The 115343-nt window shown below is 70.1% G+C and carries 97 protein-coding genes and 2 pseudogenes (1 of these 99 running past the window's edge); 34 read left to right on the plus strand and 65 right to left on the minus strand.

All coding sequences use genetic code 11. The annotated features are described in order from the left end of the window. From O7624_RS01620 to chvE, 12 genes are all read right to left on the minus strand, one after another. A protein-coding gene (locus tag O7624_RS01620; RefSeq protein WP_282238621.1) for an RICIN domain-containing protein crosses the window boundary here: on the minus strand, positions 1 to 130 show its start. The gene continues 1967 nt to the left of window position 1, outside the view; the window shows 130 of its 2097 coding nt (coding positions 1-130); its start codon is at positions 128 to 130; its stop codon lies beyond the left edge, outside the window. Positions 131 to 511: 381 nt separating this feature from the next. Next, a complete protein-coding gene (gene araA, locus O7624_RS01625; protein WP_282238622.1) occupies positions 512 to 2014 on the minus strand; it encodes an L-arabinose isomerase in 1503 nt (500 codons plus the stop codon). A 27-nt stretch (positions 2015 to 2041) separates the two neighbouring features. Then, a complete protein-coding gene (gene yjfF / locus O7624_RS01630; RefSeq protein ID WP_093402214.1) occupies positions 2042 to 3028 on the minus strand; it encodes a galactofuranose ABC transporter, permease protein YjfF in 987 nt (328 codons plus the stop codon). A gap of 76 nt (positions 3029 to 3104) precedes the next feature. Continuing rightward, a complete protein-coding gene (locus O7624_RS01635; protein WP_093402213.1) occupies positions 3105 to 4178 on the minus strand; it encodes an ABC transporter permease in 1074 nt (357 codons plus the stop codon). Further along, entirely contained in the window at positions 4175 to 5716 is a 1542-nt protein-coding gene (locus O7624_RS01640; RefSeq protein ID WP_282238623.1) for a sugar ABC transporter ATP-binding protein, read from the minus strand. The genes O7624_RS01635 and O7624_RS01640 overlap by 4 nt, the downstream gene beginning before the upstream one ends. Positions 5717 to 5895: 179 nt before the next feature. After that, positions 5896 to 6891: an ABC transporter substrate-binding protein gene (locus O7624_RS01645; RefSeq protein ID WP_232511103.1), complete on the minus strand. Its 996-nt coding sequence runs from the start codon at positions 6889 to 6891 to the stop codon at positions 5896 to 5898. A gap of 130 nt (positions 6892 to 7021) precedes the next feature. After that, complete coding sequence (locus O7624_RS01650) at positions 7022 to 7714, minus strand: L-ribulose-5-phosphate 4-epimerase (RefSeq protein ID WP_232511079.1); 693 nt, start codon at positions 7712 to 7714, stop codon at positions 7022 to 7024. After that, entirely contained in the window at positions 7711 to 9381 is a 1671-nt protein-coding gene (gene araB / locus O7624_RS01655; RefSeq protein ID WP_282238624.1) for a ribulokinase, read from the minus strand. The genes O7624_RS01650 and araB overlap by 4 nt, the downstream gene beginning before the upstream one ends. 167 nt (positions 9382 to 9548) lie before the next feature. Beyond that, entirely contained in the window at positions 9549 to 10802 is a 1254-nt protein-coding gene (locus tag O7624_RS01660) for an ROK family transcriptional regulator (RefSeq protein WP_282238625.1), read from the minus strand. 109 nt (positions 10803 to 10911) lie between these two features. Next, positions 10912 to 12159, minus strand: a complete 1248-nt coding sequence (mmsB, locus tag O7624_RS01665; RefSeq protein WP_093402209.1) for a multiple monosaccharide ABC transporter permease — start codon at positions 12157 to 12159, stop codon at positions 10912 to 10914. Then, a complete protein-coding gene (mmsA, locus tag O7624_RS01670; RefSeq protein WP_093402208.1) occupies positions 12156 to 13703 on the minus strand; it encodes a multiple monosaccharide ABC transporter ATP-binding protein in 1548 nt (515 codons plus the stop codon). The genes mmsB and mmsA overlap by 4 nt, the downstream gene beginning before the upstream one ends. Positions 13704 to 13783: 80 nt before the next feature. After that, entirely contained in the window at positions 13784 to 14914 is a 1131-nt protein-coding gene (gene chvE, locus O7624_RS01675) for a multiple monosaccharide ABC transporter substrate-binding protein (protein WP_093402207.1), read from the minus strand. A gap of 505 nt (positions 14915 to 15419) precedes the next feature. Here chvE and O7624_RS01680 point away from each other — a divergent pair. After that, a complete protein-coding gene (locus tag O7624_RS01680; RefSeq protein ID WP_282238626.1) occupies positions 15420 to 16730 on the plus strand; it encodes a hypothetical protein in 1311 nt (436 codons plus the stop codon). A gap of 110 nt (positions 16731 to 16840) precedes the next feature. Here O7624_RS01680 and O7624_RS01685 read toward each other — a convergent pair whose 3' ends face one another. Both O7624_RS01685 and O7624_RS01690 read right to left on the minus strand, forming a co-directional pair. Further along, complete coding sequence (locus tag O7624_RS01685; protein ID WP_282238627.1) at positions 16841 to 19843, minus strand: glycoside hydrolase family 95 protein; 3003 nt, start codon at positions 19841 to 19843, stop codon at positions 16841 to 16843. A 388-nt stretch (positions 19844 to 20231) separates the two neighbouring features. Continuing rightward, positions 20232 to 20567 (minus strand): L-rhamnose mutarotase, encoded by a 336-nt coding sequence (locus O7624_RS01690; RefSeq protein WP_282238628.1) that lies wholly within the window; start codon positions 20565 to 20567, stop codon positions 20232 to 20234. Between the two features lie 169 nt (positions 20568 to 20736). Between O7624_RS01690 and O7624_RS01695 the strand changes: the two genes are divergently transcribed. After that, positions 20737 to 21432: a FadR/GntR family transcriptional regulator gene (locus tag O7624_RS01695; RefSeq protein WP_093402460.1), complete on the plus strand. Its 696-nt coding sequence runs from the start codon at positions 20737 to 20739 to the stop codon at positions 21430 to 21432. 281 nt (positions 21433 to 21713) lie between these two features. Here O7624_RS01695 and O7624_RS01700 read toward each other — a convergent pair whose 3' ends face one another. The 4 genes from O7624_RS01700 to O7624_RS01715 all read right to left on the minus strand — a co-directional run bounded on the left by O7624_RS01700 (position 21714) and on the right by O7624_RS01715 (position 26751). Then, positions 21714 to 23042 carry an enolase C-terminal domain-like protein gene (locus O7624_RS01700; RefSeq protein ID WP_282240512.1) on the minus strand — a complete coding sequence of 443 codons (1329 nt, stop codon included), beginning with the start codon at positions 23040 to 23042 and terminating at the stop codon, positions 21714 to 21716. 73 nt (positions 23043 to 23115) lie between these two features. Then, positions 23116 to 24156, minus strand: a complete 1041-nt coding sequence (locus O7624_RS01705; RefSeq protein WP_282238629.1) for an ABC transporter permease — start codon at positions 24154 to 24156, stop codon at positions 23116 to 23118. Continuing rightward, complete coding sequence (locus O7624_RS01710) at positions 24149 to 25690, minus strand: sugar ABC transporter ATP-binding protein (protein ID WP_282238630.1); 1542 nt, start codon at positions 25688 to 25690, stop codon at positions 24149 to 24151. Before O7624_RS01710 ends, O7624_RS01705 begins: the two co-directional genes overlap by 8 nt. After that, on the minus strand, positions 25687 to 26751 hold the full coding sequence (locus O7624_RS01715) for a sugar ABC transporter substrate-binding protein (RefSeq protein WP_093402200.1): 1065 nt from the start codon (positions 26749 to 26751) through the stop codon (positions 25687 to 25689). Before O7624_RS01715 ends, O7624_RS01710 begins: the two co-directional genes overlap by 4 nt. 757 nt (positions 26752 to 27508) lie before the next feature. Between O7624_RS01715 and O7624_RS01720 the strand changes: the two genes are divergently transcribed. Beyond that, positions 27509 to 27970 (plus strand): VOC family protein, encoded by a 462-nt coding sequence (locus tag O7624_RS01720; protein ID WP_093402199.1) that lies wholly within the window; start codon positions 27509 to 27511, stop codon positions 27968 to 27970. A gap of 11 nt (positions 27971 to 27981) precedes the next feature. On the opposite strand, the gene O7624_RS01725 is transcribed toward O7624_RS01720, so the two are convergent. From O7624_RS01725 to O7624_RS01745, 5 genes are all read right to left on the minus strand, one after another. After that, positions 27982 to 28782 (minus strand): inositol monophosphatase family protein, encoded by an 801-nt coding sequence (locus tag O7624_RS01725; RefSeq protein ID WP_282238631.1) that lies wholly within the window; start codon positions 28780 to 28782, stop codon positions 27982 to 27984. An 81-nt stretch (positions 28783 to 28863) separates the two neighbouring features. Further along, positions 28864 to 30012, minus strand: coding sequence for a serine hydrolase domain-containing protein (locus O7624_RS01730; RefSeq protein ID WP_282238632.1), 1149 nt, complete (start codon positions 30010 to 30012; stop codon positions 28864 to 28866). 4 nt (positions 30013 to 30016) lie between these two features. Continuing rightward, complete coding sequence (locus O7624_RS01735; protein ID WP_093402196.1) at positions 30017 to 30844, minus strand: carbohydrate ABC transporter permease; 828 nt, start codon at positions 30842 to 30844, stop codon at positions 30017 to 30019. After that, positions 30844 to 31812, minus strand: a complete 969-nt coding sequence (locus O7624_RS01740) for a sugar ABC transporter permease (RefSeq protein WP_093402195.1) — start codon at positions 31810 to 31812, stop codon at positions 30844 to 30846. The genes O7624_RS01735 and O7624_RS01740 overlap by 1 nt, the downstream gene beginning before the upstream one ends. Beyond that, the gene (locus O7624_RS01745) at positions 31809 to 33170 is read right to left on the minus strand and encodes an extracellular solute-binding protein (protein WP_093402194.1); all 1362 of its coding nucleotides are present in this window, start codon (positions 33168 to 33170) and stop codon (positions 31809 to 31811) included. The genes O7624_RS01740 and O7624_RS01745 overlap by 4 nt, the downstream gene beginning before the upstream one ends. A gap of 375 nt (positions 33171 to 33545) precedes the next feature. Here O7624_RS01745 and O7624_RS01750 point away from each other — a divergent pair, with 375 nt between their 5' ends. Continuing rightward, complete coding sequence (locus O7624_RS01750) at positions 33546 to 34571, plus strand: LacI family DNA-binding transcriptional regulator (RefSeq protein ID WP_093402193.1); 1026 nt, start codon at positions 33546 to 33548, stop codon at positions 34569 to 34571. Positions 34572 to 34645: 74 nt separating this feature from the next. Then, positions 34646 to 35593 carry a glycoside hydrolase family 68 protein gene (locus O7624_RS01755; RefSeq protein WP_282238633.1) on the plus strand — a complete coding sequence of 316 codons (948 nt, stop codon included), beginning with the start codon at positions 34646 to 34648 and terminating at the stop codon, positions 35591 to 35593. Positions 35594 to 35650: 57 nt separating this feature from the next. On the opposite strand, the gene O7624_RS01760 is transcribed toward O7624_RS01755, so the two are convergent. From O7624_RS01760 to O7624_RS01800, 9 genes are all read right to left on the minus strand, one after another. Continuing rightward, positions 35651 to 36883: a low temperature requirement protein A gene (locus tag O7624_RS01760; RefSeq protein ID WP_282238634.1), complete on the minus strand. Its 1233-nt coding sequence runs from the start codon at positions 36881 to 36883 to the stop codon at positions 35651 to 35653. A gap of 179 nt (positions 36884 to 37062) precedes the next feature. Next, a complete protein-coding gene (locus tag O7624_RS01765; protein WP_282238635.1) occupies positions 37063 to 38136 on the minus strand; it encodes an ABC transporter ATP-binding protein in 1074 nt (357 codons plus the stop codon). After that, complete coding sequence (locus tag O7624_RS01770) at positions 38133 to 39116, minus strand: ABC transporter ATP-binding protein (RefSeq protein ID WP_282238636.1); 984 nt, start codon at positions 39114 to 39116, stop codon at positions 38133 to 38135. Before O7624_RS01770 ends, O7624_RS01765 begins: the two co-directional genes overlap by 4 nt. Beyond that, entirely contained in the window at positions 39113 to 40003 is an 891-nt protein-coding gene (locus O7624_RS01775; protein ID WP_282238637.1) for an ABC transporter permease, read from the minus strand. The genes O7624_RS01770 and O7624_RS01775 overlap by 4 nt, the downstream gene beginning before the upstream one ends. Next, positions 40000 to 40944 (minus strand): ABC transporter permease, encoded by a 945-nt coding sequence (locus tag O7624_RS01780; protein WP_093402187.1) that lies wholly within the window; start codon positions 40942 to 40944, stop codon positions 40000 to 40002. Before O7624_RS01780 ends, O7624_RS01775 begins: the two co-directional genes overlap by 4 nt. Before the next feature lie 18 nt (positions 40945 to 40962). Further along, entirely contained in the window at positions 40963 to 42498 is a 1536-nt protein-coding gene (locus tag O7624_RS01785; protein WP_282238638.1) for an ABC transporter substrate-binding protein, read from the minus strand. A gap of 199 nt (positions 42499 to 42697) precedes the next feature. Continuing rightward, on the minus strand, positions 42698 to 43159 hold the full coding sequence (locus O7624_RS01790; protein ID WP_282238639.1) for a hypothetical protein: 462 nt from the start codon (positions 43157 to 43159) through the stop codon (positions 42698 to 42700). Positions 43160 to 43197: 38 nt separating this feature from the next. Then, on the minus strand, positions 43198 to 43818 hold the full coding sequence (locus tag O7624_RS01795; protein WP_282238640.1) for a M23 family metallopeptidase: 621 nt from the start codon (positions 43816 to 43818) through the stop codon (positions 43198 to 43200). A gap of 43 nt (positions 43819 to 43861) precedes the next feature. Next, positions 43862 to 44326, minus strand: coding sequence for a universal stress protein (locus tag O7624_RS01800; protein ID WP_282238641.1), 465 nt, complete (start codon positions 44324 to 44326; stop codon positions 43862 to 43864). Positions 44327 to 44566: 240 nt separating this feature from the next. Between O7624_RS01800 and O7624_RS01805 the strand changes: the two genes are divergently transcribed. Together O7624_RS01805 and O7624_RS01810 are read left to right on the plus strand one after the other, a co-directional pair. Continuing rightward, the gene (locus O7624_RS01805) at positions 44567 to 45415 is read left to right on the plus strand and encodes a fumarylacetoacetate hydrolase family protein (protein ID WP_282238642.1); all 849 of its coding nucleotides are present in this window, start codon (positions 44567 to 44569) and stop codon (positions 45413 to 45415) included. Further along, positions 45412 to 46218 carry an SDR family oxidoreductase gene (locus O7624_RS01810; RefSeq protein WP_282238643.1) on the plus strand — a complete coding sequence of 269 codons (807 nt, stop codon included), beginning with the start codon at positions 45412 to 45414 and terminating at the stop codon, positions 46216 to 46218. The genes O7624_RS01805 and O7624_RS01810 overlap by 4 nt, the downstream gene beginning before the upstream one ends. Before the next feature lie 8 nt (positions 46219 to 46226). Here the strand turns inward: O7624_RS01810 and O7624_RS01815 are convergent, their stop codons facing one another. Next, the gene (locus O7624_RS01815) at positions 46227 to 46682 is read right to left on the minus strand and encodes a MerR family transcriptional regulator (RefSeq protein ID WP_282238644.1); all 456 of its coding nucleotides are present in this window, start codon (positions 46680 to 46682) and stop codon (positions 46227 to 46229) included. A 42-nt stretch (positions 46683 to 46724) separates the two neighbouring features. On the opposite strand from O7624_RS01815, the gene O7624_RS01820 reads away from it, so the two are divergent. From O7624_RS01820 to O7624_RS01830, 3 genes are all read left to right on the plus strand, one after another. Beyond that, positions 46725 to 47897 carry an MFS transporter gene (locus tag O7624_RS01820; protein ID WP_282238645.1) on the plus strand — a complete coding sequence of 391 codons (1173 nt, stop codon included), beginning with the start codon at positions 46725 to 46727 and terminating at the stop codon, positions 47895 to 47897. A gap of 82 nt (positions 47898 to 47979) precedes the next feature. Next, a complete protein-coding gene (locus tag O7624_RS01825) occupies positions 47980 to 48435 on the plus strand; it encodes a GNAT family N-acetyltransferase (RefSeq protein WP_282238646.1) in 456 nt (151 codons plus the stop codon). 89 nt (positions 48436 to 48524) lie between these two features. After that, positions 48525 to 49025, plus strand: a complete 501-nt coding sequence (locus O7624_RS01830; RefSeq protein WP_282238647.1) for a hypothetical protein — start codon at positions 48525 to 48527, stop codon at positions 49023 to 49025. 148 nt (positions 49026 to 49173) lie between these two features. Here O7624_RS01830 and O7624_RS01835 read toward each other — a convergent pair whose 3' ends face one another. Further along, positions 49174 to 49410, minus strand: coding sequence for a winged helix-turn-helix domain-containing protein (locus tag O7624_RS01835; RefSeq protein WP_282238648.1), 237 nt, complete (start codon positions 49408 to 49410; stop codon positions 49174 to 49176). 413 nt (positions 49411 to 49823) lie between these two features. Between O7624_RS01835 and O7624_RS01840 the strand changes: the two genes are divergently transcribed. Beyond that, the gene (locus O7624_RS01840; RefSeq protein ID WP_282238649.1) at positions 49824 to 51017 is read left to right on the plus strand and encodes a helix-turn-helix domain-containing protein; all 1194 of its coding nucleotides are present in this window, start codon (positions 49824 to 49826) and stop codon (positions 51015 to 51017) included. Beyond that, positions 51014 to 51235, plus strand: coding sequence for a hypothetical protein (locus tag O7624_RS01845; protein ID WP_282238650.1), 222 nt, complete (start codon positions 51014 to 51016; stop codon positions 51233 to 51235). The genes O7624_RS01840 and O7624_RS01845 overlap by 4 nt, the downstream gene beginning before the upstream one ends. Before the next feature lie 53 nt (positions 51236 to 51288). Here the strand turns inward: O7624_RS01845 and O7624_RS01850 are convergent, their stop codons facing one another. The 10 genes from O7624_RS01850 to O7624_RS01895 form a co-directional block, all read right to left on the minus strand. Beyond that, positions 51289 to 54084 (minus strand): DEAD/DEAH box helicase, encoded by a 2796-nt coding sequence (locus O7624_RS01850; RefSeq protein ID WP_282238651.1) that lies wholly within the window; start codon positions 54082 to 54084, stop codon positions 51289 to 51291. Between the two features lie 158 nt (positions 54085 to 54242). Continuing rightward, on the minus strand, positions 54243 to 55229 hold the full coding sequence (locus O7624_RS01855) for a zinc-dependent alcohol dehydrogenase family protein (RefSeq protein WP_093402174.1): 987 nt from the start codon (positions 55227 to 55229) through the stop codon (positions 54243 to 54245). After that, the gene (locus O7624_RS01860) at positions 55226 to 56068 is read right to left on the minus strand and encodes a carbohydrate ABC transporter permease (protein WP_210823365.1); all 843 of its coding nucleotides are present in this window, start codon (positions 56066 to 56068) and stop codon (positions 55226 to 55228) included. The genes O7624_RS01855 and O7624_RS01860 overlap by 4 nt, the downstream gene beginning before the upstream one ends. Beyond that, positions 56065 to 56997 carry a sugar ABC transporter permease gene (locus tag O7624_RS01865; protein WP_093402172.1) on the minus strand — a complete coding sequence of 311 codons (933 nt, stop codon included), beginning with the start codon at positions 56995 to 56997 and terminating at the stop codon, positions 56065 to 56067. Before O7624_RS01865 ends, O7624_RS01860 begins: the two co-directional genes overlap by 4 nt. A gap of 56 nt (positions 56998 to 57053) precedes the next feature. Beyond that, positions 57054 to 58421, minus strand: coding sequence for a sugar ABC transporter substrate-binding protein (locus O7624_RS01870; protein WP_282238652.1), 1368 nt, complete (start codon positions 58419 to 58421; stop codon positions 57054 to 57056). Between the two features lie 57 nt (positions 58422 to 58478). Next, a complete protein-coding gene (locus tag O7624_RS01875; protein WP_093402455.1) occupies positions 58479 to 59240 on the minus strand; it encodes a DeoR/GlpR family DNA-binding transcription regulator in 762 nt (253 codons plus the stop codon). 222 nt (positions 59241 to 59462) lie between these two features. Next, the gene (locus O7624_RS01880) at positions 59463 to 60212 is read right to left on the minus strand and encodes a hypothetical protein (protein ID WP_093402171.1); all 750 of its coding nucleotides are present in this window, start codon (positions 60210 to 60212) and stop codon (positions 59463 to 59465) included. Beyond that, positions 60202 to 60720, minus strand: a complete 519-nt coding sequence (locus O7624_RS01885) for a sigma-70 family RNA polymerase sigma factor (RefSeq protein WP_282238653.1) — start codon at positions 60718 to 60720, stop codon at positions 60202 to 60204. The genes O7624_RS01880 and O7624_RS01885 overlap by 11 nt, the downstream gene beginning before the upstream one ends. An 85-nt stretch (positions 60721 to 60805) precedes the next feature. Beyond that, a complete protein-coding gene (locus O7624_RS01890) occupies positions 60806 to 61426 on the minus strand; it encodes a hypothetical protein (protein ID WP_282238654.1) in 621 nt (206 codons plus the stop codon). Between the two features lie 197 nt (positions 61427 to 61623). Further along, the gene (locus O7624_RS01895; protein WP_282238655.1) at positions 61624 to 62037 is read right to left on the minus strand and encodes a hypothetical protein; all 414 of its coding nucleotides are present in this window, start codon (positions 62035 to 62037) and stop codon (positions 61624 to 61626) included. A 393-nt stretch (positions 62038 to 62430) separates the two neighbouring features. On the opposite strand from O7624_RS01895, the gene O7624_RS01900 reads away from it, so the two are divergent. From O7624_RS01900 to O7624_RS01920, 5 genes are all read left to right on the plus strand, one after another. Next, on the plus strand, positions 62431 to 62784 hold the full coding sequence (locus O7624_RS01900) for a DUF4212 domain-containing protein (protein ID WP_093402167.1): 354 nt from the start codon (positions 62431 to 62433) through the stop codon (positions 62782 to 62784). Continuing rightward, the gene (locus O7624_RS01905) at positions 62781 to 64466 is read left to right on the plus strand and encodes a sodium:solute symporter family protein (protein WP_282238656.1); all 1686 of its coding nucleotides are present in this window, start codon (positions 62781 to 62783) and stop codon (positions 64464 to 64466) included. The genes O7624_RS01900 and O7624_RS01905 overlap by 4 nt, the downstream gene beginning before the upstream one ends. A gap of 324 nt (positions 64467 to 64790) precedes the next feature. Beyond that, positions 64791 to 66071, plus strand: coding sequence for a multidrug effflux MFS transporter (locus O7624_RS01910; RefSeq protein WP_232511075.1), 1281 nt, complete (start codon positions 64791 to 64793; stop codon positions 66069 to 66071). A gap of 53 nt (positions 66072 to 66124) precedes the next feature. Further along, positions 66125 to 67462 (plus strand): SWIM zinc finger family protein, encoded by a 1338-nt coding sequence (locus O7624_RS01915; RefSeq protein ID WP_282238657.1) that lies wholly within the window; start codon positions 66125 to 66127, stop codon positions 67460 to 67462. Further along, positions 67459 to 70089 (plus strand): DUF6493 family protein, encoded by a 2631-nt coding sequence (locus tag O7624_RS01920; protein WP_282238658.1) that lies wholly within the window; start codon positions 67459 to 67461, stop codon positions 70087 to 70089. The genes O7624_RS01915 and O7624_RS01920 overlap by 4 nt, the downstream gene beginning before the upstream one ends. Before the next feature lie 123 nt (positions 70090 to 70212). Here the strand turns inward: O7624_RS01920 and O7624_RS01925 are convergent, their stop codons facing one another. The 3 genes from O7624_RS01925 to O7624_RS01935 all read right to left on the minus strand — a co-directional run bounded on the left by O7624_RS01925 (position 70213) and on the right by O7624_RS01935 (position 73440). Further along, positions 70213 to 72480 carry a catalase gene (locus tag O7624_RS01925; protein WP_282238659.1) on the minus strand — a complete coding sequence of 756 codons (2268 nt, stop codon included), beginning with the start codon at positions 72478 to 72480 and terminating at the stop codon, positions 70213 to 70215. Positions 72481 to 72583: 103 nt separating this feature from the next. Next, positions 72584 to 73081, minus strand: coding sequence for an SRPBCC family protein (locus tag O7624_RS01930; RefSeq protein ID WP_282238660.1), 498 nt, complete (start codon positions 73079 to 73081; stop codon positions 72584 to 72586). Further along, entirely contained in the window at positions 73078 to 73440 is a 363-nt protein-coding gene (locus O7624_RS01935) for a metalloregulator ArsR/SmtB family transcription factor (protein ID WP_093402162.1), read from the minus strand. The genes O7624_RS01930 and O7624_RS01935 overlap by 4 nt, the downstream gene beginning before the upstream one ends. A 134-nt stretch (positions 73441 to 73574) precedes the next feature. Here O7624_RS01935 and O7624_RS01940 point away from each other — a divergent pair, with 134 nt between their 5' ends. The 4 genes and pseudogenes from O7624_RS01940 (at position 73575) to sthA (ending at position 76910) form a co-directional block, all read left to right on the plus strand. After that, positions 73575 to 74534 carry a TIGR03557 family F420-dependent LLM class oxidoreductase gene (locus O7624_RS01940; protein ID WP_093402161.1) on the plus strand — a complete coding sequence of 320 codons (960 nt, stop codon included), beginning with the start codon at positions 73575 to 73577 and terminating at the stop codon, positions 74532 to 74534. Between the two features lie 114 nt (positions 74535 to 74648). Further along, positions 74649 to 74756 (plus strand): annotated as a pseudogene (locus O7624_RS30630) (hypothetical protein); the annotation flags it as partial. A 32-nt stretch (positions 74757 to 74788) separates the two neighbouring features. Further along, complete coding sequence (locus O7624_RS01945; RefSeq protein WP_282240794.1) at positions 74789 to 75514, plus strand: hypothetical protein; 726 nt, start codon at positions 74789 to 74791, stop codon at positions 75512 to 75514. Continuing rightward, positions 75507 to 76910, plus strand: coding sequence for a Si-specific NAD(P)(+) transhydrogenase (gene sthA, locus O7624_RS01950; protein WP_093402452.1), 1404 nt, complete (start codon positions 75507 to 75509; stop codon positions 76908 to 76910). Before O7624_RS01945 ends, sthA begins: the two co-directional genes overlap by 8 nt. Positions 76911 to 77252: 342 nt before the next feature. Here the strand turns inward: sthA and aceB are convergent, their stop codons facing one another. Together aceB and aceA are read right to left on the minus strand one after the other, a co-directional pair. After that, positions 77253 to 78863 (minus strand): malate synthase A, encoded by a 1611-nt coding sequence (aceB, locus tag O7624_RS01955; protein WP_093402158.1) that lies wholly within the window; start codon positions 78861 to 78863, stop codon positions 77253 to 77255. Then, positions 78860 to 80131: an isocitrate lyase gene (aceA, locus tag O7624_RS01960; RefSeq protein ID WP_093402157.1), complete on the minus strand. Its 1272-nt coding sequence runs from the start codon at positions 80129 to 80131 to the stop codon at positions 78860 to 78862. Before aceA ends, aceB begins: the two co-directional genes overlap by 4 nt. 217 nt (positions 80132 to 80348) lie before the next feature. Here aceA and O7624_RS01965 point away from each other — a divergent pair, with 217 nt between their 5' ends. Next, positions 80349 to 81743, plus strand: coding sequence for a short-chain fatty acyl-CoA regulator family protein (locus O7624_RS01965; RefSeq protein ID WP_282238661.1), 1395 nt, complete (start codon positions 80349 to 80351; stop codon positions 81741 to 81743). Between the two features lie 98 nt (positions 81744 to 81841). Further along, positions 81842 to 82654 (plus strand): endonuclease/exonuclease/phosphatase family protein, encoded by an 813-nt coding sequence (locus tag O7624_RS01970; RefSeq protein ID WP_282238662.1) that lies wholly within the window; start codon positions 81842 to 81844, stop codon positions 82652 to 82654. 12 nt (positions 82655 to 82666) lie between these two features. On the opposite strand, the gene O7624_RS01975 is transcribed toward O7624_RS01970, so the two are convergent. The 3 genes from O7624_RS01975 to O7624_RS01985 form a co-directional block, all read right to left on the minus strand. Beyond that, positions 82667 to 83524 carry a DUF4253 domain-containing protein gene (locus tag O7624_RS01975; RefSeq protein ID WP_282238663.1) on the minus strand — a complete coding sequence of 286 codons (858 nt, stop codon included), beginning with the start codon at positions 83522 to 83524 and terminating at the stop codon, positions 82667 to 82669. Positions 83525 to 83632: 108 nt separating this feature from the next. Then, positions 83633 to 84313, minus strand: a complete 681-nt coding sequence (locus tag O7624_RS01980) for a TrkA family potassium uptake protein (protein ID WP_210936969.1) — start codon at positions 84311 to 84313, stop codon at positions 83633 to 83635. Continuing rightward, a complete protein-coding gene (locus O7624_RS01985; protein WP_282238664.1) occupies positions 84306 to 85664 on the minus strand; it encodes a TrkH family potassium uptake protein in 1359 nt (452 codons plus the stop codon). The genes O7624_RS01980 and O7624_RS01985 overlap by 8 nt, the downstream gene beginning before the upstream one ends. A 272-nt stretch (positions 85665 to 85936) precedes the next feature. Here O7624_RS01985 and O7624_RS01990 point away from each other — a divergent pair, with 272 nt between their 5' ends. Together O7624_RS01990 and O7624_RS01995 are read left to right on the plus strand one after the other, a co-directional pair. After that, positions 85937 to 86926, plus strand: coding sequence for a sigma-70 family RNA polymerase sigma factor (locus O7624_RS01990; RefSeq protein WP_282240513.1), 990 nt, complete (start codon positions 85937 to 85939; stop codon positions 86924 to 86926). Positions 86927 to 86991: 65 nt separating this feature from the next. Further along, positions 86992 to 87831, plus strand: a complete 840-nt coding sequence (locus O7624_RS01995; protein ID WP_282238665.1) for an SgcJ/EcaC family oxidoreductase — start codon at positions 86992 to 86994, stop codon at positions 87829 to 87831. A gap of 22 nt (positions 87832 to 87853) precedes the next feature. On the opposite strand, the gene O7624_RS02000 is transcribed toward O7624_RS01995, so the two are convergent. Both O7624_RS02000 and eda read right to left on the minus strand, forming a co-directional pair. After that, a complete protein-coding gene (locus O7624_RS02000; protein WP_282238666.1) occupies positions 87854 to 88957 on the minus strand; it encodes a sugar kinase in 1104 nt (367 codons plus the stop codon). Further along, positions 88954 to 89592, minus strand: a complete 639-nt coding sequence (gene eda / locus O7624_RS02005) for a bifunctional 4-hydroxy-2-oxoglutarate aldolase/2-dehydro-3-deoxy-phosphogluconate aldolase (RefSeq protein ID WP_282238667.1) — start codon at positions 89590 to 89592, stop codon at positions 88954 to 88956. Before eda ends, O7624_RS02000 begins: the two co-directional genes overlap by 4 nt. Positions 89593 to 89638: 46 nt before the next feature. Here eda and O7624_RS02010 point away from each other — a divergent pair, with 46 nt between their 5' ends. Continuing rightward, entirely contained in the window at positions 89639 to 90415 is a 777-nt protein-coding gene (locus O7624_RS02010) for an IclR family transcriptional regulator (RefSeq protein WP_282238668.1), read from the plus strand. Between the two features lie 130 nt (positions 90416 to 90545). Further along, entirely contained in the window at positions 90546 to 91559 is a 1014-nt protein-coding gene (locus O7624_RS02015; RefSeq protein ID WP_282238669.1) for a LacI family DNA-binding transcriptional regulator, read from the plus strand. 98 nt (positions 91560 to 91657) lie between these two features. Here O7624_RS02015 and O7624_RS02020 read toward each other — a convergent pair whose 3' ends face one another. The 4 genes from O7624_RS02020 to O7624_RS02035 are packed head-to-tail and all read right to left on the minus strand — an operon-like array spanning position 91658 to position 96497. Continuing rightward, positions 91658 to 93376, minus strand: coding sequence for a trehalase family glycosidase (locus O7624_RS02020; protein ID WP_282238670.1), 1719 nt, complete (start codon positions 93374 to 93376; stop codon positions 91658 to 91660). A 57-nt stretch (positions 93377 to 93433) separates the two neighbouring features. Next, positions 93434 to 94255, minus strand: coding sequence for a carbohydrate ABC transporter permease (locus O7624_RS02025; protein ID WP_210936986.1), 822 nt, complete (start codon positions 94253 to 94255; stop codon positions 93434 to 93436). Further along, complete coding sequence (locus O7624_RS02030) at positions 94252 to 95232, minus strand: sugar ABC transporter permease (RefSeq protein ID WP_210936988.1); 981 nt, start codon at positions 95230 to 95232, stop codon at positions 94252 to 94254. The genes O7624_RS02025 and O7624_RS02030 overlap by 4 nt, the downstream gene beginning before the upstream one ends. 17 nt (positions 95233 to 95249) lie before the next feature. Beyond that, complete coding sequence (locus tag O7624_RS02035; protein WP_282238671.1) at positions 95250 to 96497, minus strand: extracellular solute-binding protein; 1248 nt, start codon at positions 96495 to 96497, stop codon at positions 95250 to 95252. Positions 96498 to 96899: 402 nt separating this feature from the next. Between O7624_RS02035 and O7624_RS02040 the strand changes: the two genes are divergently transcribed. Then, positions 96900 to 98597: an RICIN domain-containing protein gene (locus O7624_RS02040; RefSeq protein WP_282238672.1), complete on the plus strand. Its 1698-nt coding sequence runs from the start codon at positions 96900 to 96902 to the stop codon at positions 98595 to 98597. A gap of 151 nt (positions 98598 to 98748) precedes the next feature. On the opposite strand, the gene O7624_RS02045 is transcribed toward O7624_RS02040, so the two are convergent. The 3 genes from O7624_RS02045 to O7624_RS02055 all read right to left on the minus strand — a co-directional run bounded on the left by O7624_RS02045 (position 98749) and on the right by O7624_RS02055 (position 103015). Continuing rightward, a complete protein-coding gene (locus O7624_RS02045) occupies positions 98749 to 100134 on the minus strand; it encodes a transposase (RefSeq protein WP_282236606.1) in 1386 nt (461 codons plus the stop codon). 168 nt (positions 100135 to 100302) lie between these two features. Beyond that, complete coding sequence (locus O7624_RS02050; protein WP_282238673.1) at positions 100303 to 101679, minus strand: glycosyl hydrolase family 18 protein; 1377 nt, start codon at positions 101677 to 101679, stop codon at positions 100303 to 100305. Between the two features lie 169 nt (positions 101680 to 101848). Further along, positions 101849 to 103015 carry a cellulose binding domain-containing protein gene (locus O7624_RS02055; protein WP_282238674.1) on the minus strand — a complete coding sequence of 389 codons (1167 nt, stop codon included), beginning with the start codon at positions 103013 to 103015 and terminating at the stop codon, positions 101849 to 101851. 422 nt (positions 103016 to 103437) lie between these two features. Between O7624_RS02055 and O7624_RS02060 the strand changes: the two genes are divergently transcribed. Further along, positions 103438 to 104883: a right-handed parallel beta-helix repeat-containing protein gene (locus O7624_RS02060; RefSeq protein ID WP_282238675.1), complete on the plus strand. Its 1446-nt coding sequence runs from the start codon at positions 103438 to 103440 to the stop codon at positions 104881 to 104883. Between the two features lie 110 nt (positions 104884 to 104993). Here the strand turns inward: O7624_RS02060 and O7624_RS02065 are convergent, their stop codons facing one another. Then, the gene (locus O7624_RS02065; RefSeq protein WP_093402138.1) at positions 104994 to 106364 is read right to left on the minus strand and encodes an endo-1,4-beta-xylanase; all 1371 of its coding nucleotides are present in this window, start codon (positions 106362 to 106364) and stop codon (positions 104994 to 104996) included. A 243-nt stretch (positions 106365 to 106607) separates the two neighbouring features. Further along, a complete protein-coding gene (locus tag O7624_RS02070; RefSeq protein ID WP_282240514.1) occupies positions 106608 to 108191 on the minus strand; it encodes a cellulose binding domain-containing protein in 1584 nt (527 codons plus the stop codon). A 664-nt stretch (positions 108192 to 108855) separates the two neighbouring features. Here O7624_RS02070 and O7624_RS02075 point away from each other — a divergent pair. The 5 genes and pseudogenes from O7624_RS02075 to O7624_RS02095 all read left to right on the plus strand — a co-directional run bounded on the left by O7624_RS02075 (position 108856) and on the right by O7624_RS02095 (position 113416). Beyond that, on the plus strand, positions 108856 to 109455 hold the full coding sequence (locus O7624_RS02075) for a DUF4956 domain-containing protein (protein ID WP_093402137.1): 600 nt from the start codon (positions 108856 to 108858) through the stop codon (positions 109453 to 109455). Continuing rightward, entirely contained in the window at positions 109452 to 110282 is an 831-nt protein-coding gene (locus tag O7624_RS02080; protein WP_282238676.1) for a polyphosphate polymerase domain-containing protein, read from the plus strand. Before O7624_RS02075 ends, O7624_RS02080 begins: the two co-directional genes overlap by 4 nt. Before the next feature lie 62 nt (positions 110283 to 110344). Further along, positions 110345 to 110713 (plus strand): annotated as a pseudogene (locus O7624_RS02085) (chitobiase/beta-hexosaminidase C-terminal domain-containing protein); the annotation flags it as partial. A gap of 117 nt (positions 110714 to 110830) precedes the next feature. Further along, positions 110831 to 112408, plus strand: coding sequence for a CotH kinase family protein (locus O7624_RS02090; RefSeq protein ID WP_282240515.1), 1578 nt, complete (start codon positions 110831 to 110833; stop codon positions 112406 to 112408). 225 nt (positions 112409 to 112633) lie between these two features. Continuing rightward, entirely contained in the window at positions 112634 to 113416 is a 783-nt protein-coding gene (locus O7624_RS02095) for an SDR family oxidoreductase (protein ID WP_282238677.1), read from the plus strand. A 60-nt stretch (positions 113417 to 113476) separates the two neighbouring features. Here O7624_RS02095 and O7624_RS02100 read toward each other — a convergent pair whose 3' ends face one another. Together O7624_RS02100 and O7624_RS02105 are read right to left on the minus strand one after the other, a co-directional pair. Then, complete coding sequence (locus O7624_RS02100) at positions 113477 to 114445, minus strand: transporter (protein WP_282238678.1); 969 nt, start codon at positions 114443 to 114445, stop codon at positions 113477 to 113479. After that, positions 114442 to 115338, minus strand: coding sequence for an ABC transporter ATP-binding protein (locus tag O7624_RS02105; RefSeq protein ID WP_282240516.1), 897 nt, complete (start codon positions 115336 to 115338; stop codon positions 114442 to 114444). Before O7624_RS02105 ends, O7624_RS02100 begins: the two co-directional genes overlap by 4 nt. Positions 115339 to 115343 lie beyond the last annotated feature (5 nt).

Raw genomic sequence — 115343 nt, forward strand, 5'->3', positions numbered from 1 at the left:
CGGCTGCGGGCGATGGCGCCACCGCGGCGAGGGAGCCGCCCACCACCATCGCCGTCAGGATGGCCGCCGCGCGCGACAGCCAGCCGCGCCGGCCCGGCGCGGTCCGTGGGACCTCACCAATGGCAATCATGATTCTCCTTCGGGATACGAGCAGAACGAACAGGACGGCTCCTCTGCGGCCTACGCCGTCGCTGATCCGGTGCGGCGTGTGATCGCTAACATGACCGCCCTGCCCAAGGGAGAGATCAGGTGACCACCAGCTTCAGAGCAACGTGGCGCGTCCCGGACGGCCACAGATATCGTCCGTCTTCACTACGACTGTGAGCGATAACACGGCCTTCGTCAAGACGTAACATCAACGACGCCGTACGGCTCGCAGAAGCCTGCTCGCGGTCCCCGGCCGGCGGGGTGGCGCGCCGGCCGGGGACCCTGCCACCCGCGGGCGCGGGCAGCCGCTGGCGGGGCGGAGAGGCCGCTACGGCAGCTCCGCCACACCAGCGTCAGCGGGCGGTCAGAACCCCCGGGCCAGCCGGTAGTACGCCTGGTTCCAGCGCAGCTCGTCGGCGAACCGCCGGGGATCGGTCTCGGCGTCGATGACGACGAGTTCGGTACGGCTCATCTCGGCGAGGTCGTGCAACTCCTCCACCCCGACCGCCTGGGACAACACGGTGTGGTGGGGCGCGCCAGCGGTGATCCACGCTTCGGCGGAGCCGGGCAGGTGCGGTCGCGGCCGCCAGACCGCCCGGGCGACCGGCAACCGGCGCAGTGGTTGCGGTGGGGAGACCACGTCGACCTCGTTGGCCACCAGCCGGAAACGCTCGCCCATGTCCGCCAGGCCGAGCACCACCGCCGGCCCCGGCGCGGCGTCGAAGACCAGCCGGACGGGATCCTCACGACCGCCGATGCTCAGCGGATGGATCTCCACGTTCGGCACGTCACCGGCGATCGACGGGCAGACCTCGAGCATGTGGGCACCGAGCACCAGTTCCTCGCCCGGGGTGAGGTCGTAGGTGTAGTCCTCCATGAACGAGGTTCCGCCCTCGGTGCCGACGGCCATCGCCTTGAGGGTGTGCACCAGCACCGAGGTCTTCCAGTCGCCCTCACCGCCGAAGCCGTAGCCATCGGCCATCAGTCGCTGCACCGCGATGCCGGGCAGTTGACGCAGCCCGCCCAGGTCCTCGAAGTTGGTGGTGAAGGCGCGGAAGCCACCGGCGTCCAGGAAGGTGCGCAGCCCCAGTTCCAGCCGGGCGGCGTACCGCAGCGAATCGTGCCGCTCGCCGCCGGGTCGTAGCTCGGCGGCGACCCGGAAGGTGTCGTCGTACTCCTTGACCAGATCGTCGATCTGCGCCTCGGACACCTCGTCGACCACCCGCACCAGGTCGTTGACCCCGTACGTGTTCACCGAGACGCCGAAGCGCAGCTCCGCCTCGACCTTGTCCCCCTCGGTGACGGCCACGTCGCGCATGTTGTCGCCGAATCGCGCCAGCCGCAGCGAGCGCATGGCCGACCAGCCGATCGCCGCCCGGGTCCAGGCACCGACGCGGGAGACCACCCGGGGGTCGGAGACGTGCCCGGCGACCGTCTTGCGGGCCACCCCGAGCCGGGTCTGGATGTACCCGAACTCCCGGTCGCCGTGCGCGGCCTGGTTGAGGTTCATGAAATCCATGTCGATCTCGTCCCACGGCAGCAGGACGTTGGCCTGGGTGTGCAGGTGCAGCAACGGCGTCTGCAACGCGTCCAGGCCCGAGATCCACATCTTCGCTGGCGAGAAGGTGTGCATCCAGGCGATCACCCCGACCGCCCCCTGCGACGCGGCATCCCGGCAGGTCCGCAGGATGTCGGCGCTGGTGGTCAGGACCGGCTTCCAGACCACCCGGGCGGGAATGTGCGGCGATTCGTCGAGCAGAGCGGCGATCTGACGGGACTGGTCGGCCACCTGCCGGAGCGTGTCCTCGCCGTACATTGCCTGGCTTCCGGTTAGGAACCAGACCTCGGGTTCAGGGTGTGTTGCCATGGGAGTTGCCTTCCGCGAGAGGGGCGGTCACTTGTAGCGGATGCCGATGAGGCGCTGGAGCAGGATGAACGCGAAGAGCAGGCCTCCGATCACGATCTTGGTCCACCAGGAGTTGAGGCTGCCGTCGAAGGTGATCAAGGTCTGGATCACGCCGAGTACCAGCACACCGAGCACCGTGCCGAAGATGTACCCCGAGCCACCGGTGAGCACCGTGCCACCGATGACCACGGCCGCGATCACGTCGAGTTCCATCCCGATGGCGATCAACGGGGCGCCGGACAACGTGTAGAAGGAGAGCAGGATCCCGCCGATCGCCGCGCACAGGCCACTGATGGTGTAGACCGCGATCCGGGTCCGGCCCACCGGCAGCCCCATCAGCAGCGCCGACTGCGGGTTGCCGCCGATCGCGTAGACGTTGCGTCCCAGTCGCGTGTACGCCAGCACGTACGCGGCGATCAGGACCACCGCGAACGCCACCAGCACGCTGATCGAGACGAAGTTGCCCCGGGGATCGCCGATCCGGTACTGCGACATCGTGGTCCAGAACCCGTCGGTGATCGGAATCGACGCGTCGCTGATGAACGTGCACATGCCCCGGGCGAAGAACATCCCGGCCAGGGTGACGATGAAGGGCTGGATGTCGAAGAAGTGGATCGCGCAGCCCATCAGGAACCCGAGCGTCGGCCCGATCAGCAGGGCGATCACCAGCACCAGCAACGCGGGCAGCCCGGACTGCAACAACCAGGCCGAGACCATCGCGGTCATCGCCGCCACCGAGCCGACCGACAGGTCGATACCGCCGGTGAGGATCACGAAGGTCATCCCGACGGCGATGACGAGAAGGAAACCGTTATCGATGAAGACGTTGAAAACCACCTGGACGTTGGAGAACGCCCGGTACTGGGACACACCGATGCCGTACATCACCAGCAACAGCGCCAACGTCGCCAGCACCGGCATGTGCCGCCGAGGCAGCTTGGCCCAACTCGGAGCGGAGATCGGGAAAGTACTCATGCCGGCACTCCGCTCCGCTCCGTGCCGCCATGAGGCACCAACACCCTGAACTGATGATTCGCTCGCTGACGCTCACTCATGCCGGCACCTGCTCCTTCTGCCGCTGCGGAGACGGCTGGGGCGGCGGCGGTGCCCCGGGCCGTCGACGGCGGAACTTCGCCCGGAAGGCCGGTGCCTGGATGAGGCAGACGGCGATGACGACTACCGCTTTGAACAGCAGCGCCGTCTGGGGTGAGATGTTCATGGCGTACACCGTGGTGGTGAGGGTCTGGATGATCAGGGCGCCGAGGATGGTGCCGCCGAGGTAGAACCGGCCACCGGCGAGCGAGGTGCCGCCGATGACGACCGCGAGGATCGCGTCCAGCTCCACCCACAGGCCGGTGTTGTTGCCGTCGGCGCTGGAGACGTTGGCGGTCATCATGAACCCGGCGATCGCGGCACAGGCGGCGCTGACCACGTAGACGAGGAAGACGACCCGACCGGACCGGATGCCGGCCAGCCGGCTGGCCTCCCGGTTACCGCCGACCGACTCGACGATCATGCCGAGCGCGGTACGGCGGGTGAACGCCGCGACGAGTAGGGCCGCGGCCAGGGCGATGAAGATCGCCAGGGGCAGGGTCAACAGGTGCCCCAGCCCGATCGCCCGGTACGGCCCGGAGTTGATGGTGATGATCTGGCCCTCGGCGATCAACTGTGCGAGGCCCCGGCCGGCCACCATCAGGATGAGCGTGGCGATGATCGGTTGGATGCCGATGACGGAGACCAGAACCCCGTTCCAGGCACCGAGCACCAGCGCGACCCCGAGCGCCATCGCGAGCGCGGTCAGCACGGTGACGAGGTTGTTCTGGTCCGGTGCCCGGCTGATGTAGAGGCAGGCGATGGCGCCGCTGATCGCGCAGAGCGAGCCGACCGACAGGTCGATGCCGCCGGTCGAGATCACCAGGGTCATGCCCAGCGCGACCAGGATCAGCGGGGCGCTCAACCGCAGGATGTCGATCGGGGTGCCGTACAGGTGCCCGTTGTTGACCTCGATGGCCAGGAACCCCGGACGGTAGATGGTGTTGGCCGCCAACATGACCACGAGCACGGCGACCGGCCAGAACAGCCGGTGGCCGAGCATGGTACGGAAGCGGTTCCCGGCGTCGCTCATCGGCTCGCCTCCTCACGCTCGGTCCCGCTGGCGATGGTCTGCATGACGCGGTCGGCATCCACAGTGTCGTCGTTGTCGAGCTGGGCGACCAGTTCCCGGTCGCGCATCACCGCGATCTTGTGGCTGAGACGCAGCACCTCCTCCAGCTCGGCGGAGATGAACAGCACCGCCATCCCACCGTCGGAGAGCTCCACCACCAGCCTCTGGATCTCGGCCTTCGCGCCGATGTCGATTCCCCGGGTCGGCTCGTCGAGGATTAGCAGTCGCGGCTCGGTGATCAGCCAGCGGGCCAGCAGAACCTTCTGCTGGTTGCCGCCGGAGAGGTTGCGCACCGGCATGTCCGGGTTGGCCGGACGGATGCTCAACGCCTTGATGTACCGGTCGACCAGCTCGTCCTGGCGGCGACGTGGGATCGGGCGCAGCCAGCCCCGGGCGGCCTGCATGGCCAGGATCATGTTCTCCCGGACCGACAGGTCGCCGATGATCCCCTCCGCACGGCGGTTCTCCGAGCAGAAACCGATGCCCCGCTCGATCGCCTGCACCGGGTTGCGCAGGCCGGTCTGGGCGCCGTCCACCTGGACCTCGCCGCGGTCGGCCCGATCAGCACCGAACAACAGCCGCGCCACCTCGGTACGCCCGGAGCCGAGCAGCCCGGCCAGGCCGACCACCTCACCGGCGTGGATGGTCAGGCTGAACGGGGCGACCGCGCCCCTGCGCCCGAGCTGCGACACCTGGACGAACGGGGCGCCGCTCTCGATGGCCGCCGTCGTCTGCCGGGGCTGCTCGTCGATCCGATCGAGGACGTCGAGCTCCTTGCCGATCATCTTCTCCACCAGCGCCAGCTGCGGCAGCTCGGCGATCGGGTACTCCCCCACCAGCGTGCCGTTACGCAGCACGGTGATCCGGTCGGCGATGCCATAGACCTGGTCGAGGAAGTGGGTCACGAAGAGAATCGCGATGCCCTCGTCCCGCAACTGCCGCATGATCCGGAACAGTTGCGCGACCTCGCCAGCGTCCAGGCTGGAGGTCGGCTCGTCCAGGATCAGCACCCGGGCCTGTACGTCGATCGCCCGAGCGATCGCCACCATCTGCTGCACGGCCAGCGAGTAACTCGCCACCGGCGCGGTGACGTCGATGTCGAGGTCCAGCCGGGCGAGCAGCTGTCGGGCCCGCCGACGCACCTCGCCCCAGCGGACGGCGCCGAAACGGCGCGGCTCCCGCCCGATGAAGATGTTCTCCGCCACGGACAGGTTCGGGCAGAGATTGACCTCCTGGTAGACCGTGCTGACCCCGGCCGCGGCAGCCTGCATCGGTCCGTTGAAGGCCACCTGCTCGCCGTCGAGGGTGACGTTGCCCTCGTCGATGCCGTAGACGCCTGTCAACACCTTGATCAGGGTCGACTTGCCGGCGCCGTTCTCGCCCATCAGGGCGTGCACCTCGCCAGGAAGGAGCCGGAAGTCGACATTGTGGAGTGCGCGCACCCCGGGAAAGGACTTGCTGATCCCGGTCATCGTCAGGACCGGACGACTATCCGTCATCCCATCGATCCTCTTCTAATTTTCATCGATGCGGAAGGGCCAGTTCTCCCGGCACGCCGCCCGGCCGGCCAGCGGGCCGGCCGGGCGGCGTGGCACGGGACGTCGGGCCGGACGCCCAGTCCGTCGGGAATGGGCGACGCGGCGGGGCCGCCACGTGGGTGCGGCGGCCCCATGCGTCATCAGTACTTGCGGTTGGGCAGGGCCTCCTTGGCCTGCTCCTGGGTGAAGGTGGTCTCCTCGGTCTCGATCCGCGGCGGCACCTCCTCGCCGGCGTGCACCTTCTTGGCCAGGTCCATCAGCTGTGGGCCGAGCAGCGGGCTGCACTCCGCGATGAAGTTGAACTTGCCGTCGGCCAGGGCCTGCATGCCGTCCTTGACCGCGTCGATGGTGATGATGGTGATGTCCTTGCCCGGCTCCTTGCCCGCCGCGGTGATCGCCTCCAGCGCGCCCAGACCCATGTCGTCGTTGTGCGCGAAGAGGACGTCGATCTTCGGGTGGGCCTTCAGGAACTGTTCCATCACCTGCTTGCCGCCCGCGCGGGTGAAGTCACCGGACTGGGAAGCGATGACCTTCAGCTTGGGGTCGGCCGCGATCGCCTCGGCGAAGCCCTTCTTCCGGTCGTTGGCCGGGGCGGAGCCGGTGGTGCCCTGCAACTCGACGATGTTCACGTCGCCGGTCGCGTCCTTCTTGTTCTCCACCAGCCACTCGCCGGAGAGCCGGCCCTCCTTGACGAAGTCAGAGCCGAGGAAGGTCTTGTAGAGCGACTTGTCGGCGGAGTCCACGGCGCGGTCGGTCAGGATGACCGGGATGCCGGCGTCCTTGGCCTCCTTGAGCACCGTGTCCCAGCCCGACTCCACCACCGGCGAAAAGGCGATCACATCGACCTTCTGCTGGATGTAGTTGCGGATGGCCTTGATCTGGTTTTCCTGCTTCTGCTGCGCGTCGTCGAACTTCAGCTCGATGCCGGCCTCGGCCGCCGCCTCCTTGATGGAGTTGGTGTTGGCCGTACGCCAGCCGCTCTCCGCGCCGACCTGGGAGAAGCCCAGGACGAGCTTGCCGTCGTCGCCTCCGTCGCCGCCGCCGGTGTCGCTGTTGCCGCAGGCCGCCACGCCGCCGGCGAGCAGCACGGCGGCGACGACCGCGATGGCGCGCCGACGCGCCATGGGCATTCGCATGTTCCTCATCGGATCTCCTCGGGTGGGGTGCGGTTGTCCACGCCGGCCGCAGAGGTACACGAGCAGCCAGCGCTGGTGGTGCGGAATCTGTGCGTCAGGTGGTGCCAGGCGACCCGGTTCACCGGGTCGGTCAGGAGTTCGCCGGGGGCGAAGAACGTTGGCCGTAGACGTTCTGGTAGCGGTCGTAGAGGGCGTCGATGTCGGCCTGCGCCATCGGCACCGGTTGCCCGAGCGCGCGCGCCAGGTGCGCGGTTCGGGCGACGTCCTCACACATCACCGCGGCCTTGACCGCGGCCCGGGCGTTGCGCCCGATGGTGAAGACGCCGTGGTTGCGCATCAGCACCGCGGGCGATCGGTGCCCGGTGAGCGTGCTGACGATCCCCTTGCCGATATCGTCGCCGCCGATCAGGGCGAACGGGCCCACGGGGATCTCCCCGCCGAACTCGTCGGCCTGCGCGGTGAGGTGGCACGGGATCGACTCGCCCCGCGCCGCCCAGGCGGTGGCGTACGTGCTGTGGGTGTGCACGACGCCGCCCACCTCGGGCATGGCGCGGTAGACGTAGGCGTGCGCCGCGGTGTCGCTCGACGGCGACAGTTCCCCCTCGACCGGCACGCCGTCGAGGTCGCAGAGCACCATGTTGTCGGCCGACAGGTCGTCGTAGTCGACGCCGCTCGGCTTGATCACCATCAGCTCGTGCCCGGGTACCCGGGCGGAGACGTTGCCGGCCGTCCAGGCGACCAGACCGTACCGGGTCAGTTCGCCGTGCAGCCGGGCCACGCTCTCGCGCAATTCGCTGATCTGTCGGCTCACTTCGACGTTCACGCGAAGACCTCCTGCTGCGACGTAGCCGACTCCACAGCCGCGTTGCGGATCGCCCGCAGCCGCAGCATCACGTCGTTGGCCCCGCGACCGAAGTGGTCGTGCAGCGCCCGGTACTCGGCGTAGAGGGCGTCGTAGGCGCGTACCCGGTCCGGGTCCGGCTGGTAGACCGCCGCCGATATCCGCCCCATCGCCTGCGACGCGTGATGGATCGAGGGGTGGGCGCCGGCGGCCACGGCGGCGTGGATCGCCGAACCGAGCGCCGGCCCCTGCGCGGAGCCGATGATGCCCAACGGCCGGTTGGTGACGTCGGCGTAGATCTGCATCAGCAGCTCGTTCGACGTGAGGCCACCGGCGATCACCAGGTCGTCGACCGGCACGCCGGCCTCGACGAACGCCTCGATGATCATCCTGGTGCCGTACGCCGTCGCCTCCAGCAGGGCCCGGTAGATGTCCTCCGGGCGGGTGGCCAGGGTCAGCCCGACGATCAACCCGCTGAGGTCGTGGTTGACCAGCAGCGACCGGTTGCCGTTCCACCAGTCCAGCGCGACCAGGCCGTGCGCGCCGACGGGCTGCGCGGCGGCCAGCTCGGTGAGTCGCTCGTGCGAGTCGACGCCGGCCGGCGCGGCGTGCTTGACGAACCAGCCGAAGATGTCGCCGACACCGCTCTGCCCGGCCTCGTAGCCCCACGCACCGGAGCTGATGCCACCGTCGACCACCCCGCACATGCCGGCCACCTCGGCGAGATCGGTGCCGTTGACCACGTGACAGGTCGAGGTACCCATGATCGCCACCAGCCGGCCCGGGTCGAGCGCCTGGGCGGCGGCCGCGGTCACGTGCGCGTCGACGTTGCCGACCGCGACGGCGATCCCCTCCGGCAGCCCCGTCCAGGCCGCGGCACGGGCGGTGAGTCCACCGGCCCGGGCGGCGAGGGGCATCAGCGGGCCGTCCAGTTTGGCCACGAAGTCACCGAAACCGGGATTGAGCGCGGTGAGGTACTCCGCCGACGGGTAGCTGCCGTCCTGGTGGATGCCCTTGTAGCCGGCGGTGCAGACGTTGCGGGTCTCGACACCGCACAACTGCCAGATGATCCAGTCCGCCGCCTCGATGAACCGCTCGGCCCGGTGGTAGACCTCCGGATCCTCCTCCAGGATCTGCAAGCCCTTGGCGAACTGCCACTCGGCGGAGATCTTCCCGCCGTAGCGACCGATCCAGGGCTCGCCACGTTCGTGGGCCAACGCGTTGATCCGGTCGGCGTGCGGCTGGGCGGCGTGGTGCTTCCAGAGCTTCACCCAGGAGTGCGGACGCTGCCGCAGCTCCGGCACCTCGCACAACGGCGTACCGTCGGCCAGCGTCGGCAGCACGGTGCAGGCGGTGAAGTCGGTGCCGATGCCGACCACGTCGCCCGGGTCGATCCCGGCGGCGGCCACCGCCGCCGGCACCGCGTGGCGCAGCACGTCGCGGTAGTCCTCCGGGTCCTGCAACGCCCAGTCCGGCGGCAGCGGCGTACCCCCGTCCGGCAGCGCTGAGCTGATCACCGCGTTGCGGTACTCGTGCACCGCGGTCCCCAGCTCGGCACCGTCGCGGACGCGGACCACCAGGGCCCGCCCCGACAGGGTGCCGTAGTCGACGCCGACGACGTACTTGTCGCCCGCTGCCACACCGCTCATCTTCACCTCCGGCCGATGACGGACCTCAGTGTTAACGCTCACATCCGATGTCGTCAAGACACCTCCCGGCAACAGCTCCGTAACGGACTGCATGGTCGCAGGCCCACCCGCCGGTCGGCTACCCCATGCCACCGGCCCGACCGCGTCGTCGACGCCGGCCGCCCTGCTCAGACCTGTCGTCGCCGCCGGAAACCCGGCACCGGCGCGGACGTCGGCACGCCGACCTCCGGCGACACCGGTGCGGTCAGCGCCGCCAACGGATCGTCGAGCAGCCGGGCGAAACCGAGTTCCGCCGCGCCGACCAGGGTGGCGTCGTCGCCGAGGGCCGCGGTGCGCAGCCGGACCGTCTCCCGGGCCACCGGCAGCACGTGCCGGGCGATGCGACCGCGTACCTGGGCGGCGGCCCCCGGGTAGAGGTCGCACAGCATCCCGCCGAAGACCACCACACCCGGGTTGAACAGATTGATCAGATTCGCGACCCCGATGCCGAGCCAGTCGCCGATCCGGCGCAGCGCCTCCCGCGCCATCGGATCCCCACGGTCGGCGTCGTCGGCCACCGTCCGGACGGCAGCACGCCCGAACAGCTCGGCGGGCCGACCGGCGGCATCGAGCAGGGCCCGCTCCCCTACCTCCGCCTCCAGGCAGCCGCGCGAGCCGCAACCACAGGGCCGGCCGTCGTACGGGTTGACCACCATGTGCCCCAACTCGCAGCCGTAGCCGCTGCCGCCGCCCAGCAGCCGCCCGCCGACGATGATTCCGCCGCCGACGCCGACGTCACCGTGCAGGTACACGAGATCGTCGAGGCCGACACCCGCGCCGCGCTGCTGTTCCGCCTGCGCACCGAGGTGGGCCTCGTTGCCCACCGACACCGGCAGGCCGAGCCCGAGGCGGCCGCCGAGTTCGTCGCCGAACGCCTGGTCGACCCAACCCAGGTCGGGCCCGTACCGCACCATCCCGTCGCCCGGCCGGATCATGCCGCAGTACGACGCGCCCACGCCGACGCAGCAGGCGCCCGGCGGTGCCGCCCGGTGCAGCTGGCGGCCGAACCGGGCGAGGACCGTGACCACGTCGTGCAGGTCCGGCCCGGCGCGCGGACGCACCGCCTCCCGCCGGTCCAGGATCCTTCCGCCGAGCCCGACCCGGGCAGCGACCAGCCGGTCCACGGCGACATCGAACGCCAGGACGTAGCAGCGCTCGGACGCCGGTCGCACCACAAGTGACGGGCGTCCGGCACGGCCGGTGTCCACCGGTGACTCCTCACCGACGAGACCGAGCCGGCTCAGCTCGGTGGTCAACGCCATGATGGTGCTGCGGTTCAGGCCCATCCGTTCGCTGAGCTCGGCCCGGGACAGCGGGCCGCGGAGATGCACGTGCCGCAGCAGCGCGCCGGCGTTGCGCCGCCGAATCTCCTCCTGGACCAATCCGACCTCCGCAGGTCAGCTCCGAGCGACGCGGAGCCGACCCGAGGAAGTGTTTCCACACCGCGACCCGACGTCAAGCGCCGGCCCGCGCCCCGAAGCTGGCGGTCGCTCAGCGGCTCGCGCCGGCGCGGCGCTTGTTGTAGACGTCGAAGGCCACGGCGACCAGCAGCACGAGGCCCTTGACCACCGACTGCAACGACTGGTCCACACCCATCAGCTGCATCCCGTTGCTCATCACCGCCATGATGAGCCCGCCCACCATCGCGCCGACGACGGTACCGACACCGCCGGTGACCGCCGCGCCGCCGATGAACGCGGCGGCGATCGCGTCGAGTTCGAACATGTTGCCCGCCGCCGGCTGCGCACCGTTGGAGCGGGAGGAGAAGATGATCCCGGCCACCGCGGACAGGAAACCCATGTTCACGAAGATCCAGAAGTTCACCGTGCGGACCTTGACGCCCGACAGCATCGCCGCGGACAGGTTGCCGCCGATCGCGTAGACCTGCCGGCCGAAGACCGTACGCCGGGTGAGCAGCCCGTAGACGAGGACCAGCGCGGCCAGGATGATCAGCACGATCGGCAGGCCACGGGCGTGGGCCAGTTGCCAGGCGAACCACATGACCACGGCACCGACAAGCGCCAGCCGGGCGACGAACAACGCGAAGGACTCGACGGGCTGCTGGTAACGGACGCGCGCCGCGCGGGTACGGAAGCCGCTCACCACGTACCCGGCCACCGCGATGCCGCCGATGAGCAGGGTGAAGGCGTCGTAGCCGTCGCCACCGATGAGTCCGTTGAGGAATCCGGCCGCGATCCGGTTGTACTCGGCCGGGAACGGCGACAGCGAGATGTTGTCGAGCACCCGCAGGGTGAGGCCGCGGAACAGCAGCATGCCGGCGAGGGTCACGATGAAGGCCGGGATGCCGACGTACGCCACCCAGAAGCCGTGCCAGGCACCGACCGCGAGCCCCACCGCCAGGGCGGCCAGCACGCCGACCCACCATGGTTGTCCCTGCCGGATCACGACCACTGCGGAGACCGCGCCGGTCAGCGCCACCACCGAACCGACCGAGAGATCGATGTGCCCGCCGATGATCACGATGACCATGCCGATGGCGAGCACCAGGATGTACGAATACTGAAGGACGATGTTGGTGATGTTGCCCGGGCTCAGCGAGAGACCGTCGGTCAGGAACGCGAACAGGGCGACGATGACGACGAGAGCGACGAAGATGCCGCTCTGCCGCAGATTGTTCAGGATCAGCGTACGTGGGTCGCTGGTGCCGACGTGCAGTGCGGCGGCGGAGGCGCTCTCGGCCGACTTCCGGTCGGTCGAGGAGGGCTTGGTGCTGGTCATCCGACGCTTTCCTTGTCCTTCGCCATGAGTTCCATCAGCTTTTCCTGGGTCGCCTCGGCGACCGGCACCTCGCCGGTGATGCGCCCGGCCGACAACGTGTAGATGCGGTCACACATGCCGAGCAGCTCCGGCAGTTCCGAGGAGATCATGATGACGGCCTTGCCGTCGGCCACCAAGCGGTTGATGATCGTGTAGATCTCGAACTTCGCCCCGACGTCGATCCCCCGGGTCGGCTCGTCCAGGATCAGCACCTCCGGGTCGGTGAACAGCCACTTCGACAGCACGACCTTCTGCTGGTTGCCGCCGGAGAGCTTGCCCACGACCGACATCACGCTCGGCGCCTTGATGTTCATGTCGCGCCGACTGGACTCGGCGACCTTGATCTCCTCGTTGTCGTTCACCCAGCCCAGCCGGGCGAGCCGGCGCAGCCCGGCCGCCGAGACGTTGCGCCGGATGTCCTCGATGAGGTTCAGGCCGAAGCGCTTGCGGTCCTCCGTCGCGTACGCGATGCCGTTGCCGATCGCCTCCGCGACGGTGCGCGCCCTGACCTCCCGGCCGTGCACGAACAGTCGACCGGTGATGTCCCGACCGTACGAGCGCCCGAAGACGCTCATCGCCAGTTCGGTACGACCGGCGCCCATCAGTCCGGCGATGCCGACGACCTCGCCGGCGCGCACGTTCAGGCTCGCGCCGTCGACGACCAGGCGGTCCTGGGTCGGGTGCCGCACCGACCAGTCCTCGATGCGCAGCACCTCCTCCCCCGGCGTGGAGACCCGCTCGGGGTAGAAGCTGTTGATGTCGCGGCCGACCATTCCCCGGATGATCCGTTCCTGGGTCATCTCGCCGGAGGCCATCTCGAGCCGTTCCACCGTCCGCCCGTCCCGCAGCACCGTGGTGGAGTCGGCGATCGAGGTGATCTCGTTGAGCTTGTGCGAGATCATGATGCAGGTGATGCCCTCGTCACGCAGGCGTCGCATCAGGTTGAGCAGGTGGGCCGAGTCGACGTCGTTGAGCGCGGCGGTCGGCTCGTCGAGGATGAGCAGTCGGACCTTCTTGGAGATGGCCTTGGCGATCTCCACGAGTTGCTGCTTGCCCACGCCGAGCTGCACCACCGGCGTGACCGGGTTCTCCGCCAACCCTACCGAGGCGAGCAGTTTCGCCGCCTCGGCGTTGCTGCGGTTCCAGTCGATCAGACCACCGGGCCCGCGCTGCTCGTTGCCGAGGAAGATGTTCTCGGCGATCGACAGGTACGGCACCAGGGCGAGTTCCTGGTGAATGATGACGATGCCCCGCTGCTCGCTGTCGCGGATGCCGCGGAAGTGCACCGGTTCGCCGTCGAGGAGGATCTCGCCGTCGTAGCTGCCGGACGGGTAGACCCCCGAGAGCACCTTCATCAGGGTGGACTTGCCGGCGCCGTTCTCACCGCAGATGGCGTGGATCTCCCCACGGCGTACGGCGAGTGTGACGTCCTGGAGCGCGGCCACGCCCGGGAAGGTCTTGGTGATGCGACGCATCTCGAGGATGTTGTCGTCGGTGCTCACCATCCTGAGCCTCCAGATCGTCGTGGGTGTCAGGGGTGGTGCCGGGCTCGGCCGCGGTAGCGCCGCCGAGCCCGGCGGTGCCGTCAGCCGGCCTGGCCGGCGGCGACCTCCTCGGCGGTGAAGTAGCCCGAGTCGATCAGGACCGGCTTGATGTCGTCCTTGAACACCGTCTGGACCGGCAGCAGGTACGACGGAACGACCTTGACACCGTTGTTGTACGTCTCGGTGTCGTTGGCCTCCGGCGCCTTGTCGGTCAGGAACGCCTCAGCGGCGACGACGGCCTGCTCGGCCAGCAGCCGGGTGTCCTTGAAGATGGTGGAGCTCTGCACCCCGTCGTCGATCAGCTTCACCGAGGCGATCTCGGCGTCCTGGCCGGTCACCACGGGGAAGTCCGCCCCCTTGTAGCCGGCGTTCTGCAGGGCGGTGATGATGCCCCGCGACAACCCGTCGTACGGCGACAGCACGCCGTCGACCTTGGTGCCGCCGGTGTAGCTGGAGGTGAGCAGGTCCTCCATCCGCTTCTGCGCGGCCTCCTGCTGCCAGCGCAGGATCGCCACCTGTTCGATGTTGGTCTGCCCGGAGGTCACCTTCAGGGTGCCGTCGTCGATGAACGGCTTGAGGGTGTCCATCGCCCCGTCGAAGAAGAAGTGGGCGTTGTTGTCGTCGAGCGATCCGGCGAACAGCTCGATGTTGAACGGGCCCTTCGCCTCGCCCCGCGCGCCGTCCTTGGTCTGCACGCCGAGACCGACCAGCAGTGCGGTCGCCTGGGCGACACCGACCTTGTAGTTGTCGAAGCTGACGTAGAAGTCGACGTTCGGGCTGTCCCGGATGAGCCGGTCATAGGCGATCACCGGGATGTCGGCGTCGGCCGCCGCCTGCAACTGCCCGCTCAGCGCCGTGCCGTCGATCGCCGCGATGATGAGCACGTCGGCACCCCGAGTGATCATCTGGTCGACCTGCTGGGACTGGGTGGGGATGTCGTCACCGGCGTACTGGAGGTCGACCTGGTAGCCCTTGGCTTCGAGCTTCTCCTTGACCGAGTTGCCGTCCGCGATCCACCGCTCGGAGGTCTGGGTCGGCATCGAAACGCCGATGGTCAGGTCGCCGGGCTGGTCGCTGTCGTTTCCGCCGCTGCCGGCGCCGTCGCCGCTACAGGCCGCCATGCTCAGCGCCAGGGCGGCGCTACCGAGAGCGGCCAGGACTCTTCTGTTCACTGGCTTCCCCAATCTGGAACTCGCGCCGTCGCACCGGCTGCGCGGGTCGCACTTGGGGCCCAAGTGTTAGCGCTCACAATGCCTAGGTCAACACCTGGTTGGAAATACTGCGGTCACGGTCTCGTAACGAACGCCCCGCTCCCCCATCCGGCCGAATCGCCGCAGGTCAGAGCGGCGATCACGAGGTGCGACCAGGGCGTCGCGCGGACCTACCGGACGGCGATCATCGACGTCAGAGAATACGGCAAGCCCGGGGCGGCGAAAACCCCAGGGCCGAGTGCCGTCCACACCCGACCGTGGCCGCCGGGTGGACCGGCGGCGAGCCGGCGATTCTCCCGAAGATGTGAACAGTCGGTTTCGACCCCGTCACCAAAGGCGGCCTTGACATCGACCCGACCGACGCCGATGCTCTGCTAAATCAGTTTAGCGCCCGCTGATTCGGAGCTCGACAGAGCCGCTCCGGCGCGCAGCCGGACCAGACGGACGCGTCCAACGAGGAGGGCCGATGAGACTGCGCAGGACGCTCGTCTCCGTCACCGCGGTGCTGCTGCTGGCCACATCCGGCACGGCCGCCTATGCCGCGACCAGGGATCACGGCGGCGGCACCGGTGGCATCCGCAGCGTCACCCCCATCACCACGGTCTACACCTACGGCCAGAAGGTCTCGGCCGTCGCCGTCGAGTACGGCGCGACGGTCAACCCCCGCAAGCTCGACAACTCGACCTTCGCGGTCTCCGACACCAGCTACAACTTCCGCTTCAACCCGATCGAGGATCTGCCCAAGCTGACCGAGCGGAAGATCACCCACACCTATACCAACAGCAGCGCCACCGTCCGCGCCGACCGCCGGTCCGTACCGGGCCGGTTCGTCATCGTCGAGTTGGACCCGGACCAGAACGCCGGCTGGACGGTCATCGTCTCCAAGTGCCCGACGTTCCTGTGCATGGTGAAGGTGAACCCTGAGCTGCCGACCCGGGTGACCCAGCGCAAGGACGTGCACGCCCAGCCGGGCAAGGGCAAGGGCGCCGGGCCGGTGCTGGCCAAGGGAGCGCCGCGTACCTCGCACGGTGTCACGGAGGCACCGGTGAACCTGCTTGTCGACGAGTTCCGTTACGGCTCGTACCTCAGTGGCGGCATGGTGCTGCCGTACCACTACCACCTGCCGAAGAACTACCAGCCCGGCCGGGAGTACCCGCTGATGGTCGTTCTGCCCGGGCACGGCATGGGCTGGGACGGCGACAACACGGGCGTACAGATCGCCGCCGACATCCCGGCGACGGCCTGGCTCCAGCCGAGCGTCACCGGCAGCCGTGAGGACGTCATCGTGCTCGCCCCGCAGAACCAGCGGGTGGGCGACGTGGCCGAGGCGGAGCTGCTGGTCAAGCTGGTGGAGCAGTTCAGCAAGGACCACGCGGTGGACACCGAGCGGGTGTACGCCACCACGGTCTCGTACGGCTCGCGGCTGTTGTGGGAGGCGTACGCCAAGCGCCCCGACCTGTTCACCGCCGGCCTGGTCACCGGCGGGTTCCAGGTGAGCACCAGCCAGGCGGAGGCCATCGCCGCCGCCGAGATCCCGCTGTGGATCACCCACGGCGTCAACGACCACCTGCTGAACATCTCGCTGGCCCGCAACTCGCGGGCGGCGCTGCGATCGGCGTACGAGGCGCAGGGCAAGACGCCCGAGCAGATCGCCGAGTTGCTGCACTACACCGAGTACGACAACGAGGCGTTCACGCTGCCCGACTACCACGCGGCCTACGGTCCGACGTACGACGACCAGAGCATCCTGCAGTGGCTGCTGGCCCAACGAAAGTGAGTGCCGGCCGGTACTGAGCACACCGGGCTCGCCGGCCGCGACATCCCGTCGCGGCCGGCGAGCCCGATCTGTTGCCGCCCGGCGGCGAGTCGGAGACCCGCCCTCGGCCGTCAGCTGCCGATCGCGATGGCGAAGATGTGCATGGTCGGTACGTTGGCCGCCGGACGTGCGCTGATGTTCGGCAGTTCCACCCGGGCCACCGGCTTGTTCTGCAACCCCACCCCGACGTAGTAGACGCAAGCGGTGGTGTTGTGCCGCTGGTTGCCGGGCCGGTTCTGGTACGCCATCACGACGGCGGCGGTGCCACCGGCGTGGGGGCCGCCGTACCAGTCGGGGGTGCTCAGCGTGAACGTCTGCCGGGTGCCGTCGGCGTAGACCACCGCGGCCGTGCCCGACACGGCCCCGTAGGTGCCGGTCGCGAGGAACCCGAGCGTACGGCCCGTGCCGGTCAGCCCGATCGACTGCCCGGAGGCGATGGCGTTGTCCGCGCCGCCCGGCGCGACGTTGGGCCAGCGGAAGGTGACCCCGTTGCGGCTCACCGTGCTGCCCGGCGTCACCCCGGCCTGGGCCAGGGCCTGCGCGGAGAGGGTGGCGCCATTGCCGTCGAAGTTGCCGGCGCCGGTGTTGTTGTCGTTTGTGGTGCTGACGTTTGTGAAGCTCTGCTCCAGCGGCGGTGCGGTGGGCGTGCCGCCGGAGCCGGTGGCCCGGTAGGTGCGCCCCGCCTCGACGGTGACCTCGATCAGGTCGTTCTCGACCTTCGTGGTCCGGGCCGGGGTGCCGTCAGCGGCATCGACAACGGTGTGGTCGCCGGTGAACATCCGGCCCCGCAGCCGGACGGTGCCGGCCCGGTCCGGCCGGACGAGGATCTCGGTGGCCTGGCCGTTGCTCCAGGTGATGCCGACGGTGTGACCGCCCCGACCGCGCAGTCCGCTGACCCGTCCGCTGGGCCAGGCCGCCGGCAGGGCCGGCAGGATGTGCAGCTCACCGACGTGGCTGTGCAGCAACATCTCGGCGATGCCGGCGGTGGCGCCGAAGTTGCCGTCGATCTGGAACGGCGGGTGCAGGTCGAACATGTTCGGCGCGAGCCGGGCCGGGGTGGCGAGGAAGCGGATCAGGTCATGGGCGCGGTTGCCTTCCTCCATGCGGGCCCAGAAGTTGATTTTCCAGGCGAGCGACCAGCCGGTGCCGTCGTCACCCCGGATCTCCAGAGTGCGGCGGGCCGCCTCGAAGAGTTGTGGGGTGCCTCGCCGGGTGATCTGGTTGCTGGGCGCCAGCCCGTAGAGGTGCGAGATGTGCCGGTGGTTCCGCTCGGTCTCGACCCAGTCGTACAGCCACTCCATGATGTTGCCGCGCGACCCGATGCGGTTCGGCGCGAGCCGGTCCCGGGTGGCCCGGACCTGCGCCCGGAAGGTGGCGTCGGTGTTGAGGATCTCGCTGGCTCGGGCGCACCCGTCGAAGAGGTCCCGCAGGATCTGGTTGTCCATCGTGGGCCCGGCGCACACGCTGGCGTCGGCGTGGTGACCGATCTCCGGCGAGTTCGACGGGTTGGTCACCAGGTAGCCGAGGCTCGGCTCGGTCACCAGGGTGTCGAGGAAGAACTGCGCCGCACCCTTCATCGCCGGGTAGTTCGCCCGGAGGAACTCGACGTCCCCGGTGAACAGGTAGTGGTCCCAGATCAGGGTGGCCAGCCAGGCGCCGCCGGTCTGCCACATGCCCCAGAAGGCACCGTCGACCACCGAGGTGGCGCGCCAGGCGTCGGTGTTGTGGTGGGTGACCCAGCCGCCCGCGCCGTACTGCACCTGGGCGGTGCGGGCCCCGGCCACCGCGAGATCCCTGACCATGTCGAAGACCGGTGCGTGGCACTCGGAGAGGTTCGTGGTGTTGGCCGGCCAGTAGTTCATCGGCAGGTTGGCGTTGATCGTGTACTTCGAGTCCCAGGCCGGCGTGAGGGAATCGTTCCAGATGCCCTGGAGATTGGCCGGCTGGGTGCCCGGCCGGGAGGACGAGATCAGCAGGTACCTACCGAACTGGAACAGCAGCGCGGAGAACTGCGGATCGTTGACGCTGTTGTGCTGCGCGATCCGCACGTCGGTCGGCTGGTCCGCGGCGGAGGTACGGCCCAGGTCGAGGCTGACCCGCCCGAACAGCGCCTGGTAGTCGGCGACGTGCCGAGCGCGCAACTGGTCGTAGCTGCTGGCCCGGGCGGCGGTGAGGTGGCGCCGCGCGATGCCCTGGTAGTCGCCGCCGACGTTGCGGTAGTTGACGTAGCTGGAACCGATCGAGACCAGCAGGGTCACGCTTGTGGCGCCGGTGACCCGCAACGTGCCACCGGAACTGCTCACGGTGCCGCCGCTGACCGTGGCGTTGGCCAGCGCCAGGAAACGCACCGCACCGTTGACGCCCTCCTGATTGCCGGAGACCCCGTCAAGGGCGATCGTGCTGCCGTCCGGGCTGGAGGCGGAGGTCCGCTGCGGACTGTCGAAAGTGGCGGTGAAGGTGATCGAGCTGGCCCGGCCGGCGGTCAGCCGCATCGCGATGACCTGGTCCGGCGCGCTGGCGAACGTCTCCCGCTGGTACCGCACGCCGTTCATCACGTACGACACGCTTGTCGTCGCGGTGGTGAGGTCCAGCTGTCGGTTGTACTGCGACGCCCCGCCGGAGGTCGGGAAGGCCAGCCGGAGGTTGCCGACCGTCTGGTACGCCAACTGCCCGACCGGGTTGCCGAGCATGGTCTGATTGATCAGGTTCTGAGCCTGGGTCCACTGATTGGCGAAGACGAGACGCCGGATCTCGGCCAGCGCGCCCAGGCCACGGGGGTTGCTCGGGTCGTGCGGTCCGCCGGCCCAGACGGTGTCCTCGTTGAGCTGTAACCGCTCCGCGTCGACGTTGCCGAAGACCATGGCGCCGAGCCGGCCGTTGCCGATCGGCAGCGCCCGCAACCAGTCGGTGCCGGCGGCCTCGTCGTACCAGAGCGCCAGGTCACCGGCGGCCAACACCTGTGGCGGTGCCGCCGAGTCCGCACGGGCCGCGGCGGTCCACGGCAGCGGCAGCAGGGCTCCACCCGCACCTGCCGCACCGATCTTGAGGGCCTGCCGTCGAGTCAGGTCTGACATCGATCCTCCAACCGAGACCGATCCGGCCATGCGAAGCCTCACTGATCGCCGGCAGACCCAGAACGGCCCAGACGTCTGATGTGTTTCGCGTAGGTTACCGCCGAGCAAGCCGATAGGCAACGGTCGATCCAGGCATCGGAACGACGCGTTCACCAAGCGGTCGATGCCGCTTCCACCAGGTGTTCTAGGGCCTGGAGACAGGGTGATCCCGCTCCCGTCGGCCGCCCCGGTAGACCGGAGCACACACCGAACGGGAAGCTCGACTAGCCATATTCATCAGATGAGCTGCCGGTCGGATCGGCGTCAGCGCCGGTCCGTCGCGCCGCGCTCAGGCGACACGGTGCGCAGGACAGCCGCCCACCAGTCAGGGGTGTTCCGGTCGGACAGGTCAGGGCACCTCCTCGGTCAGGTGCCAGATCTCCTGCATCGGGGCCCACCAGTGCCCCGATCCGGGTTCGGCGAGAGACTCCTGGCAGGGGTCGGTCAGCTTCCACCACGCCTGCGTCTGCGGGTCGTCGGCCATCCGACGCTGGTCCGCGTCATGATCGTCGCCGACGTACTCGTAGTAGCCGAACAACAGGTCGCCGTGGAGGAAGATGGTGAAGTTGCGGATGTTCCCGTCGCGCAGCGTCTGCTCGACAGCGGGCCAGACCGCGGCGTGCAGCCGCAGGTAGGTTTCCCGGTGCTCCGGCCTGAGCCGGATCACCATGCCGTAACGTCGCACGTCACATCCTCCGGCGAGGTCGGTTGATCCTGGTCCCGGTAGCCGCACCTCGAGCGAGCAGCGTCGCCGACAAACGTCCGATGTCTCTATAGTGGTGGGGGTCGCCGGTGCCCCTCACGGGCATCGGGTGCAGGCCGGCGTCCGGCTGACCCGTCCGAAGGGGGCGCGCATGGCACTTACCGACGACGCGATCGCGAAGATCCGGAGCATGATCCAGAGCGGTGAGCTGCCCCCGGGGACGCGGTTGCCACCGGAGCCGCAACTGGCCGCCCAGATGGGGCTCTCCCGAAGTGGCGTCCGGGAAGCGGTGAAGGTGCTCGAATCGGCTCGGGTGCTCGACGTGCGACGCGGCGACGGGACGTACGTGACAAGCCTCGCCCCCCGGCTGTTGCTGCAAGGGCTCGGCGTCGCGGTGGAGTTGCTGCGTGACGACACCCTCCTGGAGGTCATGGAGGTACGCCGGATGCTGGAGCCGATGGCGACCGGCCTGGCGGCGTTGCGGATGACCGACGCCGACCTCGACGAGCTGGGCCGGATCCTGGAGGACATGCGCGCGGCGGCCGACGACGCCGAGAAGCTGATCCAGTTCGACACCGCGTTCCACCACACCGTCGTCGCCACGACCGGCAACGAGACCCTCACCTCGCTGCTGGACGGGCTCTCCGGCCGTACGCTGCGGGCCCGGGTGTGGCGCGGGTTGATAGAGGGCAACGCGGCGCACCAGACCATCGAGGAGCACCACACGATCTACCTCGCGTTGCGCGCGCGTGACCAGTTGCTGGCACAGGCCAGCGCCCTGCTGCACGTCAACACCTCCGAGGCGTGGCTGCGCACCGTGCTCGCCGCGACGTCGGCGGACGGGTAGACACCGCCCGGCGCGGACCGGGGGTCTGTCGGAATCGCTCCGACGGTCGTCCGGACCGGGGCGGAGGCCGGCCGCCGGCACGCCCCGCCGGGTCTGCCTTGTCGGCGGTGTCCGAGGACCCGCGGTCAGCCGGATCGGATGGGGCGGACCGACTGAGTCGAGCCAGACATCAGACGACCCACGCCGGACGGCGGCGTGGCCGAGGAACTCGGCGGCCTCGTCGGGACGGCAGCGGCCGCCCCGCACCAGTACGGTGCCGTACCGCCCGGCCGCAACACTGATCATGTCTGCCGTGCTCCCGCCATGACCGACGCGTCCGCCCACGCCGGGCCGCCCGGGAAGCGGTACTGCGCCAACGAGTCGGGCAGGATCCGGGCGCTCATGCCGGGCGCGTCGGGCGCGAGGTAACGTCCGCCACTGACGCGTACCGGATCGACGAAGTGCTCGTGCAGGTGATCGACGTACTCGATGGCCCGGTTCTCGGTGCTACCGCTGAGCGCGACGAAGTCGAACATGGCCAGGTGCTGCACCAGCTCGCACAGTCCCACTCCCCCGGCGTGCGGGCAGACCGGCACCCCGAACTTCGCGGCGAGCAGCAGGATCGCCAGGTTCTCGTTGACACCGGCCACCCGGCAGGCGTCGATCTGCACCACGTCGACGGCGTCGGCCTGGAGCAGCTGCTTGAACATGACCGCGTTGTGCACGTGCTCGCCGGTGGCCACCTTGACCGGGGCGAGCGCCTTGCGGACGGCACCGTGCCCGAGCACGTCGTCCGGCGAGGTCGGCTCCTCGATCCAGTACGGGTCGAACTCGGCCAGCTCCCGCATCCAGCGGATCGCCTCGGGCACACCCCAGATCTGGTTCGCGTCGACAGCGATCCGGATGTCCGGGCCGACGGCCCGTCGCGCGATGCCCATCCGGCGGATGTCGTCGGTCAGGTTCCCGCCCACCTTGAGCTTGATCAGCCGGTAGCCGGCCGCGACCGCCTCCCGGCAGAGCCGGGCCAGCTTCTCGTCGTCGTAGCCCAGCCAGCCGGGGGTGGTGGTGTACGCCGGGTAGCCTTCGGCCCGTAGCCGCCGCTCGCGCTCGGCCCGCCCACCCTCGGCGGCTCGCAGCAACGCCGCCGCCTCGTCCTCGGTGAGGGCGTCGCGCAGGTAGCGGAAGTCGACCTGGGCGACCAGTTGCTCCGGGGTGAGGTTGGCGAGCAGCTGCCACAGTGGCTTCTCCGCCCGCCGGGCCGCGAGGTCCCACACCGCGTTGACCAGACCGCCGGCGGCCATGTGCACGACCCCCTTCTCCGGCCCGAGCCAGCGGATCTGGCTGTCGCCGACGAGCTGGCGGGCCAGTGCCCCCGGATCGGCGACCAGCTCGTCGACCGGCTGGCCGACCACCATCGGGGCGAGTGCCTGCACCGCCGCGACCTGGAGGTCGGTGCCCCGGCCCACGGTGAAGACCAGCCCGTGTCCCTCGGCATCGGCCGAGGTGCGCAGCACCACGTACGCGGCGGAGTAGTCGGGGAACGGGTTCATCGCGTCCGACCCGTCGCGATGCCGGGAGGTGGGGAACCGTACGTCGATGGTCTCTACGGACGAGATGCGCTCACTCACCAGTAACTCCTGAGGGGTCGAGCAGGTGGGCCTGGTTGCCTGCCTCGCGTTGGGCCCGGCCGACGGGCGGGCCGCCTCACGTCTGCGCCTTGCCTCCGGTGATGCGGGAGACCACCAGGGCCACCAGGATGACGGTGCCGTTGAGGAAGTTCGTCCACTGCGCAGGCACCCCGGCCAGGGTCAACACATTTATGATCATGAACAGCAGCAGGACGCCGGTGAAGGCGCCGAAGACGCTGCCCTTACCGCCGTTGAGGCTGACGCCGCCGATCACCGCCGCCGCGAAGACCTGGAAGATGGCGCCGCTGCCCTGGGCCGACGGCACCGCCGCAAGCCGGCCGCTGATCAGCAGACCGGCGAGCGCCGCGAGCACACTGGCCACGATGAGCGTCAACCAGAGCACCCGGTCGGTACGGATACCCGCCGCCCGGGCCGCGTCGGCGTTGCCGCCGATCGCGTACAACGCCCGACCCGCCCGGGTGTAACCGAGAACGACGATCCCGGCGGCGAACAGCAGCAGCGACAGCCAGATCGAGGCCGGTACGCCGACCCAGGTGGCGGAGCCGAGATAGGTCATCGACTCGGGCAGCATGAAGAAGGTCTGACCACCGGAGATCCCGGTGAGCAGGCCGCGCAGGACGATCAGCATGCCCAGCGTGACGACGAAGCCGTTGAGGCCGAAGCGGACGATGAGCAGCCCGTTGAAGGCGCCGACGAGAGCGCCGACGAGCAGCACGACCGGGACCGCCCAGGCGTCCGGTAGCACGTCGAGGCCGAGACCCCGGGTCAACGCGGGGTCCACCACCAGCCAGGCGGCGATACCCGGGGCCAGGCCGAAGGTGGACTCCAGCGACAGGTCCATCTTGCCGGTGATCAGCACGATGGTCTGGGCGAGGACCACGATCGCGATCTCCGACATGCTCTGCAGCACGTTGATGATGTTGTCGGGGCTGAGGAAGACCGGGCTGACGACGGACCCGACGATCGCGACCGCGATGATCGCCGGCACCAGCGCCAGGTCCCGTAGCCGGGCGATGGCCAGGCTCCGTGATGCGGCGGCCCGGGGTGGTGGTGGCGTTTCGGCCGGCCGCGCGGTGGTGGAGAGCGTCTCAGACATGGTGGAGATCCACCCCTTCCATGGCGGCTACCAGCTCGTTGTCGCTCCAGCCGTGGGCCAGCTCGCGGACCACCCGCCCCTGGAACATCACCAGTACGCGATCACAGATCCGTAGGTCGTCGAGTTCGTCGGAGACGACAAGCACGCTGGTACCGCGACGGCGTACCTCCTCGACGACACCGAGCAGGGTCTGTTTGGAGCGCACGTCCACCCCGGCGGTCGGGGTGATCAGCACCAGCAGCTTCGGATCGCTGGCCAGTGCCCGACCCATGACCACTTTCTGCTGGTTGCCCCCGGACAGCTCGGAGACCGGCACCTGCGGCCCGGCGGCCTTGATCGCCAGTTCGGTGATGGTGTCCCGGGCCAGGGCGTCACGCCGGGCCGGCGAGATGAGGCCCCGCCGGCCGATCCGATGCGGCACGGTCATGGTGACGTTCTCGGCGATGGACAGCAGTGGCACCAGCCCTTCGCGGTGCCGGTCCTGCGGCACCAGCCCGACACCCGCGTCGAGGGCGTCGGGCACGCTGCCGGGCCGCAGCGCACGCCCGTCGACAACGACCGTCCCGTCCGCTGGCCGGGCCAGGCCGACGATCGCTTCGGCCACCTCGACCTTGCCGCTGCCACCGCCGCCCGCGATGCCGACCACCTCGCCCGCTTGGACCTCGACGGACAGCTCGGCGCCGGAGGTGGTGACCAGATCGCGTACGGCGAGCAGCACCGGCGCGTCGGCGAGCAGCGGCCGGTGGTCGGCCTCGGGCATGGTCACGTCCTCGCCGGTCATCGCGGCCACCAGTGCGGGTCGGCTCAGCTGCGCCACCGGGGCGGTGACGATGTGCCGGGCATCGCGGAAGACCGTCACCTGGTCGCAGATCTCGTAGATCTCCTGAAGGTGATGGCTGATGAACAGGAAGGTCACGCCCTGCGCCCGCAGCTGCCGGATCCGGGTGAACAGCCGATTGATGCCAGCCCCGTCGAGCTGGGCGGTCGGCTCGTCGAGGATGATGAACCGAGCGCCGAAGGAGAGCGCCCGGGCGATCTCGACGAACTGCCGCTGCTCGACGGAGAGCGTCGACGCGGGCTGGCGCACGTCGACCTCCACCGACCACTCCGCCAGCAACTGCTCGGCCGCGCGGCGCAGCCGCGACCAGCGGATCAACCCGGCCCGACCGCGGGCGTGCCGGTTGAGGAAGAGGTTCTCCGCCACGGTGAGCGTGCCGATGATCGTGGACTTCTGGTAGACGCAGGCCACCTGCTTGCGCCAGGCGTCGCGGTCGCCGAGCGGCGGCGCCGGACGCCCGTCGAAGGCCACCGCTCCGTCGTCGGCCGCCTGCAAGCCGGTGAGAATGCTGACCAGTGTGGACTTGCCGGCGCCGTTGCGCCCGACCAGGGCGTGGGTCTCGCCGCGACGGACCACGATCCCCGCGTCGGCCAGCGCCACCGTCGACCCGAATCGTTTGGTGATGCGCACGGCCTCGACGACGGGCTGGCCGGCATCGCCCAGCCCGTCGGCCGACCCACTCGGGGTGACGCTCATGCGTTGTTGCCCCACAGGGACGGGTCGTCGAACTTGAGGGTGGGTTCCCCCGCGATCGGCGCACCGTCAAGCGTCACCAGTGGCGCCGGCAGTTGGTCCTCCAGCAGGCCGTCGCGCACCTGGATGATGTTGCTGCCGTGCTCGGTCGGGCCAGGCTGGAACGTCTTGCCCTCGATCGCCGCCTGCACGTACTCCAGGCCGTACTTGGCGTAGAGGTCGGCCGGCTGGCTGACCGTGGCGTCGATCAGCCCTTCGCCGATGTTCTTCAGCTCCTCGGGAATGCCGTCGTTGGAGACCACGAAGACGTGCTTCGCATCGCTCGGCGGTACCTGGAGACCGCGCTGCTTGAGGATCTGAAGGGTCCCGGACAGGGCGAACGAGGACTGCATGTAGATGCCCTTGATGTCCGGGTCCGACGCGAAGCGGGTCTGGAGCTTCGACGCCGCCACGTCGGCCTTCCAGTCGGTGGCCTCGCCGAAGACGGTGATGTCCGGGAACTGTTGCTGCATGCACTCGTTGAACGCCTCGGTACGGTCCCGACCGTTGATCGAGTCGAGGCCGCCCTGGAGCATCACGACCTTGCCCTTGCCCCCGAGTTTGGTGCCGAGGAACTGACACGCCTTGATGCCGTAGGCGCGGTTGTCGGCTCGGACGACCATGAACACGTTGCCGGTGTCCGGCCGGGTGTCGATGGTGACCACCGGGATCTTCTTGCTGTCCAGTTGGGACAGGGTCGGCGCGATGGCGGCCGTGTCCTGCGGCGCCATCACCACACCCTTGACGCCCTGGCTGATGAAGGTCTGGGTGTTCGAGATCAGGTTGGCGATGTCGTTCTGCGAGTTCGTCGTCTTGACCTCGACGCCCAACTCGTCGGCGAACTGCGGGACGTACTTGATGTAGGAGTTCCAGAAGTCCGTGTCGGAGCGGGGGTAGTCAACCCCGATGACCTGCGAGCCGCCCGATCCGGTCCCGTCGGCCGCGCCGTCACCGCAGGCCGCCAGGGAGGCCGACACGCCGAGCAGCAGCGTCAGCCCCACGCTCGTCAATGCCCTGTTTCTCATTGTCGTTCCTCCATATCCGGGACGTCACCGCAGGTGCGTCGTCGCGACCGGGTCCGGTCGCGGCAACGCGCGTGTCGGACGTGATGTGCGAAGGGTTCATGGGGTGGCGATGGTCCACCGCAGATCGCCGCCGTCGCCGGGCGCCTGGTAATCCGCCGCGCCGTCACTGGTCCGCAGTTGCCGAGGCAGTCGGACGGGCCCGCGGTGGCGGCCCGGCCGGACAACGGCCCAAAGGAACGGAGTGCGGGACATGGCGATCCCTCCAAGGCACGGTTGCGGGGTGGTGGAGTTCACGTGACTTAGACATCAGACGTTAGGGCTTGCAGACATGTGACGTCAACGTCCAGGATCGCGCGAAAACCGGACAGCGGTGACGCCGGATCGTCTTAGACATCAGATTGATTGCATCAATGAGCAGCACTCCAGCCCACCGGGGGCTGGCGACCCGCCAGCGCGGACACCACCGCCCCGCACCTCACGGCCGGCCAAACGGACCCGGCGCGTGACCGCCACGAGCGGGAACCTCGGCCACCGATGTTGGCGATCACATCGGCATAACCACCGTTGTTCGTCCGGGCGTGAGGACGCTAGATGCGAACGCTAACATCGATGTTGCTGAGATTGCTAGCTTGTTGCGGACGCGATCAGGAGAATCTGAGCCGCCAGCGTCATCGCCCGCCCACCACGGTCGCGCACCGAATTGTCGGCCCTGCCTGGCAGGGTGACTGCCGGAACGCGAACGGAATGGAGCAACGCGATGAGCCGCCACATCCAGGTCACCTTCGACGCCCACGACCCGACAGCGCTGTCGACGTTCTGGCGGGACGCACTGGGCTACGTACATCCCGGCCCGCCCGGCGTCGACCTTCCCGAGGGCGCCGACCCGCTGGCCGCGTGGGACGACTTCCTCGCCCGGATCGGCGTACCGCCGGAGCAGCGCAACACCAGGTCGGCCATTGAGGACCCGGAAGGGCACGGCCCACGGCTGTTCTTCCAACAGGTGCCGGAGGACAAGATCGTCAAGAACCGGGTGCACCTCGACGTGCGGGCCGCGCCCGGGCTGACCGGAGCGGAACGAATGGCAGCCTTACAGGCCGAGTCTGATCGGCTTGTCGCGTTGGGCGCCACGCAGGTGCGCCGGGTCGAGCCCGCGCCGCCACTTGAGGCCGGCTTCATCGTGCTGACCGATCCCGAGGGCAACGAGTTCTGCCTCGACTGACCGGGCCGGCCTTACGCCGACTCCCCCTGCTCCGCGATCAGCGTCAACAGGTCGGCGTGCGTAGGCGCGTCGGCCGCCGCGACGAGCCCGCCCAGGCCGCTGCGCCAGGGTTGGCCGTCGAGCCCGGTCACCACGCAGCCGGCCGCCTCGCAGAGCGCGATGCCGGCCGCGAAGTGCACGTTGTCGCGCAGTCGGCCATCGGTGACGTACGCGGCGCGCCGACCGGCCGCGACCCAGGTCAGTGCCAACGTGGTCGACACGACCCGGGGCCGGAACCGCTCGACGAACCTTTCGTGAGCCAACAGCCGGACGACCCGGAACACCCGCTCGTTCGGGTATGGCGGATCGAGATTGACGTCCACCAGCCCGGAGGCCGCCGAAGGCGTGAGTTGCTCGTCGGCACCGGCGCGCCGCACCCGGGCGTCGGTGCCGTCGGTCCAGAAGACCTCCTGGGTGAACGGGTCCACGGCGGCCGCCACCACGACCTGCGCGCCGACCCGCAGGGCCACGTTTACCGAGACCAGCGTGGTGTGTACGGCAAAGTTGAGCGTCCCGCAGAGCGGATCGACAAGCCAGACGCGCCCGTTCCCGCCTGAGCCGCTGCGTCCGCTCTCCTCGGCCAGCACGGCGTCGTCGGGTCGCGCGGACCGCAGCACGCCGAGGATCGCCTGCTCCGCCTCAACGTCGGCGGTGGTGGCGAAATCCCCACCCGACTTCGCGAACCGGGCCACCGCTGTGCCGTGGTGCGAGCGCACCACCTCGGCGCCGGCCTGCGCCGCCCGGATCGCGAGATCAGCATCGACAAGCGACATCCGACCAGCGTACGGCGATCCCGGTCGCGGGTGTGCCCCGGCTCAGCCGAGCGGCTTCGCCGGGCCACCCGCGTCGGTCACCTATCGCCCGAGGCAGTCCCGGACCGCTGCGGAGAGCAGGTTGGCCCGCTCGTCGTCGAAGCCGCCCATCTGGTTGACGACATAGCCAAAGCCGACCTGGTGGGCGTCGTCGCCGAAGGCCAGGTGTCCACCCGCGCCGTCGTGCCCGAAGCTGCGTACGCCGAGCATCGGGCGGGGCACCGAGTGCACCAGGAAACCGGTGCCCCAGCGATGCCCCGCATCGGGCAGCCCGTAGACCTGTTGACCACTCACCCGGACCGTGACGGCGTCGTCGACGGATGCGGGGCTGAGCAGCCGCGCCGCACCCACCTCCGAGACGCAGGCGGCGTAGAGGCGGGCCAGGCTCTCGGCCGTGCTGACCGCGCCCGCGCCCGGGATCTGGGCGGCCTGAATGGCCGGGTCGTTGAAGCTGACCAGGCCGTTCTCGTCGGCGGGGAAGGCGAAGGCGCCGCCCATGGTGATGCCGCGCTCGGCGACCGGGTCGCTGGCCGGGACGGGCTCGCCGATCGGCGCCAGCATCCAGGCGACGGCGTCCCGCTCGGCGGCCGGCAGTCCGATCCAGGTACGCAGGCCCAGCGGCTCTCCGAGAACGCGGGCGAAGTAGGCGCCGGGCATCTCACCGGTGATCCGCCGGATCACCTCGCCGATCAGCCAGCCGTAGGTGATCGCGTGGTAGCTGTGCGCGGTGCCCGGCTTCCACAAGGGAGCCTGCGCCTCGATGGCCTTGATCACCGGCTCCCAGGCGAGCACCTCCTCGCGGGAGAAGGGCTTGTCCAGCGCCGGCAGGCCGGACTGGTGGGTGAGCAGCCACCGGACGGGGATCTCCGCCTTGCCGTGCTGGCCGAACTCCGGCCAGTAGCGGGTGACCGGCGCGTCGAGGTCCAACCGCCCCTCCTGCACCAGCAGGTACGCGCAGATCGCCATGATCCCCTTGGTGCAGGAGAAGACGACGGCAGGCGTGTCCGCCGTCCAGGGGCGTCCCGACCGGACGTCGGCCAGCCCGCCGTGCAGGTCCACGACCTTACGGCCGCGCAGGTAGACGGCGACCGCCGCGCCCACCTCCTGCCGGTGGGCGAAGTTGTCCCGAAACACGTCGGCGACCGGGCCGAAGCCCTCTTCGGCGTGACCGTGGATCTGGCTGTCGCTCAACCCGCTATCCCTTCACGGAGCCCTGAAGCAGGGCCTTGATGAACTGTCGCTGGAAGATCAGGAACACGATGAGGGTAGGCGTGAGGATGAGCAGCGAGCCAGCGCAGAGCAGCACCAGATCGGTTCCCCACTGTCCCTGAAAGGCACCGAGGGCACCCGCCATGGTCCGCTTCGTCGCATCGTCGACGAGCACGATGGCGAGCAGGAACTGGTTCCAGGTCCACAGGAACAGCAGGATGGTCAGCGACGCGATGGCCGGCCGAGCCAGCGGTACGTGCACCCGCCAGAACAGCTGCCAGGTGTTGCTGCCGTCCACCCGTGCCGCCTCGGACAGTTCCCGGGGCACGTTTATGAAGTGGGCGCGCATCCAGAAGACCGCGAACGGCATGTAGAGGCCGATCAACGGCAGGACGATCGCCCAACGGGTGTTGAGCAGGCCCAGGTCCCGCATCTGGTAGTACAGCGGGGTGACCACCGCCTCGAAGGGCAGGGTCAGGCCGAGCAGCAGCAGCCCGAAGGCGAGGTGACCGCCGGGCACCCGCAGGTGGCCGAGGCCGAACCCGGCCATGGTCGCGATGAGTACGCCGACCGGCACCACCCCGGCCACGATCAGCGCGCTGGACTTCAGCAGCGCGCCCATGTTCGCGGCGTTGAAGGCGTCGACGAAGTTGCCCCACTGCGGATCGGTGGGCCAGGCCAGGCCGGTGGGCACGGTGCCGCGCGGTTGCAACGCCGCCGACAGCATGCTCAGGAACGGCAGCAGGGTGACCACGACCAGCGCGATCAGGAAGATGCGTCCGGTCAGCCGCTCGCTGCGGGTGGTCAGGTTCATCACTTCTCTCCCCGGGTCAGCCGCTGGATCGGCAGTACGCACACCAGCACCAGCGCCATCAGCACCACCGCGAGGGCCGAGGCGAGGCCGACCTGACGCTGGGAGAAGGCGAGCCGATAGATCTCCAGGCCGGGCACGGTGGTCTGGATCCCCGGGCCACCGCTGGTGGAGATGTAGACGATGTCGAAGCTGGCCAGCGCCGCGATTATGGTCACGGTCAGGCAGATCCCGATCTCCTGGCGCAGGCTGGGCAGGGTGACCGCGAAGAACTCGCGCACCGGGCCGGCGCCGTCGATGCGGGCGGCCTCGTAGAGCGAAGGGTCGATCTTGCTCATCCCGGTGATCAGCAGGATCGTGCAGAGGCCGAGCATGACCCAGGTGCCGATCACGCCCACCGCCGGCAGCGCGGTGTCGAACTCGCCGAGCCAGGCCCGGGTGACGCCGCCCAGCCCGACCGCCCGCAGCGCCTGGTTGACCAGGCCGTTGGTGGAGAGCACCCAGCTCCAGGCGATGCCGGCGGCGACGAGCGGGATCACCTGGGGCAGGAACAGCACGGTCCGGACCATGGTGCCGGCCGGGCCGGTGGTGATCCGCCGGACCAGGCTGGCCACGAGCAGGCCGAGCAGGACCGGGATGAAGCTGAAGAAGATGATCAGAATGAACGCGTTCGAGATGATCTTCAACAGGTCCCGGTCGGTGAAGACCGTGAGGTAGTTGTCCAGCCCTGCCCACCGGGCCGCACCGATGCCGTTCCAGTGGTACAGCGAGTACTGCATGGTCAGCACGAGCGGACGCAGCACGAAGACGCCGTACATGATCAGTGCGGGCAGGACCCAGAGCCACCCGGACCACCGGACCGTGCGGCCCCACCGCTTCCGGTGGGGCCGCGCGGGTGACCGGGTGTCCCCCCGGCCGGGTCGGGACGCGGTGCCCGACCCGGCCGGGGCGCTGCCGAGGGCAGACGTCATCGGGACAGTTCCTTCTCGTACTCGGCCTGGACCGCCTTCACGTACCCCTCGGGGGTCTGCTGGCCGGCGATCAGCTTCTGCATCTCGGGGGTGATGGCGGCGGCGAAGATGCCGCCGGTGGCGTTCGCGGTGAAGTCGACTGCGCCGTTGTCCGCGCCGAGCTGCTGGGACGCCTTGAGCGTCTCGGCGAGCACGGTGCCCTCCGACACCGGCGGCAGGGCCAGGTCGGCCGGGCCGCCCGGGTGCGAACCGCCGATGGTGACCGAGATTTCCCGGGCCTTGTCGTTGGTGTGCACCCAGTTGAGGAAGAAGGCAGCGGCGTCCGGGTTCTTCGCCTTGGCGCCCACGCCGAACGTGTTCGGCGCGGACATCGCGACCCGCTTGGCGTCGGCGGTCTCACCCGGGAAGAGGAAGAAGCCGACCTCACCGGCCATGTTCTTGTCCAGGTTGCCCGACTCCCAGTCGCCGTTGAACATGAACAGGCCGTTGCCCTTCTGGAACTCGCCCATCATCGCCGTGTAGTCGATGGCGTTGGCGTCCTTCGGGAAGTAGCCGGCCTCCGCCCACTTCTGGATGGTCTGGGTGGCCTTGAGCGCTGCCGGCGTGTCGAAGGTCGCGCCCGGCTTCTGGAAGATCCAGTCGGCGATTGCGGTCGGGTCGCCGTACTGGTTCTGCAGCGCCTGGTGCGGGAAGTTGATGCCGGCGGTGTTCTTGTTGAACTGCATGATCGGCAACAGGTTGGCCGCCTTCGCCTTGGCCAGCAGCTCCTCGAACTCGGCGATGGTGGCCGGCGGCTGGGTCATGCCGACCTGCTCGGCCTGCTTCTTGTTGTAGAAGACGCCGGTCACGCTGTAGCCCAGGCCCATGCCGTACAGCGAGCCGCTGCCGCGCACCGCGCCGCCGTCGGACAGGCGCAGCTGGACGAGCTGGGAGGCGGGGAACTTGTCCCAGCCGTACGCGTCGAAGTACGGGTCCAGGTTCTTCAGCAGCCCGTCCTTGACCAGGTCGACCATGGTGGGCAGGCGGATGATGTCGGGCGCGTTGTCCGAGGCGAGCACCCGGGGCGCGTTCTCCGTGATGACGGTGAACTGGTCCTCGCGGACGTTGAACTTGACGTTCGGGTGCTGCTTGGTGAACTCGTCCGCGAGGGCCTTGGCCAGCGGGAAGCCGGTCTCGGCGTACATTTCCAGGGTGATCGGGTCGGTACCCAGCTCGGTGCTCACCGGGGCGTCGGAGTCCCCTGCGGGGGTCTCCTCCGAACCCGGTGCGCTACAGGCGGTGATGGCCAGGCTGACGCCCACCAGTGGCACCAGCAGGGCCAACCGGCGTCGGGTGAATCTTGTCGAGAACTCCGGCACCTCATGCTCCTTGACTCATCCGCGCGCCGGACCGACTGACGGCCGTTCGTGGCAACCGCCACGAGTCCGGCCCGTCGGCCACCACGTGTCGCACGTCGCGTGCCGAACCCCGGCTCGCGGCCCGCGGTACCCAATATGACGTCGGAAGACGCGAAGGCGTCCACCGCAGAGGCGAAACCACGTCGCTAAACTGATTTAGCAGAGCATGCGCGCGTCGCCGGGGACTGTCAAGGACGAGTTCGCAACGGTCTGGAAACAACTGGTTCACCGGCCCCCGACCAGGCCGGACACACCGCCGGTGACCACGGAAGTGACTCGACCCAGCATGATGGGACCACGGCGGCGTCGGGACGGCCGCCGTGATCGGAGGACGCAATGGGCCGTGAGAGAGCGACACTGGCCGACGTGGCGCGACGGGCCGGTCTGTCCAAGACCGCCGCGTCGATGGTGCTGAACGGGCGCGAGGGCACCCGGCTCTCCGCCGAGGCGCACCAGCGGGTCTTCGCGGCAGCGGAGGAACTCGGCTACCGACCGAACGTGGCCGCCCGCAGCCTACGGACCCGCAAGACCGCCACCATCGCGTTCGTCTCCGACATCGTCGCCACCACCCGCTTCGCCGGTGGCCTCATCCGCGGGGCGCTGGACGCCGCCCGCGAGCGCGACCACGTCCTGCTGATCACCGAGACGCAGGGCGACGCGACGTTCGAGCGGTACGCCATCGAGGCCATCCTCGACCGCCAGGTCGACGGGGTGATCTACGCGGCCATGGCGACCCGCCGGCTGGCGGTGCCGCCGGCCATCCTCGGCGGTCCGGTGGTGCTGCTCAACGCGACAAGTCCGGAGCCGTTGCCCTGCGTGCTGCCCGACGACGAGGGCGCCGGCGCGATGATCGCCGAGACGCTGCTCGCCCAGGGCCACCGGGACCGGATCGCCCTGATCGGCCGCAACCGGCAGAAGGAACTCGACCCGGAGATCTCGCTGGCCGCCGACGCCCGGTTGCGCGGCATCCGGAGCACGCTCGCCGCGGCCGGTGTCGCACTGCTCACCGAGGGCTTCTGCCCCGAGTGGCTACCGGAGCACGGCTACGCCGCCATGCGTACGCTGCTGGACCGCCCGACCCGGCCCACTGCGGTGATCTGCATGAACGACCGACTCGCCTTCGGCGCGTACCAGGCGCTCGGCGAGGCCGGCCTGAGCATTCCCGGCGACCTCTCGGTGATCTCCTTCGACGACGACCCGATCGCCGCGTGGCTGAGGCCGGGGCTGTCCACGGCGGCGCTGCCGCACGAACAGATGGGCCGCCGTGCGGTGGAGGTGCTGCTCGACGGGGGTGACGGCGGCGCGTCGCTCGTGCCGATGCCGCTGCGGCGGCGACGGTCCGTGGCCGCCCCCGACGCCTGAACTTCACCGTCTCCCCGACAGCACCACCGCACCCGCTGTAGTCGCTAAACCGATTCACTGGTACGTTTCCGGCCATGCTTCGACTGCCCGACCACTGGGTGTGGGACAGCTGGTACGCCCAGGACGACGACGGCCGCTGGCACGCGTTCTTCCTGCGTGCCTCCCGGGCCCTGCTCGACCCCCATCGCCGCCACCGGCGCGCCTCGATCGGCCACGCGGTCTCCACCGACCTGCGCTCCTGGCAGCTGCGCGCCGACGCGCTCGTACCCGCCGACGCACCCGCCTGGGACGACCTGGCGACCTGGACCGGCTGCACGGTCCGCGGCCCGGACCAGCGTTGGTACCTCTTCTACACCGGGGTCGGCCGGGCCGAGGACGGCCTGGTACAGCGCATCGGCCTGGCCGTCTCCGACGACCTGGTCAGCTGGCAGCGGCACGGCGACGGGCCGCTGCTGGAGGCCGATCCGACCTGGTACGAGCTGCTCGACCGCGAGCTGTGGTACGAGCAGGCCTGGCGCGACCCGTGGGTCTTCCCGGACCCCGACGGCGACGGTTGGCACATGCTGATCACCGCCCGCACCAACCAGGGACCGGGCGACACCCGCGGTGTCGTCGGCCACGCGACCTCCCCCGACCTGGTCAACTGGACGGTCCGGCCGCCGTTGTCCACGCCGGCCGGCTTCGGTCACCTGGAGGTGCCGCAGGTCGCCGTCGTCGACGGAGAGCCGCTGCTGCTGTTCTGCACCAACGCCTTCGCCGCCGGCCGGGAGCCCGAGTCGCGACTCTGGGTCGCCCCCGGGCCCACGGTGCGCGGGCCCTGGGACATCGCCGCCGCCCGGCCGGTCGCGCAGCCGCACCTGTACGCGCCCCGCCTGGTCCCCGACGGCGACGGCTGGTCCCTCATCGGCTTCGTCGAGCACGCCGACGGCGAGTTCGTCGGAGAACTCAGCGATCCCGTTCCGGTCCGCTACGACCCTGCCCTCGGCCTCGTCGCCCGGCACCCGGCGCCCGTCGGTAGATGAGATGCCGTCGACGCCCGCCAACGGGCGGTCCCGGTACGCGGGCGCCCGGCTGACGGGTCACCGGTCGGTCGGTGCGGACGCCGGCCGCTGCCCGCCCCGCGCGTACGGCAGTAGGACCACGCCGAGCAGGTAGCTGGTGAGCACGCCGATGGCGACCAGGGCCGGCAGCGCCCGGCCGACCGGCAGCAGAAGCAGCGGCACGACGGCGACGACCAGGTGGCCCGCCCGGGTGCCCCACCCGGACAGGTAGCGCACCAGCAGGATGCCCAGCAGATAGAGCGCGGTGCCCCCGTAGAGCGCCACCACTCCCGGCCATCCGAGGGGTTCCCCACCCGGCGTGTCGGCGGCGGAGATCAACGCCAGCACGTCCTCGAACCCGAGCGCCGTGTAGAGCACCCCGGCGATCAGCGGCAGATGTCCCAGCGAGTAGGCGTCCGCGCCGATCCGGTCCCGCCGCTCACCGTCGGCCCGCAACAGCGCCTGCTCCGCGAGCGGACTGACCCGGTCGAAGTGGACCGACCACAGGCACGCGATCAGGATGAAGCCGATCACCGCGCCGGCGAGCACCGGAAGCTTGGTGACCATGGTGCCGACACCCACCCCGGCCGCGAGGAACGACTCGCCCAGCGCGATGATCAGGACCAGCCCGTGCCGTTCGGCGAAGTACTCGGGGCTGCGCACCGGCCACCCGCCCAGGCGGTTCTGCACCACGCCGCGCTGCCCGCCGATCTCGACCAGGAAGGCCAGCACCCACAGCCAGGTCTGCGCCCGTCCGCCGAGCACGGCACCGACCAGCAGCGGGAACCAGGCCAGCACACTCGCCACGGCGAAACGCCGGATCCGCCGCCGCAGCGCCGGCTCGCCCGCCCAGTGGTAGAGCGCCAGGTGGACCGCGCGCAGCAGCACGTACGACAGGGCCAGCAGCAGCGGCCCGTCCAGACCCGACGCGCTGTCCCAGGCGCCCGGCATGACCAGTGCGGCGACGAAGAACCCGGCCATCGCGGCGAGCACCAGGAGGCGTACCGGCGGTCGGTCGACGCGGGTCTGGTTCCCCAGCCAGAGATACCCCGACCAGGCGAACCAGAGCAGCATCAGCAACAGCAGCCCGCGGCCCATCGCCACCGGATCCGGTGGCTTCCCCATGAACGCGACGATCCGGGTGAGGGTGAAGACGAAGACCAGGTCGAAGAAGATCTCGAACGGCGTGACCGCGCGTACCCCACGCCCCGGCACCGGCCGCCCCACCCGCCACCCACGGCGCACCTGCCGAAGACCCTTCCCGTCGGTCAACCCCGCCGCCACCCTGCGGCTTCAGCAGGATCCTAGGCACCAACCACCCCCGCCCAGACCCAATTCCCCACCCCAGCCCGCCCAGGTGATCAAGAGGTTTGCGTCGCTTCCTGGCCGGGATCCGACGCAAACTTCTTGATCAACGTGGGGGTCGGGGTCGGTCGGAGGGGGGTGTCGGGTCACGCGGCGCGCATGGCGCGCACGGCCTCCTTGGCGAACAGGCACGCCGCGCGGTGGTCGGGGTCGACCTCGGCCAGCGCCGGATCGGTCTCGGCGCACTCCGGCCGGGCCTGCGGGCAGCGGGTACGGAACCGGCAGCCACCCGGCGGGTCCACCGGGCTGGGAATGTCACCGCTGAGGATGATCCGACGGCGTTCCCGCTCGGCCTGCGGGTCGGCGACCGGCACCGCGGACAGCAGCGCGGCGGTGTACGGGTGGGCCGGGTCCCGCCAGATCTGTGCCGGGGTGCCGCTCTCCACGATCCGCCCCAGGTACATCACCGCCATCCGATCGCTCATGTGCTCCACGGCGGCCAGGTCGTGGGCGATGAACAGGTAGGTCAGGCCCAGATCCCGTTGCAGCCGGCGGAGCAGATTCATGATCTGCGCCTGCACGCTCAGGTCGAGCGAGGCGATCGGTTCGTCCAGCACGATCAGGTCCGGTTCGCCGGCCAGGGCACGGGCGATACCGACCCGCTGCCGCTGGCCGCCGGAGAGTTCGTGGGGATGCCGGTCGGCCAGTTCGCCGCGCAACCCGACCATGTCGAGCAGTTCGTCGACCCGGCGGCGGCGGGCGGCACCACCGTCGGTGAGCCGATGCACGATCAACGGCTCGGCGATGCTCGCTCCGATGGTGAGCCGGGGATCGAGGGACGCCTGCGGGTCCTGGAACACCATTGCCACCCGGCGACGCAGCGCCCGCAGCCGTCGCCGGGACCACCGGGTGACGTCCTCGCCGCCCACCCGGACCGTGCCGGAGGTGGGATCCACCAGCCGGAGCAGCGCCAGCCCGGTGGTGGACTTGCCGCTGCCCGACTCACCGACCAGCCCCAGCGTCTCCCCCCGCTGTACCCGCAGGGACACGCCGTCGACGGCCCGCACCACACCTGCCGGCGTTGGGCACCACACCGTCAGATCGTCGAGTTCGGCCACCACCTCGCCCGGCTCCCGCTGCTTCGGCACCACGCCGTGCGCCGTGCCGTCGGCGGACCCGACCGCGCTGAGCCGATGATCCGCTCGCTGCCGCTCGCTCATCGGCGCTCCCCGTCGCTCGGCTGCGGATAGAAGGTGCGGACCTGGTGCCCGGCCGAGACCGGTACCAGCGGCGGCAGCTCGTGCTCGCAGCGGGCGTCACCCCGCACCGGGCAGCGGGGCCAGAACGCGCAGCCCGCCGGCAGATCCAGCGGGCTGGGTGGCGCACCGGCGATGGTGACCAGTTCCGCACTGCCGGCCGCCGGGTCCGGACGGGCGGCCAGCAGGGCCTTGGTGTACGGGTGCGACGGCGCACCGAAGACGGCGTCGACCGGCCCCTGTTCGAGGATCCGGCCCCCGTACATGACCGCCACGGTGTCGGCGATACCGGCGACCACACCCAGGTCGTGGGTGATCCAGACGACCGCGGTGCCGAGCCGCCGTTGCAGGTCGCCGACCAGCTCGACGATCTGGGCCTGGGTGGTGACGTCGAGGGCCGTGGTCGGTTCGTCGGCGATCAGCAGGTCAGGTTCGCAGGCCAGCGCCATGGCGATCACCACCCGCTGGCGCATGCCGCCGGAGAACTGGTGCGGGTACGCGTCCACCCGCTGCCCGGCCGACGGGATGCCGACCATGTCCAGCAGTTCGACGGCGCGGGACCGGGCGGCCCGCCGGGTCAGCCCGAGGTGTTCCTCGGCGGCCTCGGTGACCTGCCGGCCGACGGTGAGCACCGGGTTGAGCGAGGTCATCGGATCCTGGAAGACGAACCCGATGTGCCGCCCCCGCAGTCGTCGACGGCCTTCCTCGGTCACCCCGGTGAGTTCCGTTCCGAGCAGGTGCACCCGGCCGGTCACCCGCGCGGTCCGGGGCGCCAGCCCGGTGGCGGCGAGCACGCTCATGCTCTTGCCGCTGCCGGACTCACCGACCAGCGCCAGCGTCTCCCCGGGCCGCACCGCCCAGTCGACCCCGGCGACCGCGTGGGCCGGCCCACGCCGGGTGCCGATGGTGACGGTGAGGTCCTCGACGGCCAGTACGGGCTTCATGCGGTGCACCTCCTGGCTTCGCTGACGGTGAGCTGGCGAGGATCCAGCACGTCCCGTAGCGCGTCACCGACCAGGTTGAACGCCAGGACGGTGAGGAAGATCGCCGCACCGGGGAAGAAGCCCAGCCACCAGGCATCGGTGACGAAGCCGCGCCCGTCGAACAGCATCCGGCCCCAGGCCGGATCGGGTGGCTGGACGCCGAGGCCGAGGAAGGACAGCGCCGCCTCGGAGAGGATCGCGAAGGCCAGCGAGAGCGACGTCTGAACGATCAGCGGCGCCGCGATGTTCGGCAACACGTGCCGGCGCATGATCCGCAGGTCGGACGCGCCGACGGAGACCGCGGCCCGGACGAAAACCTGTTCCCGCACCGAGAGCACGCCGGCCCGGGTCACCCGGGCGAAGATCGGCGTGTAGACCACGCCGATCGCCACCATCGCGGTGACCAGGCCCGGACCGAGTACCGCCACGATCGCCACCGCCAGCAGCAGCACCGGGAACGCGAACAGCACGTCCATGCAGCGCATCAGCACGTTGTCGAGCCAGCCCCGGTAGTAGCCGGCGAACAGCCCGAGGGTCGCCCCCACCACCAGTGCGATGCCGACGCTGACCAGGCCGACCTGCAACGACACCCGGGCGGCGACCATGACCCGGCTGAGCACGTCACGGCCCAGCTCGTCGGTGCCGAACGGATGGGCCCAGCTCGGCGGCTGAAGCATCTGGTCGACGTTCACCTCGTTGATTCCCGACGGTGCCAGCCAGGAGCCACCCACACCCACCACGACCAGCACCACCAGCACCAGGCTGCCGGTCAGGGCCAGCGGATCGCGCCGCAGCGTGGCGAGCACCCGGCGCAGCTGCCCCTCACGGTTGATCGTCTGCTCGCTCATTTGACCGTGATCCTCGGGTCGAGACGGGCGTAGAGGATGTCGACCAGCAGGTTGACCAGGAGGAACAGCGCCGCCACCAGCAGCACCGCCCCTTGCAGGACCGGATAGTCCCGGGCTGCGACGGCGTCGTAGGTGAGCCGCCCGATGCCGGGCCAGGCGAACAGCACCTCGATCACGATCACGCCGCCGAGCAGGCTGGCCAACTGCACCGCCACCACGGTCACCACCGGAATGAGGGCGTTGCGCAGCACGTGCCGCAACACCACCACCCGGGTACGCAGTCCCTTGGCCTCGGCGGTGCGCACGTAGTCCTCGGAGAGCACCTCCAGCATCGACGAGCGGATGAACCGGGTCAGGATCGAGGCGGTGACCAGGCCGACCGTGGCGGCGGGTAGCGCCACGTGGGACGCCCAGCGCCCCGGATCCTCGGTGAGCGCGACGTACCCCGACGGCGGCAGCCAGCCGAGCACCCCGGAGAAGAGCAGGATGCCCATGATTCCCATCCAGAAATCCGGCACCGAGACACCGAACTGGCTGAACACCCGGGCCGCGTGGTCGACAAGCGAGCCGCTGCGGATGGCCGAGACGATCCCCAGCGGAAAGGCGACCGCCATGGCGAACACCACCGCGGTGACCGCCAGCGACAGGGTCGCCGGCAGCCGCTCCAGCACGATCGCGGTGACCGGGCGTCCACTGCGGAAGCTGACCCCGAGGTCGCCGGTCAGCGCCCGCCGCAGGTAGTCGAAGTACTGCACCACAAGTGGCTGGTCCAGCCCCGCCCGGGCCCGCAGCGCCTCGTACGTCTGCGGGTCGAAGCGGGTGCCGAGGGCGACCCGGACCGGGTCACCCGGCACCAGTTGGAGCAGCAGGAACACCACGAGGGTCACGCCGAGCAGCACGACGGCCGACTGCAACAGCCGACGGATGACGAAGCGGGCCACCTAAGGTCCCCCGCCGGGTCACCGAGCGAGAGCCACGTCGCGGAACCGGATCGCCCGGTCCGTGCGTACCTCGTAGCCGCTGACCTGCTTGGACCAGCCCTGGGCCACGTCCGGGTTGTAGAGGTAGATGTAGCTGGCGTCGTCCACGATCTGCTTGGCCACCTGCTCGTACTGCTGCTTGCGGGCGGCCTGGTCGGTCTCCGTCCGGGCCTGGTCGAGCAGCCGGTCCACATTCGGGTTGGCGTACTCGTGGAAGTTGAACGTGCCGTCGCTGTGGTGCTGGGCGTAGTAGAACTCGTCAGGGTCGATGTTGCCCAGCCAGCCGAGCATGAACGAGTCGAACTTGCCGGCACCCTGCTCGTCGAGCCACTGCGCGAAGTCCAGCGTACGGATCTCGACGGTGATCCCGACGGCCTCCAACTGGGAGGCGATGACCTGGGCGGCGGTGACCGTCTCCGGGTACTCGTTGGTGACCATGAGGTCCATGGTCAGGCCGCTCACCCCGGCCTGGTCGAGCAGTTGCTTGGCCTGGTTGACGTCGTGGGTGTACGGCGCGTACTCGTAGTAGAAGGCGCTGTTCTGGGGGATGGCCGTCTGGTTGACCGTGGCCAGCCCGAACTTGGCGGCCTTGGTGATCGCCTCACGGTCCAGCGCGAAGGCGATTGCCCGGCGGACGTTGACGTCGTCGTACGGCTTGCGCGCCTGGTTGAGCGCGAGATACCAGTAGTCGGTCGAGGGCACCGACTGCACCGTCGGGTCGTCCCCGTCGAGCAACGCCGGCACCTGCTGCGGTGGCAGGTTGTCGGTCCAGTGCACCTCACCGCCGCGCAGGTTCTGCAGGGCGACGGTGGGGTCGCTGACGAAGGTGAACCGGACGCCGTCCAGCTTGGGCTTCTCGCCCCAGTAGTTGTCGTTGCGGACCAGCCGGATGCTGTCGCCGGAGCTGTAGTTCTCCAGGGCGAACGGGCCGCTGCCGACCGGCTTGGTGGTGATCTCGCCGGATTCCACGTTGGCCTTCTGGACGATCGCCACGCCCTTGAAGCCACCGAGGTTGGCCAGCAGGTTCGGGGTCGGCGCGTTGAGGGTCACCACCACGGTCTTCGGGTCGGTGGCCTCGATCGACTTCACGGTGCCGAACTTGTACGCGTTGTTCAGCTTCTCGTCGATGATCCGGTTGTAGGAGTAGACGACGTCCTCGGCGGTAAGCGGCGACCCGTCGGAGAACTTGACGCCCTCGCGGAGGGTGAACGTCCAGGTCAGCTGATCCTCGCTGGTGGTCCACTCGGTGGCCAGGGAAGGCTTCATCTCCAGGTTGGCGTCCGGCTCGACGAGCGTGTCGAAGACGTTCTCCAGCACCTGGAAGCTGTAGTAGGCGGAGGTCTTGTGCGGATCGAGCTGGTCGGGCTCACCGCCGATCGCGGCGTTGAGCACGCCTCCGGCGCCCGCCGTGTCGTTGCCGTCGACGTCGACGCCCTCGCCCCCACTGCAGCCCGCCGCGGCGGCGAGCATCAGGGCGATCGTCGCGCCGGCCAACCGGAATCTGGTCCTGGACATGGTCCTCCCCCTGGATTCTTCCCCGGCAGTCGAAAGATCTTGCGAGTCTGGTCCCCCGACCTAGCGATGTCAACACAAAACGTGGCAAATTGCCCTGGTCGCCGCCGCCCTGCTCGCCCACGCTAACCGCAAACCCGCCGGCCGGCAGGGCTCGGACCGGTGGGCGGACACGTTCGCCGTCAAGCTGTGACCCGGGCGGTCAGAGGCAGCACCAGCAGTAGAGGTGGTTACCGGCGGCCTGGGCACGGCGGGCCAGGGCGCTGATCTCCTCGATCACCGGCAGCAGTTCATCCGGCGGCAGCGGCTCACCCCAGGCCAGCTCCTCGATCTGCCCCCACCGCGCCGACAGCTCGGGAGACTGAGCGGCAGTGATCGACGCCAGGGTGTCCCTGGTGGCATCGTCGAGGACCATCAACCATGGCCCTTCGTCGCCACCGCTCCAGATCAGCCGCTGCTCGATCAGATCGGTGGACCAGGCCAGCCCGCGCACGAAGCCGACCAGCTTGCCGAGGGTCACCGCCGGCTCGATGCCCTTGAGGTCGATCGCGTCCACCCCGGGGCGGCCCCCGGACACGGCGACCGGGCCGCCGTCGAGCTCCGCCATCAACCCGATCGCGGCGGCGTCGTCCGCCGCCCGGAAGTAGTCATACAGAACACCCATGCGCCGTACCCCATCAGGTGGGTACGACAGCGCCCGCGCTACGGACAGTTGTTGCTGGTCAGCCGCAGCGTGTACTCGGCGTCGTCGTTGGTGATGCCCGACGGGGCGCCGTCGAAGTAGGTCTCCACCTTCTGCCAGCCACGCCGCTGCTCGTAGTGCAGATGCGGGGCGCCGGAGTTGCCGGTGCTGCCGATCCGGCCGATCTGCTGGCCCTGGACGACCCGCTGGCCGGCCTGCACCAGCGGCGGCTCCAGCAGATGCAGGTACTGGGTCTCCCACCGGCCGCCGTGGTCGATCTTCACCCAGTAGCCACCACCACGACCCCGCGGGCCGTCCGGATTGTCCGGGGTACGACCACCAAGCGACCCGTTGATCCCGGCCACGGTGACGGTGCCCTCGTACGAGGCGAGCACCGGTTGTCCCCACGGGTCGCCGGAGAGCGGGAAGAAGTCCACGTCGTAGTCGCCGTGCCCCGGGTAGGTGCCGACCTGCCAGGTCTCGCCGCAGCCGACCGGCATCTGGAACAGCGGGCGGGGTCCCGGCGGGCGCAGCACGATCACGGCCGCCACGGCCAGGGCGATCACGATGCCGAGGCTGAACAGGAGCCCGAACCGGGTACGGCGGGCGCGGCGGTGGGAACGGGGGTGGCCGGTCGTCACGGCCCAGAGCATGTCAGAGACCGGCAACCCCCGTCGGTCGCCCTCAGGCCGGCACCGCCGGCACGGCAGGACCGCTCGGCGCCGGCACCGGCACCGGGAGCACCACCACCGGGCAGGTCGCCTTGCGTACGCACTCCTCGCTGACCGAACCGAGCACGGTGTGCCGCAGCCGGCCGTGCCCGTGACTGCCCAGCACCAGCAGGTCGGCGCCACGGGCGGCGGCGGTCAGCACGTCGGCCGGCCGCCCCTCGACGACCTCGGCCGAGACCGGTGCCGCGGCCATGCCCCGGGTGACCTCGCCGATCTCCCGGGCCAGCAGTGCGGTGGCCCGCTCCTCCTCCTCGACCGGATTGGGCGCGACCATGGCACCACCGTCCAGGCCGTCCCACCGCCAGGCGGTCACCGCCTGCACGGTGCCGTTGCGCTCGGCCGCCTCACCGACCGCCCACCGCAGGGCACGCCGCCCACCGTCCGAACCATCGACGCCTACGACAATCAGATACGTCATCGTTCTCACCTCTCTCCGTCCTGCTTCCAGTGCAGCGCCCGGACGTGGCGCGGACCAGCGGCCGGAGTCCCCTCCGGACGGGTCGGACGGCCCTGGGCCGGGCAGGACCTGCGACCCGGTCGAGCCGCCCGAATTCCACGGAAGATCGCCGTCGATCATCGGCCTTGTGAGGCGTCACGATCACCTGGTAGACATCACATGTCTTGCGGCTCGTTCGCGCCGCGGTATCTGGGGGTGACGGTGAAGCTGCTGCGAGTGGGCCCTCCGGGGCGGGAGACGCCGGCACTGCTCGACGAGGCCGGCCAACTCCGTGACCTCAGCGGTGTGACCGACGACCTGGACCCCGCCTTCCTGGCCACCGACGGCCTGGCCCGCCTGGCCGGCATCTCCCGGCACGATCTGTCTCCGATGGACCCCACCGACCTGCGGATCGGTCCCCCACTGCGCCCCGGGAAGATCGTCTGCATCGGGCTGAACTACCGCGACCACGCGGCCGAGACCGGGGCGGCCCTGCCCGCCGAGCCGGTGGTCTTCCTCAAGGCGGCGGACACGGTGGTCGGTCCCGGCGACCCCGTGCTGGTGCCCCGCGGCAGCACCAGGACGGACTGGGAGGTCGAACTCGCCGTCGTCATCGGCCGCAAGGCGCGCTACCTGCCGTCGGCCGAGGCGGCGCTGGACTGCGTCGCCGGGTACGCCATCTCCCACGACGTCTCCGAGCGGGAGTTCCAGCTCGACCGGGGCGGCCAGTGGGACAAGGGCAAGTCCTGCGAGACGTTCAACCCGCTCGGCCCGTGGCTGGTGACCGCCGACGAGGTCCCCGATCCGCAGGACCTGCGGCTGCGGCTCTGGGTCAACGGAGTGCTGCGGCAGGACGGCACCACCAAGGACATGGTCTTCCCGGTGGCCGAGATCGTCCGCTACCTGAGCCAGTTCATGGTGCTCTACCCCGGCGACGTGATCAACACCGGCACCCCGGCCGGCGTCGCCCTCGGGCAGCCGGAGCCCAAGCCGTACCTGGTCGCCGGGGACGTGGTCGAGTTGGAGATCGACGGCCTGGGCCGGCAACGTCAGACGCTGGTACCGGCATGACCGGCGACGGGCCGGGGTTCGCTGGCGGACCCGTCGCCGGCTCGGGCGAGTTCACCGGGTTGGCGGCGGTGGTCACCGGCGGCGCCTCCGGCATCGGCCTGGCCACGGCCACCCTGCTGGCCGAGCGGGGCGCCCGGGTGGCCTGCCTGGACCTGAACGCACAGCACGTACCCGAGCCGTTGCTCGGGCTGGCCGCCGACGTGACCGACGACGCGTCGGTACGGGCCGCGATCGCCGCCGCCCACGAGACGTTCGGCGGCCTGGACGTCCTGATCAACAACGCCGCCGTCGGTGCGGTCGGCACCATCGAGGCCGGCACCGATGAGCAATGGCACCAGGTTCTCGACGTCAACGTGGTCGGCATCGTCCGGGTGACCCGGGCCGCGCTGCCGCACCTGCGCGCCTCCGCGCACGCCGCGATCGTCAACATCGGTTCCATCGCCGCCTGGCTCGGGCTGCCGCAGCGGGCCCTCTACAGCGCCAGCAAGGGGGCGGTGCAGGCGCTCACCCTGGCGATGGCCGCCGACTACGTCACCGCCGGCATCCGGGTGAACTGCGTCAACCCCGGCACGGCGGACACCCCGTGGGTACGTCGGCTGCTCGACGCCGCCGACGATCCGGCGGCGGAACTGGCTGCGTTGCGCGCCCGCCAGCCCACCGGTCGCCTCACCACCCCGCAGGAGGTCGCCGCGGGCGTCGCGTACCTCGCCAGTCCGCTGTCCGGATCGACCACCGGCAGCGTGCTCGCCGTCGACGGCGGCATGCACGGCCTCCGCCTGCCCACGCCGCCGAGCCGGGCCTGAGCGGCAGCTCAGCGGGCGAGACCGATCGCCGGGCCGGCCTTGCGGACCGACCGGCGGGCCACCGCGCCGCCCGGGTCGCCGGGATGGCCGGGCCCCACCACGTCACCGCGTACGTCGGCGACGATTGTGGCGAGCAGGTCCCGGCTGGACCGCAGCGACTCGATCTTCTCGGTCAGCAGGTCCAATTCGCCCTGAAGGGTGTCGGCCAGGCGGGCGCGGTCGGCCGGCTCGTCGGGGATCGCGGCCCGGCCGTCCAGCAGGAACCGCAGCGCCTGTCCGACCACTCCGGACGGCAGCGCGGCCGACAGCATGCACCGGATCCGGGCCACCCGGTCGACGTCGGATTCCTGGTAGATCCGGTAGCCCGACTCGGTGCGTACCGGCGTCAGCAGGCCCTGCTCCTCGTAGTAGCGCAGCATCCGCACCGACGCGCCGGTCCGCGCGCTCAACTCACCGATCCGCATCGCTTGACTCTAACGTCGGTGTGAGGCTTTAGCGTCCCAGCTGTGATCATCTACGTACTCTTCGTCTGCTCCTTCGCCGTGGCCACCGCCGAGTTCGTGCTCGTCGGCCTGCTCCCCCAGGTCGCCACCGACCTGGACGTCTCCGTGGCCGCCGCCGGGCAGTTGGTCACCGCGTACATGATCGTGGTGACGGTGGGCGGCCCGGTCGCCACCGTGCTGACCCGTCGGCTGCCGCGCCGGGAACTGCTCGCCGGCACCATGGCGCTGGCCACGGTGTCCGCGGTGGCCAGTGCCATGGCCACCTCGTACGCGATGCTGCTGTCGGCCCGGTTGGGCTCGGCGCTGGCGCAGGCGCTGTTCATGGCGGTGGCCTCCCAGGTGGCGATGGCCTCGGTGCCGCCGGAGCGGCAGACCGTCGCGGTGGCCCGGCTGTTCGGCGGATTCGCCCTGGCCACCGTGCTCGGCCTGCCGCTGGGCAGCCTGATCGGTGAGGCGTACGGCTGGCCGGTCACCTTCGTGGCCGTGGCCGGCATGGCCGCGCTGGGGCTGCTCGGCGTGCTCGTCTTCTGCCCCCGCATTCCCACGCCGCCACCGGCCGGCGTCCGCGACAGCGTCGGTGCGCTGCTGCGCCCCGGCATCTACGCCGGACTCGGCGTCACCCTGCTGACGCTCGCCGGTTTCGTGGCCGCCTTCACCTACGTCGCGCCGATGCTGCGCACCGTCACCGGACTGAGCCCCGGCTGGGTCAGCGTCGGTCTGGTCGGCTACGGCCTCGGCACCATCGCCGGCAACCTCCTCGCCGGCCGGGTACGCCCCGAGGCGATCACCCGCCGGCTGCCCCTCGCCGTCGGCGCGTTGACGGCGATCCTGCTGATGCAGCCGCTGCTGCTGCCGGTCGCCCCGCTCGCGCTGACCGGGCTGGCCCTGCTGGGCGCGGCGGCGTTCCTGGTCGTGCCGTTGGTCCAGACCTGGCTGATGGGTCAGGTCGACGCGGCCACCACCGGTCTGGTCGCCGCCGTCAACATCTCCGTCGCCGGTGCCGCCGGAGCCCTCGGCGCCGCGCTCGGCGGCACGGTGCTCGCGGTCGGTCTCGGCCCGGCCTGGATCGGCCCGGTCGCCGCCGTCTCCGTCCTGGCCGCCACCATCGTCGCCGCCAGCCTTTCTCGGGCCTCGTCGCCGTGCGGCTCCTCGTCCGGCGCGTTGCTCCAATCGTGAGGCGAGCGGCTTTCGGGGCGGAGGTCACGGCCGGTGGAAACGGGGTCGCCAGTGCCGTCGCCAGCCCGCTACGGTCCGCCGTATGCGGTTGGAAAGGATCACGCCGGAGAACTACGAGGCGGCGCTGGCGCTGTCCGTGCGCCCCGAACAGGAGGACCTGGTCGGGCCGGTGGTCAAGTCGCTCGCCGAGGCGTACGTCTTTGCCGACAACGCCTGGCCGAGACTGATCTACGACGGAGACTCGCTTGTCGGGTTCCTGATGGCCTTCCTGGTCATCCAGTGGGACGCCGGTCGCGATCCCGACGACCGACGGTCCGGCCTCTGGCGGCTGAACATCGCCGCCGACGCCCAGGGACGCGGCTACGGTCGCTTCGCCCTGTCAGCCGTGTGCCAGGAGATTCGGGCCAGGGGCGGCACCCGGGCGTACGTGACCTGGAAGCCTCGGGCCGGCGGCCCGGAAGCCTTCTATCTGAAGCTCGGCTTCCGGCCTACCGGCGAGCAGAGCGGCGGCGAGATGGTCGGCATGCTCGACCTTTGAGCACAGGTCTCGTCTCGGCCTACGGATAGATTCGGTTCGGGCCGATTCCAAGTTCGCATGAGTGACGGGACAACTGGTGAGGGGCATGAATGAGCCTCGATCTGAGGAGCCGCCCGGGCTTACGGATGGCGGTCGCCGCTGTCGCGATCGGGGCGGTTCTCGCCCTCGCCACGGTGGTGACTGCGGCCATACGTGATCGAGGTCCAACTCCCCAGCAGGAGGTGGCCAGCGAGGGCGTACGGATCTCGGTGCCAGCTGAGTGGCCACGCAATGCCCTCAAATGCGGTACGCCGATGCGCGACACCTACATCGTGGACCTCGATGTGATCGCGGGCTGCGCCGTGTTGCCGCAGCCTCGCGTCGACTACGCCGAGATAAAGCGCGGGAATCTCGATCTCGACCCGGTCGCCCAGCTCGCCACCGAGGCGGGCGAGGCATTCGGCCACCCCGTCCTGGGGGGCGGCGACGTGCTGCCGGATGGCCGGACGCGGCAGGTGGTGGTGGTCCCCGACCGACAGGTACTCCTCGTCGCGGTGTCCAGCAACCCGGCAGTCGCCGAAGCGATCGTCCGTTCACTCCGAGTCGACTGACCTGCGTCGGCACCGCCAGCGCCTCGCTTACTGTCAGTCAACCAGGAACGAGATCTTGGAAAAATTCCGTTAGTAGTTAACGACAACTGTCCAAGATCTGGTTTCAACCTTCGGAACAGAGACGTTGCCGACCCGGCGGAGGCTGGCGTTACTCGGACCCGCGCTCCGGCTCGGCTACGTATACGCCTTTCCCGGGATGCCCTTCGACCAACTCTCTGTCTTTGAGCAACGACATGACACGGTGGATCGTGGAGATGTGCACGCCGTACTGCTCGGCGAGTTGGCGCGTGGACGGCAGCTTCTCCCCCGGCGCGAGTTCGCCAGATTTGATCTTGCTCGTGATCTCGTTCGCTATGCGGCGGTAGTCGACTCTCTCGGTCGGCATGTCGATCTCCGTCGGTTCCCTGGCTTCGGCACGCCAATCTGATCACGACGGAACCTGTTCCAGCAAGTTTCATGCTCTAGCTACATGCGCCTCCTTGACCTACTCCAACTTGTTGGAGTAGGTTGCTGTCCGGGTCGGTTCCCTGGTTTCGGCAAACTCCGCGGTTCCGGCCCGCATACCCACCTCGGACAGTGCTACGCCCGCGTTCGGGGTGGGCACCTATTCGACACCGGGCGGAAGGTGCCACATGGTCGACCCCGTTGACATGCAGTCGAATGCCGCCGTACCTCCGGACGAGATCAGTGTCCTGGACGATCACGGAGAGGAACGGCGGGAACTAGCGTTCGGCCTCCTCAAGTGCCCCCGGTCGGCAATCCATGGATAGTCAACGCGCAGCTGGACAGGAGCGTGGCGTGAAGAGGGGCGACGTGCCGATCGGGCGGCGGGTGGCGTACTGGCGGGCGCGGCGGCGGATGTCGCAGCAGGTGTTCGCCGACCGGCTCGGCAAGTCCAAGAGCTGGGTGGACAAGGTCGAACGCGGGGTACGGGCCCTGGACAAGGTTTCCACGTTGCGGGACATCGCTGCCGCGCTGCGGATCGATCAGGCGTTGCTGCTCGGCCAGGACAGTCGGCCCGCCGAGGCGACCACCAGGGTCGAGGGCGTCGAGCAGATCCGGGCGGCACTGTCCGCGTACGACATTGCCTTGGATCGGCCCGCGGCGCGCCGGGACGCGCCGGACGTGGCTCGGCTGGCGCGGGGCGTCGCGCATGCCTGGACCAGTTTTCAGCATGCGCGGTACCCGGCGCTTGTCGGTCTGCTGCCCGAGTTGCTGGCCGGGACACAGCGCGGTCACGCCCACGATCCGCAGGCGGGCCGGGTTCCGCTGGTGGAGGCGTACCGGGTGACCGCTTCGCTGCTAATGAAGCTTGACGAGACCGAGTTGGCCTGGCTCGCCGCCGACCGGGCGATGACGGTCGCGACCGGTGATCCGCTGTTGGTCGCCGCCGCCACCGTGCAGCTCGGCCAGGCGTTGCGGGCCGGCGGTCGGGCGCGGGAGGCGGGCACGGCGGCGCTGGCGGCGGCGTACCGGATCGGCCGGGCCGACCTCGACGTGGCTCGGGTGTCGCTCTGCGGTGCGCTGCTCGTGCAGGCGGCGCTCGCGGCGGCCCGGCACGGCGACGACCGTGCCGCCGCCCGCGTCGACGAGGCCGCCGACCTGGCCGCCGAGGTCGGCGACGGCAACGATCATCATCACACCAGCTTCGGACCGACGGCCGTGGCGCTCGCCCGGGTCGCTGTCGCGATCGAGTTGGGTACGCCGGACGAGGCGATCGTCCGACACGAGAAAGCTGTCGGACGGGACGGCTGGCGGTGGCTGCCGCCGGAGCATCGGGCCGCTCATCTGATCGACGCCGGGCGTGCGTACCTTCAGGTTGCCGACCCGGTGAACGCGGCCCGGGTGCTGCTGGAGGCCGACCGGACGGCCCCCGCCGAGGTGCGCCGCCGACCCGCCGCCCGGAACGTGCTCGCCGCCACGGTCCGCCATCCGGGTGCTCCCGCCACGATCGTCGCGCTGGCCGCCACCCTCGGGGTGGCCCGCGCATGACCGCACCGTTGCTCACCCTGGCGCAGATCCTCAACCGGCTCACCCTGACCGCCCGCTGGACGCTCCGTGACCACGAGCAGGCCTCCGACGGTCGCTGCCCGATCTGCCGCGTCCCCGACTGTGCCGTGGCCACCGCCGCCCGCAACCTCCTCACCACCCTCAGGCAGACCCGCTGGACCGGGGACGGTGACACTTTGGATCCGTGGCAGTCGCGGTAGTCGACACGCCGACCATCTGACGCCTTTGCTGCCACGGATCCTTCGGCGACGGGTTACGACGGCGCGTGCTGGGGCGGGAGCTCGGGTGCCGGGTCGAGGAGGCGTTGGCGCTCGGCCGCCACGACCTCTCGGACCAGTTCGGCCTCGGACAGGTCGACCGCCTCCGGGCTCGCGTCGGCCGTGTCGCTGACCCGGGCGAAGTCGTCGAAGATGCGGCGCTTGCCCGCCAGCAGTTCGGTGATCCGCTGGTCGACGCCCTCCTCGGAGAGCAGCCGGTGGACCTGCACCGACTGGACCTGCCCCATCCGGTGTGCCCGGGCGATGGCCTGCGCCTCGGTGGTGGGTTTCAGCTGAGGTTCACAGATGACGACGACGGAGGCGGACTGGATGTTGAGCCCGACGCCACCGGCCACGATCTGGGCCACCAGGACGGCCCCGTGGCGGGCGGCCGAGAATTCGTCCACCATCCGCTGCCGGTGGTTGGCGGGCACCGAGCCGGTCAGCGGACCGAAGACCGGGCCGGGAAGGGTACGGGCGACCAGTTCGAGTACCTCCCGGAAGTGGGAGAAGACGATGACTCGGCGCTCGTTCTCCGCCGCCTCCCGGACGATCTCGACCAGGCGCTGCACCTTTGTGGACTCGGTGGCCTGAAGCATCGCCGCCTGGCGCATCCGCATGAAGTTTCCCCGCTCGACCGCCTCGCGGTAACGCGTGGTGTCCGCCGAGGACATCGGCAGCCACTCCTCGACCTCGATGAGTTCGGGCAGTTCGTCGAGCACGTCGTCCTGGTTGCGGCGCAGGTACGCGGGCGCGATCTGCCGCCGGAACCGCGCGGGTGACGGGTCGGTGGTGTCGAGGGTGAGATCGGGGCGTACATAGCGGGCGAGGTTGCGGAACTCGTCGACCTTGTTCTCCAGCGGTGTACCGGTGAGCAGGATGGCCCGTTCGGCGCGCGCGACAATCTCCTTCGTTCTGATCGACCGCTGCGCCTGTGGGTTCTTGACGTAGTGGGCCTCGTCGACCACGACACACGCCAGGTCGGGGACTTCCCGGAGTTGCGGCTCCCACCAGGCGAGGGTCTCGTACGTGGTGACCGCCACGCCCCCGTCCCGCAGCCAGGTACGGGCCGCGGCATCGCGTTCCGGGCCGTGCACCCGGTGTGGACGCAGCCTCGACTTGCCGCTGATCTCGCGGACCCAGTTGGTCACCACGGCGGCGGGACACACCACCAGGAAGTGAGTGCTTCCCCTGCTGCGCAGGTGGGCCAGTACCGCGAGCGCCTCGACTGTCTTACCGAGGCCCATCTCGTCTCCGATGACGACCTTGCGCTGGACCAGGGCGAAGCGCGCCGCGAAGCTCTGGTAGCCGCGCAGCGAAGCGGTCAGGTGTGCGCCGTCGAGCACCTGGTCGCGTACCGCCTCGATGATCTCGTCCGGGAGGTCGCCGTGCGCGGCGTTCCCGTCGCCGCTGGCGAATCCCAGCTCGGAGAGCATCGCGAAGTAGTCGGCGGGGCGAGTGAGGAAGTCGTCCCAGGGGTCGGCACGCAGGTTCCGCCGACCCGGTGCGGAGGATCTGCCGAGCAGCTCGGCTCGCCGTTTGACGATCTCGATGCTCTCGCAGAGGCCGCTGGCGGCGAGCCCTCGGGTCGGCACCACCAGCAGGTGAGTGGTGCTGCGGTCGATGGTGCCGCCCAGCGGCGCGAGTTCCGCGGCGCGTTCGAGGTCGGCTGCCGCGCCACGCGTGCGCCGGCGCGCGTCCCACTCAGCGAGCCGCCGCAACAGAAGAGTGGTCTCCGGGTGGCGGTGGTCGACGTCGATGCGGACCGGCGTCTCGTCGTAGGTGGTCTGCCAGAGGGTGCGGGCAGCTCCGATCAGGCGACGAGCCGAGGTCGCCCCGACACCCGGAAGCGCCTGAAGCGACGGGCCATGGTGCAGCACGTCCTGCACCGTGACGACTCCGGCGTCGGCCAGTGGTCCGAGGCGGAACCGGTCGCGGGTGACGGTTCGCAGCGCCTCCACCGGCATGTCCCGCAGGATGCGGTGCACCTCGGATTGTCTGACCTGCTCGCCCGCTTCACGGGCCGCCGACCGGTACGGGGCTTCACCGGCCACGACCTTGTCGATGGCGGCAAGTGCCGCAGGCAGCCCTCCGAAGACCGACCGGTCCACCAGCTCCGGCTCCGGACCGGTCCACCCGGCCGACTCCCGCTCCGGTCCGATCCGGCCGGTGGGCCCGCGCTCCCGCCCGGTCCGCTCGACAAGTTCGGGCTCCCGGCCGGTGCGCTCGGCGAGGAGCGCGAAGCGAAGGGACGGGTCGAGCAGGTCGCGGACGTCGTCCCGGACCGGGTCGGAAGCTGCGGTGGGGACGCCGAGGTACGCCAGGCGCTCGGGACCGCCAGTGGCGATGACCTGCGTGTGCCGGTCGCGGAGGAACATCGCGGCGGTGGCCGCTGACTGCTTCCTGGCTGGCCCGGCGAGGTAACGGCGTACGTCGAGCATGGGCGCGAGGTCGGCGACGGCGCGAGGAGCGTCATCGGTGAGCAGGCGCAGCAGGGCGTGGTCGGCGGCTGTCGTCGCGGGAAGCACGGCCCGCTCCTGGAGTCGCCGGACGGCGTCACGGTCGTTCGCCCGCAACGCGAGCACGCGCCACGCCCCCTGGCCGGAGCGATCGACCACAACGCTGCGGTCCCGCAATCCCCTCTCGGCGCTGCTGGCCGCCTGCTGGACGCCCCGGTGCCAGTCCCGTACGTCCTGGGCGACTTGGCCCCACCGCCTGAAGTCCGCCACGAGCCGACGCAGCTCTACGCGCTCGGCCTTGTCCATCCGCACCCCGGCCCGGTACCCCGCCACCCACCCGAGCATGCCGCACAGCTGACCGCCATGCGGCAGCAACTTGCCCGACGTTGCTGCCTCGGGCGCCCTTGAGGGGACAACATCGCCGATGTTGCTGCTTCCTGTTCCCGTCGGGGCGAGGGTCCCAGTGGGTGGGTGGGGGGTGGGGCGCGGGGTCAGGTGATGAGGAGTTTGCGGCCGATGCCGGAGCGGAACTGCGACATCGCGTCGGCGTAGGCGGCCAGGGGGAAGCGGTGGCTGATGAAGACCTGCGGGTCCAGCACGCCGGCCGCGAACAGCTCGGCGGCGCGGTCGAAGCTGTGCAGGACGGCCATCGAGCCGGTGACGGTGATCTCCTTGTTGTAGATGCGGTACGGCTCGACCGGCACCCGGGTGGCGTACTCGGAGACGCCGAACTGGAGGAAGGTGCCGGCGGGAGCCACCCGGGTCAGGCCGTCGGCGATCGCCGCCTCGACGCCGGTGCAGTCGATCACGACGTCCCAGCCGCGCGGGCGGTCCAGCTCGTCGGCGTTGGCGGCGCTCGCCGAGCAGCCCAACTGGACGGCGGTGGCGAGGCGGTCGGGGTTCAGATCGACCACGCTGACGGACGCCGCACCGCAGCGCTTCGCCAGCTCCAGCATCATCAGGCCCATGGTGCCGGCGCCGTAGATGAGGTAGTGGTCGGCCAGCCGGCGGGGCAGCACGTCGAAGCCGCGTACCGCGCAGGAGAGCGGTTCGATGAGGGCGGCGTCAGCCGGGGCCACACCGGACGGTAGCACCACGCAGTTGCGTACCGGGGCGAGCGCGTACTCGGCCGCCCCACCGGAGACGGTGACCCCGATGGCGTTCCACCGTTCGCAGAGGTTGCCCCGGGCCCGGCGACACTGGTAGCACTCGCCGCAGTGCAGCGACGGGTCCACGGCGACCGGGTCGCCGACGCGCACCTCGGTGACGTCCCGCCCCACCGCGACCACCGTGCCGGCGAACTCGTGGCCCGGCACGATCGGGTACGCGGGCGCGAACTCGCCGTCCATGATGTGCAGATCGGTGCCGCAGATCCCGCACCCGGCGACCTCGACCACCACGTCCCGGGTGCCGGGCGTCGGGTCCGGTACCGACTCGACGCTGATCTGGCCCGGCTTGACGATGACTGCTGCCTTCACTTGACCGCCCCCATGGAGAGTCCTCGGACGAGTTGTTTCTGGGCGATCCAGCCGGCCAGCACGACCGGTAGCGACACGATTGTCGCCGCCGCGCAGAGCCGGGCCAGGAACAGCCCTTCGGACGTGATGAAGCCGACCAGGAAGATCGGCGAGGTGCCGGCCCGGGTGGCGGTCAGGTTGACCGCGAAGAAGAACTCGTTCCAGCTGAAGATGAAGCAGATCAGCGCGGTCGCGGCCAGGCCGGGCGCCACGATCGGTAGCAGGATCCGCCGGATGGTGACGAGCAGGTCGGCGCCGTCCATCGCCGCCGCCTCGATCAGCGCCGCCGGCACCTCCAGCAGGAACGACCGCATCATCCACACCGCGAGCGGAAGGTTCATGGCGGTGTAGAGCACGATCAGGGTCCAGACGTTGTCCAGCATGCCGAGGTCCTGCACCAGCAGGTAGATCGGCAGCAGCGCGGCGACCACCGGCAGCATCTTGGTGCTGATGAAGAAGAACAGCACGTCGCGCCAGCGTTCGACCGGCCGGATCGACAGCGCGTACGCCGCCGGGGTGGCCAGTACGAGCACCAGCAGGGTGGACAGCACACTGGCCATCACCGAGTTGAGCAGGTACGGGGTGATGTCCCGGTCGAAGACCTGCCGGTAGCCGTCCAGCACCGGGGTGAAGAACCAGGACGGCGGGTTGCTGGCGGCGTCGACCTCGCGCTTGAAGCCGGTGAGCACCATCCAGGCCACCGGCAGGAAGAACAACAGGCCGGCCAGCCACGCCAGCACGGTCCACGCGGCCCCGGTGCGGCCCGCGCTGCGCCGGGCCGGACTCGCGGTACGGGTCATCGTGCGTCCTCCATCCGGAACAGGCTGGAGATCACCCGCAGCGCGAAGGTGGCGACGATGATGGTGCCGATCACCACCACGACGCCGGCCGCGGCGGCCTCGCCGTACTCGAACTTGCGGAAGGTGGTCAGGTAGATCTCGTACGGCAGGTTGGTGGTGGCCCGACCTGGGCCGCCCTGGGTGATGGTGAAGACCGCGTCGAAGGTCTGCACCAGGTAGATGGAGCCGAGCAGGGCACCCAGTTCCAGGTAGGGCCGCAGGTAGGGCAGGGTGATCCGGGTGAAGGTCTGCCACGGGCCGGCGCCGTCGACCCGGGCCGCCTCCAGCGTCTCCAGGGACTGGCTCTGCAGGCCGGCCAGGATGATCAGCATCATGAACGGGGTCCACTGCCAGACCAGCGCGGCGACCACGGAGACCATCGGGTACTGCGACACCCAGTCGGTGCTGCCGCCGAGGATGCCGTTGATCAGGCCGTAGGACGGGTTGTATATCGCGTGTTTCCACAGCAGCGCCGCCGCCATCGGCATCACCAGGAACGGGGTGATGAGCAGGGTGCGGACGATCCCCCGGCCGGGGAACTTGCGGTCGAGCAGGATGGCCAGGCCGAGGCCGAGCAGCACGGAGGCGATCACCGACGAGGCGGTGAGCACCACCGTGTTGAGCAGCGCGGCACGCAGTCGACCGTCGGTGAGCACGGTCGCGTAGTTCGCCAGGCCGATGAACTCGCGGCTGCCCGGCCGCAGCGCGTTCCAGCTCTGAGTGGACAGGTAGAGGGTGAACAGGAAGGGCAGTTGCGTCACCACGATGGCGAAGACCAGGGCGGGCAGCAGCGGGGCCCGACGGGTCCAACGGTGTCGCCGGTCGTCACGGGTGGGACGGACGGTGGGTCGCGGGGGCGCGTCCGCACCGGTGGTGCTGGTGGTGGTCATCGATCCGCCTCGGGGGCAGGGCCGGGGCCGGTCGGTCGACCGGCCCCGGCGGGCGGCTACCGGTGGTTGCTGGCGGCTTCCTCGGCCAACCGCTGGCCGTCGGCGAGCGCCTGGTCGACGGTGGTCTGGCCGGCGATGGCGGCCGACACCTCCTGCGACACCTTCGTTCCCAGGTCGGCGAACTCGGGGATGCCGACGAACTGCACGCCGAGGGCGGGGCGCGGTTGCACCCCGGGGCTGACCGGGTCGGCCTCCTGGATGGACTTGAGCGTGATGTCGGCGAACGCCTCGGCGGACTGCCGGTACTCGGCGATCTCGTAGGTGGACTGACGCTTGCCCGCCGGCACCCGGGACCAGCCGAGTGACGAGCCGACCAGCTTCTCGTACTCCTTGCCGGTGGCCCAGGAGATGAACTTCCAGGCGGCGTCGGCGTTCTTCGTGGTCTTCGGCATGGCCAGGGCCCACGCCCACAGCCAGCCGGAGGATTCGGTCTTGTCGACCGGCGCGTACGCGTAGCCGACCTTGCCGGCGACGGTGCTGGCGTTGGGGTCCTCCAGGGTGCCGGCGGCGGAGGTGGCGTCGTACCACATGGCCGCCTTGCCCTGCCCGAAGGTGTTCAGGCACTCGGTGAAGCCGGACTGCGGCGCGCCGGGCTGGCCGTGTTCGCGCAGCAGGTCGACGTAGAACTTCGTCGCCTCGGTGAACTCGGGTGCGTTGACCTTCGGCGTCCAGTCCTGCTCGAACCAGGTGCCACCGAAGGTGTTCACCACGGTGGTCAGCGGGGCGAACAGCTCACCCCAGCCGGGCAGCCCGCGCAGGCAGATGCCGGAGACGCCGGCCGCGTCGTCGTCGAGCCGTTCGGCGAACTCGGCCACCTGCTGCCAGGTCGGCCGCTCCGGCATGGTCAGGCCCTCGGCGGCGAAGAGTTCCTTGTTGTACATCAGGAACGACGACTCGCCGTAGAACGGGGCGGCGTAGAGCTTCCCGTCGGTGCCGGAGAGCGAGGCGACCATCGGCTCCAGCAGGTCACCCTTGTCGTACGCGGTGTCGGCGTCCGCGTACGAGCTGAGTTCGTGCAGCCAGTCGTTCTGCGCCCAGATCGGCGCCTCGTACGCCCCGATCGTCGCCACGTCGTACTGGCCGCCCTGGGTGGCGACGTCCTGGGTGACCCGGTCGCGCAGCTCGTTCTCCGGCAGGATCGTGAACCGCACCTCGATTCCGGTGTCCTTGGTGAAGTTGTCGGCGGTGACCTTCGCCAGGTCCTCCATCTGCGGGTTGCCGACCATCAGCACGGTGATGGCGGTGCCGTCGCTTGAGGAACCACCGCCCGCTCCGGAACAGGCGGTCGAGACCAACGTGACGGCGAGGACGGCGGCGAGCGCGGCCGGCCCACGCCGTCGACGAGGAGTTCGTGTTTCAGGCACAGCGAACCTCCATGGTGGGGTGTGGTGGTGAGGGAAAGGTGGGTCGGACGGCGGCGCTCAGACGCGCAGCACCACCGGGCCGAGCAGTGAGTAGCGGTGCGCCTCGGACGCCGGCAGTGCCGTGTCCGTGACGATGGTGTCGACGTCCGCGACGTCGGCGAAGCGGCAGAAGCTGTGCCCACCGAACTTGGTGTGCACCCCGGCGAACACCACCCGCCGGGACACCGACATCACCTGGGCCTTGACGGCGGCCACCGCCGGGTCGGGCGTGGTCAGCCCGTGCTCGCGGGAGATGCCGTTGGCCCCGACGTAGGCCAGGTCGATGACGAATCCGGCAAGCATCCGGGTGGCCCAGTGGTCGACGGTGGCCAAGGTCCGGCCACGGACCCGGCCGCCGAGCAACAGCACGGTGAGGCTCGGGTACGCGGCCAGCGCCGCAGCGGTGTGCAGGGAGGCGGTCACCACCGTCAGTGGGCGGTGGGTGGGCAGCGCCTCGGCGATCAGTTGCGGGGTGTAGCCCTCGTCGATGAAGACCGACTCGGCGTCGCCGAGGTGTTCCACCGCCGCGGCGGCGATCCGTCGCTTCTCCACGACCATCCGGGTGGCCCGGGTCTCCAGGGTCGTCTCGAAGCGGGCCGTCTCCACCGGGTACGCCCCGCCGTGGGTGCGGCGCACCAGCCCCTGCTGGGCCAGCAGGCTCAGGTCGCGTCGGACGGTTTCCGGCGCCACGCCCAGGTCGGCGGCGAGCTTACGCACGTCGACGTCACCCTGACGGCGAGCCAAGGTGAGGATGTGCTGCCGGCGCTGGGTCGGGTCCACCTGCACACCTCCGTTCGGCTCGGGTGCTTTTTTGTAACACCGATGAACGGCAGGTGACCCCGGTCACCTGCCGTTCAATCCAGTGGATTTGGTGACCGGCTTCCACCGCCGAACGGGCAGCCCATAACCGTCACCGCCGGCAAACCGCCACAAATACCTTGCCCGTTTCGTGGCACGGCCTGCCCGACCGGTACCCGCGCTGCCCGCTCGGGCAGGGACCGGTCATCCCGGTGCCGCTCCGTTGTCGACCAGCCGGAACCGCGTGGTCAGTGGTGCGTCGCCCAACTCCTCCAGGATCAGGCCACGGGTCGGCGAGTTCTGCAGGTACGCCGACTGGCTGCTGATCGCGTACGTCGGCGCACCGCCGCGTTGCCCGTCCCGGACGATGGTGAACTGCTGCCTCGGTTCCTCCGGCGCACAGGTGGCCGCCACCACCCGCAGCGGCTGGCTGCCCGACGACCGCACCTCCCAGCAACTGTCGGTCGGTTCGCCGCCCCGCTCGGCGGCCCGGACCAGATAGGTGCCGGGTCCCTGCGGTGTGACCACGAACAGCTGGCGGCCCTCGTCGCCGTCGACCTCGGCGAGGCGACCGTCGGCGAGCAGGGAGAGCCCGCCGCTCTGCTCGGCCGCCCGGACGATCGTCACCTGCCGCCGCCCCGACAGCAGCGGATCGTTGCTCGGCGGACCGGACGTGCCGGCCGCATCGGGAGTCGCCGACGCGGCAGCCGGCGGTGTCGTCGGGCCGGCCGGGCCGACGGGGAGGGAGTCCGAACCCCCGGTGGGACGGGCCAGGACCGCGCCGGCACCGAGCAGACCGACGAGTACGACGCCCAGGGCGGCGGAAGCGGTCCGTCGGCGGCGGCGACGGGTGTCGCCCCGACGTCGGATGTCGACGGCGGCCGGCACCCTCCCCTGCCGGCCGTGCCCGGCCAACGCGCGCAGGGCCTCGTCGAGACGCGGCTCAGGACCCATGACTGCCTCCCCCGCCGGTGGTCTCGTATGCGTCGTCGCTCAGGTGCGCGGCGAGGGCCCGGCGTCCCCGGGCGAGCCGCGTCTTGACGGTGTTCACGTTGCTGCCGATCTCCGCCGCGATCTCGGTCACACTCAGCCCGACCAGGTGGTGCAGGACCACCACCCGCCGCTGGTCGGCGGAGATGCGTCGCAGCGCCGACACCACCGCCACGTGATCGACCGAGGTCGGCTCGACCTGATGGCCGGCCATCTCCCGGCGGTGGGCACGGAGCCGGTTCACCGTCTTGCGCCAGGCGCTCACCGCGATCCGGTACGCGACCCGGCGCACCCACGCCTCCGGGCTGTCGCACTCCCGTACCGACGCCCAGCGGTCCCAGGCTCTGGCGTACGCCTCCGCCACCGCGTCCTCGGCCTCGGCCCGGCTGCCGGTCATCGCCGCCAGGTGGCCCAGCACCCGCTGCGCCGACGCCGAGTAGAAGGCGTCGAACTCCTCAGCGTCGCGTTTCACTCACGTTCCCACCCGTACTGTCGCTGCTTGTCGTGGCCTGGCGGTCACGCCCCCGGGACCGGTGCCCGGGGGGCGTGACCACGCCCTACCTCCGGGGTGCCGGTCCGGTGTCGGTGAACCGGAAGCTACTCGCCGGCGGGGCATCCCCCAACTCCTCCATGATCAGGCCGGATCGTGCGGAGTTCCGCAGGTAGGCCCACCGGTTGCTGATCAGGTACTCGCGGGGACCACCGTCGGCCACGGCGGTGATCTCGAAACGCTGGGCGGGGTCGTCGGCCCGGCAGACGGCGCCCCGTACGTGGAGCGGCCGGGTGTCGCCCGGGTTGCGCACCTGCCAGCAGACCGGCTGCCCGGTGCCGCCACCGTGGTACGCCTTGACGAGGAACTGTCCCGAACCCACCGGCGTCGGTACGAACACCTGTCGGCCCCGGTCGTCGTCCACCTCGGCCAACCGGCCGCCGTCGAGCAGTGCCAGCCCCGACTCGAAGGCACCCACCCGGACCATGGTGATCCGACGCTTGCCGGACAGCAGCGGGTCCGCCGCCGTGGGCAGCGGCGTGGCTGCCACCCCCGCCGGAGCGTCCACGGGCGTCGCCGCCTCGCGCGCCGGCCCGTCGCCGGAGGCCGGACCCATGGTGTATACCGCGACGGCGGTGCCGGTCAGCACCACCAGGCCCGCAGCGGCGAGCCACCTACCCAGCGACACGATTCCTCCCGAGCTGGTCGGCACCGGGGCCAGCCGCCGGGTGGCGGGTGATCCTCGGTCGATTCAGCGGGATGACGCGTACGGGCGGCGGAAGGTTTCACGGCTCGGCCGGATCTCTCACCTCAGACTCGGCGCGGCCGACAGGCTGGGGCCCGGCGCGGCCGGCGGGGCACCTGTCGGCGCGGCGCGGTCGGCCGTCAGCTCAGTTTGACCAGGCGCATGCCGGTGCGGATCAGGACCACCGCGCCACCTGCGACCATGACCAGGCCGACGCCCGGCATCAGTTGCCCCCAGGCACCGGTGCTGGCGCTGAGGCTGATCAGACGGGCCACCTGCCATCCGACGATCGCGGCGACGACCAACCCGGGGATCAGGCTGTGCGCGATGGCCACCTTGCGGTACGGCAGCAGGGCACCGGCGACGGCCAGGAACGCCATGCTCAACGTCCAGAGACCGGGACCGGCCGCGCCGGAGAGCGAACCGAACGGCGTGATGACCCAGGGCAGCAGCGAGCCGACAAGCGCGAGCACGCCGCCGACGATCATGCCGAGACTGCCGGCGTGGAAAACGCGCCGGCGAACCGGGGCGGCGGTGGATGCGGTGTCGGCCATGTCCGGATGCTAGGCGCTCCACACCGTTGATCGACCGGGCCGATCGGTGAGCGGTCGGGCGGGGTCGGTGGGCGGACGGACCGGGCCCGCGAAAACCGCGAAACGGGACGATTTCGCGCTCCGGTCCGCCCCACTCGACCGTTCGCGGGGTCCAACGGACCGCTCAGCGACCCGAGGCCGCACCTGACGGATCAACTCTTGCCTGGCCAGGCTGCATCACGTTCGCTTCCCAGACCAAAGGTGTGACCGACCGCACAACCACGTCGAGCAGTACGGCGACGCGGCTGGGCGGGTCGGGCCACGGCACCAGCACCGCGTCACCACCAACCGGGCGCCGTGTCGCAGGCCCCTCGCCGGATCTACCGGTTCCATACCGACTAGGAGGCTCCAGACATGACCGAGGTAACCCCCGATAAGGAGACCCGTGGCGGTGAACCGCCACCGGCGGCACCACCACCGGCTTCCCCGCCGGACAACAGCTGGCGCAAAGAGTACTGGAGCCGCAATCTGCGGCTCATGGTGATTCTCCTGGCCATCTGGTTCGTCGTCTCGTTCGGCTTCGGAATCCTGCTCGTCGAACCGCTCAACAACATCGTCATCGCCGGATTCCCGCTCGGGTTCTGGTTCGCCCAGCAGGGATCGATCTACGTCTTCGTGATTCTGATTTTCGTGTACGCGAAGATGATGGATCGCCTCGACAACCAGTTCGGTGTTGACGAGCAGGAGACCGAGGGGGCTGGCAAATGAGTCAGATCCAGATCTGGACCCTCGTCTTCATCGTCGGCTCGTTCGCCGTCTACCTCTACATCGCCTGGCGCAGCCGGGTGAAGGAGACCGCCGGCTTCTACGTCGCCGGCCAGGGCATCCCCACCATCGCCAACGGTGCGGCCGTGGCCGCCGACTGGATGTCGGCGGCGTCGTTCATCTCGATGGCCGGCCTGATCGCCTTCCTCGGCTCCGACGGCACCATCTACCTGATGGGCTGGACCGGCGGCTATGTGCTGCTGGCCCTGCTGATCGCCCCCTACCTGCGTAAGTGGGGCAAGTTCACGGTGCCCGAGTTCGTCGGTGACCGGTACTCGGAAACCGTGCGCACCATCGCCGCGGTGGCCGCGATCATCATTTCCTTCACCTACGTGGTCGGGCAGATGCGCGGTGGCGGCATCGTCTTCAGCCGGTTCCTGAAGCTGGACGTGACCCAGGGCGTCATCCTCGCCGCCGTGATCATCGGCTTGTACGCGGTGCTCGGCGGCATGAAGGGCATCACCTGGACCCAGGTGGCGCAGTACACGGTGCTGATCGTCGCCTATCTGATTCCCGCCTTCGCGGTGGCGCAGCAGATGACCGGATTTCCGGTCCCGCAGGTGTCGTTCGGGCAGATCCTCGCCGAACTCGACGCGATCAGCGTCGAGATGGGCTTGAACCAGTACACCGAGGCGTTCGCGGCCCGGCCACAGATCGACGTGTTCCTGGTGACGATGGCGCTGATGATCGGCACCGCCGGTCTACCGCACGTCATCGTCCGGTTCTACACGACGAAGACCGTACGCGGTGCCCGCTACTCGGCGTTCTGGGCGCTGTTCTTCATCGCCCTGCTCTACACCACCGCCCCGGCGGTGGGCGCCTTCACCAAGCTGAACCTGCTCCAGGACGTCAACGGCGTCTCGGCCAACGCCCTGCCCAGCTGGATCGAGAACTGGGCGGCGACCGGGCTGGTCACGGTCAGCGACGGCGCTACGACCATCAACACGGTAAGCAACAGCCCGACCTCCGGCGCCGACCTGATCGTCAACAACGACATCCTGGTCCTCGCCAGTCCCGAGATCGCCGGCCTGCCGGCACCGATCGTGGGTCTGGTGGCGGCCGGCGGCATGGCCGCCGCGATGTCCACGGCAGCCGGCCTGCTGCTGGTGATCTCGTCGTCGTTCTCGCACGACCTGTACTTCCGCCGGGTCAAGCGCGACTCCACCGACCAGCAGCGACTGCTCGCCGGCCGGATCGCCATGGGCCTCGCGGTGCTGGTCGCCATCTACGCCGGCATCAACCCGCCGGCGTTCGTGGCGCAGGTGGTCGCCTTCGCCTTCGGCCTGGCGGCGTCGACCTTCTTCCCGGCCATCGTGCTTGGCATCTTCTGGAAACGATGTAATGCCACCGGCGCGGCGGCCGGCATGGTGACCGGCCTGATCTTCACCGCCAGCTACATGATCTACACGCTGCCGGTGTTCGGCACCGCGGCCAACCCGCACATCTTCGACATCAGCCCGGAGGGCATCGGCACCATCGGCGCGATCGTCAACTTCGTCGTCACCATCGTGGTGTCGAAGATGACGGCGCCACCACCGGACGAGATCGTCGAGATGGTGGAGAGCATCCGCTACCCGGCCACCCGGCGGGAGGTGACCGCCGGCACCGCCGCCGACGCCGCCTGACCCACCTTCCTGTCGAGAACCACCGGTCGCCGGTCCCACCATCGATGTTGGGGCCGGCGACCGGCCCGTTCCGGAGGACCTGGGTCCGCTCAAGATCCGCGCAACATCGGGGAACCTGCTGCCTCCGGCCGGCCGGAGGCAGCAGGTTCCCCGATGTTGTCCCCCTCGGCCGGTGTCGCCGTCAGGAGGGGCGTGCTGGGGGCGGTGGGATGTGAGGTGTGTTACCGGTGTTGTGGGGAATCAGGTCGGCGGCTGCGGGTTGCAGCCAGGTATGACCGTCGCACCACGATCCGCCCCGGCTCCGGTCCGGCGGGAGACCTTCCGGTGAGCGCCGTCGACGACGCCGCTCCGCCGGCCGCGCTGATGCCGGGCGACCTGATGAGCCGTCGCCAGCGCCTCCGCCTCATTCTCGTCCTCGGCTCGCTGATCGCGGTGGGCCCGCTCACCATCGACATGTACCTTCCGGCGTTGCCCTCGATCGTCGACGACTTCGGCACCACCTCGGCGGCGGTCCAGCTGACGCTCACCGGCACCCTGATCGGCCTCGCCCTCGGACAACTGCTGATCGGTCCGCTCTCCGACGCCGTCGGCCGGCGGACACCGCTGATCGCCGGTACCGCACTGCACATCGTGGCGTCCGTGAGCTGCGCCCTCGCCCCGAACATCACAGTGCTCGGCGCACTGCGGGTGGTCCAGGGCCTGGGCGCGGCGGCGGCTGCCGTGATCGCCATGGCCGTGGTCCGCGACCTGTTCAGCGGCGCGGCCTTCGCTCAACTGCTGTCCCGCCTGTTGCTCGTGATGGGCGCCGCTCCGATCCTCGCGCCGACCCTCGGCAGCGAACTGCTGCGGTGGACCCAGTGGCGTGGCGTGTTCGCCGCCCTCGCGGTCTTCGGCGTACTGCTGCTGCTGATCGCGATGCTGGGCCTGCCGGAGACGCTGCCACCGCTGCGGCGTCAACGCGGTGGGGTGCTGCCCACCGTCCGGCTCTACGGCGCACTGCTGCGTGACCGCGCCTTCGTCGGGCTGGTGCTGGTGGCCGGGCTGGCCATGGCGGCTCTGTTCGCCTACGTCGGCGGCTCATCGTTCGTCCTGCAGGAGCGGTACGGGCTCGACGAGCAGCAGTTCGGGCTGGCCTTCGGCGCCGGGGCGGTGGGGCTGATCGCGGCCACCCAGGGCAACGTACGGCTGCTGCGTCGCTGGTCCCCGCAACGGATCCTGGTGACCGCCCTGATCGTGGGCTCCGCCGCCAGCGTGCTGCTGCTCGGCCTCGCCGCGACCGGGATCGGCGGCCTGCCGGCCCTGCTCGCGTCGCTCTGGGTGGTGCTCGCGGCGGCCGGCCTGGCGCTGCCGAACGCTCCCGCGCTGGCCCTGACCCGACACGGCGAGGCGGCCGGCACCGCCTCCGCTCTGCTCGGCGCGGTGCAGTTCGGCATCGGGGCGGTGGCCGCTCCGCTGGTGGGCGTGCTCGGCACCGGTGCCGTGGCGATGGCCCTGGTGATCGCCGGCGGAATGGTCTCGGCCCTGCTCGTGCTCGTCGTGGTGGTCCGCCCCGGCCAGCTGGCCGTGCCGGAGCCGGTGGAGGCGATGGCAGTCGCCGCCCACTGAGGACTCCCGGCACGGCGCTGCGGTGTCGGTGGGTTGCACTACCGTGCGGCGGCGTGAGCGTAGTCCAGACGTACCGGTATCTCGCCCCCTCCACCCTCGCGCAGCGATCACTCGCCCTGCAGACCAGCGGCGGTCCCGCGCCGAATCCCCGCTTCTTCACCGGTTTTCTCACCACTGGGCAGGCAGCCGCGGTGGGTCTGCTGGCGGTGGCCGAGGTGGCCCGCACCCGCTACCACCGGCCGGTCAGCCCGGCCAGCCTCGACCCGGTGGTCACCGGCAGCCGCGACCGGCTCCGCTTCGAATCATTCTCCGGCTGCTGCGGGGTGTACGCGCGGCTCGACGTGCTGCCCACCGGGCTCGACGGTGACGTGTCCGAGCACGGCACCACGAACGTCGACGTGAACACCCCGCTGCGCGAGGCACTGGCCCGGGTCGGTGGTCTGGATCCGCTGCACCTGTCGGTCGGTCCCGACGATCTCACCGTCTCCACACTGGACGGTTCGGTGGTGGAGAAGAAGGTGCCGCTGCCGGCGCGCTGGCTGCGCGGCTTCGCCGAGGTCCAGGTCCTCGCGGCCCGCTTCGAGCCTCGGGCGGAGCTGCCGGCCGCCGAGGCCAGCGCCTTCCTGCGCCGGCTACCCAGGGGCAGCGAACGGTCGGTGCTCTGGGTGGTACCGGCCGGCCGGTCCCTGCGGCTGACCTCCCGACCCGTTCCCGGAGCGGTCTGCCTGGCCGGGGCCGGCCGACTGGTCGCGCTGCAACCGATGCTGCGCTTCGCGAAAACCCTCCGGGTGTACGGGCCGACGGTGGCTCCCGGCGCCGCTCCGGCCCCGAGCGTCTGGGAACTGGACACCGGCGCGCTGCGGCTGTCGCTGACCCTCTCCCCCGAGCCGTACCGGGGTTTCTCCGGCGAGGGGGCCGCTCTCGCCGCGCTCGCCGGAGACGATGTCGTCGACGACGCCGACCTCATCTCGGCCCTGCTCTCCTGGGATCCGACCATCGAGCCCGACCGGCTGGCCGAGCAGGCCGGCATCGACGCGGAGCGGGTCCGGGGCGCACTGGCCCAGCTCGGCACCGCCGGTCGGGTCGGCTACGACGTGGCCGAGGCGGCGTACTTCCACCGGGTGATGCCGTACGACGCCGGCCGGGCCGAGCGGGACAACCCCCGGTTGGTCGGTGCGCGGGCGTTGCTCGACGCCGAGGCGGTGCAGCTCGACGGCACGGCAGCGACGGTACGCAGCGGGGACCAGGTGTACCGGGTCCGCCAGCTCCCCGACGGCGGGCTGACCTGCACCTGCCCCTGGTGGGCGAAACACCGGGGGCAACGCGGGCCGTGCCGGCACGCCCTGGCCACCCGGATGCTGGCCGCCGAGCGGGTCGAGGAGCGGGTGTGACGCGGCCGGTGCAGAGCACCGTACGTCGTCGGCGGGAGTTGGCGGCCGGCGGCACGAGCGACCTGTTCGACCTGGTGAGCAGCGGTGACGCCGATTCGGTCGCGGCGGCGCTGGAGGGCTTGCCGGAGCAGCGCCGCCGGGAGATCGGCGTGGAGTTGACCGCCTGGTTCAAGCAGCACCGGGACAACTGGTGGGCGGCCGGCACCGGGACCGCCCTGGCGGCCGCCGTGGTCGGCTGCCTGCCCACCGCAGCTCAGGCCGCGGCGATCCTCGGTCGTCCCTCGGTGAACCCGCACGGTCGGCGCGCGGCCGAGCTGATCCGTCGAACAGCGCAGGAGCGGGGTGTCGACTGGCTCGTCGACCTGGCCCACCGGATTGCCGCTCGGTTCCGTCAGGACACCTGGGTGGGCCGGTGGCATTTCATCGCCGCCCTGCTGCACGCCGAGGGGGGCGCGCCACCCACCGACGACCGGTGCGTGCAGCTGTGGTTGACCGGGGTCGAGGCCCCCGACCGGTTCCACCAGGGCCAGCCGGCGCCGGTGGTCGACCGGCTGCGCGACGATCCGTTCCTGGCCGCCATGCTGCCCCGGCTGTTCGAGGTGGACGGCATCGGCGTGCAGATGATGTTCGTCGCCCCCCACGACAACTGGGACGAGCACGGTCAGCCCGCCCTGCCGGCCGCCCTGGCCCAGCTCGCCACCGAGGGGGTGGTCGACCGGATGATGCTGCTCGACGGTTCGATCAGTCGGCTGCTGCGCGGCGACCGGCCCGCCGCGCTGCGCGCCTTCACCACCCTGCTCGACCAGCTCGCGCCGACCCCCGCCGAGGTCACCGACCGGGTCACCGATTACCTGCGGCTGCTCGTCGACGCTCCCGCGCCGGTGGCCACCATGGCCCAGAAGGCGCTGCGGAAACTGCCCGAGCTGGAGCTGGAGCCGATCCTCGACGCTGCCCGGCAGATGCTCACGCGACCCGACAAGACACTCGTCAGGACCCAGCTCACCTGGCTCGACCAACTTGCCCGCCAGCACCGGGACCGGGCCGCCGAGATCGGCGAGGTGATCGCGGTGGCCGCCGACCATCCGGCGGTGGAGCTACGGGAGCGGGCGGCGGCTCTGGCGGCCCGACACGGTGTCGAGCCGGCACCGGTCATCCCGGCGCTGACCCGGCCACGCGGCGACGACCTGTCCCCGCCCGCGCCGCCCGCACCGGCCTCCGACCCGATCAACGACGTGGACGAGTTGACCGAGGAGGTCGCCGCCCTGCTGGGCGCGCCGTACGAAGGGGCACCCCTGGAGCGGATCCTCGACGGGCTGGTCCGGCTCGCCGCAGCCGACGGGCCCCGGGTACGCGCCGCACTCGACCCGGTGATCGAGCGGCGGCACTGGTCGTGGGCGAACGAGCACCGCTGGGATCCACTCTGTCTCTGCGAGACGGTGGTCGAGGTGTTTCGCAGCGCCGGTGTCGGCCGCACCGACCGGCGGCGGGAGCGGTGGGAGAAACTGCTGAAGGCGGTGCACCGACCCGACGCGGTGCCGGAGCTGGCGGTCACCGATCCCAAGGTGCCGCCGATCCACCGGCTGTTGCGTGCCCGGCTGGCCGAGATCGGCGCGTACCTCGACGAGCCGGGACAGTCCGGCCTGCTGGCACTGCCCACCTCGACCAACGGTCTGCTCGACCCGATGGCCCTCCTGGAACGGCTCACCGCGCTGGGTCACCGGGAGCCGGGCCACTGGGATCTCACCCAGGCGCTGCTGCGGTTGCCAGCCGACGTCGACGAGTCAGTCGCCGCGAAGGTGGCGGCGCTCGGCACCGCAGCCGGCCAACGGCTCGCCGGCTGGCTACGCGACGGCGGCCTGCCGCAGCCGGTCATCCGGTCCCGCACCGTCACCCGAGACCCGCGCCGGGGCAACCGCCACTGGGAGTGGGCGTACATGCCGGCCGAGCGCATCCTGGTCGAGCTGGCACCACCCACCGGCACGATCGACCGCTACGGGCTGCTCACCGCGCCGGCCACCCCGCTCGGCGGCGACCACTCCGGCTGGGTGCACCTGTGGCCGTCGCTGCTGCCCAGCCACAAAGGCGCGGTCACCGCGTACGCTCTGCCGCTGGTCGCCGGTGCCGCGGACATGGACGAGCGCGGCGGCGCGACGGTGCTGCCCCTGCTCGCGGAGGTCGGTGGCCCGGGCGGGGTGGCTCTCGACCTGGCGGTGGCCTACGGGCTCGCTGCCCGGCACGGCCCGGACCGGGTGGCGACGGTGGATGCGCTGCTCGCCCTCGCCGCCGCCGGTGACTTCGACGCCGCCGGCACCGGAGAGCAGCTCGGCACGCTGGCCGCCCGGCAACTGGTGAAGCTGTCCCGGGTCGTCGAACCGCTGCGCGACGCCGCGCAGGCTGGCGCGCCGCTGACCGTGTGGCGGCTGCTGGCCGCCGCGCTTCCGGCGGTGCTGGCCGCGCCCACGCCACCGCGTGGCGTACCGGATCTGCTGACCCTGGCAGCGGAGACGGCCACCACGACGGGCGTCCGGATCGACGTGCCCGGCCTGGCCGACCTCGCCGGGCGGAGCGGCTCCAGCCGCGTGGTCACCGAAGCCCGCCGCCTGCACAAGGCCCTGTCCGAGACCTGACGCGCCGGTACGCCACCCCGGACCTACCGAACCTCGCGTGGAGCGCTCGACATGTGAATCTTGGTCCGTGAGCACCCTCCTGGGGGCGCTCACGGACCAAGATTCCTACGGCGTGGAGCCGGGTCAGGCGACGGGGGTGGGGGTGGGGAAGCGGTGCCAGACGCGGTGGTCGGCCATCAACTGCTGGACGGCGGTCAGGACGTCGCTGGCGGAGTCGCCGGTGACCACGCCCGGAGAGCCGGTGACGCCGACCTGCTCCAGCACCGTGACGCCGCTGCCCCACGCGCCGATGGCCTTGGCGTGCCGCCAGCACTCCTCCACCATCAGCAGGACCCGGGGGTCGACGGCGGTCGAGCCGGCTGCGCCCGCCTTGGCGTCGCGGGCCGGTATCGCGTCCGGGGCCGGTGCGGGCGCCGAGGCGAGCAGGAGCGCGTCGAGTTCGACCGAGCGGCCGGTGGCGAAGCTGCGTTGCGCGGGCAGATCGCCGATGGTTCCGCCGTGCGGCGCGATCAGCAGTGGCACCATGTCGGCGGCGAAGACCGCCTCGCGGACCGCCCGGACGCTGTCCAGGTCGACGTCGGGGTCGACGACGATGCCCACCATCCGCCCGTCGGCCGGCCACTGCCGGCCCACCTGGGACAGCGCGGGGCTGGGCTCGACGTCGGCCACCGGCACTGTCGGCTCCGGCGCGGGCAGACCGAGGCCGGTGGCCACCTGGGCGCAGAGCACCGGGTCGATGTTGGCCAGGCACTGGAGCTGCCGCTCCTTGATCGCCTGGTGGTAGCACTTGCCCAGCTCGAAGGTGTACGCCCGGATGATGTGTTCCCGCTCGACCGGGGACATGCTCAGCCAGAACAGGCGGGCCTGGCTGAAGTGGTCGTCGAACGAGGCCGGGTTGGCGCGTACCTTGGGAGCCTGCGCGACCTGCACCGGCACGTCGACGAACGCGTCGTCGTCCGCGCCGGCCGGGAACGGATTGCCACCGTCCAGGGAGTTCGGCCGGTACGGTGCCACGCCCGCGTGGACGGCCTGCTGGTGGAAGCCGTCGCGCAGCATGTCGTTGACCGCAGCGTGCGGCCGGTTGATCGGGATCTGCGCGAAGTTCGGCCCACCCAGGCGGGTCAACTGCGTGTCGACGTACGAGAAGAGCCGTCCCTGGAGCAGCGGGTCGTTGGTGACGTCGATGCCCGGCGGCAGGTGCCCCACGTGGAAGGCGACCTGCTCGGTCTCGGCGAAGAAGTTCGTCGGCGTGCGGTTCAGCGTGAGCTTGCCGACCGGCTGCACCGGTGCGAGTTCCTCCGGCACGATCTTCGTCGGATCGAGCAGGTCGATGCCGGCGAAGGTCTCCTCCGGCGTGTCGGGGAAGACCTGAAGGCCGAGTTCCCACTCGGGGAACGCACCGGCCTCGATGGCGTCGTAGAGGTCACGCCGGTGGAAGTCCGGGTCCATGCCGCCGAGCAGCTGGGCCTCCTCCCAGACCAGCGAGTGCACGCCCAGCTTCGGCTTCCAGTGGAACTTGGCCAGCACCGTCTCGCCCGCCGCGTTGACCAGTCGGAAGGTGTGGACGCCGAAGCCCTCCATGGTCCGGTAGGAGCGGGGGATGCCCCGGTCGGACATGTTCCACATGGTGTGGTGCTGGGCCTCGCTGTGCAGCGAGACGAAATCCCAGAAGGTGTCGTGCGCGCTCTGCGCCTGCGGGATCTCACGGTCGGGATGCGGCTTGCCGGCGTGGATGATGTCGGGAAACTTGATGGCGTCCTGGATGAAGAAGACCGGCATGTTGTTGCCGACCAGATCGAAGGTGCCCTCGTCGGTGTAGAACTTCGTGGCGAAGCCCCGGGTGTCGCGGACGGTGTCGGCCGAGCCCCGGGAACCGAGCACCGTGGAGAAGCGGACGAAGACCTCGGTGGTCCGCCCCTTGGCCAGGAAACCCGCCCGGGTGACCGCCTCGGCGGTGCCGTACGCGGTGAACTCGCCGTGCGCGCCCGCCCCGCGGGCGTGCACCACCCGCTCGGGGATCCGCTCATGGTCGAAATGGGTGATCTTCTCCCGCAGGTGGTGGTCCTGGAGCAGGACGGGCCCGCGCGGGCCCGCCTTGAGGGAGTGGGCGGTGTCCCGTAGCCGCGCACCCTGCGCGGTGGTGAGGAAGGCGCCCTGCTGGCCGTTGGCGGTGGCCGGCGCGCCGGTCTCGGCGCCGGTCGGCGTGCGGGTCTGCGGGGCACCCTGTTCGGGTTTCGGCGGCAGCGGCTCGTGCGGCGTCGTCGGCTCGTCGCGCGGCGGCGGGGCGCTGCCCGGCGCACCGGGCACCTGCGGGGTGAGGGCGTCGGTCACCTTCTCCGCCGCGGCTTCCACGACGTTCCTTACCGCCTCGGCGGGGTTGCGGGCGTTCATCTTGACAGGTACCTCCCTGGGACACGAGAGCCAGATGGCCAGGGCGGTACCCGGGGAAGACCGAGCAAAACGGAGCGAATGGCGCGGATGTGGGTATCTTCGATCACTCCGGCCGCAGTTGCTCGTAGTACGCCTTCATGGGCGGGTGGTAGTCGTCGAACGACGGCAACGCCGTGTCGTCGCGGGCGGCCACCAGACAGTCGAGGTAGTACTCCCAGCCCGGCCCCACCTCACCGATGCCATCGGCGTCGTCGAGGTGGTGGACGAAGCGCAGCTCGGTCCGCTCACCGTGGGAGGTCAGCAGCAGCTCCAGCACCCAGTGGCCGTACTCGTCGCGCATCGAGACGGCAAGCCGTCGGGGTGGCTCACACGCGTCGATCCGCAGATCTGACCAGGGCGCTTCCTCCTCCAGCGCCATCTGCACCCGGATGGTGCGGCCGGGCCCGGCGTCGCCCTCCCACGGGCCGAACCATCGTGCCGTGCGTTCCGACTCGGTGAGGCTGGCCCACACGTCGTCGATGGGGGCGGGGAACATGCGGGTGAGGACCAGGTCCATGCCGTTCTCGGTGCCGAAGAGTCGGCCGGTCGGTACACGGGTCATGCGGTGCGCTCCTGTGTGGCGGGTGGCGAGTCGCCGGATCGGCGGTCGCGGCGGGCACGGTAGACCTCGGTCTCCAAGGCGTCGAAGCGACGTTCCCAGAGCGCGGTCCGGGTGAACGGGGTCAGCCACCGGACCAACTCGGCGAGCCGGGTCGGATCCAGTTCGTAGAACCGCTGGCGGCCGACGACGGTGTCGCGGACCAGACCGCAGTCGCGCAGCACGCGCAGGTGTCGGCTGATCGCCGGGCGGCTGATCTCGAACTCCTCGGCGATCCGTCCGGCCGGCAGCTGACGCTCGCGCAGTAGTTCGAGGATGCGCCGCCGCACCGGGTCCGCGATCGCGGCGGCCACGTCGTCCACCGCCAAAGCGTAACCTATGGGTTACGCTTTTGGAGCCCAGGCAGCGGGCCGCAGCCTCCCAGAATTCGTCCTCGCACCGCCCGAACTAGTGCAAAGGTGGCAGAGACAGAGCTGATTCATGGTCGGGAGATCTGATGCGGATCGGATACAAGCTGTCCAGTGAGGGCTTCGGGCCGAACGAGATCATCCGGCAGGCGGTGCGCGCCGAGCAGGTGGGGTTCGACTTCGTCGAGATGAGTGATCACTTCCACCCCTGGCTGGACAGCCAGGGTCACTCGTCGTTCACCTGGACGGTGCTCGGGGCGATCGCCGCCCGGACCGACCGGCTCGAACTGGCGACCGGGGTCACCTGCCCGAGCGTGCGCTACCACCCGGCGATCATCGCTCAGGCCGCCGCCACACTCGCCCTGGTCTCCGACAACCGGTTCACCCTCGGCGTCGGCGCCGGCGAGCGCCTGAACGAACACGTCGTCGGCCAGGGCTTCCCAGGGGCGCGGGGGCGACACGAACGGCTCCGCGAGGCGCTAGAGATCATCCGACTGCTCTGGTCCGGCGGCTACCGGTCGTACGAGGGGAAGCATCTTCAACTGGACGATGCCCGCGTGTTCGACCTGCCCGATGAACTGCCCGTCATCGCCGTCGCCGCCAGCGGCGAGGCGTCCGTGACCATCGCCGCAGAACTCGGCGACGGCTTGTTCGCCACCGAGCCCGAAGCCGACCTCGTGCAGACGTACCAGCGACTCGGCGGACAGGGGCCACGCTACGCCGAGGTGCCACTGGCCTGGGCGCCCGACGAGCAGCAGGCCGTGCGGGCGGCCTGGGAGACCAGCCGCTGGGCGGTCACCGGCTGGAAGGTGATGAGCGAACTGCCGAACCCGGTTAACTTCGACGCGGCCTCGCGTACCGTCACCGAAGACGACATCCGGCAGCAGTTCGCCGTCGGTCCCGACCCGGACGTGCACGTCCAGGCCGTGCGGACGTACGTCGACGCGGGCTTCGACCACATCGTGCTGCAGAACGCCGGTCCCGACCCCGACGGCTTCCTCGACTTCTTCCAGGACGTTCTCGCCACCCGGCTGCGGTCCCTCGGCTGACCTGCGCACCGGCCGGCATCGGCCGGTGTGGCGAGGATTGACACCGCCGACAGTGACGTGATGTGCTCCCAGCGTAGCGATAATGACAACCGTGATCATTACCTGAGGAGGAGCATGTCTCTCACCGTGCCGCCGAGCCTGCTGCGTGCCGCCGAGTCCGGCCCCGTCGATGACGAGGACTTCGTGGCCTGTGTCCGCGAGTCGCTGCCGTACGGCTGGCGGCAACCGGCGAGTTCAGTGCCGAGGATCTGGGGGTGGCCTGCTACCACTCCAAGGTCGGCGCGGTGGAGCTGCTGCTGAACCACCTGCTCGACGGCCCCGACGAGTACGTGGTGGTGGACATGACCGCCGGCGCCGACTCCTTCGCCTCAGGGCTGTTCACCCGCTTCGACCGCACCTTCCTGGTCTGCGAGCCGACCGTGCGCAGCGTCAGCGTCTACCGCCAGTACGCCGGCTACGCCCGCGACTACGGGGTGGCCCTGTCGGTGATCGGTAACAAGGTCGAGGACGCCACCGATGTGGAGTTCCTCCGCGAGCACGTCGGCGCCGACCTGCTGACCTGGATGAGCCGGTCAGCCTACGTGCGCCGCGCCGAGCGCGGCACGGTCGGCCCGCTGGACGACCTGGAGGAGCCGAACCGGGCCGTGCTGAGCCTGATGGCCGACGCCGTCGACGGCACCACCCAGGACTGGACAGCGTTCACCCGGTGGGCCACGAGTTCCACCGACGCAACGCCGAGGCGTGGGCCAACGAGCGCGCCGGAATCGACCTCACCACGCAGATCGACCCGGACTTCCGGATGGGACCGGCCGCGCTGGCCGGCGCGGTCTCCCACGCCTGAGGCACCGCGCTGCCGGGCCGGCTCGCGTCGTGCCCGGCGGCCAGTCGCGTTTGTTCCAACCTGGTTAACGTCACCTGCCGCGTACGCGACAGGTCTGGCGCCGGGCGCGACATCTTGCGACGCTGGTGATCGTGTATGACTACGACCTGTTGGTGCTGGGCTCCGGACCCAGCGGTCAGAAGGCCGCCATCGCCGCCGCGAAGCTTGGCCGGCGGGTCGGCCTGGTGGAGCGGCGCGACATGCTCGGCGGGGTGTGCATCAACACCGGCACCGTGCCCTCCAAGACCCTGCGCGAGGCCGTGCTCTACCTGACCGGCCTCAGCCAGCGAGACCTCTACGGCAGCAGCTACCGGGTCAAGGACGAGATCACGGTAAGCGATCTGGCCGCCCGGACCCAGCACGTCATCAACCGGCAGACCGATGTCATCCGCAACCAGTTGGCCCGCAACCGGGTCGCGATCATCACCGGCACCGGGCGGTTCGCCGACGCCCATTCGGTCTGGGTGGACGGCGACTCCGGACGCGAATCCAAGGTCACCTTCGACAAGGCCATCATCGCCGCCGGCACCCGGCCGGCCCGGCCCGACAGCGTCGACTTCGACGACCGGACCATCGTGGACTCCGACGGTGTCATCAACCTCCAGGCCGTACCCCGCAGCATGGTCGTGGTCGGCGCGGGCGTGATCGGCATGGAGTACGCCTCGATGTTCGCCGCGCTCGGCACGAAGGTCACCGTGGTCGAACGCCGGGAGCGGATGCTGGACTTCTGCGACGAGGAGGTCGTCGAGTCGCTGAAGTATCACCTGCGGGACCTGTCCGTGACATTCCGCTTCGGCGAGGAGGTGGCCTCGGTCGAGAAGCACCAGACCGCCGCGTTGTGTGTCCTCAAGAGCGGCAAGAAGATCGTCGCGGACACCGTCATGTACTCGGCCGGCCGGCAGGGCCAGACCGACGGGCTGGACCTGGCCGCGGCCGGGTTGACCGCGGACCGGCGCGGTCGTATCGAGGTCGACGCGAACTACCGCACCGCGGTGGAGAACATCTACGCCGTCGGCGACGTGATCGGCTTCCCGGCGTTGGCCTCGACGTCGATGGAGCAGGGACGGTTGGCCGCGCAGCACGCCTGCGGCGAGCCGGACCGCCCGATGCACGAGTTGCAGCCGATCGGCATCTACACCATCCCGGAGATCAGCTTCGTCGGAAAGACCGAGGAGGAGCTGACCGACAGCGCGACTCCGTTCGAGGTGGGCATCGCCCGCTACCGCGAACTGGCGCGCGGCCAGATCGTGGGTGACTCGTACGGCATGTTGAAGCTGCTCGTCTCGCCGGAGGACGGTCGACTGCTCGGCGTGCACGTCTTCGGCACCGGCGCCACCGAGATCGTCCACATCGGGCAGACGGTGATGGGCTGCGGCGGCACGGTGGAGTACCTGGTCGACACGGTGTTCAACTACCCGACGCTGGCCGAGGCGTACAAGGTGGCCGCCCTGGACGCATCCAACAAGATCCGCAACATCACCCGGATCGACGGCTGACACCTCACCCTCAGTAACAGCAGACTCGATAGTGAACAGTCACTTGGCGTGACAGCCACACCCGCCCGGCCACTTACCCCTTTCCGCACTTTGCTCTGCTTCAACCAACGCAGCAGTGACTGAGCTGGGCAAACTCCAGCGGCCGTAGTCGACCGGCTCGGCGATCAGTCACTTCGTGTAACCGTTGCGTGGGTTGAAGCAGAGCAAAGCAGGCGGGGTGGGAGGTAGGTGGGCGGGCGGGGAGGCGGATACGGATGGTGAACGGCCGCGCGGCCGGTGCCTCCGGGTGCCCGTCGCGGTCCCTGGTCCAGCCGAAGCCGGCCAGGGACCGCGACACAGGGCCTAGGCAGCTGCCAGGGCCGGCTCCCGGGTGGGCCGCAGGTGCCGGGCGTACGCGCTGGTGGTGAAGAACGACGGCAGGTCCTCGGCGAGGGCGGTCTCCTCGACGATCCGCGCGGCCTGCTCGGCGCGTTCCCGCTCGACGCCCTCGCGCCCCTCGGTCACCGTGGCCAGCTCCTCGGCGAGCATCGAGCGGACCAGTTCCTCGGTCACCGATCCCCCGCCGGCCAGCGGGGTGCCGTGGTGCAGCCACTGCCACAGCTGGCAGCGGGCGATCTCGGCGGTGGCCGCGTCCTCCATCAGGTTCCACAGCGCCACCGCGCCCGTGCCGCCGAGCCAGGCGTCGATGTAGCGCAGCGCCACCGCCACGTTGGCCCGTACCCCCGCCTCGGTGACCTGTCCCGGGGTCTTGTCCACCGAGAGCAGCTCGGCGGCGGTGACCGTCACCTCGTCGCGGCGCCGGTCCAGCTGGTTCGGGCGCTCGCCCAGCACCCCGTCGAAGACCTCCCGGCAGGTCGCCACCAGCCCGGGGTGGGCCACCCAGGACCCGTCGAAGCCGTCGCCGGCCTCGCGCTGCTTGTCCGCCCGCACCTTGCGCAACGCGTCCTCGTTGACCTGCGGGTCGCGGGCCGGGACGAAGGCGGCCATCCCGCCGATCGCGTGCGCGCCACGCCGGTGGCAGGTGCGCACCAGCAGTTCGGTGTACGCGCGCATGAACGGCACGGTCATCGTCACCGCGGCGCGGTCCGGCAGGATGAAGTCCGGCCACTGGCCGAAGTTCTTGATGATGCTGAAGATGTAGTCCCACCGGCCGGCGTTCAGACCCGCCGAGTGCTCGCGCAGCTCGTAGAGGATCTCCTCCATCTCGAACGCGGCGGTGATCGTCTCGATCAGCGTGGTGGCCCGGATGGTGCCCTGTGGCAGCCCGAGGTAGCGCTGGGCGAAGACGAAGATGTCGTTCCACAGCCGCGCCTCGCGGTGGCTCTCCAACTTCGGCAGGTAGAAGTACGGGCCCTTCCCGGCGTCGAGCTGCCGCCGGGCGCAGTGGAACAGGTACAGCCCGAAGTCGACCAGGCTGGCCGAGATCGGCCGCCCGTCAACCACGATCCCCTTCTCCACCAGGTGCCAGCCGCGCGGCCGGACCACGATCGTGGCCAACTCGTCGCCGAGCGCGTACCGCTTGCCACGCGCGTCGGTGAAGTCGATCCGGCGGTCCAGCGCGTCGATCAGGTTGAGCTGACCGCCGATGACGTTGTGCCAGGTCGGCGCGGTGGCGTCCTCGAAGTCGGCGAGCCACACCTTGGCGCCGGAGTTCAACGCGTTGATGGTCATCTTCCGGTCCGGCGGCCCGGTGATCTCGACTCGCCGATCCTCCAGACCGGGCGCGGGCGACGCCACCTGCCAGGTCGGATCGTCGCGGACAGCGGCGGTCTCCGGCAGGAAGTCGGGCAGCTGACCGGTGGCGTAGCGGTCGCGACGGGCCCGGCGGGTATCCAGCAGGGCCACCCGGCGGGCGGCGAACTCGCTGTCCAGCGCGACCAGGAAGTCCAGCGCCTCGCCGGTGAGGACCTCGTCGAAGCGTTCGGCCATCGGGCCGATGATCTCGTATCTCATGCGAACTGCTCCTCCTCCGTGGAGCCACGCAGCGCGGTGGTCTCGGCGGCCGGGTTGAGCACCGTGCTGATCAGGTCGAAGTAACCGGTACCCACCTCGCGCTGGTGCTTGACCGCGGTGTAGCCGGCCGGCTCGGCCGCGAACTCCCGCTCCTGGAGCGAAACGTACGCCGACATGCCGTCGGCCGCGTAGCCCCGGGCCAGGTCGAACATCGAGTAGTTGAGGGCATGGAAGCCGGCCAGGGTGATGAACTGGAACTTGTATCCCATGTGACCGAGTTCCCGCTGGAACTTGGCGATGGTCGCGTCGTCGAGGTGCTTGCGCCAGTTGAACGACGGCGAGCAGTTGTAGGCGAGCAGCTGGTCCGGGTACTCCTCCTTGATCGCCTCGGCGAAACGCCGAGCGACCTCCAGGTCCGGCGTGCTGGTCTCCATCCAGAGCAGGTCGGCGTGCGGCGCGTACGCCAGGCCACGGGCGATGCACGGCTCGACGCCGTTGCGGACCCGGTAGAAGCCCTCCGCGGTGCGCTCGCCGGTGACGAACGGCTGGTCCCGCTCGTCGACGTCGGTGGTGAGCAGCGTGGCGGCCTGGGCGTCGGTGCGGGCGATGACGACCGATGGCACGCCCGCCACGTCGGCGGCCAACCGCGCCGCTTCCAGGGTGCGGATGTGCTGGCCGGTGGGGATGAGCACCTTCCCGCCGAGGTGACCGCACTTCTTCTCGCTGGCGAGCTGGTCCTCCCAGTGCACGCCGGCTGCGCCGGCCGCGATCATCGCGTTCATCAGCTCGTACGCGTTTAGCACTCCGCCGAAGCCGGCCTCGGCGTCGGCGACGATCGGTGCCAGCCAGTCGATGCCGGAGTTGTCGCCCTCGGCGGTGGTGATCTGGGCGGCGCGGAGCAGGGCGTTGTTGATCCGGCGCACCACCGCAGGCACCGAGTTGGCCGGGTACAGGCTCTGGTCGGGGTAGGTGTGCCCGGCGAGGTTCGCGTCGGCGGCAACCTGCCAGCCGGAGAGGTAGATCGCCTTGAGCCCGGCCCGGACCATCTGCACGGCCTGGTTGCCGGTGAGGGCACCGAGGGCGTGGATGTAGTCCTCGCTGTTCAGCAACCGCCACAGCCGGTTCGCGCCGTGTCGGGCCAGGGTGTGCTCCTCCTGGATCGCGCCACGCAACCGCACCACGTCCTCAGCGCGATAGCTGCGTCGCACACCCCGCCAGCGGGGGTTGGTGTCCCATTCGTGCTGCAACTGCTCGACTGCGGTAACCATCGTTGCTCATTCCCTTCGAATTCCGTCGTCACCTGGTGACGCTGCGCGAGACGCCGGGTCGCCGGGTGTGTTGCCCACGGTCACACGGCACGCCGGAGGTGGTCGAGGGACGGAAAAAGCCAATTATTGAAAAGTCGACGGGCGATTCTGCGAAGTTGTGAAAGCGCCTATTCGCAGCAGTGCTAATGTGGCCGGATCAGACTGCCGGACCAGGGAGGTGAGGGCCGTCGCCAGGACCTTCGCCGGGGCCCGGCTACGCCGGATGCGCGAGGAGCGTGGGCTGAGTCAGACGGAGCTGGCCCGACACCTCAGCATCTCCCCCAGCTATCTCAACCAGATCGAACACGACAGCCGGCCGCTGACCGTCCCGGTGCTGTTGCGCATCACCGAACTGTTCGGCGTCGACCCGACCGTGTTCGCCGCGCACGACACCCCGCGGCTGGTCGCCGGGCTGCGCGAGGCCCTGCCCGGCCGCGCCGGGCTGACCGAACTCACCGAACTGGCCAACCGGCTGCCGGAGGTCGCCGCGGCGGTCATCGAGCTGCACCGTCGCTACCAGCAAGCCGACGAGCAGCTCGCCGAGCTGGTCGGCGACCGCGAGCGGATCGGTCGCAGCCCGCACGACCAGGTCACCGAGTTCTTCTACCGGCGGCAGAACTACGTACCGGATCTCGACGAGGAGGCCGAGCGGCTGGCCGGGCGGATGGCGCTGCGTCGCGGCGAGGTCCGCGCCCTGCTCCGCGACCGGCTGGCGCAGCGGCACGGCGTACACGTCACCCGCGAGGAAGCCGCCGCGCTCGGCGGTGAGCTGCACCGGTACCGCCCGCAGACCCGCACCCTGCACCTGTCCACGTCGCTGCGCGCCGGACAGGAGGCGATGCGGATGGCGGCACAGATCGCGCTGCTGGAGTTCGCCGACGTGATCGACGAGATCGTCGAGTCGGAGGAGTTCGACGACGTGCAGACCCAGATCCTCACCCGGGTCGGCCTGGCCAACTACTTCGCGGCGGCGCTGATCCTGCCGTACGAACACTTCCTGGCCGCCGCCGAGCAGCGTCGGTACGACATCGACCTGCTCACCCAGCACTACGCGATGGGCTGGGAGACGGTCTGCCACCGGCTCAGCACCTTGCAGCGGCCCCGGGCGCGTGGCGTGCCGTTCTCCTTCGTCCGGGTCGACCGGGCCGGCAACATGTCGAAACGCCAGTCGGCCACCGGTTTCCCGTTCTCGCGTACCGGCGGCACCTGTCCGCTGTGGACGGTATACGAGGCGTTCGGCGCGCCGGGGCGGGTGGTGACCCAGGTCGCCGCGATGCCGGACGGGCAGCGTTATCTGTGGATCGCCCGCACCATCACCCGGCACCACGGCGGCTACGGCCAACCCGGCAAGGTGTACGCAATCGGGCTGGGCTGCGAGGTGCGGCACGCCAGCCGGCTGGTCTACTCCACCGGAATGGACCTGCACGCGGCAGAGGCCGCGACCCCGATCGGGCCCGGCTGCAAGACCTGCGAGCGGATGACCTGCCCACAGCGGGCCGCCCCGCCGATCAGCCGACAACTGGACGTGGACGAGAATCGCAGCACCTTCATCCCGTACCCGTTGCGGACCTGACCCCCGGACCACCGCCCAACGGTACGGATACACTTTCAGCCCCTCCGCGAGCCCAGGGCTGGTGCATGGTTTCTCGTCCGACAGTTCCGCGGCCACTGGTGGCCGCCATCGCCCTGCTCTCGGTCGCCGTGCTGCTGGCCGGCTGCTCGGTCGTCGCACCTGTCGCACCGGCACCGCTGCGGGTGCTCCAGCTGAACCTGTGCAACAGCGGCATGGCCACGGGCTGCTACACCGGCCGCTCGGTGGCCCGGGCCGCCGAGGTGATCCGGGCCGAGGCCCCCGACATCGTCACCCTCAACGAAATCTGCTCCGGCGACGTGGACACCCTGGAACGGGCGATGACGGAGGTGCACGACGGCACGGTGGTGGCCGCCTTCCAGCCGGCGCGAAACGGCCGCACCGGCGAGCCGTACCGCTGCGTCAACGGGCAGCAGTACGGCGTCGGGGTGCTTACGCACATCGCGGCACCCGCCGGCGACCACGAGGTGCACGCCGGGATCTACCCGGCACAGGACCCGGCCGACCCCGAGCAGCGGGCCTGGCTCTGCGTCGAGGCCCGCACCCTCTTCTTCGCCTGCACCACCCACCTGGCGTACACCAGCTCGACGCTGGCCCTCGCCCAGTGCGTGCACCTGGTCGGCACGGCGATCCCGCAGTTGCACGCCGACGGTCGCTACCGGCCGACCGTGGTTAGCGGCGACCTCAACCTGCGGCAGGGTGGCACGCCCGACGTGCGCTCCTGCGTACCGGAGGACTACCGCCACCGGCACGACGGCGGGGTGCAGCAGTTCATGGCCACGGCGGACCTGCGGATCGAGGCGACCAGGTCGGTCAGCATGGAACGGACAACCGACCACGCGGCCTTTCTGGTGACGCTCACCCTGCCCGGTGAGGGCGACCCCGCCCACTGAGGACCACCCGGGTCAGTCCCACCAGAACGCCCAGGTCGGCGCGTCGACGATGCGTTCGGCGTAGGCGGCCAGGGTGCACGGCCGCTGCCCCTGCCAGACGTTGTCGGGGCAGAAGGCGAAATGCTCGGCCGCCACCCGCAACGCCTCCGTGGTCTCCTCCGGAGGCGCGGCGACGCTCAGATACAGCTCGGCGAAGCCGACCCCGATCACCCGGACACCGAACCGGTCCTCCCAGCTGCGCAGCACGGCCGACAGCAGCCCGGGATCGTTCGTGTGGTTGACCGCGCCCAGCCAGCCGAGGACGGCCAGGGCGTCGCTGCCCCGCTCGGCGGGGACCAGGCCCAGGCGCATCGCCGGTTGGGCCAGCGACAGCTGCTCGGCCCAGTGGTCCGCGTGCCGCTCCGGCGTCGTCCACGGCTCGCCGGGCGGCGCCAGCCCCGGCCAGTCCAGCCCGTACGGGGCGGTCACGGCGACCCGCCGCTCGTTGGACAGCTGGTCGTCACCGTCGTAGGGGGCCGTCTGGCCGGCCCACCAACCGGCGAGCAGCCGCTCCGGATCGTGCTCGGCCGGCGACGAGCCGCGCTCGGGCCAGAACTCGCCGTCCTCCCAGGGCCGCGTCGGCTCACCGTCGTAGCCGTCCAGCAGCAACGGCCACAACCCCGACTGCGCGTGCGCCGCGTGCAACCGCGCCCACAGCCCGGCCGGAGCCGGATCGTCGCTCAGCCACAGCGTGGGCCGGTCCGCCTCGCCCCCGTCGCCACGGATCGTCCGGCCGGGCGGCAGCGGCACGGGCAGTGTCCGGGGACGCGCAGCGGCGTCCACGAACAACTCCAGCAGGTCGGGCGGCATCTCGTTCAGCTGTGCGGTCACGACGCGTGAGGATAGCCGTCAAGTCCGACAATCCTCCGCGACAGGCCGGCCGGTCGCCGGGCGGTGGACGCAGCCGAGAAGCCGGACCGCCATCACGGTCAGGCCCGCTCACTCCGCAGCGGCGAATCTCTCGACGTTGTCGACCGGGCCGACCACCAGGATCAGGTCTCCGTAGCTCAGCACGGTGTCGGGGGTCGCGTGGGTGAAACCCGGCCGTCGCCCGCCCACGGCCGCCTCCGGCTTCACCGCCACCACGGTCACCCCCCACCGGCTGCGCAGCCGGGACTCACGCAGCGGCATGCCGACCACGTCGTGCGGCGGCTTGGTCTTGATGACCGCGAAGTCCGCGTCCACCTCCACGTAGTCGAGAATGCGGCCGGTGAGCAGATGGGCGGTGCGTTCACCCATGTCGTGCTCGGGCGCGATGACGTGATGGGCGCCGACGCGAGTCAGGATGTTGCGATGCTGGCCGCTGACGGCCTTGGCCCAGATGTCGGGGATGCCGAGTTCCGAGAGCAGGCTGGTGGTCAGGATGCTGGCCTGGATGTCGGTGCCGATCGCGACCACCGCCCGGTGGAAGTCGCCGACACCGAGTTGCCGCAACGCCTCGATGTCGGTCGAGTCCGCGGTGATCACGTGCGGAAGCTGCCCGACGAGGCTCTGCACGGTCTTCGGCTGGTTGTCGATGCCGAGCACCTCGGTACCCCGCTTGGCCAGTTCGAGAGCCAGCGCGCTGCCGAAGCGGCCCAGACCGATCACGACGACCGGCTCGTTACGGATGTCAGCCAACGATCGTCCTCTCCTCGGGTAGTTCGAAACGACGGTTACGGTCCCGCAGCGCCAGCGCGGACGCCAACGTGAGCGGTCCGATCCGGCCGGCGAACATCAGCAGTACGAGCAGCACGTCGGCCTGCGGCGGCAGGTCAGCGGTGATGCCGGTGGACAGGCCGACGGTGCCGAACGCCGACACCGCCTCGAACAGGACCGCGTCGAGCCGGTACGGGGTGATGGCCAGCAGGATGAAGGTGGCCACGGCCACCGTGCCCGCGCTGAGCAGAACGATCGCGAGAGCCTGACGCTGGTTGCTGGCAGGAATCCGGCGGTGGCCCACGTTCACCTGGGTCTCGCCCCGCATCTCGGACCACAGCACGAAGGCGAGCAGTCCGAAGGTGGTGACCTTGATGCCGCCGGCCGTCCCCGCGCTGCCACCGCCGATGAACATCAGCACGTCGCTGGCGAGCAGGCTCTCCGGACGCATCGCACCGATGTCGACGCTGTTGAAACCGGCGGTACGTGTCATCGCGGAGGCGAAGAACCCGGCGAGCAGTTTCTGCGGACCGCCGAGCGGGCCGAACGTGCCCGGATTCGCATACTCGGCGAAAGTGAACACCACGGTGCCGATCGCCAGCAGCGCGACGGTCAGCGCGACGGTGATCCGGGTCGTCACCGACCAGTACGCCGGGCGACGCCAGGTGCGGACCAGTTCGAACACGACCGGAAATCCCAGCCCACCGAGGATGACCGCCGCCGTGACGGTCAGGGTGATCCAAGGGTCGGCCACGTAACCCATCAGGCTGTCCGCGTACGTGGAGAAGCCGGCGTTGTTGAACGCGGAGATGGCGTGGAACACACCCTCGTAGAGCGCTGTACCGAACGGGCGCTGGTACGCGGTGGCGAACCGGATGGTGAGCAGCGTCGCTACCACTGCCTCGCTGACCAGGCTGAACACGACGATGCGACGCACCACGTCGCGTACGTCGCCCAGGTTGAGACTCTTGGTCTCCGCCTGTGCGAGGAAGCGGGCACGTAGCCCGAGCCGACGCGACAGCAGCACGGTGAACAGCGTGGCCAGGGTCATGATCCCGAGGCCACCGATCTGAATGAGCAGCAGGATGACCACCTGCCCGAAGGTGGACCAGTAGCTGCCGGTGTCGACGGTGACCAGGCCGGTGACGCACACCGCCGAGGTGGCGGTGAAGAGTGCGTCCACCAGTTCGGTGCGACTTCCCGATCGCGTCGCCCAGGGCAGGGACAGCAGACCGGTGCCCACCATGATCGCTCCGGCGAAGCCCACGGCGATCATCTGCGCCGGATGTCGAAACCGGTCACCACGTCGCTGCCAGGCGGGCCGTCGGGTCAACGGGCGCACGATCGGCCGCCCGACCTTTGCTCGCGCCGGCTGGGACGATCCGAGGTGCTGACAACCCGTCCGACGAACCGGTCCACCGGTCGCCTCTGGTCAGCAGCGATCACCATAGGGCGCATCCTCCCACGGTCGAACCGTCCCGGTCCCGGCCCGGCAGGTGCAGGTGACCGGCGCATCAAGGTCCGGCGGCGTACCGTGCCGGTGTGGAGCCTGATCGGACGTCCGGGCAGCGACCGCGCCGGACGGAAGGGTCGGAGGCGGAGCTGCTGTCGGCGGCACGCGCCGGCGACGGTGCGGCGTTCGGCCTTCTGGTCGGGTCGCTGCGCGACGAGTTGCGGGCGCACTGCTACCGGATGCTGGGCTCGTTGCACGACGCGGAGGACGCGGTACAGGACACGCTCGATCGGGCCTGGCGCGGTCTGGATCGCCTCGACGACCATGCCGGGATCCGGCCCTGGCTGTACCGGATCGCGACGAACCGGGCGTTGACCCTGATCGGGCGGCGACACCGGCGGGAGCTGCCCACCGACCTACGCGCCGACACCAGGCCGACGAGCGAGGTCGCCTGGTTGGAGCCGTACCCGGATCGGCTGATGGCCTGGGCCGACCACCTGGGCCCGGCAGCTCGGGTGATCGCCCGGGAGAGCGTCGAGCTGGCGTTCGTCACCGCGCTGCAACACCTGTCAGCCCGGCAACGCGCGGTCCTGCTGCTGCGTGACGTGCTCGGTTATCCGGCCCGCGAGGTCGCCGACCTGCTGGACACCACGGTCGTGGCGGTCAACAGTGCGTTGCGGCGGGCCCGTGCGGTGCTCGCCGGCCTACTGCCGGACCGGACCCAGCAACGAGCCCTCGGCGCGCTCGGCGACCCCGCGCGGCGCGATCTCGCCCGGCGGTACGCGGCAGCCTGGGAGACCGGTGACGTCGAGACCCTGGTGGCGATGTTGACCGAGGACGCACGCTACTCGATGCCGCCGCAACGGGTCTGGTACCAGGGTCGCAGCGCGATCCGCGGCTTCCTCGCCGAGGCGGTGCTGTCACACCGCTGGCGGTTCCTGCCGGCCTCGGCGAACGGACAGCTGGCCCTCGGCACGTACCTCTGGGACGACGCCCAGGCAGGCTACCGGCCGGCTGGTCTGGATCTGCTGACGCTGGATGGCAGCCGGGTCAGCGAGGTGGTCTCCTTCCTCGACGCACCGTTCCCGGAGTTCGGCCTGCCCGCCCGACTTTCCGAGGACGACCTGGCCACCTCGCGGTGAGTTCGCGTGCCGCCCGGGGTTGTAGGGGTGACGGACCCGATCGACCCGGAAGGACCGAGCCGAGCATGAGCCACGAGGAACAGATTCGCGAACTGATCGAACGCTGGGCCAGGGCGGTACACCGGGGGGACCTAGGCACGGTCCTCGCCGACCACGCCGAGGACATCGTGATGTTCGACGTGCCGCCGCCGCAGCAGGGAGTGCGTGGCCTCGACGCGTACCGGCAGACCTGGCTTCCGTTCTTCCGCTGGCAGGCTCAGGGTGCGTCGTTCGACATCGAGTCGCTGGAGGTCACCGCCGGCGACGAGGTGGCATTCGCGTACGCCCTGCTGCGCTGCGGCACGCCGGCGGACCTGGCCGAGGCGCCCGACCGGCGGTTGCGCCTCACCCTGGGCCTACGCCGCCACGACGACCGTTGGGTGGTCACCCACGAGCATCATTCGTTCGCCCTCGACCCGGCACCCGACCGGGACTCCGCCTCCGACGAGCGGGAACTGTACGAGTTGCACGAGCGGTGGTTCGCCGCGACGGCGGCCAAGGACCTCGACGCCCTGATGGAGCCGATCGCCGCCGATGTCGTGTCGTACGAGCACGAGGCGCCGCTACGGTACGTCGGGGAACCGGCGGTACGCGAGGTCTGCCAGGCCGGCCTCGACGCCTCGGGTGACGGTGCGGTGAGCTGGGAGGTGCCCGACCAGACGCTCATGGTCGACGGTGATCTCGCCGTGTCGTGGGGCCTGAACCGGGTACGGGTCATCCGCTCCGGTGACGCGACCATCGAGAGCTGGTCGCGCGGTACCCGAGTGTTCGCCCGAAGCGACGGCGGCTGGCAACTGGTGCACCAGCACCTGTCCTACCCGTTCGACCCGGCGACCGGTGCCGCCCGGACCGACCTGCTTCCCTGAGCTGACCGGTCCGGGGCCGCGGTCAGCGTTGCACGCGGGCGCCGGCCCCGCGCACCAGCGCTTCCACCTCGGCCAGGCTGGCCATGGACGTGTCGCCCGGAGTGGTCATCGCCAGCGCGCCGTGCGCGGCGCCGTACTCCACCGCGAGAGCCAGGTCGCCGTCGCGTTCGAGCAGGCCGTAGATCAGCCCGGAGGCGAAGCTGTCGCCGCCGCCGACCCGGTCGAGGATCTCCAGGCCGGGTCGGTGGGTGGCCTCGGCGAACGCGCCGCCGGCCCAGGCCACGGCACCCCAGTCGTTCACGGTCGCGCTGCGTACCCCGCGCAGGGTGGTCGCCACCACCTTGAAGTTGGGGTACGCCCGGACGACCGCCTCGATCATCGCCTTGAAGTTGCCGGCGTCCAGCGCACCGCTGTGGATGTCGGTGTCGGGCACCGGGAAGCCCAGGCAGGCGGTGAAGTCCTCCTCGTTGCCGATCATCACGTCCACCAGACCGGCGAGCCGGGTGTTCACCTCCCGCGCACGCTCCTGACCACCTACGGCCTTCCAGAGGCTGGGGCGGTAGTTCAGGTCGTACGAGACGAGGGTGCCGTGCCGACGGGCGGCGGTCATCGCGGCCTCGGCTGTCTGCGCGGCCGTCTCCGACAGGGCGGCGTAGATGCCGCCGGTGTGCAGCCACCGCACCCCGAGCGTGCCGAAGAGGTGGTCCCAGTCGACGTCGTCCGGCTTGAGCTGGCTGGCGGCGGAGTGGCCCCGGTCGGAGGTGCCGACCGCGCCGCGTACCCCGAAACCGCGCTCGGTGAAGTTCAGTCCGTTGCGGACGGTGCGGCCGATCCCGTCGTACGGCAGCCAGGTGATCAGGCTGGTGTCGACGCCGCCCTGGAGGATCAGGTCTTCCAGCAGCAGGCCGACCTCGTTGCGGGCGAACGCGGTGACGACAGCGGTCCGCAGGCCGAAGCAGCGGCGCAGCCCCCGGGCGACGTTGTATTCGCCGCCGCCCTCCCAGACCCGGAACTGCCGGGCGGTGCGGACCCGACCCTCACCGGGGTCGAGCCGCAGCATGACCTCGCCGAGCGAGACCAGGTCGTAGTGGCAGTCGGTCTTCGGCCGAGGGTCCACCGCGCTCACACCGCACCTCCTGCGGCGGCCAGCGCCTCGCGGGTGCGGGCGGTGATCTCGTCCCACTGCTCGCCGGCGATCAGGTCGGCCGAGACCATCCAGCTCGCGCCGACCGCCAGGACCGCCGGCAGGGCCAGGTAGTCGGCGATCACCGCAGCGGTGATCCCGCCGGTGGGAATGAACCTGACGTCGCGGAACGGCGCCGCCAGGGCCTTGATCATGGCTGCCCCGCCGAGCTGCTGGGCGGGGAAGAACTTGACCACGTTCAGACCGGCGTCGAGGGCCATCTGGATCTCGGTGGCGGTGGCCGCCCCGGGCACCACCGGCACGCCGGCCTGCTGGCAGGCACGGACCACGGCCGGCGCGAAGCCGGGGGTCACCACGAACCGGGCACCGGCCCCGATCGCCCGCTCGGCCTGCTCGACGGTGAGCACCGTCCCGGCCCCGACGGTCAGGTCACCACGGGCGGCAAGCGCCGCGATGGCATCCAGCCCGGCCGCGGTACGCAGGGTCACCTCGACCGCGGTCAGACCGCCCTTGACCAGTGCGTCACCGAGCGGATCCGCGTGCCGCGCGTCGTCGAGCACCACCACCGGCAGCACCCGACCGACAGGCAACTGTTCAGAACCATGAACGTTGGTCACGTACGTGACCATACTGGAGGCGTACGCCCTTCGCTAGTCTGGCCTTGTGCCCACCGCGCCCGAGGATTTCCAGCCCGTGAAGTCGGCTGGACGCACCCTCGACCTGCTCGAACTGCTCGCCGATCAGCCGCAGACCTGGGCGCTGGGCGACCTGGCCCGCGCCCTCGCCATCCCGAAGAGCAGCCTGCACGGCCTGCTGCGCACCCTGGTCGGCCGAGGCTGGGTGCAGACCGACGAGAGCGGCACCCGGTTCCGGCTCGGCCTGCGCGCGCTGCGGGTCGGTGCCGCCTACCTGGACGGCGACGACCGGGTGGGCCTGCTGTCCGGCGTGCTTGACGAGTTGTCCCGCCGCTTCGGTGAAGCCGTACACCTCGGTCGACTCGACGGCGACCAGGTCGTCTATCTCGCGAAACGGGAGTCGGTGCACCGCCTGCGGCTCTACAGCGCAATCGGCCGCCGGCTGCCGGCACACGCCACCGCGCTGGGCAAGGCGCTGCTGGCCGAGCTTCCGGACATCGATGTCGACCGGAGGCTGAACTGGCCGCTGGCCCGCCTCACGCCGCACACGGTCACCGAGCGCGAGGCCCTGCACGCCGCCCTGGCGACGGTGCGGACCACCGGGCACGCCGTCGACCGGGAGGAAAACGCGGAGGGCATCCGCTGCTTCGCTATGGCCGTGCCGTTGGCGAGTCCGGCGGTCGACGCGGTGAGCGTCTCGGTGCCGGTCAGTCGCCTGCGCCCGGAACTCGAAGCGGCGATCGTCGCCGCGCTACGGGAACTGGTCGGTGGACTCGCTCAGACCCGGAGCATGCTGAGCGCATGATGTCGGCCTCCCTCTCCCCGCACTGAACACCGGGTCGGACGCGCGGCCCCGGGGTGCCTGAACGGCGGCGTTGACCCTGCCCAGCACCCCTCATAACCTGAGTGAATCGATTTCGACTGCGAGGAGCGGGATGAACATCGGGGAGATCGCCCGCCGCGCGGGCGTGTCCCGCAGCACCGTGTCGTACGTGTTGAGCGGCAAGCGGGCGGTGTCGGAACCGACCCGGCAACGGATCCAGGCCGTCATCGACGAGTTGGACTACCGTCCCAACGCCAACGCCCGAGCGTTGAAGGAGGGCCGCACCCGCACCCTCGGCCTGGTCATCCCCCCGGCCAGCCAGCGGCTGACCGACATGCAGCTCGGCTTCGTCGCCAGCGTGGTCGAGGCCGCCGCCCGCGCCGACCTGGACGTGCTGCTCTCCCCCTCCGGCGGCGACCACGACCGGTCGTTCGAACGGATCGTCACCGGACGCCGCGTGGACGGCGTGATCCTCATGGAGATCCGGTTGGAGGACGACCGAGTGACCCGGCTGCGGCAGAGTCGACTGCCCTTCGTCACCATCGGCCGCACCGCCGAGCCGACCGGCACCAGCTGGGTCGACGTGGACTACGAGGGTCTGATCGCGCGGTGTGTGCACCATCTGGCCGACCTGGGGCACCGGCACGTCGCCCTGGTGAACCGCTCGGCCGAGCTGGTGGCCGCCGGCTACGGACCCGGGCACCGCGCCCTGGCCGGGTTCTCGCACGCGGTGGCCGAACGCGGGCTCACCGGCGTCGACCTGTGCTGCGGTGACGACGCGCCCGCTGGCGAGGCCGCCATGAGCCGGCTGCTGACCACCCGTCCGGAGGTCACCGCCGTTGCCACAATCAACGAGGCCGCCCTGCCCGGCGTACAGCGGGCCCTGGCGGCCGAGGGCCGGCTGGTGCCTCGCGACTTCTCCGTGGTCGGGGTCGCCGCCGCGCACTGGGCCGAGGACTTCCGCCCGCCGTTGTCGGCGGCGGACGTGCCCACCCTGGAGATGGGGGCCGAAGCCGTGGCGCTGCTGCTCGAACGGATCGCCGCCCCCACCGCCGCCCCTCGCCACCACCTCTACCAGCCCCCCATCTCACTGAGAGCCAGCACCGCCCCAGCCCCTCCCCCCTGACCGCCCCGACCCCCTCCCCCGACCCCGCCCCCCGACCCCAGCGTTGATCAAGAAGTTTTCGCCGTGCCCGGCCGCGCGGCGCGACGAAAACTTCTTGATCAACGGGGTGGGTGGGGTGGACGACGGCGGTGGTGGGCGGCGGCGAGGATGAGATAGCTGCTGGCGGTCCAGGTGTAGGCGCGGTCGCGTAGGCCCGCGCCGGTCTCGGCGTCGAAGTTCTCCGCGAAGCCGGACTTCTCGCACAGGGCGCGGAACCGGTGGCTGATGTCATCGGCGAACCCGATGTGCCCCGCCCGGCGCAGGCCGTCCTCGATCAGTACGGTGGCAGGCGCCCAGATCGGCCCACGCCAGTAGCCGTCGGCCGCGTAGTGCGGGGAGTCGACCGGCTCCGTGGCGAGGCCGTGTGCGGTCAGATGGCGCTTGAGACCACCGGCGAGCCCGGCGCTCACATCGGCGGGCAGGTCGGCGCCGAGCACGATGGGCATGAGGTCGAGCAGACTGGTGCTCGACCTCAGCTGACCGGTCCTGGCGCTCCGGGCCACGAACCGCTGGCCGTCCCAGAGTGTGCCGAGCAGCTCGGCGCGGATCTGGCTCGCGGTGCGGCTCCACTGACCCACCTCCTCGGGCAGCCCCAACTCCCCGGCCAGGTCCGCGAGCTGACGCAGCTGCAACAGCAGCAGAGCGGCGAGATCCGGTGTCTCGACGGTCCGATCGCCGTCGAAGGTTGTCGCGTTGTCCCATCCGCTGTCATTGCCGTGCTGGTAGTGCGGCAGATGATGACCGGATACCCGGCGTTGGTCGAGCCAGAACGTCGTCCAGCGGGCGAGCCGCCGGTACATGTCGGAAAGCTCGTCACGCGACAGTGGCCGGGACAGCCGCTGCCGCAGCTGCCGCAGCGCCCAGCCGTGCACCGGCGGCTTGACGTAGTTGTGCAGCACCTCGGAGTGGGCGACAGAATCCGGCAACGCACCCGTCGGGTCCTGATGGTCGAAGGGTAGCTGGACCTGGTGCCAGGCCAGCTCGGCGTCCGCCTCGGCGAGGGCCAGGGCGTTGAAGCAGTGGTCCCAGCTCCACACCTTGTTCATCCAGTGCTTGGACATCAGCACGGCTGGCCGGGCGAGAAAGCCGCCCGGCGCGACAGTCGCCGACCACAGCACGTACGCGGCCAGTTCGGCGGCGGGAGTCTCGGAGCTGCGCCAGGGTGCCAGCCGGTCGACGAAGCTGGCGAACTCGGCCGTGGTCGACCTGACGAGCTGATCGAAGTCACGGTCGCCCGGATAGCGACGGCGGGCCGACTCGTACTCCTCGACAGCGACCTCCCACGGCTGGTCGGCCGGCAGCTCCACCGCCCGCGCGGCAGTGCCGAGCGCCTCGACGCCGACGGCACGAGGGTCGCCGCGAAGCGACGTGACCCGGTAGCGGCGGCCGGTCTCGTACGAGGTGAAGACGTACGAGTCATCGACCGGGTCGTGGAAGAGGTAGGTGCCACTGAACGGGGTGAGGGTGTCCCGGGCGGCGGCGATCCGCAGGCCGATTCCGCGACCGCGCAATCGCATGGTGTTCCGGCCGTCGTAGGTCGCCTCGATCAGGCCGGTGCGGTGGCGCCAGGTCAGCAGCGCCGCGCTGGCCGTCACCGTGGTGTCGACCGAAGGCGTCAGTCGAAGCACCGGATGCATCCCGGTCTGGTGTGAGACCAGATGCAGCTCTGATGCCTGAGTGTGCGCTGCCACCACCGGCGAGATGCTGAACCAGGACCCGTGGTAACTGAACGGAATCTCCTGGATGGAGAAGGTCGGGCCGGTACGGACGTCGGTCATGATCGGCGACTGCCTTTCGGGATGCGATTGGTGCGACTGCTCCGAGAGCCGGCCGGATCAGTCCCTGATGGCGCCGGCGGTCACCCCGGCGGCGACGTAGCGTTGCGCCAGGACCAGCAGCAGGGTGGTGGGAATGGACGCCACCACGGCCGTGGCCATGATCGCGTTCCACTGTTGGTTGTTGTTGCCTATGTACTGGTAGATGCCGAGGGTGATCGGCCGATGGCCGCCACCGCTGGCCAGCGTGGCGGCGAAGACGAAGTCGGACCAGGCCCAGAGGAACGCGAACAGCGACACGGTGACGATCGCGTTGCGGCTCACCGGCAGCACCACCGACCAGAACGTCCGCAGCCGGTTGGCGCCGTCGACAAGCGCGGCCTGGATCAGGTCGTCCGGTATCCCGGACATGAAGGCGGTGAAGATCAGCACCGCGAAGGGGACCGCGATCGTCGAGTCGGCCAGGATCAACCCGGGTACGGTGTTGAGCACGCCGAGGTTGAGGTAGATGGCGTAGAAGCCCATCGCCATGATGATGCCGGGGATCATCTGCGCGATCAGCAGGACGAACCGGATCGCCCCGCCGCCGGGCGGCCGGAGCTTGGCCAGCGCGTACCCGGCGGGGGCGGCCAGGACCAGGGTGAGCAGTACGGTGCCGAGCCCGACGACCAGACTGGTGCCGACGTACGGCAACTGCTGGCTGAGCACGGCTCGGTAGCCGTCGAGGGTGCCGTCGATCGGGAACAGGTACGGCGGGCTCTTGCGCATGTCCTGGTCCCGGGTGAACGAGACGTTGATCATCCAATAGACGGGGAAGAGCATCAGCCCGGTCAGCATCACTCCGAGCCCGGTTCGCCACCAGCCACGCGTCGGTCGGCTCATGACAGCCGCTGCCGACGCTCGAAGCCGATGTAGAGCCCGCCCGCCGCCACCGCCAACAGGATCAGCAGGTTTCCGACGGCCGCTCCGGACCCGAACTCGGGCAGCAGGTTGCCGAACCCGAGCCGGTACGACCAGGTGGCCAGGGTGGTCGACGAATCGGTCGGGCCACCCCTGGTCATGATCCAGATCAGGTCGAAGACCTTGAGCGTGTAGACCAGCCCGAGCAGCAGTGTGATCGCCGAGACCGGGCGCAGCAGCGGCCAGGTGATCCACCGGAAGCGCTGCCAGCCGCCGGCTCCGTCCAGCTCCGCCGCCTCGTACAGCGGACGCGGGATCGCCTGTAGGCCGCTGTAGAGCACGACCAGGTTGAACGGGATGCCGATCCAGATGTTGGCGATGATCACCGATACCAGCGACCACCGCGGTGAGGTCAACCAGTTCACCGGATCCACGCCGACCAGCGCGAGCCCGGCGTTGACCACCCCGGCCTCGCTGTTGAGCAGCCACGACCAGGTGGACGCCGACACGATCAACGGCAACAGCCAGGGTACGAGGAACAGCGCGCGCAGCGTACGCGAGAGCGGAAAGTGCCGATGGAAGAAGAGCGCCAGCAGCAGCCCGATGGCGAACTGGAAGACAAGTGACGCGACGGTGAAGACGAGCGTGTTGAGCAACGCCGACGGGAACGTCGGCGCGGAGAGCACCGCCCGGTAGTTGTCCAGCCCGGCGAACGGCGCACCACCCTGGACGAAGGAGCGGACGGTGTACTCGCGCAGGCTCAACTCGACGTTGCGGTACAGCGGATAGGCGTAGAAGGCGACCAGGTAGCCGGCCACCGGGGCGAGGAAGGCCCAGGCCGCCCACCGGGAACCGCTGGGGTGGCGACGGCGTCGGTGTGCCGGTGGGGCGGTGCTCGCCGTTCCACCGGTCTCGCCCACCGTCGCGGCTCGCGGGGTACGGGTGACGTCGATTCCCATGTCGGTGGCGTGCCTGGTCAGCTCGTCGCGCTCACGGCGGCCCGCTGCGCGGCCGACAGCGCCTCCTGCGGCGTCTGCGCGCCGCTGAGCGCGGACTGCACCGCCGTCCACAACGGCTCGGAGATCCTCGGATACCGGGTCCCGAGATCGTCGCCGGTGCGTCCCTTCGCCGCCTTCACCGCGTCGACCCAGACCTTCAGCTCGGCGTTGGCCGCCACCTGTTGCTCCTGCACCGCAGCGACCGGGGCGATGTAGGACAGGGTGGTGTCCGTGGTGAACAGGTTGTCGCCGCTGGTCAGGCAGGTGACCAACTGCTTCGAGGTGGCGTACCGTCCGGTGTCTCGCTGTACCGGGATGGAGATGAACTCACCGCCGGTGGGTGCCGGGGCGGTGCCGCCGGCACGGGCCGGGATGGGGATGATGCCGTACTCGAAATCCAGCTTCGCCGCGTTGGCCAGCTGCCAAGTGCCGTTCTCGCTGAACGCGTAGTCGCCGCTGGCGAACTCCTGCCAACTGGTCGTCTGCGTGTTGTTGATGACGGAGTTGGGGGCGTGGCCGGCGGCCAGCCAGTCGCTCCAGAGGGTCAACGCCACCACCGCCGGTGGCGCGTCCAACGCGGTCAACTGGGCACCGGCGCCCCAGAACCAGGGCAGGAACTGGAAGCTGCCTTCCTCGGTGCCGATCGCGGAGAAGGTGATGCCCTTCTTGCCGGCTGCCTTGACCTTGACCAGCGCCGCGGTGAGTGAGGGCCAGTCCGTCACCGTGGTGATGTCCACTCCCGCCTCGGTCAGCAGGTCCTTGTTGTAGTAGAGGGCGAGGGTGTTCGCACCGATGGGTACGCCGTACGTCTTGCCGCCGCTCTGCCCGGCGCCGAGCAGGTTGGGTTCCATCGCCGACACGTCGAGGTTCGTCTCGTCGGTGGTGGTCAGGGTGCCGGCCTCGGCCAGGGTGGAGATCACCGGGTTGTCGATGATCAGTACATCCGGGGAGTTGCCCTGCTGCGCGGCGAGCAACGCCTTGTTCGTCAGGTCGGTGGTGTCGTAGCCGGTCCGTTCGACGGTCACCCCGGCCGACGTGCCGCAGCCCTTGAGCAGTCGGACCCAGTCGGAATCGTCGGTGAACTGCGGGTACGGGTCCCAGATGGAGTATGTCCCACCGGCCTCGGTCGACGGGGACTCCGTGGAACAGGCGACGGCTGTGGCGGCGACGGCGACTGCCGCCAGGGCGGCACCGATGGCACGCCCGCGCGGGATGGATCGGGTCATCTGACGCCTCGCTTCGATCGCTGTGGTGGAAGGTGCGCAACATCAGCCCACTGTCGAACCGATTCGCCGAATCGGTTCGGCCGACCATAGGCCCGGCCGAGCGACCCGGTCAAGAGCGGGCGAGACGAGGTCCGCCACAGTGTGAAACGTGCGCTTCACGCTGGCGTCACGGCGTTGACATTTACAACCGTGAACTCCTACGCTCCGCAGCGAATCGATTCGCCAACGCCCTCCGCCCTCGGACGTGCTCCCGTCGCAAAGGAGTCCCCAGTGCCACTCCCCCGCACGAGCAGACCAGGACCTCTCCGCCGCCTCGCCGCCCGACTCGCGGTCGGTGTTCTCGCGGCCACCGCCGTCGTCGCGGTATCCACGCCGGCCCAGGCCGCGGACGAGTCGATAAGCGTGAACTTCTCGAGCACCAGCGGCGCACCGACGTACCGCGCGGCCGGCTGGATCTACGGCATGACCGAGAACGCCTCCGGCCCGGCCGATCACTTCTATCGGGACGTGAAGTTCCGGTACATGCGTGCCGGTGGCGCACAACTGCCCGGCAGCGGCTGGGTCGGCGGAAACTACGAACGCCGGTGGAACTCCACCCTCGCCCAGGCTCGCCGGACCAACGCTCTCGGCGGCGAGTTCATCCTCCTGCCGCACGACCTGTGGGGTGCCGACGGTGCCGCGATCTCCCGTTTCCCCGGCGACAACGGCAACTGGACCGACTACGACAACTTCCTCAACCGGGTCATCAGCGATGTACGCGCGGCCGGACTGACGGTGCAGTGGGACATCTGGAACGAGCCCAACATCACGCTGTTCTGGAACCGCCCGATCTCCCAGTACTTCGAGTTGTGGCGCCGCACCTACCAGCGCATCCGGGCCGAGTTCCCCAACCAGCTCATCGTCGGGCCGAGCTGCGCCTGCGTACCCTCGACCAACCACGCCTTCTGGAACCAGTACCTGGACTTCGTCCGCTCGACCAACACGGTGCCGGACATCGTCAGCTGGCACGCCCTGCCCGGTGATCCGGTGGCCAACGTCGCCGCCGCCAACGCGACACTCGACCCGCGCGGCATCCCGCACCCACGGCCGTACCAGATCAATGAGTACGCCGCCCCGGACGAGCAGAACCCCGCCGACGGCGCCTGGTACATCGCCCGTCTGGAGCGCGCCCGCGCCGACGGCCTGCGGGCGAACTGGGCCAGCGCCGGCAACCTGCACAACGACCTGGGCAACCTGCTGGTGCGCAACTCGGCCGGGCAGCATCAGCCGAAGGGCGAGTGGTGGGTCTACCGCTTCTACGGCTCGCAGACCGGGCAGATCGTTTCGGTCTCGGCCAGCCCGTCGTACGACGCCTTCGCCACCAAGGCGACAGGTTCGGCGAAGGTGCTGCTCGGTGGGGGCCGGACCACCGGAAACCTCACCGTCAACCTGCAACGGCTCGACACCACGGGCATCGTGCAGAACAACCAGGTCCGGGTGCTCACCCAACGGATTCCCCACAACGGCGGCGGCGCGGTGCAGGGCCCGGTCACCGTCTCGAACAGCGTGGTGAGCGTGAGCGGCAACAACGCCACCGTGACGGTGCCCTACGCCAACCAGACCGACACCTACACGCTGACCCTGCTGCCGCCCGGCGACGGCGGCTTCCAGTCGGTGGCCGTGGCACAGCACTCCCAGCAGTGTCTCGACAACACCGACCGCAACACCGCCGACGGCAACGTGCAGCAGCAGTTCCACTGCGAGGGTGGCGACCAGCAGCTGTGGAACTTCCAGCCGGTCTCCGGGGTGGCGAACACCTACACCGTGGTAAACCAGCAGACCGGCAAGTGCCTGGACGTCAACGGGGTGTCCACCGCCGACGGCGCGGCGGTGCACCAGTGGGGCTGCCACGGTGGTCTCAACCAGCAGTTCACCCTGCGCAAGGTGACCTACCCGGGCAACGACCCACACGACTACCAGTTGGTGGCCCGACACAGCAACAAGTGCGTCGATGTCAGCACCATCTCCACCGCGCCCCGCGCCCCGGTCCACCAGTGGACCTGCAACCCGGTGGGCCAGGGCGGCCCACTCAACCAGACCTGGCGGCTGTGGGGCCGGTGACCGCCGATCCCGGCCGATGAACGAGCCCGCCGGCCGAGGCGGCCCCGTCCCCACCGGGACGGGGCCGCCGTCTCGTGTTTTGACCGTTCTGTGGGCAGGGTGGTCTGGCGGTGTGGTGTGGGTGTGTTCGTGGTGGTGTGGGTGAGGGCTGTTACTTGCCCTTGTGGATGGCGTTCTTGCGGATGACGGGGTATCGGGTGCGGCGTTTGCGGCGTTTTCCGGCGGGGCGTCCGGGGCCGGGGTGGCCGGGTTTCGGGTGGCCTGGTGGTTGCCAGGCGTTGCGCAGAGCGGGCGAAACCTGGCGGCGGGTCTGGCCGGGGGTCGGTGTCGTGGTGGTGGTGGGTTCCCAGGGCAGCCGGTGGTGGGTCAGGTGGGTGCGGGCGCAGAACAGGTGCAGGTAGGCGTAGGAGTGCAGGCGGAGCCAGGTGGTCAGGGTGCCGGGCTGGCGGGGGTGGAAGTCCGGGGCGTGGGCGGTGGTCTTCAGGTATCGGAAGTAGTGCTCGATGTCGAAGCGGGCCAGGTAGGTCATGACCAGGGTGAGCAGGTCACGGCGGGTACCGGAGTACCAGAGTGCGAGGTCGCCCGCGCGGCGGCTGGGGCGCAGGTGCTGGACCCGGGCGAGTAAGACGCTGCCCTCGACGATCGGGAGGGTGGGCTGGTCTTCGAAGCCTCGGCTGGCGCGGGTGAGTTTGGGGTGGACCTGGTGCCAGGCTCGGACGGTGACGGTGCCGTAGATGTCGAGTGGTCCGCTGACACCGGCATCCGGGTGCAGGTCGGGTTGGCGCAGGGCCAGGCGGAACCCGTGGCGGCGGGGCCGGCCGCCGAGGGGGTGCGCGGCCCGGCGTTCGGGTCTGGTCCACATGGTCTGCGAGGTCGCCAGCCTGACCAGGACATCCGCGGGAATCCCGCGTTCGCGCAGCAGATGGGTGATCCGGGCCGCGGGGTAGCCGGAGTCCAGCAGGAACAGCGACGGATCGGCCGGGCAGGCGCCGTCCTGGGCGCAGACCCGAGCGATGTGGTCCACGGTGACCTCGACCAGGTCGTCGTCGGAGGCGATCCGGTCGGCCAGGACCGGCACAACCCACGAGTCCGGGGTCAGGGTCAACCGGACGACATGCTGATACCGCCACCCGGTCTTGATCTGGGCCGCGCCGCGCGGGCCGCCCGGGGTGTACTGCGGCTGCCGGTCCGGGCTGGTGGTGGCGTTCGGCCGTGGCCACGCGGTGGTGTCGACGGCGTACACCCGGGGCAGGCCGGACCGCGCGGCGATCCGGCACGCCGCCCGCAACGCCCGGCCGGTGTCGATCTCGCCGTCGCGTAACGCCCGGTACGCCGCGGCGTGCCCGGTGACGGTGCCCAGCGACAGATGCGCCGGACAGCCACACCGGCCCTGATCGGCGGCCAACTCGTCGACCAGCGTGAACAACGTCCGCGACCGGGACGCGAGGACACCCTCGTACAACTCCCGCCGCCACGAATCCAACAAGATCCGGTCCAGCTCGCCGCCACCGGCACCAGTAGCCGTTACGCTCCTCATCGAGGACCCTGCCCATTGATGATCTTTGTGTGAGAACTCAGATCATGGACAGGGTCCTCCCCATTCCGCTAGACCTCGACCACCACGAATCCCCCCGATGGTCAAAACACGAGGAGGCGGCCCCGTCCCCACCGGGACGGGGCCGCCGTGGCGTTCCGGGCGGGCGGGTCAGGCCGGTAGGCGCCAGACCTGGTTGGTGCCGCCGAAGCAGTCCCAGATCTGGAGCCGGGTGCCGTCGGCGGAGCTGTTGCCGGTGGCGTCGAGGCACCTGTTCGACGCCGGGTTGCGTAGCGTGCCGTTGGACTGGGCCTGCCAGACCTGGGCGCCGGTGCCGTTGCACTCCCAGAGCTGGATCGGAGTGCCGTTTGCGGTGCCGGCGCTTGTCACGTCCAGGCACTTGCCCAGGGCGCGCAGGGTGCCGTCGGTGGCCACGGTCCACCGCTGCGCGTTGGTGCCGTTGCAGGTGTAGAGCTGGATGGCGGTGCCGTTGGCGGTGGCCGCAGCGGCGACGTCGACGCACTTGCCGGCGATGCCGGTGATCTGGCCGGTCCGGCCGGTCGGCGGCAGGGAACCACCCATCACGGTGTCGTAGATCGCGCTGACCAGCGACGTCGAGCCACCGGTGTCCTGGGTCAGTTCCCAGTTCATCATGCCGCCGGCGTTGGCCATCGCCCACTGGGTCTTGCGCTTGACCGTCGGTACGCCGTTGTAGCACTGCTGAGCGCCGCCGACGATGGTGCAGTCCCGGTTGGCGTTGGCCGGGTCCATGCCGACCAACTGGGTGTACGTGTAGTAGCCCGGCCGGCTGTAGAAGGGCACCCCGAGGATCGCCTTGCTGGCCGGCAGGCCGCGGGCCTTCCAACCGTTCACGGCGTTGATCGACCAGTCGTAGTTGGCGTGGGGACTACCGCCGTCGTACGCCATGATGTTGAGAAAGTCCACGTGGTTGAAGACCGACGTCGGTACGCCGTCGCGGTAGTAGCCCTCCGCCACCACCGCTGCGGTGAGCAGCTTGCCCTGTGGGCGCAACGCGTTGCTCAACTGCTGCATCAGCAGGCTGAAGTTGTTGGCCGAGGTGCCCGGGTCCGGGTACTCCCAGTCCATGTCGACTCCGTCGAGGCCGTACTGGTTGACGAAGTTGACGACGCTGTTGACGAACGTCGTGCGGGTGCCGGCGTTGGCCGCGAGTGCCTCGAAGGCGTTGTCGTCACCGTCGTTCCAGCCGCCGATGGCGATGGAGACCTTGACGTTGTTCGCCCGGGCCAGCGACACCAGCGAGGTGAGCTTGCTCGGATTCTCCACCGCGCGCAGGGTGCCGTTGCTGTTGGGCAGCACGAACGCGTAGTTGATGTGGGTGAGCTTGGTGTACTGCACCGAGTTGACGTTGCCGGTCCAGGACGGCAGGTAGCCCACGCTCTTGAAGTTGCCGGGCAGGACCACCGCCTGCGCGGCGGTAGGGGCGACGGTGAGAGTGGCGCCGGCGGTGACCAGCGCGAGCAGACCGGCGGCGAGGGCCGAGCGCGGCCGGGGACGTGGTGGGGACATCGAGGACCTTCCCGTGGCAGGTGAGGGTGCCGTGCCGCCACGGCCGGTCGTGTGGAGCCGCCGATGACCGGCCGTGGCGTACGGGTGCTTGGTTCCTCGAGGCAGCCAAATCTTAAAGAGTGTTTACGGTAGTGGTCAATGACGCCCTTCGATCAAAGCTGCGGCCGGATCAGCCGACGGTGACCTGGTACAACGTCGTGTTGACCTCCCCGCTGCCGGTGAAGATCTCCGGTCCCGCCTGGACGCTTGTCAGGTACTTCGAGCGGTTCATCCAGCCCCGGGACACCACGTCGTCGGTGAAGTCGCGGATGTTGAGCGTCGCGCTCGTGGTGTTGCTGGCCCGTACGTAGGAGTAGACGTTCCAGGTGCCCACGTAGCCACGCCAGACCTCCCAGGTGGTACCCGCGATGGTGACGGTGCCCTGGCGGCTGCCGGCTGGCGACGCGTTGGAGCGGTAGAGCCAGATCATCAGCTCGTCCGTGGGCTGGTCCGCCGAACCCGGGTTGGCCATCGGGTGGAACCACATGTCGTACGCGACGTTCATGTTCGAGGCGCCGTTGGAGGTGACGTTGAAACGCCAGTTGGTGTTGACGTCACGGTTCGCGGAAAGCTGCACCGGCAGCCCGGTGTTCGGCCGCCGCCAACCCCAGTGCCAGCCGAGAATCGCCGCCGCGTACGACTTGACGCTGCTAGGGTCGCCGCTCCAGGTGTAGCTGGTCCCCCAGTAGATGGGGTCTCCCGGCCCCCCGTTGGACCAGATGCACTGGCTGCCGGTGGCACCGGTGGCGCCCCACTGGTTGTTGGGGATCCAGTACTTGCCAATGTCGATCAGATCGTCGCTGTCGCACAGCCGACCGGTGGGGGGATAGTCGGGCACCGGCGGCGGCGTGGTGCGGGTCGGCGTCGGGGTCGGACCGGGGTTGCTGGAGCCGGTGCAGGTCACCCCGTTGAGCGCGAACGCGGTCGGTACCGGGTTGCTGCCGCTCCACGAGCCGGTGAAGCCAAAGCTCGCGGTGCCGTTGAGGCCGATCGCTCCGTTGTACGACACGTTCGCCGCGGTCACCTGCGCGAGGTCCTGGGTCACGGTGGCGTTCCACGCCTGCGTGACCCGCTGCCCTGCGTCGTAGGCCCAGGTCAGACGCCACGACGATACCGGGTCGCCGAGGTTGGTGATGGTCACGTCGGCGTTGAAGCCGCCCTGCCACTGCGCGGAGACCGTGTATCGCACGGCGCAGCCGACCGTCGCGGCATGTGCGACCGCGACTCCGACGGCGGCGGTGACGACGGTGCTGGCCACCGCGGCGGCGAGCAGGGCGAGGCGGGTGCGTTTCACCATTGGTCCTCCTTCAGTCCTGGCCGCCACGTGGGCGGCCGGGACTGTTCGCGTTCACGACAGCGGCGGATCCGGCGTGCGGTTCGTGATCGCGTACGGAGGCGGCAGCCGGCAGCGACATGTGCGTGGCCCGGATCGCGCCGGTGGCGCTGGTCCTGGCCGTCGCGGCCCATCTCGCCCGGCGACCGTGCCCGAGAAGTCGCCCGGCGGACACGGCGCCGGCTCGGTCGCCCTGCCCATCATCGATGGCTGACGCTGCGACGGTACGACGATGCACAGACAGCAGTCAATGAGGGGCTTTTAGTCCACAGTGGCCCGTCGAGATCCACTGTCGATTTGTAGTCAGTCCGTGGGGCCGCCGCGTCAGTACCCTGATGCCACCCGGTCTTCGGTGTCGCCCTGTCGAGAGGTCCAGCATGGCTGGTATGTCCGGCACACCAATCACGGTTTCCCTCGTCGTGGCGGTCGCCGCCGGGCTGCCCGCCATGCCGGCACCGACGTACGCCGACGGGCTGCTCGCCGAGGTGGCCGTCACCCTCAGCGGTACCGATTCCGCGGAATGCGGTGCCTCGGCCGCCCCCTGCCGCACCGTCAGCCATGCCGTGGGCCGGGTCGCCTCCGGCGGCACGGTCCGGATCGGGCCCGGCTGGTACGACGAGAACATCATCGTCCCGGACGGCCTCGCGGTCAGTCTGATCGGTGCCGGCATGGACGTCACCGTCCTGAACGGACGCCAGCGCGCCACTGTGGTGGACTCGTGGGACGGCGGCGCACTCGAGGTGGCGGACCTCAGCATCGTCAACGGTGTCGGCGAGGGTGCCCTCGACGGCGGCGGAATCACCAGTGCGGCACCGCTGACCGTGCGGCAGGTTCGGCTGTGGCACAACGCGGGTGAGGTCGGCGGCGGGATCGCGGCCTACGCCACCACCAAGGTCAGCGGAAGCATCATCAGCGGAAACAGCGCTCGGTCCGGTGGTGGCGGTATCTTCTCGCGGTTCCACGGGTTGACTCTGGAGAGGTCCACGGTTGGCGGCAACCGCGCCGCCGTCGCAGGTGGCGGCATCTACGCGGTCTTCTCGGCGACGCGGATCACGGACTCCACGATCACCGGCAACATGGCCGGTACCAGCGCGAGCGGAATCCTCGTCGCGCACGGGGACCTGCGACTGCGGCACACCACGATCGCCGGCAACCAGGGGCCAGCGGCGCTGGTGACCTCCGGCGATCCGAAACATGCACATGACATCACCGCGTCCCTGTTCACCGGCAATGCCGGCGGAGACTGCGTGCTGATCCACTCGCCCGCCATCGACCTGGCCAACCAGAACGTCAGCGCCGACGGTAGTTGTGGCCGGCAGGTGGCGGCGGTCGACATCGACCTGCGCCCCGTCGCGGAGCTGGCCACCGGCACGACCCCGACGCACGCGCTCGGCGTGGCGAGCACGATCCGCGGCAGCATCCCGGCCGGCGACCCGCTCTGCGACGGCGCCGACCAGCACGGCCAGAGCCGCCGTAGTTCGCTGGCCGGCGGCTGTGACCCGGGCGCGTACCAGTCGGCTCCGGTGCCGTTCAACGCGATCCCGCCGCAACTGGGCGGACTAGACAGCCCGATTGACCCCTACGGATCGGTGGGTAGCGCCACGCCCGGGGTCTGGCCGTTTCAGCGGAACCTGGTGTACGCCTTCCAGTGGCAACGCTGCCACCACTCCGAACCGGTCTGCGTGTCGATTCCGGACGCCGTCGGCAGGACGTACCGAGTCACCGAGGCCGACGCCGGCAGTCGGCTGCGGGTACGGGTCGTCGCGACAAGCGCCACCGGAATCAGTCAGCCGGCCTACTCGGCGATCACCGAATCGATCGGCTACGGCTGACCCGTCCCCCGGCCCGGGCGGGCCCGTGACGCTTGGACGACGTCTTTCGTCACGAACGAGGACCGGCCGTGCGGGGGCGAGCCCCGCACGGCCGGCGTGGTTCGGCCCGGTCAGCCTGCGGTGCAGGACCTGATCTGCGGTCGGGCGCTGGAGTTGCCGTTCATCATCGTGGTGAAGCCGAACGTGTTGCCGCTGCCGTTGGAGCGCATCGTCATCACGTTGCCGCTGCTGTCCCAGGTGGGGCTGCCACTCCAGGTGGCGGAGATCCGCTGCGGCGGGGTGATGGCGACGACCACCGACCAGGTGCTTGCCCCATTGACCGTCACGGAGGTGTTGTAGCGGTCACCCCAGACCTGGCCGGGCGTCACCGTCGCGGTGCACCCGCCACCGGGCGGCGGAGTGGTCGGGTTGCCGGTGGGCGGCGGGGTCGTCGGGTTACCGGTGGGCGGAGTGCCGTTGTTCAGCGCGGTGAGCACGGCGTCGTACGCCGGCTTCTTCTGGCCACTGCCGTTGAACAGCAGCGGGTTCTCGCTGGAGCGCCACGAGTCGGAGTCGCGGATGCCCCAGACGGTGATGCCCTTGCAGCGCGCGACAGCGAGGCAGTCGTTCACCACGTTGCGGTACGCGTCGGTCGGGGCGTTGCGGATGTCCAGCTCGGTGATGTGCACGTCGACGCCGAGGGCGGCGAAGCTGGACAGGGTCGTGCGGTAGTTGCTCGGGTAGTTCGAGCCACCGGTGAAGTGCGACTGGAGGCCGACGCAGTCGATGGGCACGCCACGGCTCTTGAAGTCCTGGACCATCCGGTAGACGGCCTGGGTCTTCGCGTCGTTCCAGTTGTCGATGTTGTAGTCGTTGTAGCACAGGTCGGCGTTCGGGTCGGCCTGCCGGGCAGCGCGGAAGGCGGCCTCGATCCAGTCGTTGCCGGTGCGCTGGAGGTTCGAGTCACGGCGAGCGCCGCTCGACCCGTCCTGGAACGCCTCGTTCACCACGTCCCACCACTCGATCTGGCCCCGGAAGTGGGTGGCGACCTGGGTCACGTGGTTGAGCATGGCGTTGCGCAGCGTGGTGCCGGACATGTTCTGCATCCAGCCAGGCTGCTGGGAGTGCCACGCCAGAGTGTGTCCCCGGACCAGCATGCCCTGGCTGCGGGCGTGTTGGACCAACCGGTCGGCGTTGCCGTAGTTGAACTGCCCCTGGTTCGGCTGGAGCGCGTCGATCTTCATTTCGTTCTCGGCGGTGACCTGGTTGAACTCGCGGTTCAGGATGGTCGTGTAGGCCGAGTCGTTGAGCCTGCTCACCGCGACGGCGGTGCCGAAGTAACGACCGCTTTCAGCCGCCGAAGCACCAAGGGTGCTCGCGGCGCTGGCGCTGCCGGGCAGGACCACGGCGCCCGCGGTGGCGAGCAGGCCGACGGCGGCGGAGACAACGAGCGCGGCGCGCAGTCGCCTCGACCGTCCAGGTGCTCGGGAAGAGTTGGCCATGACGCTCCTTCCGGGTCCGGTGGCCCGATGGGGGCAGCATGAATCCGGACGTATGGTTGCGGAAAGGGTGGACCGTGCGCACCTCGGCCAAAGGGATCGCATCGGCCTTACTGGGCCGAAGTATTGCAGCGAGATTTCACGCACGTCAATGATTTCCGGAAGTTCCACCGGAAGTTTCGAAGCGTCACTGGGCATGACGGCGTTCGCCGCCATGCCCAGGCGCTCGGCGCGCAGCGTCGGAAGCTACCGGGCGGCGCAGGTGGGAGTCATCCCGGTGCCGGTGCCGGTGCCCTGGAAACCGAACTCGGTGGACTGCCCGGCGGCGACGGACCCGTTGTAGCTGACATTGCTGAAGGTGACCGCTCCACTGGAGCCACTGCGCTGGGCGTTCCAGGAGTTGGTGACGCTGGCACCGGAGGGCAGCGTCATGGTGACCGCCCAGCCGTTGAGCGCGGCCGAGCCGGCGGTGACCCGGACTGTGGCAACGAAGCCACCCGTCCACTGATTGACGGACACCGAGGCCGAGCAGGCACCGCTCGCCGGTGGCGTGGTGGGAGGCGTCGTCGGCGGGGTGGTGGGAGGCGTGGTGGGAGGCGTCGTCGGCGGGGTCGTCGGAGGCGTGGTGGGAGGCGTCGTCGGCGGCGTGGTCGGGCCGTCGGCGAGGGTCGGCGTCTGCCAATCCCGCCACTCGGAGAGGTTGCCGGCCTTTCGGCTGGAGATCCGGAACACGCCCGTGGAGCTGCCCGTGTTGAGCAGGAACTTCTGGATGTTCTGCTGCAACGGGGTACGCCACTCCGACCGGGAGGCGCAGTGCGTGCCGTCCTGGACGTCGGACCAGTAGCTGATGTTGTCACCCACGCCGAGTGCCCGGTAGACCTCCGCTCCGGCCAGCGCGGCGACACTCGAGGAGCGGGCGGCCAGCCAGTCGATGTGCGGGTTGTCCATGATGAGCAGTCCACGCGGAGCCACCATGGCCACGGTCTGGTGGGTGTCGATCGGCAGGTTCGCCGGGTTGCCGGTGTACGAGCCGAAGGCGTCACCGAGCCATGGCTGCTCGCCGTACGCGCTGCTCAGCGGTTGGGCACCGGACTCGCCGGGGATGCCCCGGAAGATCGGCGAGCCGGCGCTGCCCGACTCGATAGGCATGGTCAGGGCGATGCGCTGGTCGAAAGCGCCCGTCACGAAGGCGCCCTTGCCGTAACGGGAGCACCCCGTGACGCCGGTCGCGTCCGCGCGGAGGATGTTTCCGCCCGACTGCTCGATGACGTCGATGATCCGGCTGACGCCCCAGGCCCAGGCAACCAACAGTCCGCTGCTGCTCGACGAACCGTAGATGCTGTAGAAGGCGCCCTGCTTGTTGTTGCGGGGAGTGCCCTCCCGCCCCACCGCGAGCGGGTCATAGCTGATCACGGCGGCACCGGCGGACCGGATGGTGGCGGTGTCCGCCCCGAACCCACCGAGCACCACGACGGCCGGATACGGCCCACTGCCGCCGCTGGGCAGTTGCACGCTCGCGGAGAAGCTGGCAGTACGGCCGTTGTGCGCCACGTTCACGGTGATGCTGGTGTTCGAGACCGTACCGCTGACGGTCTGCGGTTTCGCCGGCTTCTCACCGTAGACGTACCGCTGCGCGAGCTGCTTGGTCTGGGCTCGCTGACAACGCCAGTCCGACTTGGCCGAGATCCGGCTCCCGTCGAGGCGCCGGAAGGGGTCGGGCAGCCTGGGGTTCGCCGAAATCGTTCCCGGATTCGGCGTCGGGCAGTCGACGCCGTCGTCCTCCACCGAGGAGACGACCGCGAGGCCGTCGGCGGCCCGGGCCACGCCCATCTCCGCCACCGTCAGTGTCGTCGCGGCGAGGGCGAGGGCGAGCGCCGCCACCGCCAGTACGACGACCACCGAACGGTCCCGTGGGCGGCCAACCTTCGCTGTCACTCCAGTCCCCTTCCGGGCAGACGCCGAGACCGACATTGATCGAGCAGCATCGATCGCTATCTGAGGGTAAGTTTCGAGCCGGGAAACGAAACGTGTCAATATAGTTTCGGTGATTATCGGCGCTGAACGGCGGTCGGGCGCGCATCAGCGCGCCGACATCAGGCGCGCTGGGGTGGCCCACGAGGACGATCACGGCCGGAGCGGGAAGTCCACACCACAAACCAACCCCGGCCGGCCGTAGTCGCGGCGAGCGACAGCCGACTGGGGTTGTCTACCCTGGGTTCACCACCGGTCCACGACTGGTCCACTCGCGCGCGAACCGCGCCCTGACCAGCCGACCGGCCCGAGCCGGACGATCACGGATGCGCCTGACGCGCGCCAAAAGTCCAGGTTGGCACAACATTGCCATTGACCCGGTTCGATGCGTCCCATTACTATTCCCGGAATAGTTCCCGCAAGTTTACCGAGACTTTCGGTTGCGTTCGGTTGCCTGACCGCAGCTCGTGCCGACGAGATGAGACGGGGCCGGCGCGACAGCGACCCAGGAGGAAGACACCAGATGTCGCAGCTCATCCTGTTCGCGATCGACATCGGCGCGGTGGTGCTGCTCGTCTTCGGGCTCTACTTCCCGAGACACCGCCGCCGGGATCTCGTGGTCGCCTACCTCGGCGTCAACGTCGGTGTCCTCGCGGTGGCCAGCGCGCTCAGCGCCAGCAACGTCGGCGCGGGGCTCGGGCTCGGGCTGGCGCTGTTCGGCGTACTGTCGATCATCCGCCTGCGGTCGACGGAGCTCGACCAGCACGAGGTCGCGTACTACTTCTCAGCGCTGGCCCTGGGCATCCTCGGCGCGTTGAGCACCACCTCGGTCTGGCTCAGCGCCGGGCTGATGGGCCTCATCCTCGTGGTGATGTTCCTGGGCGACCATCCCCGGCTGCTCCGCCACTACCGGCACCAGATCATGGTGCTCGACTCGGCCGTGACCGACCACGTGACCCTCGTGGCTCAACTGGAGCAACTGCTCGGCGCACGCGTGCACGTCGCCACCGTGCAGCGACTCGATCTGGTCAACGAGACCACCGTCGTCGACGTCCGCTACTCGGTCAAGGGCCAGACGACCAGAGCCACCGCGACGCCGGCCAAGGCGGGAGCGGCCCGATGAGCATCCAGCCGATCACCGCGCCCCTGGCGGCCATGGACACCATCGGGCTGACCGAACTCATCGACCGGGCCGCCTTGCAGACCAGGGTGGACCGCAAGTACCTCGTCCCGCTCGACCGGTTGCCACACCTGCTGGAGCAGCTCGTTCCGCACGCACGGGTGCTGGAGATCGACGGCGCGCGGAGCTTCCGCTACGAGTCGGTCTACTTCGACACCCCGAGGTTGGCCAGCTATCACTGCGCGGCCTACCGGCGGCGACGCCGCTTCAAGGTGCGCACCCGCACCTACCTCGACTCAGCCCAGTGCTGGCTCGAAGTCAAGATCAGCGGAGCGCGCGACAGCATCACCAAACACCGGCTGCCGTACGATCCGCACGACCGCACGACAGTGCTTCCCGGCCGCGCATTCGTCGACGAGGCGCTCGCGCGGGAGGCGATCTGCCCGCCCGCCGGCAGCGCCCTCGACCCGGTGCTGGTCACCAGCTACCGGCGGGCGACGCTGCTACTGCCGGCGACCGCCAGCCGGGTCACCATCGACACCGGGCTCGCCTGGCAGGCCGGCGCCACCTCACTGCACCTGCCGGAGCTGGCCGTGGTCGAGACCAAGACCAGCGCCGCCGCATCGCCCGCCGACCGGCTGCTGTGGCAGCGCGGGCTGCGGCCCGCCCGCATCTCCAAGTACGCCACCGGTCTGGCCGCGCTGCGTCCGGACCTGCCGGACTCGCCCTGGCGCCGGACACTGCGCCGGCATTTCCGCACCACCCCGTCGGTGGGCACGGCACCGACCGCCACCACCCACCGTCCCGTTCAGGAGGCATCGTGCGTCTGACCGACCGCAGCGTCGGCACCTCGGCGGCACCCCTGCGCATCGCGGGGATCGCGGCCGTCGCCATGCTGGTCACCGCGTTCCTCGTCCCGTCGCCGGCACCAGCCGGTGCCGAGCCCCTCGCCGGCACGTCCAGTTCCACCGTCCCGGCTGACCGGACCGCCGGTTCCCGCACCGCCGCGGACGCCGCCGCGGCTGCGGAGGCAGCCGAAGACCTGGTTGGCGACATCGGCTTCTCCGTGCCCAGCGGCACCTTCTCCGGCGAGGTCGCGGTATCGCTGAGCACCACCGTCAGCGGTGCCCAGATCCGCTACACCACCGACGGACGCCTGCCCGACGCGCAGTCGCCGCTCTACTCCGGCGCGGCGCTGCGCTTCACACGTACGACGCAACTGCGGGCCCAGGCGTTCGTCGGGCAGACCGCCTCGGGTGCGCCCGGCACCGCCATGTACGTCGCGCGCAACACCAGCACCACACACGACCTGCCGGTCGTCCTGATCGACTCGTACGGTGCCGGGCGGCCCGACCGGGAGTACTTCGACGCCACCACGATGATCTTCGAGCCCGGCGGCGGCAGCACCTCCCTGGCCGCCGCACCCACCGTGGCCACCCGGGCCGGTTTCCGACTGCGCGGGCAGTCGTCGGCGATGTTCGCCAAGACGCCGTTCCGGCTCGAATTCTGGGACAACGAGGACGACGACGCCGACTACCCGGTGCTCGGCATGCCGGCCGACTCCGACTGGGTGCTGCGCGGACCGTTCAGCGACAAGGCACTGATCCGGGAGGCGTTCGTCTACGACCTCGGGCGGCAGATGGGCCTGCCGGCACCCCGGTACGCCTTCGCGGAGTTCTACCTGAACACCGACGCCGGGCCGGTCGGTTCCGACGACTACATGGGTGTCTACATGCTCGTCGAGACGATCAAGAACTCGAAGGACCGTCTCGACCTCAAGCAGCTCCGCGAGGACGACCGGACCCTGCCGAAGATCACCGGCGGTTACATCTTCAAGTTCGAGTGGATGGCCGCCGAGGAGCCGACCCTGCCGTGCACCGGGCCGGCGGCGAGTTGCTGGAACTACCTTGAGGTCGCCGACCCGTCGCCGCTGCAGCCCGAGCAACGCGACTGGTTGCGTAACCACATCCAGGAGTTCCACAACGTGCTGCGGGCGCCGAACTTCGCCGATCCGGTGAGCGGCTACCGGGCGTACATCGACGTGGGTTCCTTCATCGACCAGCTCATCATCAACGAGCTGAGTCGCGAGATGGACTCCTACATCCGCAGCGCCTACTTCTACAAGGACCGCGACACCAAGATCTTCGCCGGGCCGCTCTGGGACTACGACCTCAGCTTCGGCGTGGGCGGCTTCTTCCAGAACGACCAGACCGCCGGTTGGCAGTACCAGCAGGTCCGCCAGCCGGTGGCCAACGACTGGTACACGCAGTTGATGCGCGATCCGGCGTTCGTCAACGAGGTGCGGGTGCGCTGGCAGGCGCTGCGCCGTGGCCCGCTCTCCGACGCGTCGTTGCAGTCCCGCATCGACGGCCTCAGCGCACCCCTGACGGCCGCCGCGCAGCGTAACTTCGCGCGTTGGCCCAACCTGAGCAACCGAAACGTCGGGCCCTTCATCACGCCGACCGCGCCGACCTGGCAGGGGCAGGTCCAGTTCATGCGGGACTGGATGCTGCGCCGCGCGGCCTGGCTGGACTCGACCGCCGGCTGGGGCGGGTCAACCACGCCCCCGCCGACCACGCCCCCGCCGACCACTCCCCCGCCGCCCACCACGCCGCCGCCGAGCAGCCCACCACCCACCACGCCGCCGCCCAGCGGTAGCGGCTGCACGGCGACCTACACGGTGACCAACCAGTGGTCCGGCGGCTTCCAGGGCGAGGTGCGGGTCACCGCGGGCGGTTCGGCGATCAGCGGGTGGACCGTGACCTGGACGAACCCGGCCGGGCAGACGGTCACCCAGGCGTGGAACGCGACCGTCACCAGCCAGGGATCGTCGGTGACCGCCCGCAACGTCAGCTACAACGGCAACCTGGCCGCGGGCGCCAGCACCTCGTTCGGTTTCCTCGGCGCCACCACCGGCACGCCGAGCACACCCACACCGACCTGCACAGCGAGCTGACCCGCTCGCCCCGGTCGCCGAACAGCACCTCGAGTAGCTCGTCGGGCGGACCCGCCCGGCACCGGACAACTGGTGGTCCGGTGCCGGGCGACCACCGTGACCTGCCGTGTCGGCGTTGCCTGACACCGACGCCGCCCGGCCGGCATCGTCGCTGCTCGAATGGGCTACGCCTGGTACGCGCACGACCAGCTGTCAATGCCGGCTAGGTTCGACAGAATGGCCGGTATGCGAATAGATCTTGCTGGCCGCACCGCGCTCGTCACCGGTTCGACCCAGGGCATCGGCCGGGCCATCGCCGTCGGGCTGGCCGCGGCCGGAGCCCGGGTGGGAATCAACGGACGCTCCGCCGACTCGGTGAACCGCGCCCTGGCCGAGCTGGGCGAGGGTGACTTCGTCGCGGTACCGGCCGACGTGACCACGGCCGACGGGGCGATCGCGGCCGTCGAGGCTCTCCCCGACGTCGACATCCTGGTCAACAACCTCGGCATCTTCGGTGCCCAGCCCGCAATGGAGATCACCGACGACGACTGGCGGCGGTACTTCGAGGTGAACGTGCTGGCGGCGATCCGGTTGACCCGGGCGTACCTGCCGGCAATGCGCGAACGCGGCTGGGGCCGGATCCAGTACATCGCCAGCGACTCGGCGGTGGTGATCCCGGCCGAGATGATCCACTACGGGGTTTCCAAGACCGCCCTGCTGGGCGTGTCCCGGGGCTTCGCCAAGGAGGCCGCCGGGTCGGGGGTCACCGTGAACAGCGTCATCGCCGGGCCCACCCACACCGGCGGGGTGGAGCAGTTCGTCCGCTCGCTGGTCGCTGACGACCTGCCGTGGGACGTGGCGCAGCGGGAGTTCATGCTCCGGCACCGCCCGCAGTCGCTGCTGCAACGCCTCATCGAGCCGGCCGAGATCGCGAACCTGGTCGTCTACCTGGCCTCCCCGCTGGCCTCGGCCACCACCGGGGCGGCGGTGCGGGTGGACGGCGGTTACGTCGACGCCATCCTGCCCTGACCCCACGGTCCACCTGAGCACCCCGGTCGATGCCCCCGAGGAGGGGCACCGACCGGGTGCTCAGGCGATCCGACGGACCCGCCACACCGCGAGATAGAGCAGGATCGCTGCGAGGGCGACGAAGACTCCGGTCTCGATGCCCTGGAACAACCAGTACCGGTCGGCCGGCTGGTAGAGCACCCAGTTGTACGCGCCCGCGCCGAACTCGGCACCACACTGCCCGCCCGTCGGCGCGGTGGCGCCCGGTGGACAGATGACCTGGGCGCCCGGCGCCACCATCGCTCCGCTGCCGTCCCGGATGCCGTTCGAGATGGTCCAGGCACCCCGCAGGGCGGTCTCGTCCAGGCCCGCGGTGGAGACGAGCGGCGTGGCGTGCTCACGGCTCGGCAGGTAGTGCGGCCGGGCCAGGACAGTCAGCGCCACGCGTACGGCGGCGAACCCGGCCAGGGTCACCGCCATGGCCGGCAGCATGCGGGGCCACACGGTGCCGGCGAAGACGCCGAGCGCAACCGCGAAGAGGGTGTAGCCGATCGGTGCCACGCCCTGCATGTCGAAGAAGAGCACGTCGAAGCGGCTCCGACCACCGCCCGCTACCAGCGGGGACAGCCACCACGCCATGCCCAGCCCGTACACGACGGCCGCGCCCAGCGTGAGCGCACCGACAAGCCCGAACTTGGTCGCCGCCCACCGCGTTCGGCTGACCCCCTGCGTCCAGACGAACCGGTGGGTGCCCTGCTCGACCTCCCGGGAGACCAGCGGCGCGCCCCAGAAGAGCCCGACCAGCAGCGGCAGGACGAGGAAGAGGATGCCGACCAGGAGCGCCGTGTCGTGCTGGCTGTTGAACTGGTTGAAGGCCCGGACGCACTCAGCCGTCTCGGTGTCCTGGCGCAGGCACTGCGGCAGGCCGAGTTCGGCGAACCTGCCCCGGATCGCCAGCCCCGTCGGGACCAGCACGGCGGCCAGGACGGCGAGCCCGATCAGCGTGACCAGCGCCTGCCTGCGGTGCTGGCGCCAGGCGACCCACATCATGCCGGAACCCCCCACGCCTCGTGGCTGCCCCGCGTCACCGTGTCGTCGGTGAGATAGGCCAGGATCAGGTCCTCCAGGGTGACGTCGCGGACCGTCCACTCCGGGTCGATGGGGTCTCCGTCGGCTCGAACCAGCAGGGTCGACTGCCGGTCGGTGTGACTGGCCCGGACCACCGCCGCCACCCCGGCGATCGGACGCGCACCTGCCGCGCGCGGCCCGCTGAGCTGCCGGTGGCCTTCGAGCAGCTCCTCCACCGGGCCGGCGAGTTTGACCTCGGCAGAGTGCAGCACGATGAGGTAGTCGCAGACCCGTTCGAGGTCGCCGAGGATGTGCGAGGAGAGCAGCACCGTGGTGCCGGACTCGGCGACGCTGCCCATCAGTGACTGCATGAACTCGCGGCGGGCGAGCGGATCCAGGCTGGCCACAGGCTCGTCGAGCAGCAGCAGCCGGGGCCGCTTGGCCAGCGCGAGGGCGAGCGCCACCTGGGCACGTTGACCACCGGAGAGCTTGCCTACCGGGCGACCGGGCGGAATGCCCAGTTGCGCGAGCCGGGTCCGCACCAGGGTCGGGTCCCACCGTCGGTTGAGCTTGCCGCCCATGATGACCAGTTCTTCCGGCGTGAGGTCCCGATAGATCGGGGTGTCCTGCGCGACGAATCCGATTTCCGCCAGCAACTCCGTGTTGCCGTACGGCACGTGACCGAAGACCCGTACCTCGCCGGCGTCCGGCCGGGACAGGCCCACCACCAGGTGCAGCAACGTGCTCTTGCCGGCCCCGTTGGGCCCGACGAGCGCGGCGACTCGTCCAGCCGGCAGCCGCAGCGAGCACTCGCGCAGCGCCCAGGTGCCGCCATATCTCCTGCCGAGCCCGTCGGCCTCCAGCACCAGCTCCATACCGC

The sequence above is a fragment of the Verrucosispora sp. WMMD1129 genome, assembly GCF_029581255.1.
Classification (GTDB): Bacteria; Actinomycetota; Actinomycetes; order Mycobacteriales; family Micromonosporaceae; genus Micromonospora; species Micromonospora sediminimaris.

Bases quoted from the DNA above. Each gene is read 5' to 3' on its own strand.
- araA (WP_282238622.1), bottom strand. From the start codon at position 2,014: ATGGCAACACACCCTGAACCCGAGGTCTGGTTCCTAACCGGAAGCCAG.
- yjfF (WP_093402214.1), bottom strand. From the start codon at position 3,028: ATGAGTACTTTCCCGATCTCCGCTCCGAGTTGGGCCAAGCTGCCTCGG.
- O7624_RS01635 (WP_093402213.1), bottom strand. From the start codon at position 4,178: ATGAGCGACGCCGGGAACCGCTTCCGTACCATGCTCGGCCACCGGCTG.
- O7624_RS01640 (WP_282238623.1), bottom strand. From the start codon at position 5,716: ATGACGGATAGTCGTCCGGTCCTGACGATGACCGGGATCAGCAAGTCC.
- O7624_RS01645 (WP_232511103.1), bottom strand. From the start codon at position 6,891: ATGCGAATGCCCATGGCGCGTCGGCGCGCCATCGCGGTCGTCGCCGCC.
- araB (WP_282238624.1), bottom strand. From the start codon at position 9,381: ATGAGCGGTGTGGCAGCGGGCGACAAGTACGTCGTCGGCGTCGACTAC.
- mmsB (WP_093402209.1), bottom strand. From the start codon at position 12,159: ATGACCAGCACCAAGCCCTCCTCGACCGACCGGAAGTCGGCCGAGAGC.
- mmsA (WP_093402208.1), bottom strand. From the start codon at position 13,703: ATGGTGAGCACCGACGACAACATCCTCGAGATGCGTCGCATCACCAAG.
- O7624_RS01680 (WP_282238626.1), top strand. From the start codon at position 15,420: ATGAGACTGCGCAGGACGCTCGTCTCCGTCACCGCGGTGCTGCTGCTG.
- O7624_RS01685 (WP_282238627.1), bottom strand. From the start codon at position 19,843: ATGTCAGACCTGACTCGACGGCAGGCCCTCAAGATCGGTGCGGCAGGT.
- O7624_RS01695 (WP_093402460.1), top strand. From the start codon at position 20,737: ATGGCACTTACCGACGACGCGATCGCGAAGATCCGGAGCATGATCCAG.
- O7624_RS01705 (WP_282238629.1), bottom strand. From the start codon at position 24,156: ATGTCTGAGACGCTCTCCACCACCGCGCGGCCGGCCGAAACGCCACCA.
- O7624_RS01710 (WP_282238630.1), bottom strand. From the start codon at position 25,690: ATGAGCGTCACCCCGAGTGGGTCGGCCGACGGGCTGGGCGATGCCGGC.
- O7624_RS01715 (WP_093402200.1), bottom strand. From the start codon at position 26,751: ATGAGAAACAGGGCATTGACGAGCGTGGGGCTGACGCTGCTGCTCGGC.
- O7624_RS01720 (WP_093402199.1), top strand. From the start codon at position 27,509: ATGAGCCGCCACATCCAGGTCACCTTCGACGCCCACGACCCGACAGCG.
- O7624_RS01725 (WP_282238631.1), bottom strand. From the start codon at position 28,782: ATGTCGCTTGTCGATGCTGATCTCGCGATCCGGGCGGCGCAGGCCGGC.
- O7624_RS01735 (WP_093402196.1), bottom strand. From the start codon at position 30,844: ATGAACCTGACCACCCGCAGCGAGCGGCTGACCGGACGCATCTTCCTG.
- O7624_RS01740 (WP_093402195.1), bottom strand. From the start codon at position 31,812: ATGACGTCTGCCCTCGGCAGCGCCCCGGCCGGGTCGGGCACCGCGTCC.
- O7624_RS01750 (WP_093402193.1), top strand. From the start codon at position 33,546: ATGGGCCGTGAGAGAGCGACACTGGCCGACGTGGCGCGACGGGCCGGT.
- O7624_RS01755 (WP_282238633.1), top strand. From the start codon at position 34,646: ATGCTTCGACTGCCCGACCACTGGGTGTGGGACAGCTGGTACGCCCAG.
- O7624_RS01765 (WP_282238635.1), bottom strand. From the start codon at position 38,136: ATGAGCGAGCGGCAGCGAGCGGATCATCGGCTCAGCGCGGTCGGGTCC.
- O7624_RS01770 (WP_282238636.1), bottom strand. From the start codon at position 39,116: ATGAAGCCCGTACTGGCCGTCGAGGACCTCACCGTCACCATCGGCACC.
- O7624_RS01775 (WP_282238637.1), bottom strand. From the start codon at position 40,003: ATGAGCGAGCAGACGATCAACCGTGAGGGGCAGCTGCGCCGGGTGCTC.
- O7624_RS01785 (WP_282238638.1), bottom strand. From the start codon at position 42,498: ATGTCCAGGACCAGATTCCGGTTGGCCGGCGCGACGATCGCCCTGATG.
- O7624_RS01790 (WP_282238639.1), bottom strand. From the start codon at position 43,159: ATGGGTGTTCTGTATGACTACTTCCGGGCGGCGGACGACGCCGCCGCG.
- O7624_RS01800 (WP_282238641.1), bottom strand. From the start codon at position 44,326: ATGACGTATCTGATTGTCGTAGGCGTCGATGGTTCGGACGGTGGGCGG.
- O7624_RS01810 (WP_282238643.1), top strand. From the start codon at position 45,412: ATGACCGGCGACGGGCCGGGGTTCGCTGGCGGACCCGTCGCCGGCTCG.
- O7624_RS01815 (WP_282238644.1), bottom strand. From the start codon at position 46,682: ATGCGGATCGGTGAGTTGAGCGCGCGGACCGGCGCGTCGGTGCGGATG.
- O7624_RS01825 (WP_282238646.1), top strand. From the start codon at position 47,980: ATGCGGTTGGAAAGGATCACGCCGGAGAACTACGAGGCGGCGCTGGCG.
- O7624_RS01830 (WP_282238647.1), top strand. From the start codon at position 48,525: ATGAGCCTCGATCTGAGGAGCCGCCCGGGCTTACGGATGGCGGTCGCC.
- O7624_RS01835 (WP_282238648.1), bottom strand. From the start codon at position 49,410: ATGCCGACCGAGAGAGTCGACTACCGCCGCATAGCGAACGAGATCACG.
- O7624_RS01845 (WP_282238650.1), top strand. From the start codon at position 51,014: ATGACCGCACCGTTGCTCACCCTGGCGCAGATCCTCAACCGGCTCACC.
- O7624_RS01860 (WP_210823365.1), bottom strand. From the start codon at position 56,068: ATGACCCGTACCGCGAGTCCGGCCCGGCGCAGCGCGGGCCGCACCGGG.
- O7624_RS01865 (WP_093402172.1), bottom strand. From the start codon at position 56,997: ATGACCACCACCAGCACCACCGGTGCGGACGCGCCCCCGCGACCCACC.
- O7624_RS01880 (WP_093402171.1), bottom strand. From the start codon at position 60,212: ATGGGTCCTGAGCCGCGTCTCGACGAGGCCCTGCGCGCGTTGGCCGGG.
- O7624_RS01895 (WP_282238655.1), bottom strand. From the start codon at position 62,037: ATGGCCGACACCGCATCCACCGCCGCCCCGGTTCGCCGGCGCGTTTTC.
- O7624_RS01900 (WP_093402167.1), top strand. From the start codon at position 62,431: ATGACCGAGGTAACCCCCGATAAGGAGACCCGTGGCGGTGAACCGCCA.
- O7624_RS01905 (WP_282238656.1), top strand. From the start codon at position 62,781: ATGAGTCAGATCCAGATCTGGACCCTCGTCTTCATCGTCGGCTCGTTC.
- O7624_RS01925 (WP_282238659.1), bottom strand. From the start codon at position 72,480: ATGAACGCCCGCAACCCCGCCGAGGCGGTAAGGAACGTCGTGGAAGCC.
- O7624_RS01930 (WP_282238660.1), bottom strand. From the start codon at position 73,081: ATGACCCGTGTACCGACCGGCCGACTCTTCGGCACCGAGAACGGCATG.
- O7624_RS01940 (WP_093402161.1), top strand. From the start codon at position 73,575: ATGCGGATCGGATACAAGCTGTCCAGTGAGGGCTTCGGGCCGAACGAG.
- aceB (WP_093402158.1), bottom strand. From the start codon at position 78,863: ATGAGATACGAGATCATCGGCCCGATGGCCGAACGCTTCGACGAGGTC.
- aceA (WP_093402157.1), bottom strand. From the start codon at position 80,131: ATGGTTACCGCAGTCGAGCAGTTGCAGCACGAATGGGACACCAACCCC.
- O7624_RS01995 (WP_282238665.1), top strand. From the start codon at position 86,992: ATGAGCCACGAGGAACAGATTCGCGAACTGATCGAACGCTGGGCCAGG.
- O7624_RS02015 (WP_282238669.1), top strand. From the start codon at position 90,546: ATGAACATCGGGGAGATCGCCCGCCGCGCGGGCGTGTCCCGCAGCACC.
- O7624_RS02020 (WP_282238670.1), bottom strand. From the start codon at position 93,376: ATGACCGACGTCCGTACCGGCCCGACCTTCTCCATCCAGGAGATTCCG.
- O7624_RS02025 (WP_210936986.1), bottom strand. From the start codon at position 94,255: ATGAGCCGACCGACGCGTGGCTGGTGGCGAACCGGGCTCGGAGTGATG.
- O7624_RS02030 (WP_210936988.1), bottom strand. From the start codon at position 95,232: ATGGGAATCGACGTCACCCGTACCCCGCGAGCCGCGACGGTGGGCGAG.
- O7624_RS02035 (WP_282238671.1), bottom strand. From the start codon at position 96,497: ATGACCCGATCCATCCCGCGCGGGCGTGCCATCGGTGCCGCCCTGGCG.
- O7624_RS02045 (WP_282236606.1), bottom strand. From the start codon at position 100,134: ATGAGGAGCGTAACGGCTACTGGTGCCGGTGGCGGCGAGCTGGACCGG.
- O7624_RS02050 (WP_282238673.1), bottom strand. From the start codon at position 101,679: ATGTCCCCACCACGTCCCCGGCCGCGCTCGGCCCTCGCCGCCGGTCTG.
- O7624_RS02055 (WP_282238674.1), bottom strand. From the start codon at position 103,015: ATGGTGAAACGCACCCGCCTCGCCCTGCTCGCCGCCGCGGTGGCCAGC.
- O7624_RS02060 (WP_282238675.1), top strand. From the start codon at position 103,438: ATGTCCGGCACACCAATCACGGTTTCCCTCGTCGTGGCGGTCGCCGCC.
- O7624_RS02065 (WP_093402138.1), bottom strand. From the start codon at position 106,364: ATGGCCAACTCTTCCCGAGCACCTGGACGGTCGAGGCGACTGCGCGCC.
- O7624_RS02070 (WP_282240514.1), bottom strand. From the start codon at position 108,191: ATGGGCGTGGCCCGGGCCGCCGACGGCCTCGCGGTCGTCTCCTCGGTG.
- O7624_RS02075 (WP_093402137.1), top strand. From the start codon at position 108,856: ATGTCGCAGCTCATCCTGTTCGCGATCGACATCGGCGCGGTGGTGCTG.
- O7624_RS02080 (WP_282238676.1), top strand. From the start codon at position 109,452: ATGAGCATCCAGCCGATCACCGCGCCCCTGGCGGCCATGGACACCATC.
- O7624_RS02090 (WP_282240515.1), top strand. From the start codon at position 110,831: ATGATCTTCGAGCCCGGCGGCGGCAGCACCTCCCTGGCCGCCGCACCC.
- O7624_RS02095 (WP_282238677.1), top strand. From the start codon at position 112,634: ATGCGAATAGATCTTGCTGGCCGCACCGCGCTCGTCACCGGTTCGACC.
- O7624_RS02100 (WP_282238678.1), bottom strand. From the start codon at position 114,445: ATGATGTGGGTCGCCTGGCGCCAGCACCGCAGGCAGGCGCTGGTCACG.
- O7624_RS02105 (WP_282240516.1), bottom strand. From the start codon at position 115,338: ATGGAGCTGGTGCTGGAGGCCGACGGGCTCGGCAGGAGATATGGCGGC.